This window comes from Rhodoferax sp. P1_F3, assembly GCF_056405715.1.
In genome coordinates, this window is the sequence record NZ_JBFUBO010000002.1 from 338126 (window position 1) to 450056 (window position 111931).

108 protein-coding genes (2 of these 108 cut by a window edge) are annotated in these 111931 nt (G+C 62.6%); 47 read left to right on the forward strand and 61 right to left on the reverse strand.

What is annotated here, in order from left to right:
• The 6 genes in view from AC1DZ5_RS04240 to AC1DZ5_RS04265 are tightly spaced (at most 58 nt apart) and all read right to left on the reverse strand, a layout consistent with a single transcriptional unit that may run on beyond the window.
• On the reverse strand, positions 1 to 530 hold the start of the coding sequence (locus tag AC1DZ5_RS04240) for a helix-turn-helix domain-containing protein (RefSeq protein ID WP_477886380.1). 598 nt of this gene lie to the left of the window's left edge; the window shows 530 of its 1128 coding nt (coding positions 1–530); its start codon is at positions 528 to 530; its stop codon lies off the left edge, out of view.
• A complete protein-coding gene (locus AC1DZ5_RS04245) occupies positions 523 to 852 on the reverse strand; it encodes a type II toxin-antitoxin system RelE/ParE family toxin (protein WP_477886382.1) in 330 nt (109 codons plus the stop codon). The genes AC1DZ5_RS04240 and AC1DZ5_RS04245 overlap by 8 nt, the downstream gene beginning before the upstream one ends.
• Positions 853 to 910: 58 nt before the next feature.
• Positions 911 to 1057, reverse strand: coding sequence for a hypothetical protein (locus tag AC1DZ5_RS04250; protein WP_477886385.1), 147 nt, complete (start codon positions 1055 to 1057; stop codon positions 911 to 913).
• Positions 1058 to 1070: 13 nt separating this feature from the next.
• Complete coding sequence (locus AC1DZ5_RS04255; RefSeq protein WP_477886387.1) at positions 1071 to 1673, reverse strand: hypothetical protein; 603 nt, start codon at positions 1671 to 1673, stop codon at positions 1071 to 1073.
• The gene (locus tag AC1DZ5_RS04260; protein ID WP_477886389.1) at positions 1670 to 2821 is read right to left on the reverse strand and encodes an AAA family ATPase; all 1152 of its coding nucleotides are present in this window, start codon (positions 2819 to 2821) and stop codon (positions 1670 to 1672) included. The genes AC1DZ5_RS04255 and AC1DZ5_RS04260 overlap by 4 nt, the downstream gene beginning before the upstream one ends.
• Positions 2822 to 2848: 27 nt before the next feature.
• Positions 2849 to 3004 (reverse strand): hypothetical protein, encoded by a 156-nt coding sequence (locus AC1DZ5_RS04265; protein WP_477886391.1) that lies wholly within the window; start codon positions 3002 to 3004, stop codon positions 2849 to 2851.
• Between the two features lie 178 nt (positions 3005 to 3182).
• On the opposite strand from AC1DZ5_RS04265, the gene AC1DZ5_RS04270 reads away from it, so the two are divergent.
• A complete protein-coding gene (locus AC1DZ5_RS04270; RefSeq protein ID WP_477886394.1) occupies positions 3183 to 4277 on the forward strand; it encodes a 3-deoxy-7-phosphoheptulonate synthase in 1095 nt (364 codons plus the stop codon).
• 80 nt (positions 4278 to 4357) lie between these two features.
• Here the strand turns inward: AC1DZ5_RS04270 and AC1DZ5_RS04275 are convergent, their stop codons facing one another.
• The 5 genes from AC1DZ5_RS04275 to AC1DZ5_RS04295 all read right to left on the reverse strand — a co-directional run bounded on the left by AC1DZ5_RS04275 (position 4358) and on the right by AC1DZ5_RS04295 (position 10692).
• On the reverse strand, positions 4358 to 5836 hold the full coding sequence (locus AC1DZ5_RS04275; protein WP_477886395.1) for an amino acid permease: 1479 nt from the start codon (positions 5834 to 5836) through the stop codon (positions 4358 to 4360).
• A gap of 102 nt (positions 5837 to 5938) precedes the next feature.
• Entirely contained in the window at positions 5939 to 7312 is a 1374-nt protein-coding gene (locus tag AC1DZ5_RS04280) for an aldehyde dehydrogenase family protein (protein WP_477886399.1), read from the reverse strand.
• Positions 7313 to 7321: 9 nt separating this feature from the next.
• Complete coding sequence (locus tag AC1DZ5_RS04285) at positions 7322 to 8134, reverse strand: gamma-glutamyl-gamma-aminobutyrate hydrolase family protein (protein ID WP_477886400.1); 813 nt, start codon at positions 8132 to 8134, stop codon at positions 7322 to 7324.
• Complete coding sequence (locus tag AC1DZ5_RS04290) at positions 8134 to 9267, reverse strand: iron-containing alcohol dehydrogenase (protein WP_477886402.1); 1134 nt, start codon at positions 9265 to 9267, stop codon at positions 8134 to 8136. The genes AC1DZ5_RS04285 and AC1DZ5_RS04290 overlap by 1 nt, the downstream gene beginning before the upstream one ends.
• Before the next feature lie 9 nt (positions 9268 to 9276).
• Positions 9277 to 10692 carry a glutamine synthetase family protein gene (locus AC1DZ5_RS04295; protein WP_477886405.1) on the reverse strand — a complete coding sequence of 472 codons (1416 nt, stop codon included), beginning with the start codon at positions 10690 to 10692 and terminating at the stop codon, positions 9277 to 9279.
• A gap of 168 nt (positions 10693 to 10860) precedes the next feature.
• Here AC1DZ5_RS04295 and AC1DZ5_RS04300 point away from each other — a divergent pair, with 168 nt between their 5' ends.
• Entirely contained in the window at positions 10861 to 11850 is a 990-nt protein-coding gene (locus tag AC1DZ5_RS04300) for a helix-turn-helix domain-containing protein (protein ID WP_477886406.1), read from the forward strand.
• A gap of 9 nt (positions 11851 to 11859) precedes the next feature.
• On the opposite strand, the gene chvE (AC1DZ5_RS04305) is transcribed toward AC1DZ5_RS04300, so the two are convergent.
• The 7 genes from chvE (AC1DZ5_RS04305) to chvE (AC1DZ5_RS04335) form a co-directional block, all read right to left on the reverse strand.
• Entirely contained in the window at positions 11860 to 12927 is a 1068-nt protein-coding gene (gene chvE, locus AC1DZ5_RS04305; RefSeq protein ID WP_477886409.1) for a multiple monosaccharide ABC transporter substrate-binding protein, read from the reverse strand.
• Between the two features lie 18 nt (positions 12928 to 12945).
• Positions 12946 to 14388 (reverse strand): aldehyde dehydrogenase family protein, encoded by a 1443-nt coding sequence (locus AC1DZ5_RS04310; RefSeq protein ID WP_477886410.1) that lies wholly within the window; start codon positions 14386 to 14388, stop codon positions 12946 to 12948.
• Between the two features lie 15 nt (positions 14389 to 14403).
• The gene (locus tag AC1DZ5_RS04315; protein ID WP_477886412.1) at positions 14404 to 15564 is read right to left on the reverse strand and encodes a Gfo/Idh/MocA family protein; all 1161 of its coding nucleotides are present in this window, start codon (positions 15562 to 15564) and stop codon (positions 14404 to 14406) included.
• A 15-nt stretch (positions 15565 to 15579) separates the two neighbouring features.
• Positions 15580 to 16509: a dihydrodipicolinate synthase family protein gene (locus AC1DZ5_RS04320; protein WP_477886415.1), complete on the reverse strand. Its 930-nt coding sequence runs from the start codon at positions 16507 to 16509 to the stop codon at positions 15580 to 15582.
• Between the two features lie 9 nt (positions 16510 to 16518).
• Positions 16519 to 17712 (reverse strand): multiple monosaccharide ABC transporter permease, encoded by a 1194-nt coding sequence (mmsB, locus tag AC1DZ5_RS04325; protein WP_310343946.1) that lies wholly within the window; start codon positions 17710 to 17712, stop codon positions 16519 to 16521.
• Position 17713: 1 nt separating this feature from the next.
• On the reverse strand, positions 17714 to 19246 hold the full coding sequence (gene mmsA / locus AC1DZ5_RS04330) for a multiple monosaccharide ABC transporter ATP-binding protein (protein ID WP_477886418.1): 1533 nt from the start codon (positions 19244 to 19246) through the stop codon (positions 17714 to 17716).
• Between the two features lie 90 nt (positions 19247 to 19336).
• Positions 19337 to 20413 (reverse strand): multiple monosaccharide ABC transporter substrate-binding protein, encoded by a 1077-nt coding sequence (gene chvE, locus AC1DZ5_RS04335; RefSeq protein ID WP_310343942.1) that lies wholly within the window; start codon positions 20411 to 20413, stop codon positions 19337 to 19339.
• Positions 20414 to 20562: 149 nt separating this feature from the next.
• Between chvE (AC1DZ5_RS04335) and AC1DZ5_RS04340 the strand changes: the two genes are divergently transcribed.
• On the forward strand, positions 20563 to 21531 hold the full coding sequence (locus AC1DZ5_RS04340; RefSeq protein ID WP_310343940.1) for a LysR family transcriptional regulator: 969 nt from the start codon (positions 20563 to 20565) through the stop codon (positions 21529 to 21531).
• On the opposite strand, the gene AC1DZ5_RS04345 is transcribed toward AC1DZ5_RS04340, so the two are convergent.
• The gene (locus AC1DZ5_RS04345) at positions 21528 to 22301 is read right to left on the reverse strand and encodes an SDR family NAD(P)-dependent oxidoreductase (RefSeq protein WP_477886422.1); all 774 of its coding nucleotides are present in this window, start codon (positions 22299 to 22301) and stop codon (positions 21528 to 21530) included. The genes AC1DZ5_RS04340 and AC1DZ5_RS04345 overlap by 4 nt on opposite strands.
• 139 nt (positions 22302 to 22440) lie before the next feature.
• On the opposite strand from AC1DZ5_RS04345, the gene AC1DZ5_RS04350 reads away from it, so the two are divergent.
• Genes AC1DZ5_RS04350 through AC1DZ5_RS04360 form a run of 3 tightly spaced genes read left to right on the forward strand, consistent with a single transcriptional unit; the run spans position 22441 to position 26751 of the window.
• Positions 22441 to 24165, forward strand: coding sequence for an IlvD/Edd family dehydratase (locus tag AC1DZ5_RS04350; RefSeq protein WP_477886424.1), 1725 nt, complete (start codon positions 22441 to 22443; stop codon positions 24163 to 24165).
• A complete protein-coding gene (locus AC1DZ5_RS04355; RefSeq protein ID WP_477886425.1) occupies positions 24165 to 25076 on the forward strand; it encodes an SMP-30/gluconolactonase/LRE family protein in 912 nt (303 codons plus the stop codon). Before AC1DZ5_RS04350 ends, AC1DZ5_RS04355 begins: the two co-directional genes overlap by 1 nt.
• A gap of 40 nt (positions 25077 to 25116) precedes the next feature.
• Positions 25117 to 26751 (forward strand): methyl-accepting chemotaxis protein, encoded by a 1635-nt coding sequence (locus tag AC1DZ5_RS04360; protein ID WP_477886426.1) that lies wholly within the window; start codon positions 25117 to 25119, stop codon positions 26749 to 26751.
• Positions 26752 to 26867: 116 nt separating this feature from the next.
• On the opposite strand, the gene infA is transcribed toward AC1DZ5_RS04360, so the two are convergent.
• Both infA and AC1DZ5_RS04370 read right to left on the reverse strand, forming a co-directional pair.
• The gene (gene infA / locus AC1DZ5_RS04365; protein WP_087495722.1) at positions 26868 to 27116 is read right to left on the reverse strand and encodes a translation initiation factor IF-1; all 249 of its coding nucleotides are present in this window, start codon (positions 27114 to 27116) and stop codon (positions 26868 to 26870) included.
• A 25-nt stretch (positions 27117 to 27141) separates the two neighbouring features.
• Positions 27142 to 27438, reverse strand: a complete 297-nt coding sequence (locus AC1DZ5_RS04370; RefSeq protein ID WP_477886428.1) for a hypothetical protein — start codon at positions 27436 to 27438, stop codon at positions 27142 to 27144.
• 229 nt (positions 27439 to 27667) lie between these two features.
• On the opposite strand from AC1DZ5_RS04370, the gene AC1DZ5_RS04375 reads away from it, so the two are divergent.
• A complete protein-coding gene (locus AC1DZ5_RS04375) occupies positions 27668 to 28390 on the forward strand; it encodes a glutamine amidotransferase-related protein (protein ID WP_477886430.1) in 723 nt (240 codons plus the stop codon).
• On the opposite strand, the gene AC1DZ5_RS04380 is transcribed toward AC1DZ5_RS04375, so the two are convergent.
• Positions 28387 to 28887 (reverse strand): HugZ family pyridoxamine 5'-phosphate oxidase, encoded by a 501-nt coding sequence (locus AC1DZ5_RS04380; RefSeq protein WP_477886433.1) that lies wholly within the window; start codon positions 28885 to 28887, stop codon positions 28387 to 28389. The genes AC1DZ5_RS04375 and AC1DZ5_RS04380 overlap by 4 nt on opposite strands.
• 248 nt (positions 28888 to 29135) lie before the next feature.
• On the opposite strand from AC1DZ5_RS04380, the gene AC1DZ5_RS04385 reads away from it, so the two are divergent.
• From AC1DZ5_RS04385 to AC1DZ5_RS04395, 3 genes are all read left to right on the forward strand, one after another.
• Positions 29136 to 29609: an Lrp/AsnC family transcriptional regulator gene (locus AC1DZ5_RS04385; RefSeq protein ID WP_477886435.1), complete on the forward strand. Its 474-nt coding sequence runs from the start codon at positions 29136 to 29138 to the stop codon at positions 29607 to 29609.
• Positions 29610 to 29619: 10 nt separating this feature from the next.
• Positions 29620 to 30375: an NRDE family protein gene (locus tag AC1DZ5_RS04390; protein ID WP_477886437.1), complete on the forward strand. Its 756-nt coding sequence runs from the start codon at positions 29620 to 29622 to the stop codon at positions 30373 to 30375.
• A 72-nt stretch (positions 30376 to 30447) separates the two neighbouring features.
• Positions 30448 to 31602 (forward strand): metallophosphoesterase, encoded by a 1155-nt coding sequence (locus AC1DZ5_RS04395; protein ID WP_477886439.1) that lies wholly within the window; start codon positions 30448 to 30450, stop codon positions 31600 to 31602.
• Positions 31603 to 31682: 80 nt separating this feature from the next.
• Here AC1DZ5_RS04395 and minE read toward each other — a convergent pair whose 3' ends face one another.
• Genes minE through minC form a run of 3 tightly spaced genes read right to left on the reverse strand, consistent with a single transcriptional unit; the run spans position 31683 to position 33589 of the window.
• A complete protein-coding gene (gene minE / locus AC1DZ5_RS04400) occupies positions 31683 to 31946 on the reverse strand; it encodes a cell division topological specificity factor MinE (protein ID WP_105260189.1) in 264 nt (87 codons plus the stop codon).
• A 3-nt stretch (positions 31947 to 31949) separates the two neighbouring features.
• The gene (gene minD, locus AC1DZ5_RS04405; protein ID WP_310343918.1) at positions 31950 to 32765 is read right to left on the reverse strand and encodes a septum site-determining protein MinD; all 816 of its coding nucleotides are present in this window, start codon (positions 32763 to 32765) and stop codon (positions 31950 to 31952) included.
• A 38-nt stretch (positions 32766 to 32803) separates the two neighbouring features.
• Complete coding sequence (minC, locus tag AC1DZ5_RS04410; RefSeq protein WP_477886442.1) at positions 32804 to 33589, reverse strand: septum site-determining protein MinC; 786 nt, start codon at positions 33587 to 33589, stop codon at positions 32804 to 32806.
• Between the two features lie 418 nt (positions 33590 to 34007).
• Between minC and AC1DZ5_RS04415 the strand changes: the two genes are divergently transcribed.
• The 3 genes from AC1DZ5_RS04415 to AC1DZ5_RS04425 are packed head-to-tail and all read left to right on the forward strand — an operon-like array spanning position 34008 to position 37129.
• Complete coding sequence (locus tag AC1DZ5_RS04415; RefSeq protein ID WP_477886443.1) at positions 34008 to 34955, forward strand: alpha/beta fold hydrolase; 948 nt, start codon at positions 34008 to 34010, stop codon at positions 34953 to 34955.
• A 10-nt stretch (positions 34956 to 34965) separates the two neighbouring features.
• Complete coding sequence (locus AC1DZ5_RS04420; protein WP_477886446.1) at positions 34966 to 36522, forward strand: GGDEF domain-containing protein; 1557 nt, start codon at positions 34966 to 34968, stop codon at positions 36520 to 36522.
• A 28-nt stretch (positions 36523 to 36550) separates the two neighbouring features.
• Positions 36551 to 37129, forward strand: coding sequence for an NnrU family protein (locus tag AC1DZ5_RS04425; RefSeq protein ID WP_477886448.1), 579 nt, complete (start codon positions 36551 to 36553; stop codon positions 37127 to 37129).
• Between the two features lie 14 nt (positions 37130 to 37143).
• Here AC1DZ5_RS04425 and AC1DZ5_RS04430 read toward each other — a convergent pair whose 3' ends face one another.
• Entirely contained in the window at positions 37144 to 37353 is a 210-nt protein-coding gene (locus AC1DZ5_RS04430) for a DUF2788 domain-containing protein (protein WP_477886450.1), read from the reverse strand.
• Entirely contained in the window at positions 37353 to 38195 is an 843-nt protein-coding gene (locus AC1DZ5_RS04435) for a DUF2189 domain-containing protein (protein WP_477886453.1), read from the reverse strand. The genes AC1DZ5_RS04430 and AC1DZ5_RS04435 overlap by 1 nt, the downstream gene beginning before the upstream one ends.
• 106 nt (positions 38196 to 38301) lie before the next feature.
• On the opposite strand from AC1DZ5_RS04435, the gene AC1DZ5_RS04440 reads away from it, so the two are divergent.
• Positions 38302 to 38667 carry a glutaredoxin gene (locus AC1DZ5_RS04440; RefSeq protein WP_477886454.1) on the forward strand — a complete coding sequence of 122 codons (366 nt, stop codon included), beginning with the start codon at positions 38302 to 38304 and terminating at the stop codon, positions 38665 to 38667.
• A gap of 11 nt (positions 38668 to 38678) precedes the next feature.
• Here the strand turns inward: AC1DZ5_RS04440 and AC1DZ5_RS04445 are convergent, their stop codons facing one another.
• The gene (locus AC1DZ5_RS04445) at positions 38679 to 39170 is read right to left on the reverse strand and encodes a Spy/CpxP family protein refolding chaperone (protein ID WP_477886455.1); all 492 of its coding nucleotides are present in this window, start codon (positions 39168 to 39170) and stop codon (positions 38679 to 38681) included.
• A 146-nt stretch (positions 39171 to 39316) separates the two neighbouring features.
• On the opposite strand from AC1DZ5_RS04445, the gene AC1DZ5_RS04450 reads away from it, so the two are divergent.
• Together AC1DZ5_RS04450 and AC1DZ5_RS04455 are read left to right on the forward strand one after the other, a co-directional pair.
• Positions 39317 to 40258: a recombination-associated protein RdgC gene (locus AC1DZ5_RS04450; protein ID WP_477886457.1), complete on the forward strand. Its 942-nt coding sequence runs from the start codon at positions 39317 to 39319 to the stop codon at positions 40256 to 40258.
• Positions 40259 to 40299: 41 nt separating this feature from the next.
• Positions 40300 to 41190 (forward strand): dienelactone hydrolase family protein, encoded by an 891-nt coding sequence (locus tag AC1DZ5_RS04455; protein ID WP_477886458.1) that lies wholly within the window; start codon positions 40300 to 40302, stop codon positions 41188 to 41190.
• Positions 41191 to 41205: 15 nt separating this feature from the next.
• Here the strand turns inward: AC1DZ5_RS04455 and AC1DZ5_RS04460 are convergent, their stop codons facing one another.
• From AC1DZ5_RS04460 to AC1DZ5_RS04490, 7 genes are all read right to left on the reverse strand, one after another.
• Positions 41206 to 41775, reverse strand: coding sequence for a glycine zipper domain-containing protein (locus AC1DZ5_RS04460; protein ID WP_477886460.1), 570 nt, complete (start codon positions 41773 to 41775; stop codon positions 41206 to 41208).
• 94 nt (positions 41776 to 41869) lie between these two features.
• Positions 41870 to 42619, reverse strand: coding sequence for an aspartate/glutamate racemase family protein (locus AC1DZ5_RS04465; protein WP_477886462.1), 750 nt, complete (start codon positions 42617 to 42619; stop codon positions 41870 to 41872).
• Positions 42620 to 42626: 7 nt separating this feature from the next.
• Complete coding sequence (locus AC1DZ5_RS04470; RefSeq protein WP_477886465.1) at positions 42627 to 43340, reverse strand: GntR family transcriptional regulator; 714 nt, start codon at positions 43338 to 43340, stop codon at positions 42627 to 42629.
• Entirely contained in the window at positions 43337 to 44224 is an 888-nt protein-coding gene (locus tag AC1DZ5_RS04475; protein ID WP_477886467.1) for an ABC transporter permease, read from the reverse strand. Before AC1DZ5_RS04475 ends, AC1DZ5_RS04470 begins: the two co-directional genes overlap by 4 nt.
• 1 nt (position 44225) lies before the next feature.
• Positions 44226 to 45146, reverse strand: a complete 921-nt coding sequence (locus AC1DZ5_RS04480) for an ABC transporter permease (RefSeq protein ID WP_477886470.1) — start codon at positions 45144 to 45146, stop codon at positions 44226 to 44228.
• A gap of 27 nt (positions 45147 to 45173) precedes the next feature.
• Positions 45174 to 46454 (reverse strand): ABC transporter substrate-binding protein, encoded by a 1281-nt coding sequence (locus AC1DZ5_RS04485; RefSeq protein WP_477886472.1) that lies wholly within the window; start codon positions 46452 to 46454, stop codon positions 45174 to 45176.
• 62 nt (positions 46455 to 46516) lie between these two features.
• Positions 46517 to 47557 carry an ABC transporter ATP-binding protein gene (locus AC1DZ5_RS04490; RefSeq protein WP_477886475.1) on the reverse strand — a complete coding sequence of 347 codons (1041 nt, stop codon included), beginning with the start codon at positions 47555 to 47557 and terminating at the stop codon, positions 46517 to 46519.
• Positions 47558 to 47863: 306 nt separating this feature from the next.
• Between AC1DZ5_RS04490 and AC1DZ5_RS04495 the strand changes: the two genes are divergently transcribed.
• Both AC1DZ5_RS04495 and AC1DZ5_RS04500 read left to right on the forward strand, forming a co-directional pair.
• On the forward strand, positions 47864 to 48136 hold the full coding sequence (locus AC1DZ5_RS04495) for a helix-turn-helix domain-containing protein (protein WP_477886478.1): 273 nt from the start codon (positions 47864 to 47866) through the stop codon (positions 48134 to 48136).
• The gene (locus AC1DZ5_RS04500) at positions 48133 to 49383 is read left to right on the forward strand and encodes a HipA domain-containing protein (RefSeq protein WP_477886480.1); all 1251 of its coding nucleotides are present in this window, start codon (positions 48133 to 48135) and stop codon (positions 49381 to 49383) included. The genes AC1DZ5_RS04495 and AC1DZ5_RS04500 overlap by 4 nt, the downstream gene beginning before the upstream one ends.
• Before the next feature lie 212 nt (positions 49384 to 49595).
• Here the strand turns inward: AC1DZ5_RS04500 and AC1DZ5_RS04505 are convergent, their stop codons facing one another.
• Positions 49596 to 49904 carry a HigA family addiction module antitoxin gene (locus tag AC1DZ5_RS04505; RefSeq protein ID WP_477886481.1) on the reverse strand — a complete coding sequence of 103 codons (309 nt, stop codon included), beginning with the start codon at positions 49902 to 49904 and terminating at the stop codon, positions 49596 to 49598.
• 12 nt (positions 49905 to 49916) lie between these two features.
• Positions 49917 to 50198 (reverse strand): type II toxin-antitoxin system RelE/ParE family toxin, encoded by a 282-nt coding sequence (locus AC1DZ5_RS04510; protein WP_477886483.1) that lies wholly within the window; start codon positions 50196 to 50198, stop codon positions 49917 to 49919.
• A gap of 266 nt (positions 50199 to 50464) precedes the next feature.
• On the opposite strand from AC1DZ5_RS04510, the gene AC1DZ5_RS04515 reads away from it, so the two are divergent.
• The 4 genes from AC1DZ5_RS04515 (at position 50465) to AC1DZ5_RS04530 (ending at position 52452) form a co-directional block, all read left to right on the forward strand.
• Complete coding sequence (locus AC1DZ5_RS04515; RefSeq protein WP_477886485.1) at positions 50465 to 50818, forward strand: low molecular weight protein tyrosine phosphatase family protein; 354 nt, start codon at positions 50465 to 50467, stop codon at positions 50816 to 50818.
• Positions 50805 to 51416: a hypothetical protein gene (locus AC1DZ5_RS04520; RefSeq protein ID WP_477886487.1), complete on the forward strand. Its 612-nt coding sequence runs from the start codon at positions 50805 to 50807 to the stop codon at positions 51414 to 51416. Before AC1DZ5_RS04515 ends, AC1DZ5_RS04520 begins: the two co-directional genes overlap by 14 nt.
• A 9-nt stretch (positions 51417 to 51425) precedes the next feature.
• Complete coding sequence (locus tag AC1DZ5_RS04525) at positions 51426 to 51767, forward strand: EF-Tu C-terminal domain-related protein (protein ID WP_477886489.1); 342 nt, start codon at positions 51426 to 51428, stop codon at positions 51765 to 51767.
• Between the two features lie 403 nt (positions 51768 to 52170).
• Entirely contained in the window at positions 52171 to 52452 is a 282-nt protein-coding gene (locus AC1DZ5_RS04530; RefSeq protein WP_477886491.1) for a cytoplasmic protein, read from the forward strand.
• On the opposite strand, the gene AC1DZ5_RS04535 is transcribed toward AC1DZ5_RS04530, so the two are convergent.
• From AC1DZ5_RS04535 to AC1DZ5_RS04585, 11 genes are all read right to left on the reverse strand, one after another.
• Positions 52449 to 53711, reverse strand: a complete 1263-nt coding sequence (locus AC1DZ5_RS04535; RefSeq protein ID WP_477886494.1) for a biosynthetic peptidoglycan transglycosylase — start codon at positions 53709 to 53711, stop codon at positions 52449 to 52451. The two genes, AC1DZ5_RS04530 and AC1DZ5_RS04535, sit on opposite strands and share 4 nt — an antisense overlap.
• 29 nt (positions 53712 to 53740) lie before the next feature.
• Complete coding sequence (locus AC1DZ5_RS04540) at positions 53741 to 54298, reverse strand: hypothetical protein (RefSeq protein ID WP_477886495.1); 558 nt, start codon at positions 54296 to 54298, stop codon at positions 53741 to 53743.
• Entirely contained in the window at positions 54295 to 55146 is an 852-nt protein-coding gene (gene xrtQ, locus AC1DZ5_RS04545; RefSeq protein WP_477886498.1) for an exosortase Q, read from the reverse strand. The genes AC1DZ5_RS04540 and xrtQ overlap by 4 nt, the downstream gene beginning before the upstream one ends.
• Positions 55147 to 55161: 15 nt before the next feature.
• Complete coding sequence (locus AC1DZ5_RS04550) at positions 55162 to 57279, reverse strand: VIT and vWA domain-containing protein (RefSeq protein ID WP_477886500.1); 2118 nt, start codon at positions 57277 to 57279, stop codon at positions 55162 to 55164.
• Between the two features lie 140 nt (positions 57280 to 57419).
• Positions 57420 to 58337 (reverse strand): DUF4062 domain-containing protein, encoded by a 918-nt coding sequence (locus tag AC1DZ5_RS04555; RefSeq protein ID WP_477886502.1) that lies wholly within the window; start codon positions 58335 to 58337, stop codon positions 57420 to 57422.
• A 28-nt stretch (positions 58338 to 58365) separates the two neighbouring features.
• A complete protein-coding gene (gene creC, locus AC1DZ5_RS04560; RefSeq protein WP_477886504.1) occupies positions 58366 to 59832 on the reverse strand; it encodes a two-component system sensor histidine kinase CreC in 1467 nt (488 codons plus the stop codon).
• Entirely contained in the window at positions 59829 to 60560 is a 732-nt protein-coding gene (gene creB / locus AC1DZ5_RS04565; protein WP_477886506.1) for a two-component system response regulator CreB, read from the reverse strand. Before creB ends, creC begins: the two co-directional genes overlap by 4 nt.
• A gap of 63 nt (positions 60561 to 60623) precedes the next feature.
• On the reverse strand, positions 60624 to 61070 hold the full coding sequence (gene cueR / locus AC1DZ5_RS04570; protein ID WP_477886508.1) for a Cu(I)-responsive transcriptional regulator: 447 nt from the start codon (positions 61068 to 61070) through the stop codon (positions 60624 to 60626).
• Complete coding sequence (locus AC1DZ5_RS04575) at positions 61054 to 61251, reverse strand: heavy-metal-associated domain-containing protein (RefSeq protein WP_477886511.1); 198 nt, start codon at positions 61249 to 61251, stop codon at positions 61054 to 61056. The genes cueR and AC1DZ5_RS04575 overlap by 17 nt, the downstream gene beginning before the upstream one ends.
• A gap of 70 nt (positions 61252 to 61321) precedes the next feature.
• The gene (locus AC1DZ5_RS04580; RefSeq protein ID WP_477886513.1) at positions 61322 to 61951 is read right to left on the reverse strand and encodes a YbhB/YbcL family Raf kinase inhibitor-like protein; all 630 of its coding nucleotides are present in this window, start codon (positions 61949 to 61951) and stop codon (positions 61322 to 61324) included.
• A gap of 69 nt (positions 61952 to 62020) precedes the next feature.
• Positions 62021 to 62857: a helix-turn-helix transcriptional regulator gene (locus AC1DZ5_RS04585; protein WP_477886515.1), complete on the reverse strand. Its 837-nt coding sequence runs from the start codon at positions 62855 to 62857 to the stop codon at positions 62021 to 62023.
• Positions 62858 to 62946: 89 nt separating this feature from the next.
• On the opposite strand from AC1DZ5_RS04585, the gene AC1DZ5_RS04590 reads away from it, so the two are divergent.
• Positions 62947 to 64347, forward strand: coding sequence for a Fic family protein (locus AC1DZ5_RS04590; RefSeq protein ID WP_477886516.1), 1401 nt, complete (start codon positions 62947 to 62949; stop codon positions 64345 to 64347).
• Positions 64348 to 64362: 15 nt separating this feature from the next.
• Here AC1DZ5_RS04590 and AC1DZ5_RS04595 read toward each other — a convergent pair whose 3' ends face one another.
• Positions 64363 to 65268: a LysR family transcriptional regulator gene (locus AC1DZ5_RS04595; RefSeq protein WP_477886518.1), complete on the reverse strand. Its 906-nt coding sequence runs from the start codon at positions 65266 to 65268 to the stop codon at positions 64363 to 64365.
• Positions 65269 to 65371: 103 nt separating this feature from the next.
• Between AC1DZ5_RS04595 and AC1DZ5_RS04600 the strand changes: the two genes are divergently transcribed.
• Together AC1DZ5_RS04600 and AC1DZ5_RS04605 are read left to right on the forward strand one after the other, a co-directional pair.
• On the forward strand, positions 65372 to 66793 hold the full coding sequence (locus AC1DZ5_RS04600) for an MFS transporter (RefSeq protein WP_477886520.1): 1422 nt from the start codon (positions 65372 to 65374) through the stop codon (positions 66791 to 66793).
• 33 nt (positions 66794 to 66826) lie between these two features.
• Positions 66827 to 69052 (forward strand): heavy metal translocating P-type ATPase, encoded by a 2226-nt coding sequence (locus AC1DZ5_RS04605; RefSeq protein ID WP_477886522.1) that lies wholly within the window; start codon positions 66827 to 66829, stop codon positions 69050 to 69052.
• 63 nt (positions 69053 to 69115) lie between these two features.
• On the opposite strand, the gene AC1DZ5_RS04610 is transcribed toward AC1DZ5_RS04605, so the two are convergent.
• Positions 69116 to 69670 carry a DUF4124 domain-containing protein gene (locus AC1DZ5_RS04610; RefSeq protein ID WP_477886524.1) on the reverse strand — a complete coding sequence of 185 codons (555 nt, stop codon included), beginning with the start codon at positions 69668 to 69670 and terminating at the stop codon, positions 69116 to 69118.
• A 120-nt stretch (positions 69671 to 69790) separates the two neighbouring features.
• Between AC1DZ5_RS04610 and AC1DZ5_RS04615 the strand changes: the two genes are divergently transcribed.
• Both AC1DZ5_RS04615 and AC1DZ5_RS04620 read left to right on the forward strand, forming a co-directional pair.
• Positions 69791 to 71359, forward strand: coding sequence for a methyl-accepting chemotaxis protein (locus tag AC1DZ5_RS04615; RefSeq protein ID WP_477886526.1), 1569 nt, complete (start codon positions 69791 to 69793; stop codon positions 71357 to 71359).
• Positions 71346 to 72530, forward strand: coding sequence for a YbfB/YjiJ family MFS transporter (locus AC1DZ5_RS04620; RefSeq protein ID WP_477886528.1), 1185 nt, complete (start codon positions 71346 to 71348; stop codon positions 72528 to 72530). Before AC1DZ5_RS04615 ends, AC1DZ5_RS04620 begins: the two co-directional genes overlap by 14 nt.
• Positions 72531 to 72585: 55 nt before the next feature.
• Here AC1DZ5_RS04620 and AC1DZ5_RS04625 read toward each other — a convergent pair whose 3' ends face one another.
• Both AC1DZ5_RS04625 and AC1DZ5_RS04630 read right to left on the reverse strand, forming a co-directional pair.
• Positions 72586 to 74205, reverse strand: a complete 1620-nt coding sequence (locus AC1DZ5_RS04625) for a GMC family oxidoreductase (RefSeq protein WP_477886531.1) — start codon at positions 74203 to 74205, stop codon at positions 72586 to 72588.
• Between the two features lie 5 nt (positions 74206 to 74210).
• The gene (locus tag AC1DZ5_RS04630; RefSeq protein ID WP_477886534.1) at positions 74211 to 74966 is read right to left on the reverse strand and encodes a class II aldolase/adducin family protein; all 756 of its coding nucleotides are present in this window, start codon (positions 74964 to 74966) and stop codon (positions 74211 to 74213) included.
• 106 nt (positions 74967 to 75072) lie between these two features.
• Between AC1DZ5_RS04630 and AC1DZ5_RS04635 the strand changes: the two genes are divergently transcribed.
• Positions 75073 to 75768: a Crp/Fnr family transcriptional regulator gene (locus tag AC1DZ5_RS04635; RefSeq protein ID WP_477886536.1), complete on the forward strand. Its 696-nt coding sequence runs from the start codon at positions 75073 to 75075 to the stop codon at positions 75766 to 75768.
• Positions 75769 to 75861: 93 nt separating this feature from the next.
• Here AC1DZ5_RS04635 and AC1DZ5_RS04640 read toward each other — a convergent pair whose 3' ends face one another.
• Positions 75862 to 76446 carry an NADPH-dependent FMN reductase gene (locus AC1DZ5_RS04640; protein ID WP_477886538.1) on the reverse strand — a complete coding sequence of 195 codons (585 nt, stop codon included), beginning with the start codon at positions 76444 to 76446 and terminating at the stop codon, positions 75862 to 75864.
• Between the two features lie 400 nt (positions 76447 to 76846).
• Between AC1DZ5_RS04640 and mnmG the strand changes: the two genes are divergently transcribed.
• The 11 genes from mnmG to AC1DZ5_RS04695 all read left to right on the forward strand — a co-directional run bounded on the left by mnmG (position 76847) and on the right by AC1DZ5_RS04695 (position 86169).
• Positions 76847 to 78895, forward strand: coding sequence for a tRNA uridine-5-carboxymethylaminomethyl(34) synthesis enzyme MnmG (gene mnmG, locus AC1DZ5_RS04645; RefSeq protein WP_477886540.1), 2049 nt, complete (start codon positions 76847 to 76849; stop codon positions 78893 to 78895).
• Between the two features lie 38 nt (positions 78896 to 78933).
• Positions 78934 to 79590 (forward strand): hypothetical protein, encoded by a 657-nt coding sequence (locus AC1DZ5_RS04650; RefSeq protein WP_477886542.1) that lies wholly within the window; start codon positions 78934 to 78936, stop codon positions 79588 to 79590.
• A gap of 5 nt (positions 79591 to 79595) precedes the next feature.
• Entirely contained in the window at positions 79596 to 80135 is a 540-nt protein-coding gene (locus tag AC1DZ5_RS04655; protein ID WP_477886545.1) for a DUF4124 domain-containing protein, read from the forward strand.
• Positions 80122 to 80799, forward strand: a complete 678-nt coding sequence (gene rsmG / locus AC1DZ5_RS04660; RefSeq protein WP_477886546.1) for a 16S rRNA (guanine(527)-N(7))-methyltransferase RsmG — start codon at positions 80122 to 80124, stop codon at positions 80797 to 80799. Before AC1DZ5_RS04655 ends, rsmG begins: the two co-directional genes overlap by 14 nt.
• A gap of 373 nt (positions 80800 to 81172) precedes the next feature.
• Positions 81173 to 81790 carry a LysE family transporter gene (locus AC1DZ5_RS04665; protein WP_477886548.1) on the forward strand — a complete coding sequence of 206 codons (618 nt, stop codon included), beginning with the start codon at positions 81173 to 81175 and terminating at the stop codon, positions 81788 to 81790.
• A 52-nt stretch (positions 81791 to 81842) separates the two neighbouring features.
• The gene (locus AC1DZ5_RS04670; protein ID WP_477886550.1) at positions 81843 to 82628 is read left to right on the forward strand and encodes a ParA family protein; all 786 of its coding nucleotides are present in this window, start codon (positions 81843 to 81845) and stop codon (positions 82626 to 82628) included.
• 74 nt (positions 82629 to 82702) lie between these two features.
• Positions 82703 to 83257 carry an RBBP9/YdeN family alpha/beta hydrolase gene (locus AC1DZ5_RS04675; RefSeq protein WP_477886552.1) on the forward strand — a complete coding sequence of 185 codons (555 nt, stop codon included), beginning with the start codon at positions 82703 to 82705 and terminating at the stop codon, positions 83255 to 83257.
• Between the two features lie 3 nt (positions 83258 to 83260).
• Positions 83261 to 83590 carry a hypothetical protein gene (locus tag AC1DZ5_RS04680; protein ID WP_477886554.1) on the forward strand — a complete coding sequence of 110 codons (330 nt, stop codon included), beginning with the start codon at positions 83261 to 83263 and terminating at the stop codon, positions 83588 to 83590.
• Between the two features lie 30 nt (positions 83591 to 83620).
• Entirely contained in the window at positions 83621 to 84580 is a 960-nt protein-coding gene (locus AC1DZ5_RS04685) for a ParB/RepB/Spo0J family partition protein (RefSeq protein WP_477886556.1), read from the forward strand.
• Positions 84581 to 84634: 54 nt separating this feature from the next.
• The gene (locus AC1DZ5_RS04690; protein ID WP_477886558.1) at positions 84635 to 85426 is read left to right on the forward strand and encodes a class I SAM-dependent methyltransferase; all 792 of its coding nucleotides are present in this window, start codon (positions 84635 to 84637) and stop codon (positions 85424 to 85426) included.
• On the forward strand, positions 85423 to 86169 hold the full coding sequence (locus AC1DZ5_RS04695) for an HD-GYP domain-containing protein (RefSeq protein WP_477886560.1): 747 nt from the start codon (positions 85423 to 85425) through the stop codon (positions 86167 to 86169). The genes AC1DZ5_RS04690 and AC1DZ5_RS04695 overlap by 4 nt, the downstream gene beginning before the upstream one ends.
• Before the next feature lie 14 nt (positions 86170 to 86183).
• On the opposite strand, the gene AC1DZ5_RS04700 is transcribed toward AC1DZ5_RS04695, so the two are convergent.
• Positions 86184 to 87608: an FAD-binding oxidoreductase gene (locus AC1DZ5_RS04700; RefSeq protein ID WP_477886562.1), complete on the reverse strand. Its 1425-nt coding sequence runs from the start codon at positions 87606 to 87608 to the stop codon at positions 86184 to 86186.
• A 128-nt stretch (positions 87609 to 87736) separates the two neighbouring features.
• Between AC1DZ5_RS04700 and AC1DZ5_RS04705 the strand changes: the two genes are divergently transcribed.
• From AC1DZ5_RS04705 to AC1DZ5_RS04735, 7 genes are all read left to right on the forward strand, one after another.
• Positions 87737 to 88417 (forward strand): response regulator transcription factor, encoded by a 681-nt coding sequence (locus AC1DZ5_RS04705; RefSeq protein WP_477886564.1) that lies wholly within the window; start codon positions 87737 to 87739, stop codon positions 88415 to 88417.
• Complete coding sequence (locus AC1DZ5_RS04710) at positions 88386 to 90026, forward strand: FecR domain-containing protein (RefSeq protein WP_477886566.1); 1641 nt, start codon at positions 88386 to 88388, stop codon at positions 90024 to 90026. The genes AC1DZ5_RS04705 and AC1DZ5_RS04710 overlap by 32 nt, the downstream gene beginning before the upstream one ends.
• A gap of 7 nt (positions 90027 to 90033) precedes the next feature.
• The gene (locus AC1DZ5_RS04715) at positions 90034 to 91965 is read left to right on the forward strand and encodes a CHASE2 domain-containing protein (RefSeq protein ID WP_477886568.1); all 1932 of its coding nucleotides are present in this window, start codon (positions 90034 to 90036) and stop codon (positions 91963 to 91965) included.
• 224 nt (positions 91966 to 92189) lie between these two features.
• Positions 92190 to 98300, forward strand: coding sequence for an SdrD B-like domain-containing protein (locus tag AC1DZ5_RS04720; RefSeq protein WP_477886570.1), 6111 nt, complete (start codon positions 92190 to 92192; stop codon positions 98298 to 98300).
• A 28-nt stretch (positions 98301 to 98328) separates the two neighbouring features.
• The gene (locus AC1DZ5_RS04725; protein ID WP_477886572.1) at positions 98329 to 101577 is read left to right on the forward strand and encodes a hypothetical protein; all 3249 of its coding nucleotides are present in this window, start codon (positions 98329 to 98331) and stop codon (positions 101575 to 101577) included.
• A 17-nt stretch (positions 101578 to 101594) separates the two neighbouring features.
• A complete protein-coding gene (locus AC1DZ5_RS04730; RefSeq protein WP_477886575.1) occupies positions 101595 to 102617 on the forward strand; it encodes an OmpA family protein in 1023 nt (340 codons plus the stop codon).
• A 63-nt stretch (positions 102618 to 102680) separates the two neighbouring features.
• A complete protein-coding gene (locus AC1DZ5_RS04735; protein WP_477886577.1) occupies positions 102681 to 103262 on the forward strand; it encodes a cob(I)yrinic acid a,c-diamide adenosyltransferase in 582 nt (193 codons plus the stop codon).
• 71 nt (positions 103263 to 103333) lie between these two features.
• Here AC1DZ5_RS04735 and AC1DZ5_RS04740 read toward each other — a convergent pair whose 3' ends face one another.
• The 7 genes from AC1DZ5_RS04740 to AC1DZ5_RS04770 form a co-directional block, all read right to left on the reverse strand.
• Entirely contained in the window at positions 103334 to 104449 is a 1116-nt protein-coding gene (locus AC1DZ5_RS04740) for a mannitol dehydrogenase family protein (RefSeq protein ID WP_477886579.1), read from the reverse strand.
• A gap of 13 nt (positions 104450 to 104462) precedes the next feature.
• The gene (locus AC1DZ5_RS04745; protein WP_477886581.1) at positions 104463 to 105473 is read right to left on the reverse strand and encodes a zinc-binding alcohol dehydrogenase family protein; all 1011 of its coding nucleotides are present in this window, start codon (positions 105471 to 105473) and stop codon (positions 104463 to 104465) included.
• A gap of 16 nt (positions 105474 to 105489) precedes the next feature.
• Positions 105490 to 106497, reverse strand: coding sequence for an aldo/keto reductase (locus tag AC1DZ5_RS04750; protein ID WP_477886583.1), 1008 nt, complete (start codon positions 106495 to 106497; stop codon positions 105490 to 105492).
• A 51-nt stretch (positions 106498 to 106548) separates the two neighbouring features.
• Entirely contained in the window at positions 106549 to 107493 is a 945-nt protein-coding gene (locus AC1DZ5_RS04755; protein ID WP_477886585.1) for a substrate-binding domain-containing protein, read from the reverse strand.
• A 69-nt stretch (positions 107494 to 107562) separates the two neighbouring features.
• Positions 107563 to 108546 carry an ABC transporter permease gene (locus tag AC1DZ5_RS04760; protein ID WP_477886587.1) on the reverse strand — a complete coding sequence of 328 codons (984 nt, stop codon included), beginning with the start codon at positions 108544 to 108546 and terminating at the stop codon, positions 107563 to 107565.
• A gap of 32 nt (positions 108547 to 108578) precedes the next feature.
• Complete coding sequence (locus AC1DZ5_RS04765; protein WP_477886589.1) at positions 108579 to 110129, reverse strand: sugar ABC transporter ATP-binding protein; 1551 nt, start codon at positions 110127 to 110129, stop codon at positions 108579 to 108581.
• Between the two features lie 245 nt (positions 110130 to 110374).
• Positions 110375 to 111085, reverse strand: a complete 711-nt coding sequence (locus tag AC1DZ5_RS04770; RefSeq protein WP_477886592.1) for a FadR/GntR family transcriptional regulator — start codon at positions 111083 to 111085, stop codon at positions 110375 to 110377.
• 125 nt (positions 111086 to 111210) lie between these two features.
• On the opposite strand from AC1DZ5_RS04770, the gene AC1DZ5_RS04775 reads away from it, so the two are divergent.
• Positions 111211 to 111931, forward strand: the 5' portion of a protein-coding gene (locus tag AC1DZ5_RS04775; RefSeq protein WP_477886594.1) for a UxaA family hydrolase. 809 nt of this gene lie beyond the right edge of the window; the window shows 721 of its 1530 coding nt (coding positions 1–721); the start codon lies at positions 111211 to 111213; the stop codon falls past the right edge of the window.

Consider the following 111931-nt stretch of genomic DNA (forward strand, 5'->3'; position numbering starts at 1 on the left):
AGCCAAGCGGATATGGCGGCCACATCCGCTTGGTCTTCGCGACTGCGGCGAAAGGCCAATTCCATGCATCCGTATTGACTGTCCCATTGGTCAGGACTGGCAACACCAAAGAAGCTGAGCAACTCGCCGACCAAACTGGGTTTGGATTTTGCATCTACACGCCGCTTGGACAACACGCCAATATCCATCATTTCTTTGATAGGAAAGCGCTCTAACCAAGGCACCATCCCGGTTTGGCGCTCCGCTGCATCCTGCATCGCAACACGCTCGCGGTACTGTGCTTCGCGGGTAAGCCAGAACCCGACCGGCGCACCCAGCACGTTCTGAAGACGAATTGCCGCATCCTCTGTCAAAGGCACTTTGGCCTTGATGAGCTGGTTCACGTGCTTCAGCGAATAGCCCAGTCGATCTGCCAGCTGCTGCTGCGTCCAGCCGCGCTCTTCCAGCAAGTCAAGTATGGTGTCCCCGGGGGGTGACACCCAATCCGGCGCGAAAGGCGCGTCTGCGCCGCGATCTGCCAATTCAGTCATGGTAGTCCCCGATGTATTCAATGCAAACGATGGTCACAGCAGACCAATCGATGGATGCGTCGTCCCGACGCGGCATGGGATCATTTGCAGGCGCAAAGACCAAGCGCGAGCCGCCTGCCAAATCCAAAGAGAATTGCCCAAGGCGACCTCCTTTGAGTGGATGCGGGTTACCTGCAATCAAATCAGACACGCGTGATGCGGCCGCAATATCCGCCAATCGCGTTCGCAGCTTGCGCGCACCAATATCCCCAAGCTTTTTAACAGCTGCGACCTTTTTGTTGCAAAGATCTTGTAGCTGTTTGTCCTTGAATCTGATCTCCAAGAACACCTCCGTTTAGTGAAACTCGATTATATATTATTTACCTGATAGGTAAATAATATTACAAAACCTCTTGAACCAGCGCCTCGGCCAGATGGGCTTGGGTGGATTGGCTGGCGGTCAAGCGCTGGTGCAGGTCGGCGCACAAGCGGCGCAGCTGGGTTGCGCGGGTGACGATGCGGGATTGTTCGGCGAGGGGTGGGAGCACACGCTTGCCCACATTAAGGGAAAGCGAATGCACCCACCACTTCATTCAGCCGTAATCGAGCCCTCGCCAAACTTGGAGAGCGTTCTGCCGCACGTTGCGGACTCCATTCGGAGTTGACCCACGCGGTCAGGCGGGCGTTATATCCCAAGCCTTGTGCCAAGTTGCCGTTGATGGTTTTCAGCAAGTCCTCCCTGACTTGTTTGGGCGCGCTCTTCGCGAGCTTCAACAACGTCTGCTTGGGGTCTGCCAGTTCATCAGGCGCAGCAGGCAAAACACCCTTTGCACCAATCAGCGCGCGCATCGCAATGTGGTCTGCCAGCACCCACGACTCGACTTCGCGAACAGCTATCCTCAGCAGCAGGTTTTGTGGCGGCGCAGCGACCAACCATTGATCACGAAATTGAACCAAACAATTGGCACTATCCAAGTCGGTCAGCACCAGCATCACTTGGTGTTGTGCCATTTGATACCAGCTACTCATCTTGGACCTCAGATAACCATTACCTGTCCTGCCCAACTTGAGCTGGATGAAATGCGGCGTTGGTACGTCAGCAATCAGGCGCAGCGCAATCGCCTCACTCAGCTGGTCCTCCGTTGCAATTGCAATGGGTGTCATTGCCACAAGCCCAACTGCGATACCTTCTCGGGGCGGGTCTTGGGCAACACCACTTCAGCGACACTGAGACCGGAACCCAGCGCTTGCCGTTCGCTGGCATCCAAGGGGCGCCCCGTAGTGCCTTGTTTGCCAGTTTCCAGAATCACTACGCCCCGTTCATCAATGCCGGGGTTACTCAAAAGCGCATCACTGTGGGTGGTCAAAACGACTTGCCGCTTTGTTTTTCGATCACGCTGTAGTCGATCCACGATCAAAGGAATTTCTTTCACGATCGCATCGTTGAGCGAAATTTCAGGCTCCTCCAGTAACAGCATGGAACTGCCTTCCAACAACGCCCATAGCAGGCCAAACAAGCGCAGCGTCCCGTCTGAAAAGTGCTCCTCAGACTGCCACCCGGCGTTGGGGCGATGGTGTGCGTAACGAGCCTCCAAATGGGGGTGGCCCATTTTGTCTGGCGTATAACGCAAATCTTCAAACTGTGGCACCGCTAACGACAGGGCCTTGGAAATTTTGGCCAAGCGCGAGTTTCTGGTCTTCTCTGGCGTCTTAGCCAGGCGCTCCAGAAAGCCTTGTCCAAAAGGGTCGTCCGTTAGCCGATGCCCACCGATTTTCTCGCCGAAGCGCAGCAACTGCGGCACCAGATGCAGGTACGTGATATCGCTCAGAAAATCAGCCACTTCGCGGAACTTGATATTGGTCTGAATTTGCTCCAGATGGGTTTGGGTTCGGAGCAAAACGTCCGCATCGTCCTTGGAGTCCGGGCGATTCAACACCAGTTTGCCGTCTTTCCAAACCTGCTCGCGAGAAACCAGCAGACGCTGCGCGCCCGTGCCCTCCGGCTTGAAAGCCAAAACATATCGCCACGCAGGTGGCAGGTCTAACTCGTGGCAGAGTTCAATGTCAATCTCCACCTCGGGATCACGCCGAGCATGCAGACAACGTACCTTTGAAATGCCGCCCCGTTCCGCAATGGCTGCTTGCAACCCACCGCCCTTGGTTTTGCTGACATCGCGCAGAAATCGCAACGCGTCCAACAAATTGGACTTGCCAGAAGCGTTGGGGCCTAAGACATAGGACACCCCGCGCAAAGGCAAATCCAGCGATTGGAAGTTGCGCCAGTTTTTCAGTCGAATGTTGCTAATGAGCATGGTATTGCCTTCGGCGGGTAAAGAGGACTAAGCGACATTTTCCACCAACGCTTCGGCCAGATGGGCTTGTGTGGATTGGCCAGCGGTCAGGCGCTGGCGCAGGTCGGTGCACAGGCGGCGCAGTTGGGCTACGCGGGTGTCGGCCTCAATGGTGGCGATGGCTGTGGCAAAACCGCAAAGCATTCTGCCACTTGGATCGGCCTGTGGCCTGGTTCTGCGGGTTCTGGCAATTGGAAAGCCCGCCTTGTAAAGACCCGCTGGTGACGAGAAAAGACTCGCTAGTGCTCGACCACCTAAAATGCATACTAAACAACCCTCTAGCCCCCGTCCAATCTGCGCAAGCAGCTATCAATTTCATAGTATGACCAGCTCCACAACCGCCGCCCTCACCACCCACGACACCACGCGCATCGACGATGTGCGCATTGGAGCGGTGCGTCCGCTGATCACACCGGCGCTGCTGGAAGAAAAGCTGCCCGTGCCCGACGCGGCGCAGGCGCTGGTGGAGAGCAGCCGCGCGGCCATCTCCAAGGTGCTGCATGGTCAGGATGACCGGCTCGTTGTCGTCGTGGGGCCCTGCTCCATCCACGACCATGACCAAGCCATGGAATATGCGCGGCAGCTGAAGGTGCAAGCTGATGCGCTCAAGGACGACTTGCTGGTAGTGATGCGCGTGTACTTTGAGAAGCCGCGCACCACGGTGGGCTGGAAGGGCTATATCAACGACCCGCACCTGGACGACAGCTTCGCCATCAACGAAGGGTTGGAGATGGCGCGTCGCCTGCTGCTGGATGTGCTGGCGCTGGGCCTGCCCGCGGGCACTGAGTTTCTGGACCTGCTGTCACCGCAATTCATTAGCGAGCTGGTGAGCTGGGGCGCCATTGGCGCACGCACCACCGAGAGCCAAAGCCACCGCCAGCTGGCCAGTGGCCTGTCGTGCCCCGTGGGCTTCAAGAACGGGACGGACGGCGGCATCAAGGTGGCCACCGACGCCATCCAGGCCGCGCAGGGCGCGCATGCCTTCATGGGCATGACCAAGATGGGCCAGGCCGCCATTTTTGAGACGCGCGGCAACGACGACTGCCACGTGATTTTGCGTGGCGGCAAGCAGCCCAACTACAGCAAGGCCGATGTAGACGCGGCCTGCGCGCTGCTCAAGGCTGCAGGCCTGCGCGAGCAGGTGATGGTGGACGTGAGCCACGCCAACAGCAGCAAGCAGCACGCGCGTCAGATCGTGGTGGCCGCCGATGTGGCCGCGCAGATTGCTGCGGGCGATGCGCGTATCACCGGCATCATGATCGAGAGCCATTTGAGCGAAGGTCGGCAGGACATCGTGGCTGGCCAAACGCTGAAGCACGGGGTGTCGGTGACGGACGCCTGCATCAGCATGGTGCAAACCGTGCCGGTGCTGCAGGAGCTGGCGGCGGCTGTGCGGGCACGGCGGGCTGCGGCCTGAGCGCAGCACCGCTGAAACGAATGAAGCGCGCGGGGCCTTGCGGCCCAGCGCGCTTCACCGGTGACAGCAAACGCGAATAGTTACTTCACAGCGGGCGGGCCCTTAAAGCGATTGCGCTCGCCAAAGCCCCACCAGAACACGGCCAAAAACACCACCAGCGCGATGATGAGGTAGAGCACCTTTTCATTCGGTGGCTGGATGCCCACGAAGATCAGCACCAGGCCACCCAGCACCGCCAACACCGCGATGGGCTTGGACAGGCCACCCAGGTTGAACGGGCCCTTGCGGGTCCAGGTTTTGCCTTCGGCCAGGATGCCAGCGGCGGTGGGCATGACGTACGAGATGTACAGGAACACGGCGCAGGCGGTAGAAAGCACCACAAAGGCGTCGGCATACAAGGTGGCGAGCACCGCGGCGACCGAGGACACCCAGATGGCGGCACCGGGGGTCTTGTTCACAGGGTCCACTGCCTTCAGCACGTTGGACATGGGCAGGCCGCCGTCACGCGCAAAGGCGTACATCATGCGTGAGGTGGACATCAGGCAGGCCAAAGCGCACAGGTAGTTGGCTACAAAAATGCCGATACCCAAAATCGCTTTCAGTGCGGGGGGCAGGCTGTCCAACAATGCAGAGAAGAAACCCATGCCTTGCTTCACGGCTTCGGGGATGCTGGGCATCACCAGCACGAAGGTGCAGATCATGACGAAGCCAAACAGTGCCGACCACAGCACGCTGGAGACGATGCCCTTGGGCACGTTCTCGGCCGCATCGTGGGTTTCTTCAGCTGTGTGGGCCGAGGCGTCAAAACCGGTGATGGTGTAGACGGTGAGCAGCAAACCTGCCAGGAACACCATCACGGAGCTGCCGGACTGGGGCCACATGCTGCCTTCTTGTCCAGTGAAGTTGGTGAAGGTGGTGAGGCGCGAGAAATCAATCGGGGTCTTGTTGAAGATCCACAGCGACAAGGTCAGCACGGTGGCGATCACGAAGATCAGGTAGCCCGAGATGTCGAGCAACTTGGTGGTCAGGCTGGCGGCCTTGTGGTTCAAGATGGCCTGGGTGACGGTGAACAAGGTGATGAAACCCACTTGCTCGGTCAGGCCCCAGTTGGTCGTGTCCAGCCCCAGCAGCGGAGCGATCAGCGTCTTGAAGAAGGGGTCGTACACACCGAAGTTCACCGACGCCACGACGAGAACCAGGCCCAGCAGGTTGAACCAGGCGGTGACCCAGCCATAGCCCTTGTTGCCCAGGATGGAGCCCCAGTGGTACAGGCCGCCCGCGGTGGGGTAGGCAGATGCGATTTGTGCCATGGCCAGGGCCACCACGGTGGCAAAGGCCGCGCCCACGATCCAGCCCAGGCTGATGGACAAGCCACCGCCCGCACCCAGCGCGCTGGGGAAAGCGGTGATGCCGCCGGCCAGGATACAAATGATGGAGAAAGAAACCGCGAAGTTCGAAAACTTGCTCATCCGTCGGTGCAGATCCTGCTGGTAGCCCATGCTTTCCAGCAGTATTGCATCCGCGTCGTGCGGCTCGCGCGTAACGCTTTGAGTGCTCATTGGTCTGTCCTTTACGTTGAAAACTGTCGTGAAAGTCCACTTGCATACCGCGGCATCGTGCGCAGCCCGAATTGGTGCTGCCGCGCGAATTCGCTGTATCGGTTACGCCTTACGCAAATGCCATGCCTTGGGCCGCGTGAAGGTCTGAATGCCATAAGTTGAGAGGGTGAGGCCCACCCCAGAATCGCCATGGCCGCTCCAGGGCAGGCGCGGGCTCACGCGGTCGCAGCAGTTCCAGTACACGGTGCCGGCGTGCACCTGCTCCAGCACCGCTTTGGCGCGTGCCTCATTGGGGGTGAACACGCCGGCGGTCAGGCCATAGCGCGTGTCGTTCATGAGCTTCACGGCCTCAGCGTCGCTGCCCACTTTTTGAATGCCGATGATGGGACCGAAGCTCTCTTCGCGCATAAGCTCCATGCTGTGGTTCACGTTGGAAAACACCGTGGGCGCAAACCAATTGCCTTCACCCGTGCCGCGTGCACCGCCGGTGAGCAGCGTGGCGCCCTTGGCTTGTGCATCGGCCACCTGGGCCTCCAGCACCTCCAGCTGCGGGGCTCGGGTCAGTGCACCGATATAGGTGTCCTCGGCCACGGGGTCACCGGTCTTGAAGGTCTTGACGGTGGCCACGAAGGCCTGCACGAACTGGTCATACACCTTCTCATGCACATAGACGCGCTCGACCGAGCAGCAGCTCTGGCCGGTGTTGTACATGGCGCCATCGGCCAAGCTCTCGGCGGCCACTTGCACATTGGCGTCGTCGCATACATAGGTGGGGTCCTTGCCGCCCAGCTCCAGCTGCAGCTTCACCAGCTTGGTGCCCACGGCCTGCGCAATGCGTGCGCCGGTGGCGTACGAGCCCGTGAAGAACACGCCGTCCACCTTTTGCTCCAGCAGTGCGGCGCCCACCGCGCCCGCACCCACCAGGCAAATCATCACGTTCTCGGGCACACCAGCCTTGTGCAGCAGACGCGTGATTTCCAGGCCGGTCAGCGTGGCGTATTCCGAGGGTTTGTAGACCACGGTGTTACCCGTGAGCAGCGCGGGCAGGATGACGTTGCAGCCCACAAACCATGGGTAGTTCCAGGCCGAGATATTGGCCACCACGCCCAGCGGGGTGTGCTGGATCTGCTCGGTCATGCCGCCTTCCGCAAACACGGTTTGGGTCGCGAGCGTGGCGTCGGCTTCGGCCAGGAAGAAGTCGATGCGGCCCAGCAGGCCGTTGAGCTCGTTGCGCGACATTTTGATGGGCTTGCCGGTCTCGCGCGTCATGGTGAAGGCCAGCGATTCCAGGTCGTGCACCACGCCGGCGCGGAACGCGCTGACGCAGGCCTTGCGCTCGGCCAGCGAGGTGGCGGCCCACGCAGGCTGGGCATGCCGGGCCAGTGCCACTTTGGCCTCGACCGATGCGGCATCGTCCGAGGGCAGGGTGGTGATCAGGTGGCCATTGGCCGGGTTGTGGATGGCGAGTTGGCTCATGGGTCGTACTCAAAGTTCAGGAGAAAGGGTGTGGCTGGCCGTCGCACGCACCGCGTGCGCCTGGGCCAGAAAGTCGTGCAGCAGCGGCGTGTCGTCCAGCGTGCCGTGCTCGGGCTTGTGAAACTCGGGGTGCCACTGCACCGCGGCAATCCAGTCGGTGCCGGTGGCGCGTATGGCTTCGATGGTGCCGTCGTCCGGGCAACGCGCTTCCACCGCAAACCCAGGCGCCAGGTCCTTGATGCACTGGTGGTGCACGCTATTGATTTTGTAGCTGCTGGCGCCCTGTAATAGGGAGCTGAGCCGGGTTTGGGGCACCAACTCCAGGCTGTGGAAGTTCTGGTCGTAGCGCTCGGCGTCGCGGTGCTGCAGGGCGTCTGGGCGCTGTGTAGGAATGTCTTGCACCAGCGTGCCGCCAAAGGTGGCGTTGATGAGCTGCAGGCCGCGGCAGATGCCGAACACCGGCTTGCCCGCGGCCACAAAGGCCTTCACCAGGGCCATCTCGTACGCGTCACGCAGTTTGTCGCCCTGCCAGCGTGGGTCGATGGGTGCTTCGCCATAGCTGCCGGGCCACAGGTCGGCACCACCGTGCAGCACCAAGCCGTCCAGCCATGCAGCATAGTCGTCCAGCGTGATACCGCCACGCGCGGTGTCCCCCGTGACGGAAGGCACCATGACCGGCAGCGCGCCGCCCGACATAAGCCAGTGCGGCACCGACAGCTCCACGTAGTTCAGCGTCTTTTTGGCAAACGCGGCGCGCGCCGGGTCCGGGTGCATAAAGCATGCACTCACGGCAATCTTGAGGCGTTCCCCAGCGCTGTGCATCACATGGCGGCCTTGAAGAGGCGCTCAAAGTCGGCGGCAGTGCAGGGGCGCGGATTGGTCTGGTGGCAGATGTCGGCCGTGGCTATCTCAACCAGGCGCGCCAGGTGCTCGGGCTTCACACCGTGGCTGGACAGCGTGCCGGTGATGCCCACCAGCGCCTTGATGCCCTGCAGCCAGGCCACAAAGCCCTTGCCACCGCCCTGCACACCGCACACATGGGCCAGCTCGTCAAACTTGGCGGGTACGGCCTCCAGGTTCCAGGCCATCACGGTGTCGATCATGAGTGCGTTGGCCAGGCCGTGGTGCAGGTCACACACCGCGCCCAGCGCGTGGGCGCAGGAGTGCACCGCGCCCAGGTCTTTCTGGAAGGCGATGGCGCCCATCATCGACGACATCATCATGTCGGAGCGGGCCTGCAGGTTGCTTGGGTCTTTGACCGCAGTGACCAGCGCGGCCGCCGCAATGCGCGTGCCTTCGAGCGCAATGCCGTCGCACAGCGGGTGGTAGGCAGGCGAGAGGTAGCTCTCGATGTTGTGGGTCAGCGCGTCCATGCCGGTGGCAGCCGTCACATGCGGGGGCAGGCCCAACGTGAGCTCCGGGTCGGCAAACACGGTCTTGGCCAAAATCTTGGGGCTGAAGACCACGCGCTTCAAGTGCGTGTCGTTCTCGCTCACCACACTGGAGCGGCCCACTTCCGAGCCCGTGCCCGAGGTGGTGGGCAGCGCTACAAAGTACGGCAGTTCATTGACGATGGGGCGTACCTGCGGGTGGTCCCACACGTATTCCAGAATATCGCCCTCGTGCGTGGCGGCCAGGCCCACGACCTTGGCTACATCGAGCGCGGCACCGCCGCCAAAGCCGATCACGCAGTCCGCCTTGTGCGCCTTGTAGGCGGCTGCACCGTCCATCACCTGGCTGCAAGTGGGGTTGCCAAACACGCCGGAGAACACGGCCACGTCCAGCCCTGTCAGATGGGTCTGGAACTCGGCTAGCACGGGCAGGGCACCCAAGGCTTTGTCGGTGACGATAAGGGGACGTTTCAGGCCCAGGTCCAGCAGGTGCTGGGCCACGAGCTTGCGGGCGCCCGCACCAAACTTGATGGGGGTGGGGAAGGAGAAGGAGGTAATGCTCATGGTGTGGTGTCAGATGATTTCGAAGTAGCGTTTCATTTCCCAGTCGGTCACGGCGTCCAGCCACTGGCGCCACTCCCATTCGCGGGTGGCGGCAAAGTGGTCGACAAAGGTGTCGCCCAGCCAGTCGCGCGCCACGGCGGACTGCTGGAAGTTGCGCGTGGTCTCGATCAGGGTGCGGGGTGCGCGCGGAATATGGTCGGCGCCCTGGTTGGTGCCGGTGATGGGCGGGGCGGTGAGTTTGAGACCCTTCTCCACACCATCCAGGCCTGCGGCAATGACGGCGGCCATGGCCAGGTAGGGGTTCACGTCGGCACCGGGGCAGCGGGTCTCCAGGCGCGTGGCCTTGGGGCTGCCAGCGATGACGCGGAAGCTGGCCGTGCGGTTGTCCATGCCCCAGGTGGGCTTGACCGGGGCCCAGAAGCCATCGACCAGGCGCTTGTAGCTGTTGATGGTGGGCCAGATGAGTGCGCCAAACTCCATCAAGCAATTGACCTGCCCAGCCAGGTAGCTCTCAAACACCTTGCTCATCTTGCGCGGGCTCTTTGCGTCATAGAACAAGTTGTTCTTACCGTCGCTCAGGCTTTGGTGGATGTGCCCGCTGCAGCCCGGCAGCGGCTGGTGCGGCTTGGCCATGAAGCTGGGCATGATGCCGAAGCGCGCACCAATCTCCTTGGCACCGGTCTTGAACAGCACGGCGCGGTCAGCCTGTTCCAAGGCTTCCGAGAAACCGATGGCGGCCTCGAACACGCCAGGTCCGGTCTCGGTATGCAGGCCCTCGATAGGGACCTTGAAGGCCAGCATGTCGTCCATGATGGCGTTGAAGAAGTCGCGGTTCTGGTTGGCGCGCAACAGCGAGTAGCCAAACATGCCGGGCGTGAGCGGTGTCGCCCCCACGCCCTTTTTGTCAGCCCAGCTTTGCGGGGTTTCCAGAAAGTTGTACCACTCGAACTCCATGCCGGTCATGACCTGGAAGCCCATCTTCTCGGCGCGCTTCAAAACCTTCTTCAGCGTCTGGCGCGGGCATAGCGGGTGGGGCGTACCGTCGGCATTCACAAACTCGCCCAGGAAGAAGGGCACGCCGTCGTCCCACGGCACATGGCGCGCGGTGTTCAGGTCCAGCCGCGCCAGTGCATCCGGAAAGCCATGCTGCCAGCCCGTAACCGAGGTGTTGTCGTAGCAGGTGTCCATCATGTCCCAGCCCAGCACCACATCGCAGAAGCCAAAGCCCCCGGCGGGGTAGGGCTCGGCGGCACCCAGGAACTTGTCACGGTGCAGGTACTTGCCGCGCAGCACACCGTCGATGTCGGTCACTGCGACCTTGACCTTGGGCGCACCAGACTGGCGCAGTGCTGCTACGGCAGCGTGCTCTTGGGGGCTTGCCGGGGGTTTGCGCACGGTTGTGGGCGCTTGCTTACGTGATGCCATCGATGCCTCTCGTTATGTCTCGTTATGGGTTGACTCTCACTTCTGCATTCATTCTGCGGAGGCATCGCCCCCAGGGCTATCCCATTTCGGCACCCCGATGGCCTACAGCGGGCCTCCGCGTAAACACCTAGCAAACCCGTGGCATGTTTTTTGCAAAATCTTTGGCTTATGTCCCAACATCCCATTTCGGCAATTGCGGCGCTCGCCAACCCTCTGGCGGCGGTGCCCCATGGGTTTGCCAATGCGGTGTTTTCCGATGTGGACGAGCAGGCGGCCGCGCTGACCGGGTGGAACCAGTCGTACCTGCAGCTCTCGGGCGGTGGGTTTCATGGCGCAATCCAGCGCGTGGACCTGGGATCTGCCCGCCTCTTCATGGAGGGCCTAGGCTCCACCGTGTACCAAACCGGCTACCTGCAGCCCGGCGTGCTGGCGCTGGGCGTGCCCCTGCGCTGCGATGGCAGCAGTGTGTTTTGCGGCACAGCGTCGCACCGCGATGCGCTACATGTGTTCTCGGGCCGCTCAGGGTTTGAATTCCGCACCGGCAGCGACCACGTGATGATGGGCATCGAGCTGGAGCCCGAACTTGCCAACACCCTCTACCCCTGGGGCAACGGTGCCCTGTTGGGGCAGGAGTCAGGTTTGTTATCCACCGACCAGCAGACGCTGGACAGCCTGCGCCAAGTCATGCTGATGCTGTTTGAGACCGCGCACACCACACCCGCCCTGTTTGAGTTGCCCGCGCTGCGAGCGGGCATGGTCGATACATTGGTCGAGAAAGTTACGGCGCTGAACATTGCGGCCTCACCCTCAGAAGCGCCGCACGATGTGCACTGGCACCTGGTACAGCAAACGCGCGGCTTGGTGCAAAGCCAGCTGCAACAGCCTCCTACCGTGGGCGAGCTGTGCACCCACCTCAGTGTGAGCCGGCGCACCTTGCAAAATGCGTTTCAGCGCATTCTGGGCATCAGCCCCCTGGCCTACCTGCGGGCCATCCGCCTGGGCGCGGTGCGCCAGGCCTTGAAAACCGCGCCGTCGGTGACCGATGCGGCCACCGATCTGGGCTTTTGGCACTTTGGCCATTTCGCCAAGGACTACCAAGCCATGTTTGGCGAGCTGCCTTCGCAAACCCACAAGCGCTACGCGCCACCGCTGCAATAGCGGGCACATTCAACGGAACTGGTCGGCCTTGTAGTAGCCCGAATTGACCAGCGTGGCGCGCCAGTTGGTCACGTCCACGATAACGGGTTTGAGCAGGAACGAGGGCACAACTTTTTGTCCGTTGTTGTAGGTCTTCTCGTCGTTGATGACGGGCTTCTTGCCCGACAAAATGGCGTCGACCATGGTGGTCACCACTTGAGCCAGCTCGCGGTTGTCCTTGAACACGGTGGAGGTTTGTTCGCCCCGGATGATGGAGCGAAGCGAGGGCATTTCTGCATCCTGGCCGGTCACCACGGGCAGGGGCTGCCCACCTTGTCCATAGCCGGATTTTTTCACGGAGGCCAACAGCTCCATGCTGATACCGTCGTACGGAGAGAGCAAGGCATCGAGCCGCTGTTTGGCGTAATGCTTCTCGAGGATTTGCGACAGGCGTGCACGCGCCACCGAACCGCTCCAGCGCAAGGTGGACACCTTGTCCATGCCCATCTGGCCCGAACCCACCACGAGCTTGCCTTTGTCGATATACGGCTTGAGCACCGACATGGCACCGTCGTAGAAGAAGAAGGCGTTGTTGTCGTCGGCAGAACCGCCAAACAACTCGATGTTAAAGGGGCCCTTGCCCTTGTCCAGCCCCAGGTGCTCAACAATGTACGTACCCTGCAGCACGCCCACCTGGAAGTTGTCGAAGGTGGCGTAGTAATCGACGTTGGGTGTGTCGCGAATCAGGCGGTCATAGGCAATGACCTTGATCTTGCGCTCTGCGGCTTTCTGCAGCACGGGAGCCAGCTTGCTGCCATCGATGGCACCGATGATCAGCACCTTCATGTCGGGGCTCTTGAGCATTTCCTCCGTCTGCGCGATCTGCGTTGCGATGTCGTCATTCGCGTACTTCAGGTCTGGGCGGTAACCCAGCTTGTCCAGGGCACGCACCATGGCCAGGCCATCCACCACCCAGCGCTGGGAAGTCACCGTGGGCATGAGAATGCCCACGCCACCCTTGCTGTCGTTTTGTGCCTGGGCCCAGGGTAGGGACACCAACAAGACAGTACTGAGAAAGATTCGTCGAATGGTGCGCATGGTGGGAGCCCAGAAGGTTTATGCCAGGGTGTAGGCTGTCTTCACGGTGGTGAAGAATTCAGCCGCGTATTTGCCTTGTTCGCGCGAGCCGTAGCTGGAGCCCTTGCGGCCCCCAAACGGCACATGGTAGTCCACCCCCGCGGTGGGCAAATTCACCATCACCATGCCGGCTTGCGAATGGCGTTTGAAGTGGGTGGCGTATTTGAGCGAGGTGGTGGCAATGCCGGCCGACAGGCCAAACGGCGTGTCGTTGGCCACGGCCAGAGCCTCGTCATAGTCCTTCACGCGGATCACGCTGGCCACGGGGCCAAAGATTTCTTCGCGGTTGATGCGCATAGCGGCGGTGCTGTCCACCAGCAGGGCCGGGGCCATGTAGAAACCATCGGTAGCGCGCGACAAGCGTTCGCCGCCGGTCAGCAGCGTGGCGCCTTCGGCCTTGCCGATTTCCACATACGACAAGTCTTGCTCCAGCTGCGCTTGCGAGGACACGGGACCGATGTCGATACCGGCTTCCAGTGCGTCGCCCACCTTGATGGCGGCCATGCGTTTTTGCATGGCTTCGATGAAGGCGGGATAGATCTTGTCCGTCACGATGAGGCGGCTGGACGCGGTGCAACGCTGGCCGGTGGAGTAGAACGCGCTCTGCACGCTGAGCTCAACCGCGACATTGAGGTCGGCATCGTCCAACACAACTTGCGGGTTCTTGCCACCCATTTCCAGCTGCACTTTCTTCATGTGGCCGGCACAGGCGGCCGCAATACGCTGGCCCACGCCCACTGAGCCCGTGAAGCTGATGGCGGTGATACCGGGGTGGTTGACCAGCGCATCGCCAATCACGCGACCCGAACCCATGACCAGGTTGAACACGCCAGCGGGAATGCCGCTGCGGTGGATGATGTCAGCCAGTGCCCAGGCGCAGCCGGGTACCAGGTCGGCAGGCTTGATCACCACACAGTTGCCATAGGCCAATGCCGGGGCGATCTTCCAGGCCGGAATGGCGATGGGGAAGTTCCAGGGGGTGATCAGACCGATCACACCCAGCGGCTCGCGCGTGACTTCCACCCCAATGCCTGGGCGCACGGAAGGCAGGGTTTCCCCGGCCAGACGCAGACATTCGCCAGCAAAGAACTTGAAGATGTTGCCGGCACGAGCGGCTTCACCAATACCTTCGGCGCGGGTCTTACCCTCTTCGCGAGCCAGCAGCGTGCCGAGTTCTTCCTTGCGTGCCAGGATTTCGTTGCCAATTTTGTCCAGGGCATCGGCACGCGCCTGAATGCCACCAGTGGACCAAGCGGGGAAGGCTTTTTGCGCAGCGGCCACGGCCGTGTTGAGTTGGGCCAGGTCCGCTTGGGCGTACTCGCCCACCACGTCTGCCAGGTTGGAGGGGTTGAGGTTAGGGGCGTAGGTGGCCGCGGCCACCCATTCGCCGTTGATCAGGTTGTTGTGTTGAGAAGTAGTCATGGTGATGTGTAAAAGTTAGAGGGACGTCCAGGCACCCTGCTGGTTGCTGGAGGCCACAGCAGCGGCCACAAAGCGAATGCCTTGCAGGCCATCGGTGGCGTTAGGAAAATGGAGCGACAACGGATCCGCCGTTTGACCGGAGCGGCGCGCGGCAATGGCATCCGCCGCATCGGTGTAGAGATTGGCAAAGGCTTCATGAAAACCCTCGGGATGGCCCGCCACGATGCGCGAGGCACGTGCCGACAAGGGCAGGGTGCCGGGGCCATTGGGGGTGCGCACCTGGGCTGGGGCATCCAGCGGCTTGAACTGCAGCACCTGCGGGTGCTCCTGGTGCCACTCCAAGCTGCCCAGCGAACCACTGACGCGAATGCGCAGACCGTTCTCGACGCCTGCCGCCGCCTGGGTAACCCAGAAGCTACCTCGCGCACCATTGCTCATGCGCAGCATGGCGCCCGCGTAGTCGTGGGTGATGCGGTCGGGCACGATGCTGCCCACCTCGGCAGCCACCTGGGCCACTTCGAGGCCAGTGATGAAGCGCAGCAGGTTGTGCGCATGGGTGCCAATGTCGCCGAGCACCAGCGAAGGGCCACCGCGCGTGGGGTCTTCTTTCCAGGCCTTGCGACCGGGGCCAGCCTTGGCACGGCCACCCTGCACATACTCCACCTGCACCAGGCGAATCTCGCCCAACTGCCCCCCCATCACCATGGCCTTGGCTTGGCGCACCATGGGGTAGCCGGTGTAGTTATGGGTCAGGCAAAACACCAAGCCTGTGGCCTGCACGCGTGCGTGCAGCGCTTCGGCCTCGGACAAGGTGTTGGTCATGGGCTTGTCGCAAATCACGTCCAACCCGCGCTCCAGCGCCTGCATGGCGAACTGGTAGTGGCTGTCATTAGGCGTCATGATGGCGATCACCTCCGCGCCATCCGGGCGTTGGGCTTCGGCATCAATGAGGGCCTGGCCGCTGGGGTAGCAGCGGTCTTGCGCTACACCGATGCCTTGGCCGGTGATGCGGGAACGCTCGGGGTCCGATGACAACGCCGCAGCTACCAGTTCATAGCGGTCATCCAGGCGCGCGGCCTGGCGGTGCATGGCACCAATGAAGGAGCCTGGACCACCACCAATGACGGCGAGCCGCAGGCGCCGCCCCAGGAGCTTGAAGACGGTGTTGTCGGACATGCGTGCTTCCTTGGCTTACTTGCCCCAACGAAGGACCAGGGGGTCCAAGCGTTTGGCGGTTTCAATGAGGCCGGCCCGGGTATCAGGGTGCATGGGCGGGAAGGGATGGCGACCCGCTTCGCAGGCAATGACGCCACCTTCTTTCATCAAGGCTTTGGCGGTCAAGATGCCACCTTGCCGGTTCTCATAGTTGATGAGGGGCAGCCATTGCTGGTACAGCGCCACGGCCTCTTCACGGTGGCCCGCGGCATAGGCGTCGACAATCTTGCGAATGCCGTCGGGAAAGCCCCCACCGGTCATGGCGCCGGTGGCGCCTGCATCTAGGTCAGGCAGCAGCGTAATGGCTTCTTCACCATCCCAAGGACCTTCGATGGCGGCGCCACCGACGCGGATCAGCTCGCGCAGCTTGGAAGCCGCACCGGGTGTCTCGATCTTGAAGTAGGAGACCTGTTTGATTTCCTGCGCCATGCGGACGAGAAATGGTACGGACAGGGGCGTACCGCTGACCGGTGCATCCTGAATCATGATGGGGATGTTCAGTGCATCCGACAGGCGCGCGAAGTACTCGTAAATCTGCGCTTCTGGCACCCGAAAGGTGGCGCCATGGTAAGGCGGCATGACCATGACCATAGAGGCGCCCCACTGCTGCGCCTGCACGCTGCGCGCGATGGTGACATCGGTGCTGAAGTGGGTGGTGGTCACGATGACGGGCACTCGGCCCTTGACGTGCTCCAGAATGGTCTTGGTCAGGGTCTCGCGCTCAGCATCCGACAGGACAAACTGCTCAGAGAAGTTGGCCAAGATGCACAGACCTGTGGAGCCCGCGTCGATCATGAAATCGACGCAGCGTTTTTGGCTCTCCAGGTCCAGTGCACCGGCTTCGGTGAACGTCGTAGGGACGACCGGAAACACGCCCTTGTAGCGGGCAGAAGCAACTGCGCTCATGAAATTTCCTTACTTGTTTTTGTTGTAGACGTCGAAGCAGACGGCGGCCAACAGCACCAAGCCCTTGATGACCTGCTGGTAGTCGATACCAATGCCCATGATGGACATGCCGTTGTTCATCACACCCATGATGAAAGCACCAATCACGGCACCCAAAACCTTGCCCACACCACCGGAAGCCGAAGCACCACCAATGAAACAGGCTGCAATCACGTCCAGCTCAAACCCCAGACCCGCTTTGGGAGTCGCAGTGTTCAGACGGGCCGCAAAGATCAAACCGGCCAGCGCAGCAAGCACCCCCATGTTGATGAAGGTGTAGAAGGTCAGACGTTCCGTGCGGATACCCGACAGGCGTGCGGCTTTTTCGTTGCCACCCAAGGCATAAATGCGGCGACCGATGGTGGTCTTGGAGGCGACAAAGTCATACACCAACATCAGCAGCAACATGACCACGAGCACGTTGGGCAGGCCCCTGTACGAAGACAGCAGGTAGCTGAACGCGGCGATCATGCCGACGAAAATCAGGTTGGTCACCGCAAAGAAGGCCACAGGCTCGTTTTCCATGCCATGCTTGGCACGGTCTGCGCGGCCACGAATTTTCATCACCAGCATGACCAGGGCAATCAGCAGGCCAATCACCAACGACGCCACACGCAGAGTTTCACCCGCAAACGGATCCGGGATGAAGCCCGTGCTCAGCAACTGGAACTCGGGTGGGAAGGGGCCCACAGAGGCACCTTGCAACACAGCCAGCGCCAAGCCCTTGAAGACCAGCATGCCAGCCAGGGTCACGATGAAGGACGGGATTTTATAAAACGCCACCCAGTAGCCCTGGGCCGCACCGATGACACCGCCCAAAATCAGGCAGACGATGGCCGCGGGCACATAGTGCCAGTGGTATTCCACCATCAGCACCGCGGCTACCGCACCGACAAAGCCGCAGACCGAGCCGACCGAGAGGTCGATGTGGCCAGCCACGATGACCAGCAGCATGCCCAGCGCCATCACGATGATGTAGCTGTTTTGCAGAATCAGATTGGTCAGGTTCAGCGGTTGGAACAAGGTGCCTTCGGTTTGCACCTGAAAGAACACCATGATGATGACCAGCGACATCAGCAGGCCGTACTCGCGCAGATTGCTTTTCAGAAAAGCCATACCACTGCCGGTTTTGGAGGCTGTCACTTCCGGGGTTGGGGTTGCCATATCAATTCACTCCTGATGTCACGATAGATCGCATAATTTTTTCCTGGGTGGCTTCGGCGGCGGAAAACTCCGCCACAAACGCACCCTCGTTCAGCACGCAGATTCGGTCGCACATGCCCAGCAACTCGGGCATCTCGCTCGAAATCATGAGCACGCATTTCCCCTCCGCCGCCAGCTGGGCAATGATGGTGTAAATCTCGTACTTGGCCCCCACGTCGATACCGCGGGTGGGCTCATCAAGGATGAGCACATCCGGTTCCGAAAACAGCCACTTGCTCAGCACCACTTTTTGCTGGTTGCCGCCGGACAGGTTGACGGTACGGGCAAACACGTTGGGGCTGCGGATATTGAGTTTTTTGCGGAAGTCCTGTGCCACACCGAATTCGCGACCTTCGTTCACTACGGTGTTTTTGGACACGGCGGAGAGGTTGGCCAGCGTGGTGTTCCAGGCGATGGTTTCTTCCAGCACCAGGCCGTAGCCCTTGCGGTCTTCGGTTACATAGGCAATGCCATGGTCGATGGCTTTTTGGACGGTGCTGGTGTCGACCTCTTTGCCATGCAAAAAGACCTTGCCGCTGATGTTCTGGCCATAGGTACGGCCAAAGATGCTCATCGCCAGCTCGGTGCGGCCCGCACCCATCAGCCCGGCAATGCCCACGATTTCACCGCGCTTGACGTGCAGGTTGACGCCCTTGACAACCTTGCGCTCTGGGTGGATGGCGTGGTGCACGGTCCAGTCTTTGACCTCAAACACTTTTTCCCCTACGTTGGGGGTGCGCCTGGGGTAGCGGTCTGCCATCTCACGGCCCACCATGTGGCGAATGATCAGGTCTTCGCTGACGGCTTCGGCACGGCAGTCCAACGACGCCACGGTGGCACCGTCGCGCAGCACCGTGATGGCATCGGCCACTTTGGAAATTTCGTTGAGTTTGTGGGAAATCAAGATGCAGGCAATGCCATGGTTCTTGAGCTCCAGCAACAGCTCCAGCAGGGCGTCACTGTCTTTCTCGTTCAGGCTGGCGGTGGGTTCGTCCAGGATCAGCAGCTTGACTTCCTTGGACAGGGCCTTGGCAATTTCAATCAACTGCTGTTTGCCCACACCCAAATTGGTGATCAGGGTGTTGGGAGACTCCTTGAGCCCCACTTTGGTCAGCAAGGCCTGGGTTTTGACGTAGGAGGTATTCCAGTCAATCACGCCGGCTGTGGCCTGCTCGTTGCCCAGAAAAATGTTTTCGGTGATGGATAGCAGCGGCACCAGGGCCAGCTCTTGGTGAATGATGATGATGCCCACGGACTCACTGTCGTGAATGCCCTTGAACTTGCACTCTTGTCCCTTGTAGCGAATTTCGCCTTCGTAATCTCCGTGGGGGTACACACCACTGAGTACTTTCATCAAAGTGGACTTGCCCGCACCGTTCTCGCCGACGATGGCATGGATCTGACCCGGCAAGACCGTCAGATTGACGTTGCTGAGGGCGGTCACTCCGTGGAATGACTTCTTCATCCCACGCATTTCTAAAATTGGTTCGGCCATGGTGCCTCAACGATCGTTCTTGTGAACCCGAAAGAATGGAAAAAGCCCTGTGCTTTGGGGGCACAGGGCCTCTTCAGCGCATAACGAAGATTACTTCAGTTGCTCTTCTTTGATGTAGCCGCTGCCAACCAAGACTTGCTTGTAGTTGGACAAATCGACAGCCACAGGCTTCAACAGGTAAGAAGGAACGACCTTGACCTTGTTGTTGTAGGTCTTGGTATCGTTGATTTCAGGTGCCTTACCACCCATCACGGCGTCAACCATGTTGGCAGTCACTTTGGCCAGTTCGCGGGTGTCCTTGAAGATGGTGGAGTACTGTTCCTTGCGGATGATGGACTTCACGGAAGGAACTTCAGCGTCTTGACCGCTCACGAAAGGCATGGGTTGCGCGGCAGTGCCGTAGCCCACGCCCTTGAGTGCGGACAGGATACCGATGGAGATACCGTCATAGGGAGACAGCACTGCGTTCAGCTTGTCCTTGCCGTAGTAGGCGCTCAACAAGTTTTCCATACGGGCCTGGGCCACTTGGCCGTCCCAACGCAGTGTTGCCACCTTTTGCATGCCGGTTTGCTTGGAGCGAACCACCAGCTTGCCAGACTTGATGTAGGGGTCCAGAACGGACATGGCACCGTCATAGAAGAAGAAAGCGTTGTTGTCGTCAGCAGAACCACCAAACAGTTCGATGTTGAAAGGGCCCTTGCCTTCTTTCAATCCCAAACCGTGTTCCAGCGATTGCGCTTGCAACACACCCACTTGGAAGTTGTCGAACGTAGCGTAGTAATCCACGTTCTTGGAGCCCACGATCAGGCGGTCATAGGAGATGACCTTGATGCCCTTATCCGCGGCTTTTTGCAGCACGTTGGTCAGGGTGGTGCCGTCGATAGCAGCAATCACCAAGACCTTGGCACCCTTGGTGATCATGTTTTCGATCTGGGCCAACTGGTTGGGGATGTCGTCTTCTGCGAATTGCAGGTCGGCCTTGTAGCCCTTGGCAGCCAAAGCGGCCACCATGCTGTTGCCGTCGCTGATCCAACGGGTAGAGCTCTTGGTAGGCATAGCCACGCCAACCAGACCTTTGTCTTGGGCGTTGGCCACGGTGCTGCCAAAGGCCAGGCCGAGGGCCAGACTGGCGACCAGCGCCTTCAGAGTCGTTCTACGTGCATTCATGGGTTGTCTCCTGTTTAATGAACTTCAATCACACTAAGGTCTTTGCCGGTGTCGGCGCAGGCTTTGAATGATAAGGACGCAAGCGATTAATTTCTAATATAGTTTGTTGCGAATTTGATATTCAATTACGGATTGGTAATAACCCTAACATGACTAACTACACCCATTGGTTTCTCCGCGCAAGGCTGAAAACCCGACAACTTTTGTTGCTGGTCGCCTTATCGGAGGAGGGCAACATCCACCGGGCGGCGCAGGTACTCAACATGACGCAGCCCGCTGCATCCAAATTGCTCAAAGACCTGGAGGATGTGCTGGGGGTATCGTTGTTTGAGCGCTTACCCAGAGGGATGCGGCCCACCTGGTACGGCGACACCATGATCCGCCACGCCCGCGCGGCCCTGGCCAGCCTGAACCAGGCACATGAGGAGCTGCAGGCCGCCAAGAACGGGCAATTCGGTCAGGTCAACCTGGGGTCCATCACCGCGCCAGGCCTGGCACTGCTGCCACCCACAGTGGCCGCAGTGAAGCAGGCCCATCCCAACCTGCACATCACCATCCAGATCGAACCTAGCAACGTACTGATCGAGCGGCTGAACCGCGGCACGCTAGACATTTTGGTGGGGCGCCTGTCACCCGAGCACGACAAGGCAGCACTGCGCTACGAGGAGGTCAGCGACGAGCCCATTTGCGCCGTGGCGCGCCCAGGTCACCCATTGCTGACCGCGATCAAACCCAGCCTGGAGGATGTGTTTCAGTATGGCTGGATCGTGCCCCCGAATGGCAGCATGCTGCGCCATCGCTTTGATTTGATGATCCAGGAATTGGGCTTGCAGCAGCCCTCCAACAGCGTGGAGACCAGCGCCATGCTGTTCATCAGCAAGATGATGCAGCAAAGCGACATGGTGAGCGTGATGGCCGTGGATGTGGCGCGGTATTACTCCAACCACGGGCTGATGTCGATCCTGCCTGTGGCACTGCCCTGTGAACTGGAGCCCTTCGGGTTCATCACCCGTCGGGACCGCCTGCTATCGCCGGCAGGCGAGGTGGTGCTGCGCGCCCTGAAGGCCTCCGCCATGACGGTTTACGGCAGAGAGTTTGCCGCGACCGGGCCTGCTTAGGACCAGCCGGCGTCTACCTTGAACTCTTGGGCGGTGCACATGGTGCCGTCGTCAGAGGCCAGGAACAGCACCATGCGGGCCACGTCCGAGGGCTTGAGTTTGTCGGGCAGGCACTGGTTGCGCTGGATGTCGGCCTCACCGGCCGCGTCCAGCCACATGGCAATCTGTCGCTCGGTCATCACCCAGCCCGGCGACACGGTGTTAATGCGGATGCGGTCCGCACCCAGGCTGTCGGCCAACCCGCGGGTCAGTCCATTCACGGACGACTTGGCCACGGCGTAGCAGGGGTAGCCACTGCCCTTGGTCTGCCAGCCGGTGGAACCCAGGTTGATCACCGCACCGCCGCCCAGACGGCGCATGCTGGGTGCAATCGCCTGGATGGCAAAGAACGCGGGCCGTTGGTTGACGGCCATGCGCTCATCCCAGTACTCGGGGGTGACCGACTCCAGGGTGTGGCGGTCGTCACGGGCCACGTTGTTGACCAAGGTGGAAAAGTCCCCCAGCTCGGTCTGTGCCTGGGCAATGGCCTGCTGCAGTGCGGCAACGTCGCGCACATCGCAGGTTTGCCACCAGACGATGCCGCCCTGTGCTCTCAGTTGCTCCGCCAAGGCTGCGCTTTCCTGCGCCGCCACGTCGACAAACGCCACCCGAGCGCCTTGCTCAACAAATGCGCTGACCATGGCCGCGCCAATCCCAGTCCCTCCCCCTGTGATGAATACGTTTTTGTCACGCAAACTGAGGTACTGGGCCAACTGTGAAACGACCGGCATGCTTTTTCCTTATAAAGATTGCAAATTGGATATATGAATCGCTACTAAATTCATTTTCTATTATCACTGTGCATGGTTACCATGCCTGTTGTCAAGAACCGGAGGCCCTCCTCCACCCAAAAAAACGAGGCACACATTCATGGATTCCCCCAAACCCCCCTTCCGCCGCAGCCAAGCCTGGTTCGGCCGCCAAGACCGCGACGGTTTTGTTCACCGCAGCTGGCTCAAAAACCAGGGTTACCCACATGACCTGCTGGATGGGCGTCCGGTCATCGGCATCTGCAACACCTGGAGCGAACTGACTCCTTGCAATGGCCACTTCCGTGAGTTGGCTGAATTTGTCAAACGTGGTGTTTATGAAGCCGGCGGCTTCCCGCTCGAATTCCCCGTCATGTCGCTGGGCGAAACCCAGCTGCGCCCCACCGCCATGCTGTTCCGCAACCTCGCATCCATGGATGTGGAAGAGAGCATCCGTGGCAACCCCATCGACGGCGTTGTGCTGCTCATGGGCTGCGACAAAACCACGCCTTCCTTGATGATGGGTGCGGCCAGCTGTGACCTGCCCACCATCGGCCTGTCCGGTGGCCCCATGCTCAACGGCAAGTTCCGTGGCAAGGATGTAGGTTCCGGCACCGGCGTCTGGCAAATGTCCGAAATGGTGCGCGCGGGCGAGATGACCATGCAAGAGTTTTCGTCCTGCGAAAGCGATATGCACCGTTCCACCGGCACCTGTATGACCATGGGCACCGCCTCCACCATGGCCAGCATGGTCGAAGCCCTGGGTATCTCCCTGCCCGAAAACGCCGCCATTCCCGCCGCGGACACACGCCGCAAGCGCCTGGCCCAGCTGACGGGTCGCCGCATCGTGGAAATGGTCAAGCAAGACATCAAGATGTCGCAAATCCTGACGCGCAAGGCCTTCGAGAACGCCATCCGCACCAATGCTGCCATTGGTGGCTCGACCAACGCCGTGATTCACCTCTTGGCCATTGCTGGCCGCCTGGGTGTGGAACTGAAGCTGGAAGACTTTGACACACTGGGTTCGGAAGTGAACAACATCCTGAACCTGCAGCCTTCGGGCAAGTACCTGATGGAAGACTTCTGCTACGCCGGTGGGCTGCCCGCGGTGATGCGCGAAATTTTGCCCCTGCTGCACAGCGACTGCCTGACAGTCAATGGCAAGACCATCCAGGAGAACGTGGAAAACGCCCCTTGCTACAACCGCGACGTGATCAAGACCGTGGCCGAGCCCTTCATGCCCGCCGCCGGCATTGCCGTGGTCCGTGGCAACCTGGCCCCCAACGGCGCCGTGATTAAGCCCTCCGCTGCCTCCAAACACCTGCTGCAACACCGTGGCCCCGCTGTGGTGTTCGAGTCGATTGAAGACTTCCACGCCCGTATTGACGACCCGGATCTGGACATCGACGAAAACAGCGTCATGGTGCTGAAAAACTGTGGCCCACGCGGCTACCCGGGCATGGCCGAAGTGGGCAACATGCCCCTGCCTCCCAAGGTGCTGCAAAAGGGCATCACCGACATGGTGCGTATCTCGGATGCCCGCATGAGCGGCACTGCCTATGGCACTACCGTGCTACACACCAGCCCGGAAGCCGCCGCCGGTGGCCCTCTGGCCGTGGTGCAAAACGGTGACATCATTGAACTCAATGTGCCCGAGCGCAAGCTGCACTTGGAAGTCTCGGACGAAGAGCTGGCACGCCGCCTAGCAGCCTGGCAAGCGCCCGAGAAGCCCAAGCGCGGCTGGTACAAGCTGTACGTAGAGACTGTGCAGCAGGCCCACCTGGGCGCCGACCTCGACTTTTTGGTCGGTGGCAGTGGGGCTGGGGTGCCACGCGACTCCCACTGATGCCCGCATTGGCCATGGCACTGCCCGTGGTGCGGGGAGAGGCGCGTAGCGTCTGGACGGCCCAAGCCCTGTTGGGCGAAGGCACCGTCTGGTCGGTGCGCGAGCAAGCCCTGTATTGGGTGGACATCCTGGGTCACCAGTTGCACCGCTTCTGTCCCGCCCACAAGGTGCGGGACAGCTGGAAGTTTTCAGAAGAAATCACCGCGATCGCCGAGCGCGCCACAGGCCCCGGCTTGTTGGTTGCGCTGCGACGTGATTTGGCGTTTTTTGATACTGACACCGGGCGCCTAGAGCGCCTGCACCAGCCAGAACCCGCCCAACCGGGCAACCGCTTTAACGACGGCAAGTGCGATGCGCAAGGCCGCTTTTGGGTCGGCACCATGGACATGGCGTGCAGGGCTCCGAGCGGCGCCTGGTACCGCTACATGGGCGGCTCCCAGTGCACCCGCATGCTGACGGGTGTTAGTGTCACCAATGGGCCTACCTGGTCGCTGGACCAGCGCACGCTGTTTGCCAACGACACCGTGCGTGGGCGCGTCATGGCCTACCCGTTTGACCCTGTCACGGGAACACTCGGCACCGGTAGCGTCTGGCTGCAAATGGGGCCGGACGATGGCCTCCCCGATGGCATGACCACCGACGCCGCGGGGCGCATCTGGATCGCCCACTGGGGCGGTGCTTGCGTTACCTGCCATGATCCAGACACCGCGTTGGAGCTGCTGCGCATCCCCTTACCAGCCAGCCAGATCACCAACTGCGCGTTTGGCGGCAAGGACCTGAAAACCCTGTTCATTTCCAGCGCTTGCACCGGCCTGAGCGAGCCACAATTGCTGCAACAACCATTGGCCGGTGCGCTTTTTTCTGTTGAGGTGGATAGCCCTGGATTGCCAGCGCATTTGTTTGCGGGTTAAATGAAGTTGCCTTATTAAAACAAGCGAGGAGACGCGGGCTATGGAATTCAAGAATCTGAAGATATCAACACGCCTGATCAGTGCGATGGGTTTGTTGACGGCATTGCTCGTGGGTGTCGTGGTCGTTGCCATCCTGCAAATGCAAGCCATGCGCGGCAACACGCAGCAAATCACCGGAGACTGGCTACCCAGCATTGAGCTCGTTGGCAGCCTGAAATCCGGCATAGCCGACCTGAGGGCTCTGGAGAGCCAGCACGTGCTTAATACCGATGAGACGGCCATGGACCGCATCGATAAAGTCATGGTGACTGCACTAGCCGCGATTGAAGTGGTGCGGGGCGACTATGGCAAGCAGATTGACACCGCCGAAGAAAAAACGCTCTACGCAACCTTCGAGGAAGACTGGAAGAAATACCTCGCGCAGCATGCACAGTTGGTGGACATGTCCACCAAGCGCGAGAAATTCCCCGCTCGCAAATTGCTTGAGGGTGAGGCCAAGGCCACCTACGACAGCCTGAACGCCTCCGTCAAAAAACTCACCGATCTGAACCACGAAGGCGCGCTCACCGCGAGCAACAACACCGACAACAGCTTCACCACGGCGCGCAGCGTCATGCTGGTGGCACTGGTGGTCGCGGTGATTGCCGCGGCCACGGCAGCGCTGTGGCTGATCCGATCCATCACCAGCCCCATCAATACCGTGGTGGACGTGGCCAGCCGGATTGCTGAGGGCGATCTGTCCCAGTCCATTCACGTGCACTCCACGAATGAAACCGGGCAGCTGTTAATGGCCCTGAAGCGCATGCAAACCAATCTGGCCAGCGTGGTCGGTCAGGTGCGTCAAGGCTCTGAATCCGTCGCCACCGCCAGCGCCGAAATCGCCCAAGGCAACCACGACTTGTCTGCCCGCACAGAACAACAAGCCAGCGCCCTGGAAGAGACAGCCGCCTCCATGGAAGAACTAGACTCCACCGTCAAACAAAACGCCGACTCCGCCCGCCAGGCCAACCAGCTGGCCATGAATGCCTCTACGGTCGCTATTCAGGGCGGAGAAGTCGTTGGCCAGGTGGTGGAAACCATGAAAGGCATTAATGAGTCCTCCCGAAAGATCGCCGACATCATCAGCGTCATCGACGGCATTGCCTTCCAGACCAACATCCTGGCTTTGAATGCAGCCGTAGAAGCCGCCCGGGCCGGAGAACAGGGAAGAGGCTTTGCCGTCGTCGCCTCCGAAGTCCGGTCTCTTGCAGGAAGGTCCGCAGAAGCCGCCAAAGAGATCAAAACCCTGATTGGTACCAGCGTAGAGCGGGTAGAACAGGGAACGGCGTTGGTAGACAAGGCGGGAACCACCATGACAGAGGTTGTGACCAGCATCAAACGGGTAACGGACATCATGGGAGAGATTTCAGCCGCCAGCAGCGAACAAAGCGCGGGCGTGGCGCAGGTGGGAGAGGCGGTGAGCTCCATGGACCAGACTACGCAGCAGAATGCGGCGCTGGTGGAGGAGATGGCAGCAGCTGCATCGAGCCTAAAGTCTCAGGCGCAGGATCTGGTGCAGGTGGTGGCGGTGTTTAAGTTGGGGCAGGGCGACGATGCCGGAAATCAGCCAGAGGCCCCGATGTACCAGGCCACACAACTGTCCCACGGACAGTCGTTGCAGCTGGGTCGTCACTGATCCAGTGTTTTTTAGGGCGCTAGCCCGCGTAAACGCTGCGCTAGCAGCTACGATTTTGGTAGCAAATAGAAACGCAAAACGGGGGCATAGCCCCCGTTTTTCTTGCCTGCCCCGCTTTAGCGGCGAGGAGTCATCGGGCCGCGGCCTTCGATGTGGCGGAAATTGATACGTCCTTTCGACAGATCGTAGGGCGACAATTCCAGCGATACGCGGTCACCCGCCAAGATGCGGATGTGGTTTTTGCGCATTTTGCCGGCGGAGTAGGCAATCAGTTGGTGACCGTTGTCCAGCGTCACGCGAAAACGGGTGTCAGGCAACACTTCGTTGACAACGCCCATCATTTCAATCAGATCTTCTTTGGCCATGGTGGTTTCCTTTGGGGGATACAGTTTACTGGGGGCGGGTGGTAGCGTGCACCCAGTGAATACCTTGTGCAATGGCGTAGCTGGCCGCTGCGTCGGGGGTCGAAAAGTCGTCGGTAAAGCTCAAAACTCGGTCGGTCGAGGCGCTGCCTCGGCCGCTGGCGATAGAAACTTGTGCGCCAAAGCGGCCACTGATAAGCGGCTTGGGGCACGCGGCAATGCGGTATTTGCCGATGGTGACTGGTGTCGAAAGAACAATATTGTTGTGGTTATGAATCATTAAAAATACAAACGCACTGGCCGCGGCAGAGGCTGACGTGCTCAAAAGGAAAAACTGCGGTGCCGTGGGAAGGCGGGTTGCAGATCGCTGCGAAATGGCCGGAATCGGCGGCCCCACTGCCGGGGGCGGATGTGTTGCGGCATGCATACCAGAACACGGCCGATCGCCAAAAAGCGACTCCCTAATGTAGCACGGACGAGAAAAACACGGGTAACTTTGCCGCGCAAGACCCTAAAGCTGTCGTTTTATGGGTGAAACTGCGAAAATTGGGGCCATGAAGATCTGCATTCTGGACAACGACACGATTGACCCCGTGCTAGTCCCCACCTACGGCAACTACGCTGCGATGATGGAGCGCGTGTTGCGCGACGCCGGCGCCACCCACTGGACCATGGAGCGTTTCAGCACCCCTGAATTCCAGTACCCCGACTCTTTTGACAGCTACGACGCCGTGCTGCTGACCGGCAGCAAGGCCGATTCTTTCTCGGACGAACCCTGGGTGGTCGAGCTGCGCCGGCGCGTGACCGCGCTGCTGGACACCGACACCAAGCTGCTGGGCGTGTGCTTTGGCCACCAGCTGATTGCCCTGTGCATGGGCGCCAAGGTGGGCCGTGCCCCCCAGGGCTGGGTGACCGGGCGCAACACCTACACCTGGCACGCCTGTGATATGGCCGCCAGTGACAACCGTGACAGTTTTGCCCTCTTGGCCAGCCACCAGGACCAGGTGCTGGAGCTCCCGCCCGGTGCCACGCTGCTGGCCAGCAGCGATCGCTGCCCAATTTCCGCCTATGCCCGAGGCCAGGAGGTGCTGTGCATCCAGCCCCACCCCGAGTTTGTGAAGGACTACAGCGCCCACCTGTTGCACAAGCGCCGCCATGTGCTGGGCGACGAACATTTCAGCGCCAGCCTGCAAAGCCTGGAGCAGGGCCACGAAGGCATCGACTTTGCCAAAGTGATGGTCGCCTTTGTCGAAGGCCGTGCTCCCGCCAGCCTCTAGGCCGCGGAGCGCAGCACCTGCTGCAGGTCCGCCGCTTCCAGCGTGCGGGCTGCGCCAAAGCCCGCTACTTGGCGGGCAGCGTGGACGGTAATCCCCACAAACCAAAAATCACCCAGCTGCGTCATGGGTTCGGCCTCGGGAAACCGCGCCAGGTAGGCCGTCCGGCCGCTGACCCAGGCGGCTTCTTGTGGTTCCAACAGGGTGGCCACTCCCTCCAGGCTCACTCGGGGCAGGGCGTGCACCGGCTCGCCTGCGACCTCGGACTGCATGATGAGTACCGACACCTGGGGTGTACGAAGCAGGTTGCCGGTGTGTGGTGCCAGCCCGCTGACGTGCAGCACGATGCGCCCGGTATTTGGGTCAATAGCAAACGGCACCATTGAGACAAAAGGCTGACCTTGGGCATCCAGCGTGGCCAGCGCCGCCACGCGCTGGCGGGCCAGCAGCTGGCGCAAGGCCTGGGTCAAATGGGGTTCATGGGGAGATTCGTGTGGCATGCCTCGCATGCTAACTGGGGATGAAACAACGCCCCGGGCGGTGAATTCGCCCGGGGTGGGGTTTTGCAATACGGGCCCTTGTGGGGCCAGGCTGCACAACGTTGGCGGGTGGCCGGTGCTGCTTGGGGCTGTGGGTAACAGAGGACTCCAGTGTAGTCCGGGGTTGCGGGCAGATGATTGCGTTATTGCGCTTATATGCTGGATATTTGGCATACTCTGCTTGTATTGATATTAAATAAGGCATAAACATGAAACTTGACCGCTATGACCAGCAAATCCTCGAAGTTTTGCAGACCGATGGCCGCATCAATAACCAGGATTTGGCCGACCGCATCGGCCTGTCGCCCTCGCCCTGCCTGCGCCGGGTACGCGCTCTGGAGGAGTCCGGCCTGATCGTGGGCTACCGCGCTCTGCTGGACGCCAAAAAACTGGGGCTGTCGCTGATGGCACTGGTGCATATCTCCATGGACCGTCACACGCCCGAGCGCTTTGCCAACTTTGAGGCCAGCGTGGCTGTGCTGCCCGAGGTGCTGGAGTGCCTGCTGATCACCGGACAGGACGCCGACTACCAGATCAAGGTGGCGGTGCGCGACATGGACCATTACCAGGCGCTACTGCTTAACAAACTCACGCGTATTGAGGGCGTGACCGGCGTGCACAGCAGCTTTGTGCTGCGTCGCGTGGTGGACAGGACCGCACTCTCCGTCACCTCCTCACCCTGATCGCCTGCCCATGTGCCTGATCGCCTGGAACTGGCAGCCCGGCAGCGCCACACCGCTGCTCTTGCTGGGCAACCGCGACGAGTTTTACAGTCGCCCGGCCGAGCCGCTGCATCACTGGCCTGATGCGCCCATCCTGGCCGGGCGTGATCTGCAAGCGGGTGGTACTTGGCTGGGTGTGGGCCCCGGTGGCCGCGTAGCGGCCCTGACCAACTACCGCAGTGCGGCATCGGTGCGCGCAGATGCGCCTTCGCGCGGGGCGCTGGTCGCCGACTTTTTGCAAAGCCCGCTCAGCGCCCAGGCCTACCTGCAGGCCTTGCAGCCCGAAGCCAGCACTTACAACCCCTTCAACCTGCTGGTGTTTGACGGCCAGACCCTGCTGGGCCTGGAAAGCCGCGGCGCCCGCGTCGTGGCACTGGAGCCCGGCCTGGGCGCGGTGTCCAATGCCGACTTCCTCACCCCTTGGCCCAAGCTGCGCCAACTCAGCACCGGTTTGGCGGCTTGTGTGGCGCAGGGTGACACAGACGATGAACAGCTGTGGCCCCTGCTGCAGTCGCGCGCACTGGCGGCAGACGCAGAGCTGCCGCAGACCGGTGTGCCGCTGGAACTGGAGCGGGCCCTGTCCGCGGTTTTTATCGCCACACCGGGGTATGGAACGCGGGCCTGCAGTGTGGTGCGTGTGAAAACTGACGAAACGCACTTCAGCGAACAGCGCTTTGGTGCAAACGGCGCCGCAGGCCACAGCAGCCTGACCCACCCCAACCCTTGAACCCGGGGTTTCACGCACCATCTACCAAGCTTTCCACTCTGCCGCCGTCCTTCACGCGACGTGGCGCACACCATGGCTTTTGCCCCGGTTACCCTGATTTCCCTCTTGTTCCACGGGCTGATTGCCTGGCGTTTGCTGCCTGATCTACCCTCCGGCGCCAGCCTGCTGCTAGGCGGAGTATTGCTGGTGTCCGCCCTGCTGGTACCCCGCGGCCTGATGGGCCGTGGTGCCAAGCGAGGCCCCTGGAGTACAGCCATGGTGTGGAGTGGCTTGCTGTGCATGGGCCTGTTTTCATCGCTCTTGGTGCTCACGCTGCTGCGCGATGTGCTGTTGTTCGGTGCTTGGGCTGGGCAAGCCTTGGGACTCACGCTAGAGATCGCGGTGCTGCGCCACACCAGCGCAGAGACCGTCCCCTTGCTCGCTTTGCTAATGACGGTTTTGGGTTTCTGGAACGCCCGCCGCACCGCGGCCGTCGTGCGGGTAGATGTGCCCATTGCCAACCTGCCGCACGCCCTGCATGGCTTCACCATGGCGCAAATCAGTGACATCCATGTCGGCCCTACGATCAAGACGCACTACCTGCAGCGCATCGTGGACCGGGTGAACAGCCTGGGCGCGCACATGGTGGCCATCACCGGAGATCTGGTGGATGGCAGCGTGAAAGAGTTGGGTCAACACATCGCCCCCCTGGCGCAACTGCAATCCACCCACGGCACTTTTTTTGTGACGGGCAACCACGAGTACTACTCGGGTGCGCACAGCTGGATTGACGCGTTGCGCGCACTCGGCGTGCAGGTGCTGATGAACGAGCATGTGGTGATTCACCATGGCAACGACACGCAGGACCCGGAACGCGCCATGGTGGTGGTGGCGGGTGTGGCCGACTACAGCGCTCACCACTTTGATGAAAGCCACCGCAGTGACCCGCAGGCGGCGATGGCGCAGGCACCAGAGCAGACCTTGTTCAAACTCCTGCTGGCACACCAGCCGCGCAGCGCGGCGGCGGCGGAAAAAGCGGGGTTTGATTTGCAGCTATCGGGCCACACACACGGTGGGCAGTTTTGGCCCTGGGGTTACTTTGTTCGCTTTCAGCAACCGTTCACCGCAGGCCTGCACAAGCTGGGTGCACTGTGGGTCTACACCAGCCGGGGCACCGGCTACTGGGGACCGCCCAAGCGTTTTGGCGCGCCGTCTGAAATCACGCTGCTACGCCTGATTCCAGCGTGATGATAAGCCAAACAGGCCTCTAGCCCCCGTATACATTGCGCTAGCAGCTATAAATACCATAGCGCTTGACCTGCGCTGGGTTAGCGAGCGTCCGGCAGCTCGATCTTGACTTCCAGGGTTTCCAGATTGTCCTGGCGGCCCTGGATGACCTTGATGTCGGCGGGATTGATTTTCACGTACTTGCTGATCACGGCCACCAGCTCGCGCTGGAGTTCGGGCAGGTAGTCGGGTTCGGACGCATTGCGGCCAGAACGTTCGTGGGCCAGAAGAATGGACAGGCGCTCTTTGGCAACGCTGGCCGTGGTCTTCTTCTCACCAAGGAAAAAGGACAAAAGGGAGGCCATGGTTTATTTCCCTCCGAACAGGCGCTTGAGCAGGCCTTGTTTAGGCGCTTCGGTGAAGCGCATGGGTTTGTCGGTACCGAGGAAGCGGTCGATCACGTCCTTGTACGCCTCGGACACATCGCTGCCCTGCATGTGCACGGCAGGCACGCCCTGGTTGGAGGCTTGCAGCACCGATTCGCTCTCGGGAATCACGCCAATGAGCTTGATGCGCAGGATGTCCTGAATATCTTCCAGCGACAGCATCTGACCCTGGTCCACACGGGCTGGGTTGTAGCGCGTGATCAGAAGGTGTTCCTTGATGGGGTCACCCCCGCTCATGGCGCGCTTGGTCTTGCTGGCCAGCATGCCCAGGATGCGGTCCGAATCGCGCACGCTGGAGACTTCGGGGTTGGTTACCACCAAGGCTTCGTCAGCAAAGTGCATGGCCATGAGCGCACCGGTTTCAATGCCAGCGGGGGAGTCGCAGACGATGAATTCAAAGTCCATGGCGCTCAGGTCGTTCAGTACCTTTTCCACACCCTCTTGGGTCAGGGCATCCTTGTCGCGGGTTTGCGATGCGGCCAACACGTAGAGGTTGTCGCACTGCTTGTCTTTGATGAGCGCCTGGTTCAGGTTGGCTTCGCCCTGGATCACGTTGATCAGGTCGTACACGACACGGCGTTCGCAACCCATGATCAGATCCAGGTTGCGCAGGCCCACGTCAAAGTCGATCACGGCCGTCTTGTGGCCGCGCAGGGCCAGACCGGTTGCAAAGCTGGCACTGGTGGTCGTCTTGCCCACACCACCTTTGCCGGAGGTAACCACAATGATTTTTGCCATGCGTGAAATGTCTTTCGAAATTAAAAATCAAACCCGAATCAGGCCTTGAGCGGCTCTACGAGCAGCTTTTCCTGGCCATCGGTACTCAGTCGCACTTGGGCGGCCTTGCCCTGCACATCCTTGGGCAAGGGATTTTCGCTGGTGCGGTAGACACCGGCGATGGAAATCAATTCTGGCTCCAGGCAGAGCGAAAAAATGCGCGCGTTGGTGTTGCCCCGTGCACCGGCCATGGCCTTGCCACGCAGGGGGGCATAGACGTGGATATTGCCATCGGCCACCACCTCGGCACCCTGGTTGACCATAGCCAGCACGACCAGATCGGCATTGCGTGCATAGACTTTTTGGCCGGAACGCAAGGGCTTGTCGATCACCATGGTGGCGGGTCCGGGCACTTCGCGCACGACCTCTTTAACCACTTCCTGCACCACGGTTTTAGCGGGTACCACGGCGTCTGCCGTCTTGCTGCGCACAATTTCTGGTGCCGCTTCCACCAGGCCTACGGCCAGTGCGGCGGCCATCCATTCTGGGCTGGCACCGCGCACCGCCACGGGCACCAGGTTGCAGGTGCGCAGCACCTTGAGCAAGGGCACCATGTCCTGCACCGGGGTATCCACCGGCAGATGCGAAAAATCGATCACCAGCGCGTCGTGGTCAAAAAAGTCTGCGCTGTCACTTTCGCTGCCAAATTGCGCCGTGAGTTCCTTGGCCAAAAGCGTCCAGTCGGTGGTTTTGAGCAACAAGGCCACCAATGGGAGCTGGGCGCTTTTGATTTCAAAACTTGCAGGGCTGTGGCCTGGGGCGGAACCCGCAGAAGAAACTGGCATGGAGGAAATGTGCAATGGACGGTTGGATGAAGCGGGCAAATCTTACTTGATGGATGGTCCCAAACACAGACTTGGCGATGGCTTCTTTGCAGATGTACACATCTTTTTTTATTGCTCCAAAAAAGTGGAACAACGACAGGAAGTTGTGAGCCTTGCTATTTACTTAAGTTACTTATTTAAAGATAGTAGTAGTAGATAAGGGAAGCCCTCTTGTGTGGACAAGCCTCTTTTCTCGAACAGAATCAAAGGCTTAGCCAAGTTCAACCCTTGTGGGTGACTGTGCTTTGGTTTTGCTTCGTGAAAAGGGATAACTTTGGGTTTTGGCACGCGCCTGTGGATAACTACTGGCTTATGCGAAATCTATGCACAGGTTTATTCTTTGACACGGTGGGGGTGGAGACAGGTAGAGTTCGGTCCCATGAAACTTGCTGTCCGTATTTTGGGTGTGTCGCTGATCGCGGTGCTGGTGTTTGTGTTCGCGGGCGTCATTGCCACTTGGGCGCCAGACCGTTCGGTGGCGCAATTGTCGGCCCGGTGGGCGCAAGCACCGTCACAGTTTGTGTCGGTAGCGGGCATGCAGGTGCATTTGCGTGATGAAGGGCCTCGCAATGACCCTAACCCCATCGTGTTGCTGCATGGCACGGCGGCCAGCCTGCACACCTGGGACGGCTGGGCACAGAACCTGACTGCCACACGGCGCGTGATTCGCTTTGATTTGCCAGCCTTTGGTTTGACGGGCCCACATCCGCAGAATGACTATTCGATGATGGCCTATGTGCAGTTTGTGCAGCAGGTGTTGGACAGCCTGGGTTTGCAGCACGTGGTGCTGGGCGGCAATTCCCTGGGTGGGCAGATTGCCTGGGAGCTTGCATTGGCCCAACCCCAGCGCGTGACGCAACTGATTTTGGTGGACGCAGGCGGTTATCCCATGCAATCGCAATCGGTGCCGTTGGGGTTTCGGCTCGCAAGCGCTCCGGTCTTGGGTAGCCTCATGGAGTACATGCTGCCGCGCGGTGTGATTCAAAGCAGCGTGCGCAATGTCTATGGTGACCCTACCAAGGTGACGCCAGAGGTGGTGGACCGCTACTATGAGCTGACGCTGCGGGCAGGCAACCGCGCGGCACTGGTTCAGCGCTTTGGGCAAATGCGCTGGGATCATGTGGAACACATTAAAACGCTGAAGTTGCCCACCTTGATCCTTTGGGGCGTGCAGGACAGGCTGATTCCGTTGGACAATGGCAGGCACTTTGCAGCCGATATTGCGGGTGCACGGCTGGTGGTGTTTGAGCAGCTGGGGCATGTGCCCCAGGAAGAAGATGCCCAAAGCACGGTGCACGCGGTCAAAGAGTTCCTGAAAATTACCTGAAACGGTGTTTATGGCTGATAAAAAAGCATTTGAAATTGCCCGGGAAACGCTGAAGCAACTGACCGCCCGCAAGCTGACGCCTACGCCTGCCAATTACCTGGCCCTCTATAACGAAATTGCCGGCATCCCCCATGTGCCGCATTTCCCCGCAGACATGCTGCGGGACATTTCACTGGGACTGCCCACCAAGACCCCGGGCCAGCAAAAGCAAAAAGGACTGTTGGACTACGCGATTGACCGCCTGAACTGGGAAGGCGTGAAGTCGGCACTGATTGCCTACGGGGGTTTTGTGCCCGTTAATGGAAGTGGAAGCGATGGCGCAGCGGCGCCAGCACTCAATGTCGTTGCGGCTGCAGCTCCTGCCGTGGGCAGCGCTATTTCTGCCGAATTTCTGAGCCAGATGGGGCGCTTGATCGAATACGCGTTGCCTGCGCTTGGTTCGGACGATCCACGTTTCAACGAACAAACGGACAACCTGCTCAAGGCCATGCGCCAGCCCGGCGCCGATGTGACTGCCATCAAGTTCATGCTGGTGAACTACAGCCATCGCCTCTCATTTGCGGCCGAAGACCAGGCTGAGATCCGGGTGACGTTGCTGAAGCTCCTGCATCTGGTGTTTGAAAATGTGGCCGAGCTGAGCCTGGACGAGCAGTGGCTCAAGGGACAGATGGACGCGCTGATGGAAGCCGCCACACCGCCTTTGACATTACGGCGATTAGATGATGTTGAACGTCGTTTAAAAGACGTTATCTTTAAACAAAAAGATGCCAAACAGCGCGCCCTGCAAACACAGGAAGAAATGCGCACCATGGTGGCGACCTTCATTGACCGCCTGTCCCAGATGAGCCGGTCCACGGGTACCTTTCAACAGAAGCTGGAAGAAAGTGCCCGTTTGATCGAACAGGCCAAGACCTTGGCTGACATTGCCCCTGTTTTGAAAGAGGTGGTAGGCACCACGCGCAATATGGCGCGTGAAAGCCAGACCTCACGCGAGGAACTGGAAGCCTTGCGCAGCCGTGCGCTCCATTCAGAAGCCGAGTTGGTCCGGTTGCACCAGGAACTGGACCGTGTCAGCTCGCAGGCACGGCACGACCCACTGACGGGTGCCCTGAACCGCAAGGGCCTGGATGAGGCCTTGAACCGTGAGGTGTCCCATGTGCGCCGCAAGGAATTGCCCCTCAGCGTGGCTTTGCTGGATATCGACAACTTCAAAAAGCTCAACGACACCTTGGGCCATGCCACGGGTGATGCCGCACTGAGCCATTTGGCGGCGGTGGCCCGTGAGTGCATGCGCCCGCAAGATACCTTGGCCCGCTATGGCGGTGAAGAGTTTGTGATCTTGTTGCCCGATACGCCACTGGACAAGGGCATCGAGGCCATGACCCGCTTGCAGCGCGAGCTCACCAAGCGGTTTTTCCTGGCGGGTACTGAAAAACTGTTGATTACGTTCAGCGCTGGTGTGGCGCAACTGGCTGCGGATGAAGAACCGGCCAACGCGATTCGCCGTGCCGACCAGGCCATGTACCTGGCCAAGCGCGCAGGCAAAAACCGGGTGCTGGGCGCCTAAAGCGCGACGGTGTAACCAAGGGGCTGTGATGGGTTATTTGTTACTGGGTTTGCTGGTGTTCTTGGGTGTGCACTCGGTGCGCATGGTGTCTGACAGCTGGCGCACCCAGGCATTGGCCCGCTGGGGCGAGGGCACTTACAAAGGCGTGTATTCCCTGTTGGCCGCCGCAGGCCTGGCGCTCATCGTTTGGGGATTCGGCGTGGCCCGCGAAACCCCGATGGTGCTGTGGACCCCGCCCGCGGGCATGCGGCATCTGGCGGCCCTGCTCACGCTGCTGGCCTTTGTTTTATTGGCGGCAGCCTATGTGCCTTCCAACGCCATCAAGGCACGTTTTCACCACCCCATGGTGCTAGCCGTTAAAGCCTGGGCGCTGGCGCACCTGTTGGCCAATGGCAACCTGGCGCATGTTGTGTTGTTTGGCGCCTTTCTGTTCTGGGCCGTGGTCAACTTCATCGCCTGCCGCCGGCGTGACCGGGCGTTGGGCACTGCGTACCCGGCAGGTACCGCATGGGGCACGGGCGTCACCGTGGTGGTGGGTGTGGCAGCCTGGGCTTTATTTGCCTTTGTGCTGCATGGTCTGCTGATTGGTATTCGCCCCATCGGCTGACCTATTGGGAGGTTCTAGCGGGTCAGCACCCACTGGATGACGAACTTGGCGGCAAAGCCCACCATGCCAAAGGCCAGCCCCAAAAACAGCACAAAGGTGCCGAATTTGCCTGCCTTGGATTCCCACGCCAGCTGCCCAATGATGAACAGCATGTAGAGCATAAAACCGCCCACCCCAAAGGTGAGGCCAAAGCTGGCGATTTGCTCTTCGGTAAAGCCAAACATCAGCGGTGTCCGGGGCGGACGTAGGGAGCGGAATAGCCTTCTCTGGCAGGCAATGCTGAGGCGTCCACCAGCTCGCGGTAGGCATGCCAGCTGGCATGGCCCAGCATGGGTATTACCGGAATCAAGCCCAGCAACAGCGACCCCAGCCCCAACAAGGTGAACCCCATGATGAGGGCTGCCCACAGGGCCATGGGCACAGGGTTGGCCAGGACCGTTCGCCAACTGGTCAACACTGCTTGCATCAACGTGACACGGCGGTCCAGCAGCAGGGGCATGGAGACCACACTGGAGGCAAACAGGGGTGCTGCCAGCACCCCACCCAGTGCCAACCACAGCTCAAACAGCCAGCTGTCGGGCGCCAGCACGACGTGGTGTACAAACTCCAGGGGTGTATTCACTGGCACAGGGGCCAGCAGGGTGATCAGCGCGGCAGAGGTGAGTACCCAGCCAGTGGCAGCGAGGGCCAGCAGTGCGCCAAATTGCACCATGCACCAGTAGTCGTTGCCCCATTTGTTGAAATGGCTGTCCTGCCAGTTCAGCCAGGTCTTGGCCACTACCTGCCAGTCTGCAGTTTCCTTGCGCTCCAGCGCGCGGCTCAGGGCATACAGGCTGGTGGCCAGCACGGGTGCCACCACCAGAAAACCGGAGAGGGCGCCGGCCAGCAGCCAAAAACGGTGGTGTGCCACCGCCACAATGGCGGCTCCGAATGCGGCCAGCACCAAGCCATGGGCAAAACTCACCCAACCCGCACGCAGCATGTCATGCCACGCCAGCCCCAACCACATTAGGGGGCGCATCAGGGTGATGGTGCGGATGGGTGGGGGTGAAAATGGGGTGGTCATGGTGGTGAACCCATGCTATCCAGTCTAGACCCGGAGCAGCCCCTAAATTTTGATGGAGATCAAGGGCCCACCGCATAATAAAAAGCTAACCCTTTGAGGATTGCTTATGCCCCGCCCCGTTCTGGATGAATCCCACATCCACCCCGCCATCCGTGAACGCATTGCCGGGCACCACCAGGACATTGTTCAAGAAGTGCAGGCCGCGGTCGCTGCGCATGCGGTGGTGGTGGTTGGCATGGGGCTGAACCCCATGCCCAAGAAAGCGCGTGCGGCGCTGGACGCGGCCGGTGTGGCCTACACCTACCTGGAATACGGCAACTACCTCAACACATGGCGCCGTCGTACGGCACTGAAACTGTGGACCGGCTGGCCCACATTTCCCATGGTGTTTGTCAAAGGCACGCTGGTAGGTGGTGCCACCGACGTGCAGGCTCTGATTGCCAGCGGCGAACTCAAGACGCTGCTCGCCTGACTGACTTGAGCTTATTTGCGCTCACCACCGCCCCGGTGGCCGCCCATGCGGGCGTGCTCTTCGTCAAACAGTTTTTTCTGCTCGGGGCTTAGCACGGCGTAGAACGTCTTGGTCGCTTCGTCGCGCTTGTCCATTTGGACTTGCATGTCGGCCATGTGCTGGGTGCGCAGGGCGCGGACTTTGTCCAGGCGCTCGGGCGTGCTCAGCTTGTCCAGCTCGGCGCGGTCGGGGCGTTGCTGGGCGCCACGGGCTGGCGGCTTCATGGCGGCGGTGAAAGTGGTCCAGGCGCCTTCTTGTGCAGCTGTGATCTTCAGCTTCGTTTTGAGTTCAGCCACACGTTTGGCGTGCATTTCTTCCATCTTGGCAGGGTCCATGCGCTGGTGGTGTTCCATGCGGGGCTTGCCATCGGCGGCGGCATCGGGGGTCGGCTTTTGCGCCATCACCGAAAAGCCTGCACCAGCCAACAGACTGGCAACGACGAGAGATTTGAAAACAGGTTTCATGGGGTGTTCCTTTGGTCATCTGCCTGCAGCGGGTATCGCATCAGGTTGAAAGCAAGTGTGCGAGGGCTGTGTATCCGCCCCATTGCGCCGCCATGTGGGTTTGTAAAGTTGCGTGAAAATGCAGGGTCTATAGAAATGGGTCAAAAGTGTTCAAAAACATGATGGTGTACCGCCTGGTGTCGGCATGGTCGACAACGCAGGCGCAGTTGGAAGAGGCGCTGGATGGCGCGCGGTTTGTGGAATGTGGCGCCAGCCAAGAGAAATCGGTGGGCTGGACCGAACCCCGGGGCCAGGCCCACGGCCCCTTGGTGGAGATCGTGGGCGGCCAGTGGCTGCTCAAGCTCGTGATCGAGGTCAAGAGCGTGCCCGGCTCGGTGGTCAAGCGCAAGGTGCAGGAACAACTGCAGCAAATCGAGGCCACCACGGGCCGCAAGCCCGGCAAAAAAGAGGCGCGCGAAATCCGCGACGACGCACGCCTGGCCCTGTTGCCCATGGCGTTTACCAAGCAGTCCAGTGTGCAGGTGTGGATAGACCCCAAGGCCGGACGCCTGGTGCTGGACGCTGGCAGCCAGGCCAAGGCCGACGAGGTGATGACGGCGCTGATCAAGGCGGTGGATGGGCTGGCCGTGCAGCTCATCAACACCCAACTGGCGCCCGCCACGGCCATGGCGCATTGGTTGGGCACGCAGGAAGCGCCGACGGACTTCAGCGTGGACCGCGAGTGCGAGCTCAAGGCGGCCGACGAATCCAAGGCCGTAGTGCGCTACACGCGCCACGCGCTGGACACCGAAGAGGTAGCCCAGCACATCGCCCTGGGCAAGATGCCCACGCGCCTGGCCATGACCTGGAACGACCGGGTGTCGTTCGTGCTGACAGAGGCTCTGCAGCTCAAGAAGATTGCTTTTCTGGACACCGTGTTTGAAGAGGCTGCCAAGGCCGCAGGCGACGGCAAGGACGACAACTTTGATGCCGATGTGGCTATTGCCACGGGCGAACTGGTGCAACTGATTCCCGACCTGCTGGAGGCGTTGGGCGGTGAAGTGGCACTGGGTGAAAACTCTGTTACGGGCGCTGTTACACCGGCGTAGCGCTTTCCCGCTAAGCTGGCGTCTTTTTGGGAGGCTTGCCCATGCAACGGAAAACCGCACAGGATTTTGACCAGGAACTGCTGATTCTGTTTGATGCCTATGTGCACGGCATCGTGGACCGCCGGGGGTTTCTGGAACGTGCCCAGAAATTCGCCGTGGGTGGCGTCACTGCTGCTGGCCTGCTGGCTGCGCTGAGCCCCAACTTTGCGGCAGCCGAGGTGGTACCCAAGGACGACCCGCGCGTCAGCGCCCGCACGGTTGAGATTTCGGCATTGGCGGGCTATGGCAGCATCAAAGCGTATCTGGTGCGGCCTGCGCAAACCACGGGCAAGCTGCCCACGATTCTGGTGGTGCATGAAAACCGCGGGCTCAATCCCCATATCGAAGACATTGCCCGCCGCCTGGCGCTGGCGGGTTATCTGGTGCTGGCCCCGGATGCGCTGACGCCGCTAGGCGGCTATCCGGGCGACGAGGACAAGGCGCGTGAGTTGTTTGCCAAGCTGGACCAGACCAAGACACGGGAAGACTTTGTGGCGGCGTCACGCTATTTGCTCACGCATGCCGAGAGCTCGGGCAAGCTCGGTGTGGTGGGGTTTTGCTATGGCGGTGGCATGGCCCACACCTTGGCGGTGCGGCTGCCGGAACTGGCTGCGGCGGTGCCGTTCTATGGCAATCTGCCTGCGCCAGAAGATGCGGCCAAAGTCAAAGCCCCCTTATTGATTCACTTTGCAGCGGTGGATGAACGTATCAATGCGGCCTGGCCCGCCTATGAGGCTGCACTGCAAGCCGCCGGTGCGCGCTATGTGGCCTATCAGTACGCGGGCACCCAACATGGGTTCAACAACGACACGACGCCGCGCTTTGACGCGGCCGCCGCGAAACTGGCATGGGACCGCACCTTGGCCTTCTTCAATCAGACCTTGCGCGGCTGACGCGTCGCGCCGGACTTAGTCGTCGTAGCGGTCATGGCCGTGACCATGGCCATGGTGGCGGTGGTGTTTGTTCCAACCGCGGTGGTAGTGGTGGCCAAAGTCCTGGCGGTAGTCTTCGCGGTAGCTGGCACGTTCGTAGTGCCCACCGGGGGCATAGGCGTAGCCACGTGCCTGAGGCTGGTGTTGCGTCATGCTGCGGCCCACACCGGCACCCGCCGCACCGCCCAGGCCAGCGCCCACGACCGCACCACTGCGGCCGCCCACGGACTGGCCAACTGCGGCACCCGCTGCACCGCCAACTGCGCTGCCGATCACCGCGCCACTGCGGCCGGAACCATGCGTGGTGACTGCGGCGCCTGCAGCACCACCCAACGCGCCACCGACCACTGCACCGCTTTTGCCGCCCACGGATTGGCCCAGCACCGCACCGGCTGCTGCACCGGCACCCCCACCCAGAAGCGGGGTCCAGTCATTCGCATGGGCGCTGTGTACCAAGGCCAGTAGCCCCAGAGCGACTGTGCCTGCACGCAGGGTGCGAACCAGACCGCTGGACAGCCGTGTAGAGTGGGAAGAGGTGTTCGTCATACGCTGAAGGGGCCGGAGCCCGTACCGCCAAAAGTGGCGATTTATGCGCTTTCAACGCCCTGCATGCCGAGGCGATGACGCCGATTACAAGGCTTTACACCTGCTGCAGCTTGTTACGACTGCCCAGCACCATCAGTTCCGGGGCCACGTTGAACCAGGGCACATCAAAGCCGTTTTCACTTTCCCCGCTGGGTGGCAAGGCCAGTGCATGGCGAGTGCCGGCCAGCACACTGTCAATGACAGGAACATCCACAAAGGGCTGGATCAGTGCGGCAAGGCCAGCCAGCCCCGCGCCGCCAAGCACGATGGACTTCGCGTCCCACTGCGCAGCTGCCTCCTGGCAGGCCTTGGTGAGCAGGGCCACGGCGGCCTGCGGGTCGCTGGCCAGTTCCGCGCCGCTGGGTGCCACGGTGTGGATGCCGACCAGTGCAGGGGCTTGGCCTAGCGAATAGGCCAAGCGTTCCAGCATGGGCTTCCAGCGCTCGCCGCCTGTGACCACGGCAAAGCGGCCTTGTGCCGCGGCTTCGGAAAACGCGGCCTCGGCCAGCCCGGTCACGGGGATCGCACTGCCCTGGCGCAGGGCCAACAGGCCGGGATCGCCAAAGCAGCCGATCAGGATGGCATCGGGCGCCCGTGGGCTGTCTTGCAGCGCGGCTGCCCAGCGGTCCAGCAGGGCGTGGCCGGCGATGGCGTAGCTGGCCTCGCAGGCGATGTAGGGGGCGCCAAAGCGCGCGGTTGCGGTCTTGACCTCCACCTGCGGGCCCGCGGCGGCCTGGGCGTGGGTTTGCAGCAGCGCGCTGACGCTGTGCGAGGTGTTGGGGTTGATGACCAGCAGCTGGCGCATGGGGCGCTTAAGGGGCAGGGGGTGGCCCACCAAACAACGATGCCAAGTCCGGTGCCACCTCTTCGGCCGCAGTGAACTGCAGCTGGGTCTCTAGTTGCGCCAGGTGGTCATGCATCAGGCGCGCGGCCTCGCGCGGGTCGCGCAGACGAATGGCGTCCAGCAGCGCGCGGTGTTCCGCACAACCGCAGGCGGTGGCCTCCACACGCGCCTGTGTGTGGTTGTTGCTGTAGGTCATGAGGATGAGCGAGGTGCGCGACACCAGCTCCCGCAGGATGCGGCCCAGCGTCTGGTGGTCTGACGCGTTGGCGATGTGCAAATGGAAATCCCCCGACAGGCGGATGGCGCGGCGCATGTCGCCCGCCACACGGGCAGCCTCTTCGTCGTTGATGCACTGGGTCAGCACCGCAATGTCGTCGGCCGTGGCGCTGGCGATGAAGCACTCGATGAGCGTGGGCTCAATCATGCGGCGCACTTCAAAGACTTCGCGCGCTTCTTTCTCGGTGGGCTGGGCCACGGTGGCGCCGCGGTTGGGTGTCAGGGTGACGATTTGCTCGTTGGCCAGGCGCACCAGCACGGGCCGCACGCGGGTGCGGGAGACGCCAAAGGCGCTGGCCAGTTTCTCCTCGATGAGCTTGGTGCCTGGAGGCAGGCGGTGGTCCAGGATGGTGGCCACCATGCGCTCGTAAATCTCGTTTTCTGTCAGAGCGACAAAATCAGTCATGCAGTCCGCCGGTTGGCTGGCTTCCTGGCCAGCAGTTTGGACAGGCCCACGGCCAGCCCCATCACCAGAAACGATACCACCATGGTCACGGTGCCCAGCGCGTAGATGGAGGGCGTGGTTACCGTGGTGGTAAGGCCTTGCAGCTCCAGCGGCAGCGTGTTCACATCGCCAATGGCCTGTGAGGTGCGGGCAATTTCGTCCCAGCTCAGCGTGAAGCCAAACATGCCAATGCCCACGACGGAGGGCGCAATGAGCGGCAGCACCACGTAGCGAAAGCCTTGCCAGGGCGTGGCACCCAGGTCGCGCGCTGCTTCTTCATAGGCAGGGTTGAAGCGGTTGAAGATGGCAAACATGATGAGCAGGCCAAAGGGCAGCGTCCAGGTCAGGTGCGCGCCCAGGGCCGAGGTGTAGATGCCCAGCGCGGTGCCGTAGTTCTCCAGCACACCATCCATGCCAAAGGCTTCCAGCACTTTCTTGATGCCGCCATCGAGCAGTCGGAACTCCAGGCCAATGCCCAGCGACACGATGATGGACGGCATGATGAGGCTGGCCACCACGGTGAAAAACAGGAGGTGGCCACCGCGCAGCTTCTTGCGAAACGCCAGGCCCGCCAGCACCGAGAACACGATGGTGAAGGCCATGACCGTGAGCCCCAGGCCCAGCGAGCGGTACAGCGCGGCACCAATGTCCACCACACCCAGGCCCTCGGCCAGCTTGTGGAACCAGTGCAGCGATATGCCGCGCATGGGGAAGGTCAGCCCGCCCTCAGGCCCCTGAAAACTCAACACCACAATGACCAGCATGGGCCCGTAGAGGAACAGCACATAGGCCGCAAAGAACAGGGCCAGAAACCAGAAGGCGGCGGTGCGGTCTTTGGTGTGCATTTCAAAGCTCCTTGCGGATGTCGACCATGCGAGTGAGGGCCCAGATGATCATGAGCACCAAGCTCAGCAGCACCACCGCGTTGGCCGCGGCTAGCGGGAATTGCAGGTAGGACGTCTGCACCTGGATGATCTTGCCCACCGAGGCGATCTGTTGCCCGCCCATGACGCCGATGGTGACGAAATCGCCCATGACGATGGTGATGACGAAGATGGAGCCGATGATGATGCCGGTGCGGCACAGCGGCACGATGACGTTCCACAGCGTTTGCCAGGCGGTGGCCCCGCTGTCGCTGGCGGCCTCGATCAGGCTGCGGTCAATGCGCATCATGCTGTTGAAGATGGGCACGATCATGAAGGTGGTGAACAGGTGCACAAAGGCCAGCACCACCGAGAAGTCGGAGAACAGCAGCCACTCCACGGGCTTGCTGACCATGCCCATGGTCATGAGCGCATCGTTGACCAGGCCGTTGCGCCCCAAGAGCGGCACCCAGGCAATCATGCGGATCACATTGGACGTCCAGAAGGGAATCGTGCAGAGCACAAACAGCACCACCTGCACGCCGCTGGATTTCACATGAAACGCCAGGAAGTACGACACCGTAAACCCAATGACCAGCGTGAGCAACCACACCAGCACGCTGAACTTGAAGGTGGACAGGTAGGTCTTGATGGTGACGCACAGGTCACCTGCCTCGTTTCGCGACAGGCAGCCGTCGAAGATGGCCACGTAGTTCTTGAACGTGAAGCCCGGCAGCATCTCGTACTGGTTGTAGTCCCAGAAACTCACCATCAGCACCAGGGCCAATGGAATCAAAAAGAAGAGCGCAAACACCGTGGTGAGCGGCAGGGCCTGCCACCAGGCCGCAAGCGTGCGGCCCGGGGCAGATGCCGCCGGAAGTGAGGGTGCTGAAGGTGCGCTCATGGTGTTTTCACTTCCTATGCAAGGCTATCAAGCAGCCACAAACTCGTTCCACTTTTGAACCATGTAGGTGTTTTCGTCCATCACCGCGTTCCAGCAGGCGATGCCACCCATGCGGGCTTCGTAACTGCCGCCGTCGCGGCTTTCGCCCTTCTTGGCCAGCACATCGCCGTTCGGGCTCTTGATGTCTTGCGTGGCGGGTTTGCCTTCCATCCAGTAGGCCCACTCGTAGGCTTCCATCTTGGCCTTGGCGGTTTCCAGCACGGCGCTGTAGTAGCCCTGGCGGTTCAGGTAGGCACCGGCCCAGCCGTCCAGGAACCAGTTGATGAACTCGTAGGCACCGTCCAGCTTTTTGCCAGACAAAGTGGCAGGCAAGCCGAAGCCGGATGCCCAGGCGCGATAGCCTTCCTTGAGCGGCTGGAAGTTGCAGGCAATGCCCTTGGTGCGCACGGCAGTCACAGCAGGTGACCACATGGACTGGATCACCACTTCACCCGAAGCCATCAGGTTGACGGACTCGTTGAAGTCTTTCCACAGGCTGCGGAACTGGCCTTGCTTCTTGGCGTCGATCAGGGTCTTGATCGTCAGATCAATTTCCTTCTTCGTCATGTTGCCCTTGTCGGGGTACTTGTAGATGCCCATGGCTTCCACCACCATGGCCGCGTCCATGATGCCGATGGAGGGGATGTTCAGAATCGCAGCCTTGCCCTTGAATTCGGGGTTCAGCAACTCGGCCCAAGAGGAGATGGGGCGCTTGATCAGGTCAGGGCGAATGCCCAGCGTGTCGGCGTTGTACACGGTGGGGATCAGGCTCATGTATTGCGTGGGGCTCTTGGCGAAGACCTTGCTTTTTTCGCCTTCGAGGTAGATGACCTTCTTGGGTGCGGTGCCCTGGTCGCCCACGGCCTTGCCGGCCACCATGCCGGTGGTGAACAGGCTGGTGATCTTGTCGGCATTCTTGATACGCTTGGTGTCGATGCCCTTGAGGTTGCCCGTGGGCACGATGTTCTTGAGCGAGAAGTACTCGGAGTCGATCAGGTCGAAGCTGTTGGGCGCAGTCACAGCGCGCTTGGTCACGTCGTCGGTGGTGACGGCCACGTACTGGATCTTGATGCCGGTGTCTTTTTCAAACTTTTCCGCAATCGCCTTGTCCTGGTTCACCGCGGTGCCCAGGTAGCGCAGCACGATGGGGTCGGCCGAATGCACGGCGGGGAACACGCCCGCGGCCAGGATACCGGCGGTGCCTTTGAGCAGGCTGCGGCGTTGCATGGGCGCGGCAGTGGAGAGGGTGTCTTTCAGATCGTCAGCCATGGGAAAACTCCTTAGAGAGGGTCGGGAGGGGGTTAAAAACTTCTTGCGAAGACAGGGAGAACTCAGTACGCCAGTGGGTGTGCAGCGCCGGGTGCCCAGCTCAACTGCACGGTCTCGCCCACGGCGTAGGGCCGTTGGGCAAAGGTGGCTTCGGACACCATTACCGAGATCTCGGCCGTGGTGTGCGCGGTGTGTGCGATGCCGGGGTTTTGCAGGCCCAGCAGCACATAGGTGCCCTGGTACTCCACGTCGGTAATCACGGCGCGCTTGGTGTGTGGGGCATCGGTGTTGGCACTGGTGGCGGGGGTGACCTGCATCTGGTCGGTGCGCACACCAATCTTGCCGCCCGGGGTTTCCAGCACGTTGTGGCCGCCCATGAAGCGCGCAACAAACTCACTGGCGGGCTTGTTGTAGACCTCGTGCGGGCTGCCCACCTGCTCGATCACGCCGTGGTTCATCACCACCATGGTGTCGGCCAGGGCCATGGCCTCTTCCTGCGAGTGGGTCACATGGATGAAGGTCAGGCCCAGCTCTTTTTGCCAGCGGCGCAGCTCGGCACGCATTTGGATGCGCAGGAAGGGGTCGAGCGCAGAGAGCGGTTCGTCCAGCAGCAGCACGCGCGGCTGGGTGATCAGGGCGCGGGCCAGGGCCACACGTTGTTGCTGGCCGCCCGACAGCTCGGCCGGCTTGCGGTCTGCCAGGTGGCCCATGGCCACGCGCTGCAGCAGGTCCTGCGCCTTGGCGTGGCGTTCCAGCTTGTCCACGCCCTTCATCTTCAGGCTGAAGGCCACGTTGTCCAGCGCAGTCAGGTGGGGGAACAGCGCAAAGCTTTGGAACATCATGGCCGTGCCACGTTCGGCGGCGGGCAGGTCGGTGATGTTGCGGTTCTCCAGCAGGATGTCGCCGCCCGTGGCGGACTCGTGCCCCGCAATCATGCGCAGCGTGGTGCTCTTGCCACAGCCCGAGGGCCCCAGCAGGCAGCAGTAGCTGCCGCTGGCAATGCGCAGGTTGATGTTGTCCACGGCAGGCTTGCCCTGGGCGTAGCGTTTGCTCAGTCCTACAACCTCGATGGCCGCGGCCTGCAGTGGGGTGGTGGCGTTCATGCCAAGCCTTACGCAAAGCCTGTGCCAGCTTTGTACACAATGCTTTTGCAGCATTGTGTACAAAATGCACCGGGTTTGTGCGTTGCAACAATATCCGGAGGTGACTTCAGTGCTTGATTTGGTGCAGTGCGGGGCTGCTCTCTGGTGCAAGTCGCTACTACTTTGATAGCTGCTTGCGCATATTCGACGGGGGCTAGAGGCCAATTTAATATCAATTAGCCGATTGAACTACCGCTCGGTAAGTTGGCGTGGCGTGAGCACTAGTTTTCCCTTAAAATTACCGATCGGTAATTTATGAGGTCCAGCATGCCCAGCGACAACACTGCATTACCGCTCAGTAAGATTGGCTTGCCGAGCGTCGTGCGCACCAGTGCAGACCTAGGCGCGGCGGCGCGCCAGCAGCGCCAGCATCTGGGCCTGAAGCAAGACGATGTGGCTGGGCTCGGGAATACCGGCACCCGTTTTGTGGGGGACCTGGAGAACGGCAAGCCCACCATCCAGCTGCAAAAGGCCCTGGATTTGCTAGAACTGCTCGGCCTGGAATTGGTGGTGCAGGCCAAGTCCGGGCGCTTGTCATGAATGTTGCCGCACCCAGCCTGGGGCTGTATTTTGAAAATCAACGCGTTGGTTGGGTGTACGACACCCAACCCCTGTCCTTCGCATACGACCTTGAATGGCTATCCGCCAGCACGCTGTGTGTGGGCACCATCCCCCTGGAGCCGGGCCCCTCCGACGCGCCCTGCGTAACGGCCTTCTTTGAAAACCTGCTGCCCGAGGGCGAGCTGCGCGCTTATCTGTTCGCGGCCAAGCAAACCAGCACCCTGTTTGGTTTGCTGCAGGCCGTTGCGGGCGACACGGCGGGTGGCTTTGTTTTGCTGGCGGGTGACCAATTGCCGCAGCCGCCCAGCTACCAAGCCACCTCTTGGCAAGCCCTGGCGGCAGAGTTGCAGAGCAAAACTGCAGCGGCCGTTCATCTCAAGGGCGATGGTGTTCGCATCTCATTGGCGGGCGCGCAAGACAAACTCTCCATTGCCTTGTTTGCCGATGGTGTGCCCCGTCTGGGGCTGGGCACCAGCCCATCCACCCACATCGTCAAGCCCGACATGCGCCGTTTCGAAGGCATCTGGGCCTCCGCCATCAACGAAACCCTGGTGATGCGCACCGCCGCCTTGTGTGGCCTGGACGTCGCGCCCGTGTTTTACGAGCCCACTACGCGTGCATGCGTGGTGGAGCGGTTTGATCGCGCGGTGTTGGCGGATGGCCAAGTGGGGCGCCGCATGCAGTACGACTTGTGCCAACTCAGCGCCCTGCCATCTGGCAAGAAGTACGAGGCCGAAGGCGGCCCCAGCCTCAAAGACTGTGCAGAGCTGGTGCGCCGATATTCCACGGTCCCCGCCCTGGACCTGCGCCGCTTGGTGGCCTGGGTATTTTTTAACGTGTTCACTGGCAACAACGACAGCCATGCCAAAAACCTGTCCATTTACAGCCCAGTCCCAGGTGTTGTGCGGTTGACGCCGTTTTATGACCTGATGTGCACCCGGATCTACCCGGGGCTGGCACAACACTTCGCCTTCCACATCGGCGGCACCAGCTTGCCGGGTGACATGGAGCGTCCCCATTGGGTAGCCATGGCGGAGCAACTGAACTTGCGGCCCACATTCGTACTGAGCACCGGCATAGCGCTGGCAGCGCAATTACCCGCAAGCTTGGAGAAGGCGGCGCAGACCCTGGCTCCGCTGCTGGCCCCCAACGACGCGGTGATGGCCGAGCGGCTGGTTCAGTTTGTGGGGAATGCGACTCGGCAGACCGTGAAGCGTATGCAGTAAGCGTGTGATCGACTCATGGTGCACCTGTTCGGTAGCGCCACGCTGACCCGAGTTGTGTCCGTGTGGTGCAAGCTGCTCCTGTTTTGATAGCTGTTAGCGCAATGTTGGCGGGGGCTAGAGGCCTTAAATGTCTCTAACTCTGAGTGGCAACCCTCACCAGGGCAAGCCCATCCAACCACGCTGTGCGCAGCGGTGGGCCCATCACGTTGGGGCTACACCGCCGCCAGCATGCGTACCGCCTTGATGCTGTCTTTCATTTCAGCCTGGGCTACTTTCAGGTCGTAGGTACTTTGCAGGTTTAGCCAGTACTGCGGGGTTTGACCCAGTGCACGGCCCAGGCGCAGGGCCAACTCAGCAGTCACTGGGCGGTCACCTTTGAGCACGTGCGAGACGCGCATGGGCGACACGCCAATGGCATCGGCCAATGCGGCTTGGGTCAGCGCCATGTCGTCCAGGGTTTCGCGCAGAAACTCACCAGGGTGAATGGGTGGCAGACCATTGGTAGGGCTTTTGGTAGTCATCTCAATCACTCCTCAGTGGTAGTCCACGATTTCAACGTCAAAGGCATTGCCGCGCTCAAACCGAAAGCACAGGCGCCAGCGGTCGTTGATGCGAATGCTCCACTTGCCTGCCAAGTCGCCCGTCAAGGCCTCCAGCCGGTTGGAGGGCGGTATGCGCAAGTCATCGACTTCTGTCGCAGCGTCCAGCTGTGTCAAACGCATCACCGCACGCTTGAGGATGTCCGGCGGCAGGCGTCGCGACTTGCCAGTGGCAAACAGGCGCTCGGTTTCGACGCTGGCAAAGGTCTCGATCATTTGCCGAATTATAAACAATTTGTTTATTGAAGGGCGGGCGCAAGGACCTGCCCATGCTCGCGTACGACTCGCGGAGTTACTGGAGAACGGTGCCAGCGCCGATTTGGACGCTCACCCCCTGCTGGGTCCGCTTCAGGTTGATATTGCCGTGCGCCTTCGTGCGTCGAGCAACCTGCGACCCAGATCGCTACTACTTTGATAGCTGCTAGCGCAATGTTGGCGGGGGCTGGAGGCCTAAAATGTCCATAACTCTGAGTCGCAACCCCATGAACCTCCTTTTTGTCTGCAGCCGCAACCAGTGGCGCAGCCCCACCGCCGAACAGGTCTGGCGCAAGCACCCCGGCCTGTCGGTGCGCTCCGGCGGCACCAGCCGCAACGCCCGCCACCCGGTGTCCGAGGCTGACATCTTGTGGGCGGACGCCGTGTGCGTGATGGAGGACAAGCACGCCACCCAGCTCAAGGCCAGCTTTCGGGAGCTGCTTCAAGGCAAGCTCCTCCATGTGCTGGATATTCCGGACGACTACCGCTACATGGACCCTGAGTTGGTGGAACTGGTGCGTAGCGGGGTTGAGGGGATTCTGGATAGCCACACCCAAGGAGGTTCCAATGGATCGCGATAGGTATGCCAAGTGGCGGGCGGAGATCCTGTCGAAGTTTGAGTCCAAACACAGAGTAGAGGCAGATACAGTGTTTCACGTCTCTTCGTCTGGACGATTTAGTTTGGAAGTGCAAACCTATTCATCCGGGACAAACTCTTGGGACTATTCCCGGGGAGTCGTACGCGCTATTTCAGGGGGGCAAACGGTCGCCGACGTAAAGCGGAACTACGGCATCTTTTGGCATACGTGGGTTACTTTGCCAACTGGACACGAGTACCTGCTGTGCGGCGAAGATTACCAAGGCTACAGCGTGGTGGCATTGGACGAAAAGCGGTGGGAGGTTCACTTCCCTGACGAAGCATTTACAGGTGGTGGTTTCTGCTGGGCGGCTGCCCATCCATCGCCCGATGGTTCGCTTTTGGCGGTGGATGGCTGCTATTGGGCTTGCCCTTACGAACTGGTGGTTTTTGACTTTTCAAAGCCAATGGCCTTGCCGCTAGTTGAAGTCGCAAGAATTGCTGATTACGGGGATTTCGTTGCGTGGACATCTAACGATGCTTTTGACTACGTGACTGACTTTGAAACCGACAAGAAGCAAATGCACTGGAAAAGGGTCTAGAAATACTCTATGCCAAACAGACCACCAGACATCGAAGCCCAAATCTACTTTCTCACCACGGCAGAGGGTGGGCGAAATGGTCCTGTGCGATCAGGCTATCGGCCGCAGTTTTTTTATGACGATCATCAATGGGACGCCCACCAAGAGTATCCAGAGAGGGAGTGGGTGCAACTTGGAGAAACCGCCAGGACTTTGCTGTGGTTTATGAGTCCTCAATGCCATTGGGGCAAGGTCTCACCAGGCATGGAATTCGAAATCATGGAGGGACCGCGCGTCGTTGGGCGAGGGACAGTGACTGCTATTCTCAATTTGGAGCAATCGGCGAAAGAGCTAGGTAAGGCGTCTGGATAGAAGCGTAGTTTCTGAGGGCGAGCAAATAACGGGCCTGAAGTTATAAAAGGGAGCTGGCGCAATGCCAAAAACTATTTACTGCTGGCGTTGCTGTGTAGACATTCCCATGCTGACAGATGAAGAGTGGAGCGAAGTAGCCCCACATTTGACGTCTGGGATCGAGCAGATAAAGCGCTATCGAGAAGAACACCAGTGCGGTCTTGCTGAGGCTACACAAAAGGGATTTGGGCAAGAAGCCTTGGCAATGTATGAACGCATGTCGGGGTTCAAGGAAACCAACCCCAATGCTTTGTTTCATCATCGCTTGAGTCTCTATGGCCCTCCTTGTCAATCATGTGGCAAACCATTGAGAACGCCTGCTGCAAATTCTTGCGTAGTTTGCGGAACCGCTCGGGAGTGAACGATGAAATCTGATGTTGTCGCTGCACACAAGCATTCTTCTATGCATCGTGCTGAAGTTGAAGCTAGTGGCGTTTGCGGTTGTTTTCACTGCCTCGCAGTCTTTTCTCCAAGCGTCATCAAGGAATGGACGGATTTTCCTGAGACCCCTGGAGGTAACAGCGAGACCGACCCAGGTTGCACCGCTCTTTGCCCGCATTGTGGAATTGACTCGGTGATCGGCGCTGCCTCCGATTACCCCGTTACCCGCGACTTTCTTAGGCAAATGAACAAGCGTTGGTTTTAGCGTGTGGCCCACACCAGCTGCGGCAGTGCCTCCAGCAGCGCCGCCCGGTCGCGTTTGGGCAGGGATCGCAGTCCGGCGGCTACCCACTGGGCGCGCTCCAGGTTGATGCTGCCGTGCGCCCTCCAGCGTTGGGCTTCCAGGGCGGGGTTGTGCAGCATGGCGGCCAGCCACACGGCCTGGGCGGTGGTGAGTTGGTCGGCGCGTTTGCCAAAGTAAATGTGGGCCGCGGCCTGCGCGCCGCACACGGTGGCGCCCCAGGGCGCGTGGCTCAGGTATAGCTGCAGGATGCGCGCCTTGCCCAGGGTTTGTTCCATCTCCACCGCGTAGAGCAGCTCGCGCAGCTTGCGCACAGGCGAGCGTTCGCCGCCAGTGACCAGTAGCTTGGCCACTTGTTGCGACAGCGTGCTGGCGCCGCGCAGGGTGGCGTCCTCCACCTGGTTGCTGCGCAGGGCCTTGTTCATCTCCACCAGGTCGTAGCCGGGGTGTTCATAAAAGCGCTGGTCTTCGGCCGCCAGCACGGCGCGGGCCAGCAGGCTGTCGGCGCGCAGCGTGGCCTTCGCCATGGCCACGGGCAGGCCCTGGCTGCATTGGCTTTGCGCCTGCGCCCAGGCTTCGGTGCCCAGGCCTTGTACGGCCATGCCTTCCAGGCGCGGCTGCACCGTCAGCGCCTTGCCGGGCAACTCCAGCGTGGCCTTCAGCGAAAACGTGCCGTCGATCTGCGCGGTGGTGACCTCGGGGATGGCATTGGCGAACAGCGCGTAGCCATCGGCCACCGGGGTGGTGGGTACATCGATGTGCAGTGTGATGCCGGTGGGGCGCAGTGCGCCATGCCAGGTGGCCGTGACAGCACCGCTCTGCAGCGTACCGCGCAGCTCGGTGGCGTTGCGGCGCACGGTCATGCGCACGTCTTGCAGGCGCAGCGGCTCGCCGCCCCAGCTGCTGCTGCGCAGCGTGCAGGGTTGGCAGTGCAGACTGAGTTGCTGGGTGGCGTCGTCCCACGCTATGTGCACATCGCCCAGGCGCGTGGGCAGGGTGCGGCCATGCAGCTGCTTGGCAATCCACGGTGTGCTGCCCCACTGGATGAGTGCAGCTACGCCCACATCCATGTTTAGTGGCCCAACACGCAAGGTCGTGGCCCAGTCGCCCGGTGCGGGGCGCACGACGGCACGCGCCGTGAACAGCAGGGCGCTCAGGCCCAGCATGGCCAGCACCGCGGTAAAGACCAAAACCCGGGCCGTAGCCCACAACAGTTTGCGCACAACATCATCCTTGCAAGAACACAACAGGCTTAGAGCGGGGTGGCCACGGTGATGGCCTTCCATGGCCCCGTGGACTGGCCAGCGGTAGACGCCCAGTACCAGGCCGAGGCATCGGTGAAGCCCTGGCCTTGCGCGTCTTCAATGCGTTCGCACACGCGCACGGCGCGGCCGCCGCGGTCGGCCACAAAGCAGCGCCAGCGGGTCTTGTCTGCTTGCTCCTCCAGCTGCTCATTGCGGATGCGGTAGCCCAGGCCGCGGTAGCAGTCGGTGGCGGGGTGCAGCATGCGGGTGGGCCGGTCCACCGTGCGCAGCACCAGCACCTGGCGGCCATCGGTCAGGCGCGCCAGCGTGCCAGGAAAGTGTTTGGCAAAGCGCAGTTCCACTTCGCTGAGTGCCAGCGGGCGCAGCGGCGTGCCTTGCCATTCGGTGGGCAGTTCCACGCTCTGCGCGGCGGTGTTCGCATCCTGCGGTGCCGAGTGTTCGGCCACGGCCTGGCCTATGCCCCACAGTGCACACAGCGGCAGCAGCGCGGCCCACAGTGTCTTGTGCAGCACGCGGTTCAAGAAACGGTTTTCCAAGAGGCTCATGATGTCGCGCGCTCCAAATTTGCAGTGCGGCCCATGGCCCAGGCAATGCCGCCGCACACGGCAGCCAACACCAGCAGGCCCACGGCGTCATGGCTCCAGCCGGGCAGGTGCGCGCCTGATGCTTGGGTGGCCACCAGCACGGTGTTGCGCAGCACATTGCCCAGCAGCACCAGTGCACCCACCACCGGCAGGCGCAGCAGAAAGGTGGTGTTGCTTTTGCTGGTAGCCAACGCTACTACGCACGCCGTGAAGTAACCCAGCCACGCCATCTGCACACCCGAGCAGGGCGCGTCCACGATGATGAGCTGGCCATCCACCACCAGGCTGCTGCCCGTGCGCTCCACGGTGTGGGCGATGGACAGCAACCAGCGGCTGGCTTCGGCGGTGACCACGCGCAGTGGAAAGCCCGCATAAAACTGCAGCGAGGCCAGCAGCGGCAACGACAGCACGGACAAGCCCAGCACCGGCGCGGTGGCCACGCGCGCAGGCAGAAAGGCGATGAGCCCCGCGGCCACCGACAGCAGGCCGATAAGCGCCACCACGAGGTCCGGCAGCTGCTGGTGTAATGCCGTGGTCAGCACCGCACCGGCCAGCGCTGTCACCTGAAAACCCAGGCGCGGTGCGGCACGCAGGTGCCGGCGGTGCTGCCACAGCAGGCCGCCCAGGGCCGCCAGGGCCAGCAGCCCCAGCGGGTCGTCCGAGCCGTCCACCATGCGCAGGCCCATCCACCACCAGGTGGGCCACAGCGCCAGGGCCAGCAGGGCCAGCCAGCGCCATTCGGGCGCGGTGTCCAGCGCGATGCCAAAGCGCACAAAACGGGGCATGTGCAAAAGGCGGGGCAGTGCCATGGCCAAATCTCCTGCTTAGCTGGTGTAGTGGTGGGCGCGCAGGGATGCGCGGCGACGGCGGTGCGCCAGCATGGCCAACACCGACAGCGTCACCAGGATCGCACCCCAGGTGGCGGGCTCGGGTGTGCTGGGCACTTCGGCGCCCAGGGCCGAGTTCTCCACACCTTGCGGCAAGGGTGAGGGTTGGTTCACGCTGGGGCTGTCGGCCGGCGCCTTGTTGCGCACTACCTGGTCCACGGCCAGGAAGCTGGTGTACTGCGTCAACAGGCTGTATTTCAGGCCCAGGTCGGTAATGGCGTCCTTGGCGGCGCTGCCGCCTTCCAGGGCTTCCTGGTCGCTCAGTGCGGCAATGCGGTGGCGGGCCCACAGGTGGCGCAGGGCGGCGGTGTCGGTGGCATTGCCAGCGTTGATGGGCATACTGAAGTGCAGGGGGCCGCTGGCGGAGTTGCCATCCACAATCAACGTGCCCTTGGCATCACCGCGCCATTTGCCAAACACGATAAGCGGGCGCTGGGCCAGCAGGTCGGGCAACTGGCGGGGTTCCACGTCGTACACGTCCAGGCCTTCAAAACGCACCTTCACATTGGTGAGCACGGGGGAGTCAATCATTTTGCGGAAGCGGGCAGCTTGTTCGGCGGCCTCGGCAGGTTGGGTGATGATGAAGGGTTCGCCCATGCCCGCACGGGCCAGGCCTTCCATGAGGTGGCGGTTCACGCTGGAGCCGATGCCGAACGAAAACACGTTGGCGCTGGAGAGGTTGTTACGCACCAGCTCAAAGGCTTCGCGCTCCACGGTCACATAGCCGTCGGTCACCACCACCACGGTGCGCGACACATCGGCGTTCTTGGGTTGGGCATACACACGCTTGAGTGCCGGGATCAGCTCGGTACTGCCACCGCCGCCTTCCTTGTCGATGGTGCGGATGGCCTGCTCGATATTCGCTTTAGTGGCTGGCACCGAGGTGGCATTCAAAAAGCTGTTGCTACCCGAGAACAGCAGCACGTTGAAGGTGTCGCTGGGGCGCAGGCCGCCAATCAGCTCGCGCAGCACGGCCTTGGCCGTGTCCAGCGGAAAGCCGTGCATGGAGCCCGAGATATCGACCACAAAGATGTATTCGCGCGGCGTGATGGCCGTGGCGGCCGGGGCCTTGGGTGGCTCCACCATGGCGAGGAAAAAGTTCTCGTCCTGGCCCTTGTAGAGCATCACGCCGGTTTCTATCTTGTCGCCCGCCAAGCGGTAGTTCAGGATGAAGTCGCGGTTGTTGGTGGGCTCGGCCGTGGGGTTCAGGCCCACCACGGTGGTGCCGCCCTGCTCGGTGTAGCTGCTGATGGTGTGCGAGCTGGAGCGCACTTCTTTCACACCAATGGGCGTGTTCAACGTCACATGGATGTCAAACGCAGGGGCCGCCGCGCTGGTGGGCGTGTTTTGGCCCTGGGGCAGGATGGGCTGGGCCACCCAGGTCGCGTTGGCCTGGCCGCTCTGTGGGCTGTTGTAGCGCGGGCCCACGACGGTGGGGAATACGAACTGGTAGTTGCCATCGGTAGGCAGCAGCAGCTCGGTGTAGCGCAGCTCCACCTTCACATCGTCGCCCGGCATGATGTTGGCCACATTCATCTGGAACACATTGGGCAGGTGCTGCTCCAGCAGCGCGGCGGTTTTGCCCTCTTGCTTGGCCGCGTCGTACTCGATCTTGGCCTGCTGCTTCTCACGGATCTTGGCAGTGATCAGGCGGTCTGCCAGTCGCACGTTCATGCCATGCACTGCCGCGCGCGTAGAGCCGGGGAACACGTACTTGGCCTCGATGGCGCGCTGGCCTTCGTTCTTGTAGGTCTGCACCACGGTCACGTCGGCAATCACGCCGCTGACCTTCACATTCACCTGGGTGGATTTGAGCGGCAACTGGTCCACGCCAGGGTTGTCGCTTTTGACGAAGAAATAGGGGCTCTCGGTTTTGAGACGGAGCGCCGCATCGCGGTCTTGCGCGTGCGCCGGGGGGCTGATGGCCAGCGCTACAAAGCAGGCGGCAGAGAGCGTGGTGGTGGCTAGCCAGAGCCAGCGTGACAGCGAGCCAGTGGTGTGCGCGGGAGGCTCAGTGGCGGCATCGGGGGCCGGGTGGGTAGCAACAAGTGCCATGGGGCTTCTCCATTCGGCGTGCGGTATTGCACGGTGGAGAGAGCATCCCGCCGGGGAGAGAAGTCAGTTTGAAGCGGCTAGGGGCTTGTGTGAAGTCTGTGTGAAAACGGGGTGAAAGGAAACACGAAGATCGACAGCCTTCAATACTGAATAGATGCCTTTTCCTTTTGGAGTTTGGCTAATTTCAGCTTAGACAAATATGTCCGACCTTCAGGGGTGACCTTGTACCTTGCTTGTCCAAGCATCTCCATTTCTGAGGAAAGAATACCTACTTTGACAGCTTCGCTTAACACAGCAGGACCTTTGATCCCCAAACCCCCTTCAAACCCGCCACCTACATAAGCCAGAAGCCGATCACTGTATTCGGTTAGTGCTTGCAGTGCATTTGCGGAATTAAGCAGCTCTGTAATTTCGTCAAAGGTGAGGCCACCGATCAAAAACATCTCTGGCTTAACTGAAACTTGACTTCGGAGGGTTGCATTCTCCCTACTCAATCTTGCAATTTCATCTGCAAGTGCAGACATGTCGGCGTGGTTGTTTGCGCGCACCCATCCAACCAATTCGCTGCTTCGAGCCAGGTTTGCTAAGGTTTCACCAACTGCAATTTTTATGTCTTTCGTGTCTTCGCACATTTTTACGAGCTTGCTCAAAACGAGTGCACGGAACTCTTTGAGTTTGTTTGGGTCGTTCATCTCGAGGACTGACTTGCCTACCGCCTTCACTTTTTCATCAATAAACTCATCGGTGAGTACGCAAGCAAATAGAGGTTTCTCTTGCTGAAGCGCGTATTCGTACTCTAGATGGGTGTAACTCTTGCCTGATTTCGGTTCAATACTTCCGTACCTCCCACCTAAGATCAGCAAATAGATGTCCGACTCATCAATCCACTGTTTGATAGCCTCCATTTGCGATTCGTCACCAGCCGTAAATAGCTCCATGCCGGCGGGGAAATGCCCCGCTGTCAGGATCGCTTCCACCGCCGCTTGTCGCTCTTGAACTAGGTCGGTATACGTCGATGAAACGAAGATCTGAAGCCGTTTACTTGCAAAGTTGACCATATTTAGATCTCTAGTTTGTGAATAGTTTTTAGTCAGTGCGGCGCCTCAACCACAACGTAGCAGCAGTACCGCTTCCCTCTATGTCGAGCCTATTTGCCAACTCTATGCGCCCTCGGTGCAGCGAAGCAATCTCTTTCACAAAGCTCAACCCCAATCCCGTGCTCTTCTTCTTGGAGTGTGGCCGCGCCAGCGAATAGAACTTCTCGAACACCTTGTCCTGCGCGTAGCCGGGGATGCCGGGGCCTTGGTCGCGCACGGTGATCTGGGCCCAGCGGCCTTGCACTTGCAGGCCGAGTTCGATGTGGCCGCCTTCCGGTGAAAAGTCCAGCGCGTTCTCCAGCAGGTTGCTGACGGCGCGGCGTAGCAAAAAGGGGTCGGCCTCTACGGTCACATCTTCGCTGGCGGCCACAGTGATGCGGCAGCCACGCTGTGTGGCCACGCCGTGGGAGGCATGGGCCAACTCGTCCAGCAGCGGCAGCAGGGCCACGGGTTGGGCGTTGTCCAGCACACGGCGGGTTTCCAGCGCGGTCAGCTCCATCATGCGGTCCACCATCTCCTGGATGCGCTGGGTCTCACGCTGGATGTTGGTGAGGAAGCGTTGGCGCTGGGCTTCTTCCATGGGCTCTTGCAACAGTTCGGCCGCGCCGCGGATGGCGGACAGGGGGCTCTTCACTTCATGCGTGAGCGTCTGCACATAGTCGGCTACGTAGTTGCGCCCGGCCAGCGCGTCGCGCATCTCGTCGTAGGCGGCGCGCATCAGGTCCCAGGCGCGGCGCAGCAGGCGGCCGGGGTGGAAGCCCTGCTGCGCCTTGATGTAGCGCGCGTAGTCGGCAATCAGGCCAAAGGGCCGCACCAGCCACATGGACACCATGACCGCCAGCACCAGCACGGCCAGCACCGAGATGAGCCCCGCATACAGCGTGCGGCTGCGCGCGGCGGCCACAAACTGGCCGAAGGTTTGTACAGGTTTGCCTACGGTGACGGTGCCAATGATTTCGCCACTGCCCGCGCCTTGCGCATTGTTGGTCCAGCGCACGGGAGCGGCCATGTACATGACGGCGGAGTTGGGGTCGCCCGGGATGTCCAGCGTGGTGCGGGCGCCGTATTCGCCCTTGAGCGTGAGCTGCACGTCGCGCCATTGCGAAAAGTCTTTGCCCTGCGACTGGCCCGTGGAGTCAAACACCACGGTGCCGCTGCGGTCGGTGACGTAGGCGCGCAGTTCCACCTTGGTCTTGGTGACGGTGAAGATCTGGGCGCTGAACTCGCGCGCGTAGGCGGCTTTGAAGAGGCTGTCCAAGCGCGCGGTGTCGATGGCGCCATCGCGCACGTCCTGTTCGATGAGGGTGGCCAGCAGCTGCGAGGTTTCCACCAGCGACTCTTCGGCCGACTCGCGGTAACGCGGGTCCAGGTCGCTGACCACGCGGTAGAGCACGGCGGCCATGCCGATCGCGTAGATCAGCAGCAGGCCAAAGAAGATGCGGCTGCGCTTGCTCAAGGCGTGGCCGGCAATTCTTCGCTCAGCGCGTAGCCGCTCCCGCGCAGGGTGCGGATAGGGTCGTGCCCGGGGGCGACGAGCTTGAGTTTGGCGCGCAGGGTTTTGATGTGGGCGTCCACCGTGCGGTCAAAGCTGTCGTTGTCGCCACCCCAGACCTGCAGCAGCAGCTCGTCGCGCGTGAAGACGCGGCCAGGCTTTTGCACCAGCAGGCGCAGCACGCCGTATTCGTAGCGCGACAGCTCCAGTGCCTTGCCGTAGAAGCGGATTTGGTGGCGCTCTTCGTCCAGCGCCCAGATGGCGGGGGCACCCGTTGGCATTGCTGGTGCAGGCGTTGCAGTGGCCACGGGCCGCGCACTGCGGCGCAGGATGGTGCGCACGCGCGCCACCAGCTCGCGCGGCGAGAAGGGTTTGGCGATGTAGTCGTCGGCGCCAAGCTCCAGCCCCACCACGCGGTCGATCTCGTCGCTGCGCGCGGTCAAAAACAGCATGGGCACCTGGTTGCCGCCGGGCAGGGCCTGCAGGCGGCGGAAGAGCTCGAACCCGTTCAGGTCGGGCAGGCCCACGTCCAGCACGGCCAGCGCGGGCAGCTCGGCACTGAACAGGCGAATAGCGTCTTCCGCCGTACTGGCCCACACGGGCGCAAAGCCATCGGTGGACAGCACGTACTGCAGGGTGTCGGCAATGCCGGACTCGTCTTCAACAAGGAGGATGCGCGGTTTCAGGGCCATGGGGCGCATTGTGGCGTAAAAATGGCTTCCAGCCCCCGTGGACTATGCGCAAGCAGCTATCAATTACGTAGCGTTTTGCGCCGTACCAGCCAGGTCATCCAGGATGGGGCAGTCGGGCCGCTCATCACCATGGCAGCAGTCCACCAGGCCGCTCAGCGTGCGCTGCATGCTTTGCATGGCTTCGATGCGCTGGGTCAGTTCCGCCATGTGCTTTTGCGCAATGGTTTTCACGCTGCTGCTGGCGCGGCGGCGGTTTTGCCACAGGCCCACCAGCTCAGCAATCTCGGCCATCGAGAAGCCCAGGTCGCGGCAGCGCTTAATGAAGCGCAGCGTGTGCACATCGGCCGGGCTGTAGAGGCGGTAGCCGCTGTCCGTGCGATTGACCTTGCCCAACAGCCCCAGCGATTCGTAGTGGCGCAGCATCTTGGCGGACACACCACTCTGGCGCGCCGCCTCGCCTATGTTGACCGGGTCGCTGGACACTGCCGCAGGTTTAGGCTGCAACGGCATAGCCTTCTTCGGCAATGGCTTTGGCCAGGGTGTCGCGCGGCTGGGTGGATTCCACGGCCACCTTGTTTTGGCTGCGGTCGATGGTGACCTGGGCTTGCGGGTCGGCGTCTTGAATGGCGCGGGTGACGGCTTTCTCGCAGTGGCCGCAGGTCATGCCGGTAACGGTAAAGGTTTGGTGCATCACAACTCCTGTTTTGAATGGATACAGGAATTGTGAACCTTGCCACCGTGGGAGGGTCAAGCGCAGGGCTTTATCTTCCGTAGGTGGCCGTGAAGCTGGCCTTGCCCAGCAGGTGCGCGCCCAGGCCCTTGTTCAGGATGAAGCCGTGCAGGCCCGCGGTGCCGGTTTTGGGGATGCCGCCAGCGGCCTGCAGGTCGTCCACATCGTAGGCAAACACCGTAAAGATGTAGCGGTGTGGCTTGTCGCCCACGGGTGGGCAGGGGCCGCCGTAGTTGCCGTTGCCGCCTGTGGCGCCGGTGTCGTGGAAGTCGGTGCTGCCACCAAAGGCCGGGGCGGGCAGCGTGGTCGCCGCATTGCCCGCGCCGCGCGCCAGGCCGGTGGCGCTGGCGGGGATGTTGTAGACCGTCCAATGCCAGAAGCCGCTGCCGGTGGGGGCGTCGGGGTCGTAGACGCTGAGCGCTAGCTTCTTGGTGCCGGCGGGCACGTTGTCCCACTGCAGGGCCGGCGACACATTGCCACCCTGGCAGCCAAAGCCGTTGAGCACGAACTGGTTGTCAAACGAACCCGATGCCAGGTCCGGGCTGCTGACGGTGAAGGGTTTGGTTTGGGCCCAGGCTGCGCTGGTGGCGAATGCCATGCTGCTGACCACCAAGGCGGCTGCGCCCAGGGTGCTGAGGGATGTGCGTACGGTGAATGTCATATCTGCTTTCCTTCCAAAAGACTGCGCTCATTGCGCAAGACGATTGTTGGGCGGCAGGCTGCCGGGGCGTTAGCCGATGGCGCTGGTTTCTTGTGCCAAAGCGCTTTTTCTGGGGCGTGCCACCACGGTGTCAGCGGTGCGGACTGACGAGGGGCTCAGGCCAAAGCGGTTGCGAAACGCGGCGGTGAACCGGCTGTGCGACTCGTAGCCGCAGCGCTGCGAGATTTGCCCCACCGGAATATCGGTGGACTGCAGCAGGCTCAGGCCCAGCTCCAGGCGCACCTCGTGCAGGCAGGCGGTCACGTTGCTGTTTTCGTCCTGCAGACGCTGGCGCAGCGTGCTGCCGCTGAGCAGAAAATGCTGGGCCAGTGTGTCCACCGACCAATCGGCATGGGGGCTCTGCGAAATCAGGTTGGTGACCCGGTCGGTCCACGACAGTTGCACGCGGCTGGGGAACACCAGGCGCTGTTCGGCCAGGGTCAGCAAGAGCTCCACGCCACGGTGCACCGCGCTGGTAGAGAGCGTCTGGGCTGATGCGCGCTGGGCGCGCTCCCAGGTCTGCGCCCAGTCGTCGGGCGCGGTGGTGGTGGCAAAGCCGCTCAGCGGCGGCTGACTGGCCAGCGCGGGGTAGTGGCTGGCAAACGCATCGGCCACCGCATCGGGAATGGTCCACACGCTGGCTGCGTAGCGCCCCGAGGGGCCGATGTGGTTGGACACATTCCACTGGTGGCCCGCGGCCAGCAGGCACAACCCGCCAGCGGGCACCAGCAGCTGGCCCTCTGCGCGGTGGGGTGTGATGATGCCCTTGCTGCCCGCGCGCACCCACACCACACCGTGCTTGCGCACGCGCACAGTTTTCAGGGTGTGGCTGACGGCTACCGAGATGTCGAAGAAATGTGGGTCCATGCCGATAGTTTGGCTTATGTGCCGCAACTTGCCTTGCGCGCCATTTTGATTGGCGCAATAATGGCGCAATACCCGTTTTATGCGCCACTATGTCTAACCTAACCCCATCGGAAGACTTTGACCGCCTCGTCCAGTTGATTGCGCAGCATGCTGACGGGCTGGCCGTGGAAGCGCTCACCGTTGCCATCCGCGACGTACCGCGGCGCACATTGCAGCGCCGTTTGGCCGCACTGGTGCAGGCGGGGCGGCTGAGCTTGGTGGGGTTGGGCCGCGCAGCGCGCTACGTGGTGCCAAGTACGAAGCGGGTTTCCTCTGCGACATCCGCATTTTTGCCATTGTCTGTACATGAGCCGGGCGCCGACTACCCCACCGAGGTCTACGTGCCTACGTCTCCAGAAGGCGAGGCCATCAAGGCCTATGTGCGCCAGCCACGCCACCTGCGCAAGCCTGTGGGTTATCAACAGGCGCTTCTGGAGGCCTACCAGCCCAATGTCACCGCCTACCTGCCCCCGGAATTGCGCGCCCAGTTGCATGTCTTGGGTCAGTCCCCCGCAGCGCAAACCCCCGCAGGCACCTTTGCGCGCGACATCCTGAACCGCTTGCTGATCGACTTGTCGTGGGCCTCGTCGCGTCTGGAGGGCAACACCTATAGCCGCTTGGACACCGAGCGCCTGATCGCCCAAGGGCAGGTGGCCGATGGCAAAGACGCACTGGAAACCCAGATGATCCTCAACCACAAAGAGGCCATCGAGTACTTGGTGGCTGACCCCGCGCGCGCCAGCCTGACGCCTGACACCGTGATTGCGTTGCATGCCTTTTTGTCAGATGGCTTGATGGCTGACCCGATGTCCGAGGGACGCTTGCGCCAGCGTGCGGTAGCGATTGGCGGTAGCGTGTACCTGCCCTTGGTCTCGCCGCAAGGTGTGCAAGACCTGTTCGGCATCGTGGTGCAGATGGCAGCCGAGATTGAAGACCCGTTCGAGCAAGCCTTTTTTCTCATGGTGCATCTGCCTTATCTGCAGCCCTTTGAGGATGTGAACAAGCGTGTCTCACGCCTGGCTGCCAACATTCCTTTCATCCGGCACAACCTGTGTCCGCTGTCGTTCATTGACGTACCTCAGCAGGCCTATGTGGACGCCATGCTGGGCGTGTACGAACTCAACCGTGTGGAGCTGCTGCGCGATGTGTTCGTATGGGCTTACGGGCGTTCTTGTCAGCAGTACGTGGCGGTGCAGCAAAACATGGGGCAGCCGGATATGTTCCGTCTGCGCCATCGACGGGCATTGGGTGAGGTGGTCGCGGTGATGGTGCGAGCGATGGAGCCGGCGACTGAGGAGGCTTTGCGTATGCGTGTGCCTGCAGAGGTGGCACAAGCGGATCGGGCAGGTTTTATTGCACTTGCGCTGACAGAGCTCAAGGCGCTGCACGCAGGCAAGGCGGTGCGGTTTGGCTTGCGGCCGTTGGAGGTGGAGGGGTGGTTGGCGAGGTAAAGGGCAGGCGTACCATCAAGGTATCGGCGGTAGCTCTGCACACACTTCTCGCACACACCCGCGCAACCAGCGGTGCGCCGGGTCGGCGTGCTGGCGCGGGTGCCAGAGCAGGGAGACGGTGAACTCCGGCGTGGCAAAGGGCAGTGCGAAGCTGTGCATGCCGGCGCGCAGCACACCGGTGTGGCGCTCGGGCACGCTGGCAATCAGGTCGGACGCGCGGGCCAAGGCCACGGCGGTGGAGAAGCCGTCCACGATGGTGCGCACCTGCCGCCCTAGCCCCAGCGCCTGCAGGGCCTCGTCCAGCTGGCCTTTGTCCAGGCCACGGCGCGAGACATTGACATGCTGTCCCGCCGTATAACGCGCAGGCGTGATCTCGCCCTGGCTGAGCGGATGCCCGGCGCGCACCACGCCAATATGCCGGTCGCGGAACAGGGCCTGGGCGCGCAGCTCGGGGCCCATGCTGCCTTCCACCACGCCGGTTTCCAGGTCCACCGTGCCGTCGCGCAGGGGGCCGCTGTCCTTGTCGGGCTTTTGCACAAAGCGCAGGCGCACGCTGGGCGCCTCGGCCGCCACGCGGGCAATCAGCGCAGGGCCAAAGTTCTCCACAAAGCCTTCGCTGGTGCGCAGCACAAAGGTGCGGTCCAGCTGCTGCAGGTCGATGTGTTCGGTGGGGCGCAGCGCGGCTTCAGCGTCCTGCACAAGCTGGCCCACTTTTTCACGCAGTTCGAGTGCGCGGGGTGTGGGCACTAGGCCGCGCCCGGCGCGCACCAGCAGCGGGTCGCCCGTGGTCTCGCGCAGGCGGGCCAGCGCCCGGCTCATGGCCGAGGGGCTCAGGCGCAGGCGCCGCGCGGCACTTGCCACGCTGCCTTCTTGCAGCAGAACATCCAGCGTGACCAGCAGGTTGAAGTCGGGGGTGGACATGGGCGAACGATAGCGCAAATGGCTGTGACATGGCGTCATGTGCATGAATATAGTGCAAATGCTGCGTCTTCCGCCATGCCACTGAAAAACCTACGCTTCAAGCATGCAAACCTCACCCACTCCCCTCTCAGCCGCTGCCCGTGGGGCGCTGGCCAGTTTGTCCCTGTCGCTGCTGCTGTCTTCGCTGGGCACCAGCATTGCCAATGTGGGGCTGCCCACGCTGGCGCTAGCGTTTGGCGCATCGTTCCAGCAGGTGCAATGGGTGGTGCTGGCCTATCTGCTGGCCATCACCACGCTCATCGTCAGCGTGGGGCGGTTGGGCGATGTGGTGGGCCGCAGGCGCCTGCTGCTGGGTGGCATTGCGCTGTTCACGGTGGCATCGGGCCTGTGCGGGCTGGCGCCCACGTTGCCGTTGTTGATTGCGGCCCGCGCACTGCAGGGCCTGGGCGCGGCGGTGATGATGGCCATCACCATGGCACTGGTGGGCGAGATTGTTCCCAAGGCGCGCACGGGCAGCGCCATGGGCCTGCTGGGCACGATGTCGGCCGTGGGCACGGCGCTGGGGCCGTCGCTGGGCGGTGTGCTGCTGGTCACGTTGGGCTGGCGCGCGCTGTTCCTCATCAACCTGCCACTGGGCGCGCTGGCCATGATGCTGGCCTGGCGTTGCCTGCCGGTGGACCGCAAGGCGGCAGCGCAGGCCGTGGTGCGCTTTGACTATCCAGGTACCTTGCTGTTGGCGCTCACGTTGGCAGCCTATGCGCTGGCCATGACCTTGGGGCGCGGCCACATGGGTCTGTTGAATTTGGCGTTGCTGGCAGCCGCAGCGCTTGGCGTGGCCTTGTTTGTGCGCACCGAGGCCCGCGCCGTATCGCCTCTGGTGGCATTGGCCATGTTCCGTGAGGCCGGACTGAGCGCTGGCTTGGCGATGAACGCACTGGTGTCCACCGTGATGATGGCGACGCTGGTGGTGGGCCCGTTTTACCTAGCGCGCGGGCTGGGGCTGGATGCCACCTGGGTGGGCGGTGTGATGGCGGTGGGGCCGGTGGTCTCTGCCGTCAGCGGCGTGTTCGCGGGCCGCATGGTGGACCGTTGGGGTGCGCAGCGCATGGTGGTGGCGGGGTTGGTGGCCATGGTGGCAGGGGCCGTAGGTTTGTCGGTGTTGCCCCCGCTGCTGGGCGTGGCGGGCTACATCGTTGCCATGGCGGTGTTGACGCCCGGTTACCAGCTGTTCCAGGCGGCCAACAACACGGCGGCGATGCAGGACGTGCGCGCGGACCAGCGCGGCGTCACCTCTGGCATGTTGAACCTGTCGCGCAACCTGGGCTTGGTCACCGGTGCTTCCGTCATGGGGGCCGTGTTTGCGTGGGCCGCAGCCACCAGCGATATTGGCACCGCACCCCCTGAGGCGGTGGCCAGCGGCCTGCAGATCACCTTTGCGGTTGCAGCCGCCTTGGTAGTGGCTGCTTTGGCCTTGGCACTGGGCGGACGCGCGCGCGCAAAAGCCCCCTTTAGCAACATGATTTGACCTTCCCCCCATGGCAGGGCCTAAGCTTGCGCCATGACTGACCAAACAACCTCCGCGACCATCGATATCGGCATTGGCGGCATGACCTGCGCATCGTGTGTGATGCGCGTGGAAAAAGCCCTGAAGAAAGTGCCTGGGGTGGACAGCGCCACGGTGAACCTGGCCACAGAATCTGCACGCATCGAAGTGCATGGCCCCAATATGGAAGCCCGACTGCGCCGTGCAGTGCGTGATGCGGGCTACGAGCCACTGGCGCCCAGTGCAGCAATAGACGCCGTGGAGGCCTCTGCGTGGGCGGGCTTTGGGCCGGTGGGTATTGGGCTGGCGCTGTGCGCACCGCTGGTGCTGCCCATGGTGGGCGACCTGTTTGGCAAAGACTGGATGCTGCCCGCGCTATGGCAGTTTCTGCTGGCCACGCCGGTGCAGTTCATCTTGGGCGCGCGTTTTTACAAGGCCGGTTGGCATGCGCTCTTGGCGCGCACCGGCAATATGGATTTGCTGGTGGCGCTGGGCACCTCGGCGGGCTGGGCGCTGTCCATGTGGCTGTGGCTGACCGCGCCGGACCATTCGGCGCATGGCGGGGCGGTTATGGCGCCGCACCTGTACTTTGAAAGCAGCGCCGTGGTGGTGACGCTGGTGCTGCTGGGCAAGTGGTTGGAGGCGCGCACCAAACGCCAGACCACGGCCGCCATCCGCGCGCTGCATTCGCTACGGCCTGACACCGCGCATTTGCTGGGGCGTGAAGGCGAAGTGGATGTGCCGGTGGCCGAGGTGTTGGTGGGCGACAAGATCGTGGTGAAGCCCGGCGAGCGCTTTCCCGTGGACGGCACGCTGCTCGAAGGCCGCACGCAGGTGGACGAATCCATGCTGACCGGCGAACCGCTCCCCGTGACCAAGGAGGTGGGCGCCAAGCTCACCGGCGGCAGCATCAATGGCGAGGGCCGTGTGGTGCTGCAGGTGCGCGCTGTGGGGGTGGACACGGTGCTGTCCCACATCATCCGCCTGGTGGAAGACGCGCAGGCGGCCAAGGCGCCCATCCAGCGGCTGGTGGACCAGGTGAGTGCGGTGTTTGTGCCCGTGGTGTTGGTGATTGCGCTGGTGACGTTGCTGGCCTGGTGGTTCACCGGCCACAGCTTTGAGGTGACGCTGATCCACGCTGTGGCGGTGCTGGTGATTGCCTGTCCCTGCGCGTTGGGTCTGGCTACGCCGGCGGCCATCATGGCGGGCACTGGGGTGGCGGCCAAACACGGCATCCTCATCAAAGACGCGCAGGCGCTCGAGCTGGCGCACACCGTGAACGTGGTGGCCTTCGACAAGACCGGCACGCTGACCGCGGGCCAGCCGCGCTTGACTGCGCTGGTGCCGGTGGGCTTGGCGGAGGACGAGGCACTGCGACTTGCCGCGAGCCTGCAAAGCGGCAGTGAACACCCGCTGGCGCACGCCGTGGTGACGGCTGCCAAAACCAAGGCGATGGAAGTGCAAGCCCCCACCGATGTACAAGCCGTGCCTGGCCGCGGCACGCAGGGTGCGGTGGCCGGGCGCACCCTGCTGCTGGGCAGCCTGCGCTGGATGCAAGAGTTGGGCGTGGATCTGGCCGCTGTGAATGCGCAGGCGGCACAACTGCAGGTTGATGGCGCCACCGTGTCTGCCATCGCCGAGCGCACCGGGGCTAGTGTGACGCTGCTTGCCCTGTTGGCCTTTGCCGACGAACCCAAGCCCGGCGCCAAAGAAGCGCTGGCCACCTTGAAGGCACGCAGCATCCAGACCGTAATGATCTCCGGCGACAACCGGGGTGCGGCCGAGGCCATGGCAAAACGCCTGGGGCTGGACGCGAAGGATGTGTTGGCCGAAGTGCTGCCGGGTGACAAGGCCGCCAAGGTGGCAGAGTTGAAGGCAGGAGGAAAAGTGGTCGCCATGGTGGGTGATGGCGTGAACGACGCCCCGGCCTTGGCCGCTGCCGACGTCGGCATGGCCATGGCCAACCCCAACGGCGGTGGCACCGATGTGGCCATGCACGCGGCTGGCATCACGCTGATGCGCGGTGACCCGCTGCTGGTGGCTGGCGCACTGGACATCAGCCGCCGCACGGTGGCCAAGATTCGGCAAAACCTGTTCTGGGCCTTTGCCTACAACGCGGCGGGCATCCCACTCGCTGCGCTGGGTTATCTGAGTCCCGTGGTGGCCGGTGCGGCCATGGCGCTCAGCTCGGTGAGCGTGATGACCAATGCGCTGCTGCTCAAGCGCTGGAAGCCGGATTAAGCATGAAACAAGCCTCTAGCCCGCGTGGAATCTGCGCAAGTAGCTCCTAAAATAGGAGCAACATCACTTCGTGCAGGCCAAGAAGTGGTTGTTGCCGTTGGACATGCACTGGTAGAAGCTGCGGTCCTTGCCGGTGGAGAACTGGCAGTGGGCCAAGGTGGTTTGGGACTTGGCGCGGCGCAGGCTGGCGGCGTTGTTGTCGTAGTCCGCCTGGGTGATGTAGCCGTCTTTCAGGTTCTTGGCGCTCACCTCCAGCGCCGTATCTGCCTGGTCCTGCGCATTCTTGACCGCGCTCATGCAGTCCAGCGGCACCTCTTTGCTGTCCTTGGTTTTCAGCGCTTTTTCCATGCCCTTGGCCAACTCCTGCACGTCCTTGGAGAGCTTCTTGGTGCCGTCGGCGTTGTACTCGGTGGTGCCGCCGGCCTTGCCGTTGTTGTCGCCGCCAAAGCCGCTGTTGCTGCGCAGCTTCAGGGCCTCGGCGCCCTTGTCGGTGGCGGGCGGCTGCGAGCCGTAGTGCGTCTTGCCTTCGGCATCCACCCATTTGTAGACGCCCTGGGCGTGGCCTAACGCGGTGGCGAGCAACAGTGCCAGGGACAGGAAGAGGGGATGGAGGCGCATGGTGGGGACGGGTGCGATGGTAGGTTTAGGGGGAAATTCTATGCGGGAGCCGTGTCAGCAGCGGTAAGCTTGTCTCCAGACGGGCAAGCTCTTAGACTGCAATAAAAAAGGAAGACACACATGAACACCATGTCCCTGATGCGGCTTTTCACAATTCGGCTGCGCATGTTGGGCGCCATTGCCATGGTGCTGGCGCTGCTGGCAGTAGTGGGGGTCGGAGGCCTGTGGGGCATGGCGCAGATCCAGGCGGAGAGCGACGCCTTTCTGGACAACTCCTTCGCGCGGGTGCAGCACCTGGGCCGCCTGCAGGCCGCCATCAGCTCGGTGCGCCAGGCCGAGAAGGACATGATCATCGAGTACGAGCGCCCGGCCGAGGTGGAGAAGGCCTATGCACGCTGGAAGACCAACCTGACCACCGTGGACGACATCACGGCCCATCTGCTGGAGGATGCCGACAACCCGTTGATCCGCGGCATGCAGGCCAACCTGAAGACCTACACCAAGATGTTCGAGCCGGTGACCGTCCAGCTCAAGACCAGCGGCTACGAGTCCGCCACCACGGCCAACCGCATGAGCCAGAAGGCGTTAGCCGAGGTGGAAAAGGTGCAACTGCAAACGCGCGAGCTGGAAGAGCTGCTGCAGAACGAAGCGAATGAGGCCATCCGCAAGCAGCAGAACGTGGGGAAGACCATCAAGTGGCTGTTCATTGTGGCCCTGGCGGGGGCCGTGGTCGTGGTGGTGCCGCTCACCATCCTGAACATGCTGTCCATCTGCCGCCCGCTGGAGCAGGCGCGTCAGCTGGCCCAGGCCATTGCCGGGGGTGACCTGTCGCAACGCGTCGACGTGGTGGGCAAGGACGAAGTGGCCGATTTGCAGCGCGCACAAAAATCCATGCAGGAGGGCCTGGGTGCGCTGGTGGCGCAGGTGCGCGAGGCCAGTGAGAGCGTGGCCCTGGCCAGCCAGGAGATTGCCTCGGGCAACCAGGACCTGTCGCACCGCACCGAGCAGTCGGCCAGCAGCGTGCAGGAGACCGTGGCCTCGCTGTCGGACCTCACCACCAATGTGCAGCAAACCGCCAGTGCCGCGCAGACCGCGCGCCAGCTGTCCGATTCCGCCTCCACGCTGGCGGCCCGCGGCGGCAAGGTGGTGACGCAGGCTGTGGGCAGCATGCACGAGATCGCCGCCTCCAGCCGCAAGATCAACGACATCATTGGCCTGATCGACGCGATTGCGTTCCAGACCAACATCCTGGCGCTGAACGCCGCGGTGGAAGCCGCCCGTGCGGGCGAGCAGGGCCGCGGTTTTGCCGTGGTGGCCTCTGAAGTGCGCAGCCTGGCCAAGCGCTCGGCCGATGCGGCGCAGGAGATCAAGGTGCTGGTCAGCACCAGCGTGACCGCGGTGGATGGCGGCGTGAAGCTGGTGGAAGAGGCCGGTGCCGCCATGCAGGAGATGGTGGACGGCGTGCAGCGCGTGGGCGCCATCATTGGCGAGATCACCGCCGCGGCGACCGAACAGTCCACCGGCATTGCACAGGTGAACCAGTCGGTGGGCAGCATTGACCAAGCCACGCAGCAAAACGCCGCGCTGGTGGAAGAGTCCGCCGCCGCCGCCGAGTCCCTGCGCGAGCAGGCTGGGCGCCTGGCCGAGGTGGTGCGCCAGTTCCGCTTGCAGAGCAGTGCGCTGGTCTGAGGACCGGCAGGCCTGGGTGCTCGCCCTGGCCCTGTCGCTGGGGGCTGCCATTTCCCTGGGCATCACCCGCTTTGCCTACGGTTTGCTGTTGCCAGCCATGCGCACCGACCTGGGCTGGAGCTACACACTGGCTGGCGCCATGAACACGGCGAATGCCCTGGGCTACTTTGTGGGCGCGCTGGCCACGCCTTGGCTGATGCGGCGTTTGGGGCCGTCGACCCTGCTGTGGGGCGGTGCGGTGCTGGCCAGCCTCTTCATGGGGCTGAGCGGGTTTTTTACCGAAGCACAACCTTTGCTGCTGCAGCGCCTGCTGGCCGGCATTGCCAGTGCGCTGGTGTTCATTGCCGGTGGCCTGTTGGCGGCCCGGTTGGGTGCGCGCTATCCACGCCACAGCGGTTTGTTGCTGGGTCTGTACTACGGTGGCACAGGGTTGGGCATTGTGGCTTCGGCCCTGCTGGTGCCCTGGGTGCTGGAGGCTACACAAACGCAAACCCATGGTTGGCGCTGGGCCTGGTGGATGTTAGCGCTGGCTTGCACGGCAGCGAGTGCGGTGCTGGTGTGGCCCGCTCGGGTGATGGCACGCTGGGATTTGCCCACCGCTGCGGCCGGCGCCCAGGGCCATTTCCGCTGGGCTTCGTTTGGCTACGGGCTGGCCGGCTACACGCTGTTTGGTGTGGGCTACATCGGCTATATGACCTTTGTGGTGGCGTTGCTGCGTGCGCAGGGCAGCAGCGCGCTGGCGGTTACGGTGTTCTATGCGCTGCTGGGTGTGGCGGTGCTGGCGTCCAGCCGCATCTGGGCCGGCCTGCTGGACCGGTACAAGACTGGCCGCCCGCTGGCCACGCTGAATGCGCTGCTGGGCGTAGCCACGGTGCTGCCCGCACTCACCCAGTGGTGGCCGCTGGTGCTGGTTTCGGGCCTGCTGTTTGGCGGGGTGTTTCTGTCGGTGGTGGCGTCCACCACGGCGCTGGTGCGCCACAACCTGCCACCGGCCGCCTGGGCCGCAGGCATCAGCGCCTTCACCACGGTGTTTGCTGCGGGCCAGATCATTGGCCCCACGGTGGTGGGCTGGATTGCCGATGGCCCCGGAGGGCTGGCCCGGGGGCTGGTGTTCTCGGCCGGAGCCCTATGGCTGGGCGCGCTGCTGGCTGTACGCCAAAAGGCACTCTAGCCCCCGTATTCACTGCGCTGGCAGCTCATGTTTTTATAGCGTCAACCGTGTCCTGTCAGGCTGCAGCGCGGATCAGGCGTGCGGCTTTTTCCGCAATCATGATGGTGGGCGCGTTGGTGTTGCCAGTGACCAGGTGCGGCATGATGGATGCGTCCACCACGCGCAGGCCGCGCACGCCGTGCACGCGCAACTCCGGGTCCACCACGGCCATGGGGTCGTTGGCCGGGCCCATCTTGCAGGTGCCGCTGGGGTGGTATTCCGTATCCGAGTGGTCGCGCAAAAACTGCTCGATCTGCGCGGTGTTGTTCCGGTCGATGGGGTACAGCATCTTGCCGCGGTAGGCGTCCAGCGGCTGGGCCTGCATGATGTCGAAGCCCATCTGCGTGCCTTTGACCAGCGTGGCCATGTCTTCGGGGTCGCTCAGGTAGGCGGGGTCGATGCGCGGTGCGTCGGTCGGCTTGGCGCTTTGCAAGGTCACGCTGCCGCGGCTCTTGGGGCGCATCAGCGTCACATGCAGGGTGTAGCCGTGGCCCAGGTGGGTCTTGCGGGTGTGGTCGTCCACGATGCCGGTGCACAGCGCCAGCTGAATGTCCGGGGCATCGGCCTCGGGCCGGGTTTTCAGAAAGGCCTGCGACTCGGCCACATTGGTGGTGACCCAGCCGGTGCGCTGTTTGCGCCATTCAAATACCGACTTCACTACGGCCCACGCGCCCTTGACAGACAGGCCCAAGGCTGCCTCATGGCGCTGGGTGCGGTAGATCAGCACCGTGGTCACATGGTCCTGCAGGTTCTGGCCCACGCCGGGCAGGGCATGGCGCACAGGAATGCCGTGCTCGCGCAGGTGCGCGGCCGGCCCCACGCCCGAGAGCATGAGCAGCTGGGGCGAACCAAAGGCGCCGCCAGACAGCACCACCTCGCGCCGGGCGCGCACTTCTTGCACCTGGCCCTTGTGTTGGACCTGCACGCCCACGGCGCGCTGGCTGTCACCGCTGCCTTCAAACAGCACCTTGTTGGTGTGCGCGTGGGTGATGACGGTGAGGTTGGGCCGGCCCAGGTGGGGCGTGATGTAGGCGCGTGCGGCGCTCCAGCGTTCGCCGTCTTTCTGCGTGACCTGGGCGGGCGCGCAGCCCAGCTGGTTGGCGCCGTTGTAGTCGGGTGTGCGGGGCAGGCCCTGGGTTTCGCAGGCCTGCAAAAACGCGTCGTTGAGCGTGCTGGGGCTGCGCAGGTAGCTCACGTTGAGCGGGCCACCCACGCCGCGGTAGGCGTTCTCGCCGTGCGACTGGCTGTTTTCGGATTGCTTGAACAGCGGCAGCACATCGGCATAGCTCCAGCCGGGGTTGCCCTGGGCGGCCCAGCGGTCGTAGTCGTAGGCGTTGCCACGTGTGTAGACCATGGCGTTGAGCGAGCTGCTGCCACCCATGACTTTGCCGCGCGGGGCAAAGCCGCGGCGACCGCCCAGGCCGGGCTGGGGCACGCTCTCGTAGTTCCAGTTGAACACGCCCACGCGGGCCGTGGCGGCAAAGCCTAGGGGCGCGTGAATGAAGGCGCTGCTGTCGGGGCCGCCGGCTTCGATCAGGCAGACCGACACGGCCGGGTCTTCGCTCAGGCGGCTGGCCACCACACAACCGGCGGAACCGCCGCCAACGACGATGTAATCAAATTCTTGCAAGGGCATGGGGATCATTCTTGGTAACTGGGGTCGGTGCGGTTGAGTTTGCGGATGAGGGCGGGCCAGACAAAGGCGCCGCCCAAGCCACCGGTTTGCACGCGCATGGCCTCACTCACGCCTTTCACAATGTGCGGATTCACATGGGTGAGCTCACCACCGGCCTGCGCGCCGATCTGGATCTGGCAGGTGGCCTCCAGCGTGTACATGCTCAAGAACGCATCGGCAATGGTCTTGCCCACGGTCAGCAAGCCGTGGTTGCGCAGCACCAGAAAGTTGGCCTGGCCCAGGTCGGCCTGCAAGCGGGGCTTCTCCTCGTCGCGGAAGGCCACGCCTTCGTACGCGTGGTACGCCAGCGAGGCCAGCACAAAGGTGGACTGCTGGCTCAGCGGCAGAATGCCGGCCTTTTGCGCGCTGACGGCCACGCCCGCGCGCGTGTGGGTGTGCATCACGCAGCCTGCGTCTTCGCGCACCTCGTGCACGGCGCTGTGGATCACAAAGCCGGCCGGGTTCACGGGGTAGGGCGAGTCGATCAGCTTATTGCACTGTTGGTCGACTTTGACCAAACTGCTGGCAGTGATTTCGTCAAACATCAGCCCGTAGGGGTTGATGAGGAAGTGGTGCTCGGGCCCGGGGATGCGCGCGCTGATATGGGTGAAGACCAAATCGCTCCAACCATATAGCGCCACCAGCCGGTAGCAGGCGGCCAGGTCCACGCGCAGCTTCCATTCTTCGGGGCTGACCTGCGATTGCACGGACGATGTGGCCATATGGATATCTCCAGATTGTTTGTAGGGACTTGGCCACGTTAACCGGACGCCAAACTCTAAACTGTTAAAAAATTGACAATCAAGGGTAATCACCGGGGGGAAATGGATGGGGTTCTCAAAAGCCGAGCTGCTGCACAAGCTCTCGCTCAATGCGTGGTTTGGCAGCTTGCCGTTGGCGGACCGCAAGGCCATGCTGTCGGCCGCGGCGCTGGTGCCGGTGCGTGCCGGCGACGTGCTGTACCACAAGGGGGAAATCACCGGTGGTTTCTATGGCGTGGTGGAGGGCTCCTTCAAGGTGTCCAGCCTGGGGGAGGATGGCCGCGAGGGCATTCTGTCCATCATGGAAGAGGGCAACTGGTTTGGCGAGACCACGCTCTTGGATGGCCTGCCCCGGCCCCACGATGTGACCGCGCTGCACGAAGGTGTGGTGGCGGTCATTCTGCCCGGCGACTTCCAGACCCTGCTGCAACGTGCGGGCTTTGCCCAAGGCATAGGCGCGCTGCTGTGCACGCGGGTGCGCGCGCTGTATGGCCTGGTGGAGGACGCCATGCTGCGCTCTACCCGCGCCCGCGTGGCGCGCCGCCTGCTGGCGCTGGCGCGGGGCGACACCACCATGGCACCGCAGGCGCGGACCGTGATCACCGTGTCGCACGAGGCGCTGGCCATGATGCTGGGCGTGACGCGCCAGACGCTAGCCAAGGAACTCAAGTTTCTGGTGAGCGAAGGTGTGCTGGCGCTGGGCTACGGGCACATCGACATCTTGTCGCCCGAGGCCTTGTTGCGGGAAGCCGCGCTGACCTGACCTGCCTGGACAGGGACTCTAGTAGCGCTTTTTTGCTATTAATATAGGAGCTACTGGCGCAGTATCTGCGGGGGCTAGAGCTCTATTTTGCATTTAATCCGTGCTCAAGCGGGGTGCCGCCCACAGTACCTGGTCCACCACGGTCTGCACGCCGCGGCGCTGGCGTTCTTCAATCAGCTGGCCTTGTTCGTCAAACGCCTTGCCGGCCGAACCCAGCGCAAACTGTTTGGGCGCGAGCCAGCAGTGGAGGGCGAGCAACAGCGGTTGCAAATGGCTCAGTGACCGCAAGCCGCCGAGTGCGCCGGGCGATGCGCTCAGCAGGCCCACCACCTTGTCGGCAAACGGCTTCTCGCCATCGGCCCAAACCGGGTGGCCCTTGACGGGGCTGCTGGCCCAGTCCAGCGTGTTCTTCAGCAAGCCGGTGTAGCTGCCGTTGTACTCGGGCGAGACGATGATCCAGGCCGGGTGCGCGTCCATGATTTCCTTGAGGCGGATCACGTCGGGCGGGGTCCCCGCGGCTTCCAGGTCGGCGTTGTAGAGTGGGATGTCGAAGTCGCTCAGTTCGAGGTGAGTCACTGCGGCACCGGCCTCACGGGCCAGGGCTGCGGCCACGTGGGCGAGGCGGCGGTTGAAGGAGTGTTGGCGGGTGCTGCCCGCGAAGATCAGGAGTTTGGTCATGGCTTTATTGTCGCCAAGATGGGCTCTTTTTGTTCGCCCGCGGCGGGGGTGGGGTGTGCGTTTTGCTCCGTGTCCCCCGCCCGCTTTGCGGGCTCCTCCTTGACCTACGCAAAACGCACACCCTACCTCCGCCGCTCCAAGTTACGGATTCTCGCGTTTGAGTGCGAGCACGGTGGGGGATCAAGTGGGGTGGGTGCTCTGCAAAGTGAGGTCAAGGAGGAGGCCCCTCACGGGCCGGGGGACACGAACGGCGCAGAGTACCCGCCCCGCTTGATCCAGAAGTAGCGCAGCCCAACAAAAACCGCAGCGTGCTAAAAAATCAGGCACCCGTTAAAATCAAGCCCTTCTCCCTCACTTGGCGCGCATCCTCCCCGTCTTTAGCGTGCCCGAATAGAACACCATGTTGTACCCACAAGATTTCGATGTCATCGTCGTTGGCGGCGGCCATGCCGGCACCGAGGCTGCGCTTGCTGCCGCCCGCATGGGCAGCAAGACGCTGCTGCTCTCCCACAACATCGAAACCCTGGGCCAGATGAGCTGCAACCCCAGCATCGGCGGTATTGGCAAGGGCCATCTGGTGAAAGAGGTAGACGCCATGGGTGGCGCCATGGCCCTGGCCACGGACGAGTCAGGCATCCAGTTCCGTATTCTCAACAGCAGCAAGGGCCCTGCTGTGCGCGCCACGCGGGCCCAAGCCGATCGCGTTTTGTACAAAGCGGCCATCCGCCGCATGCTGGAAAACCAGCCGAACTTGTGGCTGTTCCAGCAGGCGGTGGACGACCTGATGATTGAGGGTGACCGCGTGGTCGGTGCCGTGACCCAAGTGGGTATCCAGTTCCGCGCCAAGACCGTGGTGCTGACGGCTGGCACCTTCCTAGACGGCAAGATCCATGTGGGCCTGAACAACTACGCCGCCGGCCGGGCAGGGGATCCGCCCGCGGTGTCCTTGTCCGCCCGATTGAAAGAACTCAAGCTGCCGCAGGGCCGCCTGAAGACCGGCACCCCGCCGCGCCTGGATGGCCGCAGCATCGACTTCAGCAAATGCATCATCCAACCCGGCGACGGCGTGCCCGGCGGCATGAGCGACGTGATGCCGGTGGCCAGCTTCATGGGCAATGTGGCCATGCACCCGCGGCAGGTGCCATGCTGGATCACCCACACCAACGAGCGCACGCACGACATCATCCGTAGTGGCTTTGACCGCAGTCCCATGTTCACCGGCAAGATCGAGGGCGTGGGCCCGCGCTATTGCCCGAGCGTGGAAGACAAGATCAATCGCTTTGCCGACAAAGACAGCCACCAGATCTTTCTGGAACCCGAAGGCCTGACCACGCACGAGTACTACCCCAACGGCATCAGCACCAGCCTGCCGTTCGACATCCAGTACGAACTGGTGCGCAGCATGGCCGGGCTGGAGAACGCCCACATCCTGCGCCCGGGCTACGCCATTGAGTACGACTACTTTGACCCACGCAGCCTGAAGAGCAGCTTCGAGACACGTCAGATTGGTGGACTGTTCTTTGCCGGCCAGATCAATGGCACCACGGGTTATGAAGAGGCGGCGGCCCAAGGCATGTTCGCTGGCATCAATGCGGCGCTGCAGGTGCGCAGCCTGGGCGGCGGCAATGCCGCAGCCAGTGCCGCGGGCGCCATCACTTTTGCGGGTGACAGCTGGTTGCCCGGCCGCGACCAGGCCTACCTGGGCGTGTTGGTGGACGACCTGATCACCAAGGGCGTGACCGAGCCCTACCGCATGTTCACCAGCCGGGCCGAGTTCCGCCTGCAGCTGCGCGAAGACAATGCCGATGACCGACTGACCGAAGTAGGCCGCCAGCTGGGGCTGGTGGACGACGCCCGATGGAATGCCTTCAGCCGCAAGCGCGACGCTGTTTCACGTGAAACAGAACGCCTGCGCAGCATCTGGGTGAACCCGCGCAATCTGGCCGCAGAGGAATCCGAGCGGGTGTTGGGCAAGGCTATCGACCACGAATACAACCTGGGCGACCTGCTGCGCCGTCCCAACATCAGCTACGCCGCGCTGATGTCACTGGACCACGGCAAGTACGCCAACTGTGATCTGGCGCCGCCTGTTTCACGTGAAATCACGGACGCGGCGCTCAGTGTGGAAGTGGCGGCGCAAGACGCCTTTGTGGCTGCAGTTGTGGAGCAGGTGGAGATTGCCGCCAAGTACTCTGGCTACATCGACCGCCAGAAGGACGAGGTGGAGCGCGCCGCCCATTACGAGAACCTGCGCCTGCCCGCCGAGCTGGACTACATGCAAGTGGGCGCCCTGAGCATCGAGGCGCGCCAGCGCCTCAACAAGTACCGGCCCGAAACCCTGGGTCAGGCTTCGCGCCTGTCGGGCATCACGCCAGCCACCATCTCGCTGTTGCTGATCCACCTGAAGAAGGGCAACTTCCGCGGCTTTGCCGAAAAAGTGGCAGCGTAAACTAGCCCCTTTTTCCAACGGGCCGGGGAGGGCTGTGCATGCCACGTGCGATTGTTCTGGTACTGACCTTGATCGGGATCTTGGTCATTCCCCTGGCGTTGAAGAAATGTGCGTCGCCCAAAACGCCGCCAGTAGCAGTCGCCCCCTCGGGTGCACCGCTGGCACCCGCAGTCAGCAACCCCGAGCCCGCAGGTAATAAACCCATCGGCTACGGCATGACCTTTGGCCTGGCCGCGCTGGAAGACAAGGACCCCAAGGATGTGGCCAGCCTGGAATGTGACGCGGGCGAATCTACGCTGGACCGCCCCTACAAGGGCGGCTGCAATCCCACGGTGGGCGACACGAGCTGCCGCATCGTGCTGCCGCTGTTGTGCATCAAAAAGGGCGACCTGCCCCGGCCCAGTGGCCTGAGCGGCCATGGCTGGACGCGCGGGGAGCTGGCCGCCACGCAGGCGGTGATGGGTGCAACCATTGATTCCGAGATGAAGGCCAATGTGATGTGCGAGCGCGAGCTGGGCTCTGGCTGGCGCATGGCCACCTTTGCTGATGGTGGCAACTACATGGACGACCAGCAATACGACCACGAAGCCCGTGGCGACGTCTGGGGTCTGCAGGGTCGCTTAGGCCCCAACATCGGTGGCAATGGTCGCTACTGGGTGAACTCGCCGGGCCAATCCGCCAACTGCTGGAATTAAATTCAATGCGACTTTCGCGCGTATTCATGGTGGCCGCAGGCCTGTCGTTATTGGTCGCTTCGGCGCAGGCCGAAGTGTTCAAGTGCAAGGGCACCGACGGCAAGGTGGTGTTCAGCGACCACGCCTGCGCCGCGGACCAGACGAGTTCTTCGGTGCCGGGCATCACCAAATCCGCCACGAAACCCGCGCCGCCCGTGGAGCCTGCGACGGCCCTGGAGCAGGCCAAGCGCCAGCAAGTGCAGGCCGGGCTCAGCCCTGAATGCCAGGCGTTGGGTGATAAGGCGTCCCAGTTGTTGCGCTCAGAGGCCGGGCTGGAAGAGATCAAGCGGGCGGTGTCAGAGTTTGAAGGACGCTGTGGCGACCAGGTGGAGAAAGCCTGGCGTGCCTCCGGGCAGGCCCGACCCACCGGCAAACTCGATGCCGCCAGCTGCCGTGTGCTGCGCCAGGTGCGCGATGATGCCAAGGCCAGGCTGTCCAAAATGACTGACAAGGAAAAGATGGAATACGTCAAACTGCAAAACGAGGTGTCCGTTGCCTGCCCCTAACCTGAACCACCGCGAGGTGTTGGCCCAAGCGTTGCCGACCCTGGGCTTGTCGCTGGATGACGCGCAGATCACCGCACTGTTGGACTACCTGGCGCTGATCGCCAAGTGGACCAAGGTCTACAACCTGACCGCGGTGCGTGACCCCGACGAGATGCTGACCCACCACCTGCTGGACAGCCTGGCCGTCATCGTGCCTTTGCAAACACAACTGGCTGCGCTGGTGGAGCAGGGCGTGGTGGGCGACAAGCCACGTTTGTTGGATGTAGGTTCGGGTGCCGGGTTGCCCGGCATCGTCATTGCCATTTGCTGTCCGCACATCACGGTGCACTGTGTGGACACGGTGGCCAAGAAGGCCGCCTTTATCCAGCAGGTGGCGGTGACCTTGAAGCTGCCCAATCTGCGTGGTATCCATGCACGGGTGGAAAGTTTGACCGAGCCGTACGACGTGGTGAGTTCGCGTGCCTTTGCTTCGCTGGTGGATTTCACGAACTGGTCGGAGAAGGCGTTGGCGGGGCAGGGGGTGTGGATGGGGATGAAGGGTAAGCATCCGGCGGAGGAGATGGCTGCGTTGCCTGCTTCTGTGGAAGTGTTTCACGTGGAACAACTGGCTGTGCCGGGGTTGGATGCGGAGCGGTGCATTATTTGGATGCGGGCCTCTTCTTAATACCGACTCCTCGCCAACACTGCTCCTGGATCAGGCGTGTCGGGTACTCCCCTTCGCGAATGTCCCCCGGCCCGTGAGGGGCCTCCTCCTTTATTTCGCTGCGGAGAGCACCCAACCCACCTAATCCTACGAAGCGTGGGTAGGCCAATGTCTTTTGATTTCCCTGTGCGCGCCACCTTTTCAGCAGCAGGTGTGGGGTGTGCGTTTTGCGCAGGTAAAGGAGGAGGGCCCTCACGGCCCGGGGGACACGGAGCAAAACGTGCACCCCGCGCCTGATGCGTACGAGCGAGGTGTCTCAAACGAACGGGCACCACAAAAATGGATCACCAACAATCCAACGTAAACTCAGCCCTTCCCCTGAAAGAAAACCACCATGCTCGGCGTCACCGATTACGGCACTTTTGTCATCACCATCATCGTGTTTCTGGCCATTCCCGGCCCGGGCAATCTGGCGTTGGTGACGTCCACCAGCAAGGGCGGCATTGCGGGTGGGCTGGCGGCTACGCTGGGCGTCATCCTCGGGGACCAAGTGCTGATGTGGTCGGCGGTGGCCGGTGTGGCCGCACTGCTGGCTGCGTATCCCGATGCCTTTCACGCCGTGCAGTGGATGGGTGCTGCGTACCTGGCCTGGTTGGGCTTCAAGATGCTGACCGCCAAACCCGGCGCCGCGCCCATGCTCAACATCAAGGCCGGCCATTACCTGCGCCAAGCCCTGCTCATCACCTTGCTCAATCCCAAGGCCATCCTCTTCTACATGGCCTTCTTCCCGCTGTTTGTGGACCGCGCCAGCCAGCAGGGTCTGGTGACCTATGGCTTCATGGCCGCTACCATCGCCTTCCTCACATTTTTGTACGGCCTGGGCGCCACGCTGCTCACGCACTTTCTGGCCGAGCGTATGCGCGCCAACCCTAAGATTGGCCGCGTTCTGGAAAAAGTCGCGGGCCTGTTCCTGGTCGGTTTTGGCATCAAGCTGGCCCTGCAGTCGCGCTGAGCGCCTGCCTCCCTCTGCTCCGGTTTTCTAGTCTCTTCACGTAAAGCGCTCTATGGCCAAAATTTTCTGCGTTGCCAACCAAAAGGGTGGCGTTGGCAAGACCACCACCACGGTCAACCTGGCGGCGGGTTTGGCCAAGGTGGGGCAGCGCGTGCTGATGATTGACCTGGACCCACAGGGCAACGCCACCATGGGTTCGGGTGTGGACAAGCGCAAACTGGAGCTGACCATTTACGACGTGCTGCTCGAATCCGCCTCGGTGGCCGAGGCGCGCACCACGAGCGAGAAGCTCATCGAAGGCGGCTGCGGCTACGACATCTTGGGCGCCAACCGCGAACTGGCCGGTGCCGAGGTGGAGCTGGTGGAAGTGGAGCGCCGCGAAAAGCGCCTCAAGCAGGCATTGGCCGTGGTCGATGCCGAGTACGACTTTGTGCTGATCGACTGCCCGCCGTCGTTGAGCATGCTGACCTTGAACGGCCTGTGCTGTGCCCACGGCGTCATTGTGCCCATGCAGTGCGAATACTTTGCGCTCGAAGGCCTGACCGATCTGGTCAACACCATCAAGCAGGTCAAGGCCAACCTCAACGACGATCTGCAAATCATCGGCTTGCTGCGCGTCATGTTCGATCCGCGCATCACGCTGCAGCAGAACGTTAGCGACCAACTCAAAGCGCATTTTGACGACAAGGTGTTCAACACCGTGATTCCACGCAATGTGCGCCTGGCCGAAGCGCCCAGCTACGGTGTGCCCGGCGTGGTGTTCGACCCCAACTCCAAGGGCGCGCAGGCCTTCGTCACCTTCGCGCAAGAGATGGTGGACCGCATCCAGGCCATGTGACGCAGTTTTTAAGCCAAATAGGCCTCTAGTCCCCGTCAATATTGCGCAAATAGCTCCTGAATTCATAGCAAACCATGTCCGCTCCCACCGTCCTCATCCTGCCCGGCTGGCAAAACTCCGGTGCCGCCCACTGGCAGAGCCGCTGGGAAGCGCTGCATGGCTACACGCGCGTGCAGCAGCACGACTGGATGCAGCCGCTGCGCGGCGACTGGATGATGCAGCTGGAAGAGGCCGTGCTCGCCGCGCCCACGCCCGTGGTGCTGGTGGCGCACAGCCTGGGCTGCATGCTTACCGCGGCTTGGGCCCAGCATTCGCAAAACACGCACAAGGTGCAGGCCGCGTTTTTGGTGGCGCCTGGCGACCCCGAGCGTGAAGAGCTGCGCGCTGCACTCAAAAGCTGGTGGCCCATCGTGATGGACAAGCTGCCCTTTGCCGCCGAGCTGCTGGGCAGCCAAAACGACCCGTATTGCAGCTTCGCCCGCGCCCAACAATTTGCCGCCGCCTGGGGTGCCGAGTTTGTGGACTACGGCGCGGCCGGCCACATCAACGCCGACACCGGCTTGGGTGATTGGGCCGATGGCCACGCACGGATGCTTCGCTTGTCCGACGCTGCACTTGGGGCATCGTAAAAGATGAAGCGAGCAGATCGGAAAAACGGCGCTGCAGCCATCAAGGAAATCGCCCAGATGCGGCGACGCGCGAAGACCTGTTTTTGGACTGCCGTATTGATGGTCGGGCCGATCACTCTGACCATGTATCTTTGTTATGGCTGGGAAACGTTTGTTTGGGGATTCCTCGCATTGGGATCGGCTGTGGCGCTGTTTTTCATGATTTTTTTACGGCCCAAGTGCCCATTTTGTGGTGTTGCATTGACCCGAAATAGTGAATATGAAACCGACACTTTGTTTTTACCCAAATGCATTAAGTGCGGGGTCCCGTTTGATGCCACGCTAGAAAAGTAGTCGGCGAATTAGAAGTAAGGAAGAAGAAATATGGTCACGAAGAAACCCAAGGGATTGGGAATGGGACTGGAAGCCTTGCTGGGCCCCAAGGTCAAGGACGCGCCTGCCGGAGACGCAACACCTGCCAACCCAGGCACGCCCAGCACGCTGATGCTGACTGATATGGTGGCCGGCGTCTACCAACCGCGCACGCGCATGGACGAGGGCGCGCTGTACGAGTTGGCTGAGAGCATCAAGGCCCAGGGCATCATGCAGCCCATCCTCGTGCGCCAGCTCGACGAGGCGGACGCGGCCAAGCACATCGGCGATGGCCGCAAAAGGCCCATCTATGAAATCATCGCCGGCGAACGCCGCTTCCGCGCGGCCAAGTTGGCCGGGCTGGACAGCGTGCCCGTGCTGGTGCGCGATGTGCCCAATGAGGCCGCCGCGGCCATGGCGCTCATCGAGAACATTCAGCGTGAAGACTTGAACCCGCTGGAAGAAGCGCAAGGCCTGCAGCGCCTGATCAAGGAGTTTGGCCTCACGCACGAAACCGCGGCCCAGGCCGTGGGCCGTTCGCGCAGCGCTGCATCGAATCTGCTGCGCCTGCTGAACCTGGCCGACCCGGTGCAGACCATGCTGATGGCCGGCGATATCGACATGGGCCACGCGCGTGCGCTGCTGGCGCTGGACCGCGGCACGCAGATCACCGCGGCCAACCAGATCGCCACCAAGAAGATGTCGGTGCGCGAGGCCGAGAGCCTGGTGAAGAAGCTGAGCGCCGAGTTTTCGCTCACGCCGCAAAAGCCGACCAAGGAAAAATCGCGTGACTTGAAACGCGTGGAAGAGGAATTGTCCGACCTGCTCATGGCGCAGGTGGAGGTGGTGGTGAAAAAGCGCGTCAAGCGCCACGGCCGTGTCGAAGAGATGGGCGAGGTGGTGATCCAGTTCGGTTCACTCGACGAACTCAACGGTCTGATCGAGCGCCTGGCACCTGGTGGCAACCGCTAGTTGCTATCAAAAGAAGAGCTGCTGGCGCAGATCCTATAGGGGCTGGAGACTGATTTGACCCCTAAACCCTGGCATCGCTTGAACCCTGCTGCCTGGCCCTGGCCGCTGCCGGCCATCGTGGCATGGGGGCTGAGCTGGACGCTGTTTCGTACGCTGTGGGAGCATGGCTTGGCGCTGCACTGGTCGCTGGCGCTGGCCAGTGCGCTGGGTGTGTTGCTGAGCCTGTGGGGCGCCAGCTGGTGGCGCCGCTTGCTGATCGCGGCGGGTTTTCCGGTGTCGCTGGCGCTTACGCTGGGGCTGGTGGGCGGCAACGCCGTGCCGGCCTGGGCCTGGCTGGTGCCGCTGGCCCTGTTGCTGCTGGTCTACCCCATGAACGCCTGGCGCGATGCGCCGCTGTTTCCCACCCCGCAGAACGCCCTGGCCGAGCTGCCTGCCCACGCGCCACTACGCGCCGGTGCCCAGGTGCTGGACGCCGGCTGCGGTCTGGGCCATGGTCTGCAGGCGCTGCGCCTGGCCTACCCGCAGGCGGTGCTGCATGGCATCGAATGGAGTTGGCCGCTGCGCGCCCTGTGTGCGCTGCGCTGCCCCTGGGCACGTGTGCGACAGGGCGATATCTGGAAAGCCGATTGGTCAGGCTATGACCTGGTGTATCTGTTCCAGCGCCCCGAGAGTATGGGCCGCGCGGTGGACAAGGCGCGCGCCGAGCTGCGCCCCGGCGCCTGGCTGGTGAGCCTGGAATTTGAGGCCACACAGGCCACAACAAGCGCCAGCTGGCGCACGCCCGGTGGCAAAATGGTGTGGCTGTACCGGGCGCCCTTGTCTGCGCCCACAGGAGGAACCGCATGAACCCCGAATCAACCCTGCCCCTGGGCGACGCCGCCGAAGCCCTGCACGCCAGCCGCGTGGTGGTGTTTGCGCTGGCCACATTGGCCGAGCTGCGCGAGTCCGACACCGAGAGCCACATCCTGCGGGTGCAAAACTATGTGCGCCTGCTGTGCGCGGAGCTGCAGAAATTTCCCGCCCATGCCGAGGTGCTGACGCCCGAGTACGTGAACCTGCTGCTGGCCAGTGTGCCCATGTACGACATGGGCTCCGTGGGCATTCCCGACCGCATCCTGCTCAAGCCCGGGCGGCTGACGCCCGAAGAAACCGCCATCATGCGGACCCACACCACGCTGGGCCACGACGCGCTGGCGCGCGCCGAGAAGACGCTGGGCCGCGTGTCACCGCTGCTCACCATCGCCAAGGAAATCACGCTGTGCCATCAGGAAAAGTGGGACGGCTCCGGCTACCCCAAGGGCCTATGGGGCGCGCAGATTCCGCTGTCGGCCCGCATCGTGGCGCTGGCCGATGTGTTTGACGCACTGATCAGCAACAAGGTCTACAAGGACGGCGTGCCGCACGAGAAAGCCGTGGAGATCATCACCCAGGCCCGCGGCAGCCACTTCGACCCCGACATGGTCGACGCCTTCCTGCAGATCCACGACGAGTTCCGTGCCGTCGCCCAGCGCTTTGCCGACTCCGAAGCCGACATGCAGCAGAAGATCGAATACATGGCGAATGCCATTGCCGAGGTGGCGGTGCTGTAAGCCCGCGTTAGACGTTAGAGAGCGAAGATCTTGCCCGGATTCAGGATGTTGTGCGGGTCCAGCGCGCGCTTGATGGTGCGCATCATGTCCACCGCACCAACACCGGTTTCTTCCACCAGAAAACCCTGCTTGTGCAGGCCCACGCCGTGCTCGCCGGTGCAGGTGCCGCCCAGCTTCAGGGCGCGTGCCACCAACTGGTGGTTGAGCTTCTCGGCCAGATCGCGCTCGGCAGGCAGGTTAGGGTCAATCAAATAGCCCATGTGGAAGTTGCCGTCGCCCACGTGGCCGACCAGGAAGTAGGGGATGCCAGCTTCCTGCGCCTCGGTCACGCTGTCCAGCAGCGCGTCGGCCAGGTGCGAGATGGGCACGCAGGCATCGGTGGTGATGGCCTTGCACCCGGGGCGTGACTGCACACCCGCAAAGTAGGCGTTGTGCCGCGCGGTCCACAGGCGGGTGCGTTCCTCGGGTGTCTCGGCCCACTCAAAAGCCGCGCCGCCAAACTCGGCTGCGATGTCCTGCACCGTTTGCACCTGCTCCTTCACGCTGTCGGGCGAACCGTGGAATTCCATCAGCAGCATGGCGCCTTCGCGCAGCGTGAGCTTGGAGTGCGCGTTGACCATGCGGATGGTGTTGGCGTCCAGCAGCTCGCAGCGCGCAATCGGCACACCCAGCTGGATGATCTGGATGGTGGTGTTCACCGCATCGGCTAGGCTGTTGAAAGAGCAGGTGGCCGCCATCACGGCCTCGGGCAAGGGGTAGAGCTTGACGGTCACTTCGGTGATCACGCCCAGCGTGCCCTCGCTGCCCACCAGCAGGCGCGTCAGGTCATAGCCGGCGCTGCTTTTTTTGGCGCGTGTGCCGGTGCGAATCACTTCGCCGCTGGCCGTCACCACTTCCAGCGCCAACACGTTCTCACGCATGGTGCCGTAGCGCACGGCATTCGTGCCGCTGGCGCGCGTGGCGCTCATGCCGCCAATGGTGGCGTCCGCACCGGGGTCAATGGGGAAGAACAGGCCGGTGGATTTGATCTCGTCGTTGAGCTGCTTGCGTGTTACGCCGGGTTGCACCGTCACCGTCAGGTCTTCTGCGTTGATGGACAGCACGGCGTTCATGCGGCTCACGTCCAGGCTGATGCCGCCCTGCACGGCCAGCAGGTGCCCTTCCAGCGACGAACCCACGCCAAAAGGAATCACCGGGACCAAGTACTGCGCCGCCAGTTTCACGGCATCACTCACGTCTACGGTGCTTTGCGCAAACACCACGGCTGCAGGCGGTGGAATGTCAAACGCCGATTCGTCACGCCCGTGTTGCTCGCGTACCACCAAGGCGGTGGAAAACTGTGCGCCAAAGCGAGACTGCAATGCGTCTAGCAGGGCGGATGGCACGGGCCGGGCACGGACTTCGGGAAGCGAAGGGTGGGGAAGAGATGTTGCAGCCATATGACAGTTCCAAGAAAGTACGATGGTCGATCTAATTCCCCCATTGTGCCGCTGGTCAAGCACCAGAAACAGCGGGCAAACGATAGACTACGCCGCTGGCAACACAGGGCCACCACAGGGAGTTCATCGTGAGAGTCGGTCTTTTGGAAGACGAGCAGGACCATGCTGCCGCCACCGTGGGGGTCCTGCAAGAGGCGGGGCACAGCTGCGAAGTGTATGCACAGGGAGAGCGTTTTTTGCGCGCCATCGTGCATGAAACCTATGATGTGCTGATCCTGGACTGGGCCTTGCCCGATATGACGGGCTTGCAGGTCATTGAAGCCATCCGGCAGCGACAAGACACCATTCCCGTGCTGTTTCTCACCAGCTACGACACCGAGCAAGACATCGTGCGGGCCCTGAGCCAAGGTGCCGACGACTACCTGGTCAAACCCCCGCGCAAAGCGGAGTTGCTGGCGCGGTTGACAGCCCTCAAGCGCCGGGTCGACCAGCGCGAGGCCACGGCCGTACTGACCATTCCCCCCTATGTGCTGGACCCGGTCAACAGCTCGTTGCAGTTACAGGGGCAAACCGTGGAACTCACGTTGCGCCAGTTCCAGCTGGCGCTGGTCTTGTTCCGCAACATTGGCAAGCTGCTGTCGCGCGCCTATTTGCTGGAGGCCGTGTGGGGCCTCAGCACCAAGATCCAGACCCGCACTCTGGACATCCACATCAGCCAGTTGCGTACCGCGCTGGACCTGCCCGCCCATGGCTGGCGCATCACTTCTGTTTACGCCCATGGTTACCGCCTTGAACCCCTCGTCTCTTAAACCCACCGCACTCCGCATGGCCCTGGCAGGGCTGCTGCTGGCCTGTGGCTTGCAAGCGCAAGCCAATGAGCCGCTGACCATCACCATTGCCCGGGGAGACACGCTGATCAAGCTGTGTGAACGCTACCTGCGCGAGCCGGGGCAGTGGCCGCAGATCAAGCGCTTGAACCGCATCGCCAAAGACACGCGCCTGCAACCGGGTTTCAGTCTGCGCATTCCCTTTGCGCTGCTGCGCTGGACCGAGCGTTCGGCCGAAGTGGTCCATGTGCAGGGCGTGGTCACGGGTCTGCTATCGGGCACCACCAGCCTGTTGTCGCCGGGTCTGCAGCTCAAGGCGGGTGACAAGTTTGATACGGGGACTGCTGGCACCCTGACGCTGCGCTTGCCCGATGGCGCCACCGTGGTCTTTCCGCCGCGCACGCAAGCTGGGCTGGGGGTGTCGCGCGAGGTCTCGGGTACCGCGGTGCGGGCCACAGCTATCGATTTGCAAACCGGTGCGGCTGACAGCACGGTGCCTGTCCTGAAGGACCCTGCCTCGCGGTTCGAGATTCGCACCCCGCGTGTGGTCACGGCGGTGCGCGGCACGCGTTTCCGCGTGGCGGCAGAGGGCGATACCAGCCACCATGAAGTGCTCTCGGGCGTGGTGGCGGTGGACGGCGCCTCGGGCCACGCCAGCTTGCAGCCCGCACAGGGCCTGCGCGCAGACGGCGGCCAGCTGGGCGCCGTGGTGCCCTTGTTGCCCGCGGCCGACCTCTCGGCCCTGCCACAGCGCATTGAGCGCATCGCGCAAAACCTCAGTCTGCCGCCGCTAGCCGATGCCGTAGCCTGGCGCTGGCAGGTGGCTGAAGACGCCGGCTTTGTGCGCCTGTTGCAAGACGCTCGCACCGCCGAGCCCAGCTGGTTGCTCCAAGGCCTGCCGGACGCTGATTATTTTGTGCGCGTGCGTGCCATCGACGCCCAGGGCCTGGAAGGCCTGGAGGCCCAGAAAGCCTTTGCCCTGCGTGCTCGGCCCGAGCCCCCCGTGCTGATGTCACCAGGGCCGGGCGCCAGCGTGGCCCGCCCCTCCGAGCTGGTGTGGACCCAGCTGGCGAAGGCACCCGCCTACCGGGTGCAAGTGGCCCGCGATGGGCAGTTTGCCGACCTGCTGGCGGACCGTGCGGACGCGCAAGGGGGCAATAACAACCGCCTGGCGATGGACCCCGCGTGGGAACCCGGGACCTACCACTGGCGCGTTGCCACCTTGCGGCCCGACGGCAGCCATGGTCCGTTTGGCGACCCGTCCAGCTTTACCGTGCTGGTGCCTTCGGTGATGGCCGCCCCCGCCGTGAGTGAAAACAACGTGCAGCTCGCCTGGTCGGGCCCGGCGGGTTTTCGCCACCGCGTGCAGGTAGCGCCGACCGATGATTTTGCTCAGCCTGAATACGACGAACAGGTGCCCGGCGCTCGCCTGGACCTGCCCACGCCCGCCGCAGGCGTGCACTATGTGCGCACCCAGGTGGTCCTGCCGGATGGCAGCGCGGGCAGTTGGTCGGATGCGCAGCACTTTGAGGTGCCACGCAAACCACAGTATGGCTGGTGGTTGCTCTTGTTGCTAGCGCCCGCGCTGTGAGCGCACTGTGAAGCGGGGACTGCGGCGTCACCTGCGAGAGCTGGCCATTCTGGCCGTGTTGCTCAGCGCGCTGGTTGTGGGCACCGTGCAGTGGGGCTGGCTGGACCGGGTGGATTTTTGGTTGTACGACACCACGGTTACCCTGTCGAGTCGCCCGGCACCACACGACATCCTCATCCTGTCCATTGACGAAGACAGCCTGTCGCGCTGGGGCCGTTGGCCCTGGTCGCGCCGTGTGCTGGGTAATGCGCTGAACCGCTTGACTGAAGCCGGCGCCGGGCCTGTGTTGCTGGACGTCATCTTCTCGGGTGCGCAGCGCGATGACCCCGGAGCCGACGTGGAACTGGCTGCGGCCATAGGGCGCCATGGTCGCGTAGTGCTGCCAATGTTTATGTCTGACGCGCAGGACGACGCGATATTGCCCGAACCCGGCTTGGTGGCCGCGGCGCGCCTCGGGCATTCACAAGCGCTGGTGGACAGTGATGGTGTGAGCCGGCGTTATATGGCCCAGGAGTTTGCCAACGGCGTGGCCTATCCCCATGTGGCCCAGGTGCTGAGGGACCTGTTTCAGCCGCAAGACAAAAAGACCTTGGTTCAGGGCGGTGCCCGGTTGGCGCCTTTTGCCGGCCCACCGGGGCATTTCGAGCGCCGTTCCTTCACTGCTCTGATGGAGGGGCGCGTGCCCGCCAAGGACATCGAAGGCCGCATCGTGTTGGTTGGTGCCACGGCCACGGGCCTGGGGGACAACCTGATCACCCCGCTAGCAGGGACCAATGGCACCATGCCCGGCGTGGAGTTCATTGCAAATGTGCTGGATGGGCTGCTCCACAACCTGGCGCCCAAGCCCCTGGGCGGTGTGGCGCGCCTGGCCCTGTCGCTGCTGTTTCTGTGGGGCCTGTTGTTGCTGCTATTGGTGACCAGTCCACGCGTCGCCCTGCTCACTACGGCCACAGCCTGTGTGGGCGTAGCGCTGGCCTCCGGTGCATCGCTCAAATGGGGCGGTGTCTGGATACCTCCTGCCGCGCCCATCGCGGCCATGGCGCTGGCCTACCCGCTGTGGAGTTGGCGTCGCCTGGAGGCCAGCCTCAGCGCCCTGACGCGCGAGACGGGGCGCATTGCCACGCTGTCCGAGGTTGGCCGTGCGCGCCCTCTGGCGACCCGCGGGGGCGGATTCTTTGATCCAGTCGAATCACGCATCCACGCGATCAGCCGCGCGGTGGACAACATTGCGGCCGCGCTCACCACCGATGGCAGTGCCCCCGAGGCGCGCCAGCACCGCGAGGACATGATGCGCCATCTGGCGCACGATCTGCGCTCCCCCTTGCTGTCACTGCGCTCCCTGGCAGACAACCTGCGTGCAGACCATGCCGACGATCAGGCCCAGATGCTGGCGCGTGTGGACGCCTGCGCGCGCCGAGCACTGGACCTGTCCGAGCAGTTTTTGTTGATGGGTCGGGCTGAGGCGCTCAACCCGGCCTTGTTTGCCGAGGTGGATCTGGTGCAAATCCTGCACCAGAGTGCCGATGACCTGTGGGAAGACGCCACCGCACAGGGCGGCCGCATTGTGCGGCGCTGTGTGCTGGATTGCGCGCCGGTGCTTGGCGATGCACGGTTGTTGCAACGTGTGCTGCTCAATCTCGGTTGGAATGCCTTGCGCCATGGCCCGCGCACGGGCACCGTCACCCTGTCGTTGGATGCCACCTCACAAGGCTATCTATTGGCGGTGCACGACCAGGGGCCCGGGTTTAAGGATTCAGCCCTGGGCTCCTTGAGCGAGCGCTATGCACAAGGCAGCGCTACGAGCGCGGGCTATGGCCTGGGGCTGGCCCTGGTGCGACAGGTGGCCGACAAGCACCGGATCACTGTGTCTGCCGAGCATCCGTCGCACGGTGGATTCCAGGTGACCTTGCAATGGCACAACGCACGCGCCATTCCATAACGCGTTTCTGAGTTGCCTTTTTTGGTATGGGTTCGTGTGAAATTTTTCACACGGCACAGCCCCTGCCGCATTCCAAATGTAAACAATCCGCAGGCTGCCCCTGAGGTGTGTGTTTTATCGGCGCATCGCTGATAACCTCGCGCCTTCATCGTGTGATGCTATCAAATAAATAGCATTCATGGTTGTTGATTGCCTGAATAAACAGGCCTCAGGGAAAGTAAGCCGTGACGAATTTCAAGCAGTTCTCGACACAACGCGTGCTCCAACGTTTGGCGCTGGCCGTGCTGGGTGTAGCCAGTGCGGGATTGGTGCATGCCGCCAACGTGGACCTCCAGGTATCGCAGTTCACCGATACCCCCGATCCCGCCGTGCGCGGGGGCAACATCACCTACACCATCAAGGTGGAGAACAACGCCGCCGCCACGGCGAACAACGTGGTGGTCACATCGGTGCTGCCGGCCAACACCGCCTTTGTGTCGGTCAGTGACGCCGCTGTGCCGGGTGCCTGCAGCGAGGCCGCAGGCACCGTGACCTGTACCTACGCCACGCTGGCAGGCTCTGCGGCAGGCGGACCAGTGCGCACCATTGCCATGGTGCTCAAGACCACCGGCTCCACCGTGAACACCATCAACCCTTCGGTGGCGGTCACCACCTCGGACACCGACACCAACCCCACCAACAACAGCCTGACGCAGAACACCACCATCGACGATGGTGCCGATTTGTACGCTACCCTCAATGGCGCGCCAGACCCCGTGCAGGGCGGTGCCAATGTCACCTGGACCGTGGACGGTGGCAACAACGGCCCCAACGACGCGAGCAGCGTGCGCGTCCAGATCACGCTGCCCAGCAGCTTCACGTATGTGTCTGCCAGTGGCGGCGGATTCAGCTGTTCCACTGCGGGCAGCCCCGTGGTGGTGACCTGCTCGCGCAGTGCCTTGGCCTCGGGCGCCAGCTTTGCCGGTTTGAACCTGGTAACCACCGTCTCAGGCGTGTCCTCCGGCAACATCCTGCTCGGTGCCGACATCAGTTCCCTTGTGGTCAGCGACCCGGATGCGAGCAACAACGGCCCCACCAAAAGCATCCAGGTGGACCCCGGTGCCGACCTGCGCATCACCCAGGGCGCACCATCACCCACGCCCGGCATTGAAGGCCAGAACGTCACCTTCAGCCTGAACCCCAGCAACCTGGGATCCAGCGCCGCCACCGCGGGTCTGGACGTGACCTACCAGTTGCCCGTTGGCTTCACGTTCGTGTCGTCGTCGGTCAGCAGTGGCAGCGCCACTGGCTGGGGTGCCTGCACCGTGGATGGTGCCAACCTTGTCACCTGCAGCAACACCGGTAGCTATGCCAGTGGCCGCAGCAATACGCTGCAAATTGTGGCCACCCCACCGGTGGTGGGCTCCTCCACGGTCTACAACAACATCACCGCCACCATTGCCCCGCGCGCTGGCTCGCCCAGCGACCCGGTGGCTGGTAACAACACGGCCCAGGTTAACCTGACGGTGGCACCCAACGGGGTGGACCTGTCGTTGACCAAGACCAAGTCGCCCAACCCCGTAGCCGTGGGCGGCACCATCACCAGCATCCTCGCGGTCAGCAATGCGGGGCCGCAGCAAGCCCCATCCGGCGTGATCGAGGTGACCGATGTTCTGGACATTAGCAAGGAAACCTATGCCGGATTTTCCGGCACCAATTGGGCCTGCGTGTTCGCGTCGCCCAACGTCACCTGCACCTACAACGCCACCCTCAACGCGGGAGTGACGCAGAGCGGTGCCAACCGCCTCACCATCCTGACCACGGCGGTGGCGGCGGGCAATGCCACCAACAACGCGACGGTTGCGTGTATCACCGGAGCCTGCCCAGGGGACTGGAACGGTGCCAACAACGGCCCCATCCCCGCCACTGTGGCGGTCACTGCCACGGCCAATTCGCCGGACCTGGTGTTGACCAACACCGCCACCACCGTGGGTGGAACGGCCACCACGCTGGAATTCAACGAGACCACGCTGACCTACACCTTGGGCCTGACCAACCAGCTGGCCTCGCCGATTGCGGCGCAGGACGTGGTGGTCACTTTCGCGATTCCGGGTTTCATCACCGGCACTACGGCCGCGCCCGTGGTGGCCATGGTGCCCAGCTTCACCCACGGCTCTAACGCCACCTTCAACTGCGTGACCAGCGCGGGCGGTACCGTCACCTGCACACAAACCGGTGGCACGCTGCTGGAGCCCGGTGATCTGCTGACCTTCAGCATTCCCGTAGACCGGGCCATGACGGCGGGCACCTACTCCGGCGCCGCCACCACGGCGTCGGCCTTCTCCAGCACCCAGGGCGACCCCAACCGTGCGGACAACACCGCCTTGGTGAGCGTGACCATCGACCCCATTGCCGACGTGCGTATGGTCAGCAAGACCATCACCTCGGCCACCAATGTGGGCACCCAGACTGCACTGGCCGGCACCAACGTCACCTATGCACTGAACTTCCAGAACAGCGGGCCGGACACGGCGCAGACCATCTCGGTGGCCGATGTGTTCACCGTGGGCGCGGGCGATCCGGGTTTTACCTTCATCTCGGCCAGTGGCAGCGGCATATCTTGTTCCGGCCTGACGGCGGGGACGAGCTATGGCACGGGCAACCACACGCTGACCTGCACCCGCGCCAGCATGACCAATGGCGAGTCCCGTTCGGTGGACGTGGTCATTCGCCCCAACTGGAAAACCGGTCAGGTGGCCGGTGTGACCTGGGACATCACCAACACGGCCACCATCTCCACCACCACCCCGGAAAACAGCGCAGGCACCGACAACGGCAACAACAGCCAGAGCGCAACCCTGCATGTGGATGCGGCCCAGCTGGATGCGCTGATCAACAACACCGACAACGTGGACCCGCTGGGCTACGACGCGGTGACCCTGAGCAACAACGACATCACCTACCTGTCGCGTATCACCAACCGCGGGGCCTCACTGGCCACCGGGCTGGGCTTCACGTACACCATGACACCCCCAGCGGGCAAAACCGTTACCTTCCGGGGCGACGGTAGCGCCGCTGGCGTGGCCGCTGCCAACCCCAGTGGCACCGTGGCCGGCAGCATCTGCAACAACGTGGGCAACTCGGTCACCGGCCCGGCCACGCTGACCTTGACCTGTACCTACACCGGCACCAGCAGCGAACTAGCGGCCAACGCGTCCGTCAACCGCTACCTGGTGTTCCGCGTGGGCAGTGCCCCAGCACCCAACGGTGACACGCTGAACACCAATGCCACAGTGTTCACCAACGAAACCGATTCGAATGCGGCGAACAACAGCGAAGCCGAAACCACCTCGGTGCGCGTACGTGCCGACATCACGTTGACCAAGGTGCCTTCGGCCAACCCAGTGCAGCTGCGCCAGCCGTTTGTCTGGACCCTGACCGCCACCAACAACGGCCCGGGCGTGAGCCAGGTCACTTCGTTGACCGATACGCTGCCCACGGGCATGGCCTTTTTCGGTGCCACGCCTTCGTGGACCAAGAGCAGCGGTGGCAGCGGCACCTGTGCCACTGCCGGTCAGGACCTGACGTGCAACTTTGGTGTGCTGGCAGCCAGTGCCACGGTGACCCTGACAGTGCCGGTGCGCATGACGGCCATGCCCGTAGGCGGCACCACGCAAAACTGCGCCAACGTCACCACCAGTGAAGTGGACCCGGCGACCGCCAACAACACGACGGTGTGCAACAACCCGGTGCTGGCTGTGCAAAAGTCGTCGCTGGCGGGTACCGTCTATTCCGACAAGAACAACAACGGCGCCATCAACGCCGGTGAGGGTGGCATCCCCGCCGTCACCGTGACGCTGACGGGCACCGACCTGTACGGCAACGTGGTGAACACGCCTGCCACCACGGCCGCTGATGGCACCTACCTGTTCGACAACCTCTCGCCCGCGGATGCCACTGGCTACACCATCACCGAAACCCAGCCTGCCGGCTACGGCGACGGCCTGGAAACCGTGGGCAGTGTGGCAGGCAGCAGTACGCCAGCGAATGACCAGTTCAAGGTCGTATTGCCTGGCAACACTACAGCCACTGGGTACAACTTTGGCGAAATCGGGGTGTCGCTGTCTGGCAAGGTGTTTGTCGACAACGTCACGGTAAACGGCCAACTGGATGCGGGTGAGCCTGGCATCGGGGGTGTCACCATGACGCTGTCGGGCCTCACGTCTACGGGCGTCAACGTCTGCACCGTGGTGACATGCGTGGTCACCACCGCGGCTGACGGCAGCTGGTCCTACCCGGTGCTGCCGCCTTCCGATGGTGCGGGCTACACCGTGGTGGAAACCCAACCCGCGGCCTACACCGATGGTGGCGACCAGCTGGGCTCTGCCGGTGAAATCGGCGCCCATGTGAACGATCGCTTCACGGTCAACCTCTCGGTGGCCGGAACCCATGGCACGGGCTACAACCTGGGCGAGGTGGCCATCGGCGGTTCCACAGCCAGCCTCAGCGGCCGGGTTTGGTTAGACAAAGACCACGACCGCCGCTACGTGCCCGGCCCCGATGACCTGCCGCAAGCCTCCTGGACGGTGGAACTGCTGAAGAGCGGTGTGGTGGTGGCCAGCCAGCTCACCAGCGCGTCAGGCCAATACAGCTTCCCAGGCCTGGTGCCCGGGTCGGGTTACCAGGTGCGCTTTCGCCACCCCACCACCGGTGCGATATGGGGCAGCGCGGTGCCCAACGAACAGGGCACGGCCTACACCTCGGGCACCCAGGGCGCGGGCAACCCCGCCGGTGCGCAGAACACCGACGGCACCCTGAACAACCTGACCCTGGTGGCGGGCGACAACATCGTTGAGCAAAGCCTGCCGTTGGACCCCGCAGGTGTGGTGTACGACGCTCTCTCGCGCCAGCCTGTGGCTGGTGCTGTGGTGACGGTGTCGGGCCCTGGAGGGTTTAATCCGGCCATTCACCTGGTGGGGGGCATCGCATCGGTCACCACCGGTGCCGACGGCCGCTACCAGTTTCTACTGGTGCCGGGTGCGCCCAATGGCACCTACACCCTGGGCATCACCACCTACCCCGCGGGCTATGTGCAGGCACCGTCATCGTTGATCCCGGTATGCACGAACACGCTGACCGTCAACACCACCGCCGTAGGCCCCAACCCGGCCTTGGTGCAGCCCCTGAATACGGCGCCCGCCGTGGGCATTGCCTCGCACAACCCCGCGGCCTGCCCGGCAAGTACCACTGGCTTTCCGGTGAACAACACGCAGTACTGGTTCAGCCTGTCCATCACGGCTGCGGCCGCACCGTTCTCTGCCAATCTGCTGAACAACCACATTCCACTGGACCCCTCCGCCGCCAATGTGCTGGTCGTGGCCAAGTCTGGCTCCACCAGCACGGTAGAGCTGGGCGACAGCCTGCAGTACACGGTGCAAGTGTTCAACCGAAGCTCCGGTGTGCTCAACAACGTGCGTGTGGTGGACGGCTTGCCCGCAGGCTTTCGCTACATCGCTGGCACTAGCACGCTGGCGGGCACCAAAGTGGCAGACCCTGCCGGTGGTGTGGGTCCCGCACTGACCTATTCGATTGGCAACCTGGCGGCCAACAGCTCGGTGCTGCTGACCTACCGGGTGCGTGTGGCCGTGGGTTCCCAGCAGGGCACTGGCATCAACCGTGCGCAAGCGTTTTCCGGCAGCATGGCGTCCAACGTGGCGCAGTGGAAGGTGCGCGTGACCGGTGGTGTCTTCACCACCGAGGCCTGTGTGCTCGGCAAGGTGTTTGTGGACTGCAACGGCAACCACCTGCAGGACCCGGAAGAACTGGGCGTGCCCGGCGTGCGCCTGTACATGCAGGACGGCACCTACCTAATCTCGGACTCCGAGGGCAAGTACAGCATGTGCAACTTGCCGCCCCGCACCCACGTGCTGACGGTAGACAAGACCACGCTGCCACGCGGCAGTCGGTTGACCACCTCCAGCAACCGCAACGCAGGCGATGCAGGCAGCCTGTTCCTGGACCTGAAGTTCGGCGAGCTGCACCGCGCCGACTTCATTGAAGGCAGCTGTTCCAACAGCGTGCTGGAACAGGTCAAGGCCCGCCGTGCCCAGGGTGAGGTCGCGGTACCGCAGGTAGAAAAAACGGGTGGCCTGCCGCTGCGTTTTGACAGCCAGCCCGCGCTGGCACCCCAGCAAGCCACCGACAGCGCCAACCAGCCGGCCGTCAAGCCCCGCTACCCGGTGCAGACAGATGCCCCGGTGGTGCCCCAGACCGACCACGAACTGAATGTGCCCGTGCCTCTTTTGCCGATGAACCAACAGCCTGAATCTGCAGGAGGTGCCCGTGTCCTGCCTTAAGTCCCCATCCCATTTGACTGGTTTACCCATGTTTCGCAGTTCCATGCTCGCCCTGGCCGTGGTACAGGCCCTGGGTGCCACCTCGGCCCAGGCGCAGGTCGTGGCTACCCCCGGCGCGTCGGTGTTTGCGCAGACCGTGGGGCCCGCCAACTACGCCAGCAACGCCAATGTGGCGCGCATGGTGGTGGAGCTGGACCGCAACGGTGTGCCCGCCGATGGCCAGACGCCGGTCAAGTTCACTCTGCGCTTGCTCAACACAGAGGGCGCCGTGGTGCAGGGCGTGAACTTTGTGACGCTGGAAACCACCGGTGGCCGCCTGCAGCTGCCCGGCGGCCGCACAGACGAACTGGGCCCCGGCCGCATGGACGTAGACCGTGTGACCCCCGGCACCCAGCTGAAAGTGGAGAATGGCGTGGCCGAGTTCTCACTGCTGGCGCCTGCCGACCCCATGGACGTGCGGGTGCGCATCACCGCGGGGCGTGAGGAGGTCAGTGGCGTGGTGAGTTTTCTGCCCGAGCTCCGCGAGATGGTGGCGGCCGGCGTGGTGGAGGGCGTGATCAACCTGGGCAGCATGGCCAGCTCGCAGCTGGCGCAAAGCCGTAGCAGCGATGTGTTCGAGCAGGAGATTCGCCGCTTTGAGCAGCAGTTCAACGACGGCAAGTCCAGCTACGCCTACCGTGCCGCGTTTTTTCTGAAAGGCCGCGTCAAAGGCGACTACCTGTTGACGGCCGCCTATGACTCCGACAAGGACACGCGCGAGCGCATGCTGCGCGACATCCAGCCCGAGCAGATGTACCCGGTGTACGGCGATGCTTCAATGCGCGGGTTTGATGCCAAGTCCACCAGCACCCTGTATGTGCGCATCGACAAAAATAAACACTACGCCCTGTTTGGCGACTTCAACACCGGCGCCGGCTTTTCACAGCTGGCGGGCGGTGGTGGCACGGCCAACCTCAGCAAGCGCCAGCTGGGCAACTTCAGCCGCACCCTGAACGGCCTGCGTCTGCATGGCGAGACGGACCGCTACGTGGCCAATGTCTATGCCTCGCAGGACAACCTCAAGCAGGTGATTGAAGAGTTTCCGGGCCGTGGTGTGTCGGGCCCCTATGCGGTGTCCAACAGCAGCGGCGTGCAGAACAGCGAAAAGGTGGAACTGGTGGTCCGCAACCGCAACCAGCCCGCACAGATCCTCAGTGCCACGCCCATGGTGCGTTTTTCTGACTACACCTTCGAGCCCTTCTCGGGCCGCATTCTGTTCAGCCAGCCCGTTCCCTCGGTGGATGCCAATCTGAACCCGGTGTCTGTGCGCATCACCTACGAGGTGGAGCAGGGCGGCGAGGCCTTCTGGCTCACCGGTGGCGATGGGCAACTGCGCCTGAACAGCCACGTCGAAGTGGGCGGCTCCTGGGTCAACGACAGCAACCCGCTGGCGCCCTTCCAGCTGGGCAGTGCGAACGTGGAGGTGAAGCTGGGCGACAAGACTACCCTGGTGGCCGAAGTCGCACGCACTACCTCCACCGTGAATACCGGCACCGGGGCCAACACCTATGTCACCCCGGCGCTGTCTACCCGGGTGGGCGAGGTCGCAGGCAACGCGGCCCGCGTGGAACTGCAGCACACCGGCAAGGACTGGGACGTGCGTGCCTTTGCCGCCCAAAGCGACGCTGAATTCAACAACCAGGCGGCTTCTTACACCGGTGGGCGCTCGGACAAGGGCGTGCGTGCGCAGGCGGACGTGAACGAGTCGCTGCGCGTGTACGCCGAGGCCTTGCGCGCGGAAGACCGTGTGAGCGGCGCCAGCCGCGAGGGCGGTCAGCTGGGCTTGAGCGTCAAGGCCACCTCTCGGCTGACGGTGGACCTGGGGCTGCGCACCGTGCACGAGGAACTCAGTGGCAACGGCAATGGCCTGAGCGTTCTCACGCCTCTCACCGCCCCGCTGGGCGCCGCCAGTTCCGGCTCGTTGGCCAGTGGTGGCAGCGGTGGCTTCTTCGGGTATGGCAACAGCAACATCAACCCGCAAACCGGCTTGCCCGTGGTGACTAACGGTACGGCCTATGGCACCACCAGCGCCAGCAGCAGCCTGCCGCAGACGCTGGACAACACCTCGGCCCGGCTGGGCCTGTTGTTCCGCGCTACTGACCGTCTGGACCTGCGAGGCGAGGTGGAAGTGGGTGTAGATGGCTACGAACGCCACCGCGAGGCTGTGGGGGTGGACTATCGCCTGGCCGAGCGTACCAAGGCCTATGCACGTGCCGAGTCGCAAACGGGTGTGTCTTCGCTGTACTCCATCAGCCCGTCCGCCCACAGCAATGTGCTGGTGGCAGGGATAGAGACTGGTTACATGGTCGGTGGCCAGGTGTTCAGCGAATACCGGGTGCGCGATGCCGTCAACGCGCAGGACATGGAGCTGGCCTCCGGCGTGCGCAATGTGTGGGACATCTCCGAAGGCCTGCGCCTGAGCAGCAGCGCCGAACGGTTGGAAGTGCTGTCGGGCAGCGGCCAGCGGGCCACGGCCCTGACGGGTGGCGCCGACTGGTCGGCCAACCCGCTGTGGCGCGTCTCGGGCCGCCTGGAATGGCGCACCACCGACTCCACTCCCACGGTGGCCGGCACGGACACCTACCTCACCACGGTGGCCGTGGCCCGCAAGCTGGACCGCGACTGGACCCTGCTGGCACGCAACTACCTGCTGGCCACGGACTACCGGGACCGTGGCGACCTGCTGCAAAACCGCTTCCAGATCGGTGCGGCCTACCGCGACACCGACACCAACCGCATCAACGCGCTGGGGCGCTATGAGTACAAGGTGGAAAGCGACGAGAGCGTGGCCCCGCGCAACTACCGCACTGCCCACATTGTGTCCACCCACGCGGACTACCACCCCGCACGCCCCTGGTGGTGGACGGGCCGGGCCGCTGCCAAGTGGGTCAAGGAAGACATGGGCGGCGTGTCCGACAGCTACGAGGCCTACCTGCTGGGCGGGCGTGTCACCTACGACGTGACCGAGCAATGGAGCGTGGGCCTGATGGCCAATGCGCTGTACAGCCCGCAGGGCAACGCCACCCAGTGGGCGCAAGGCGCCGAGGTCGGCTACCAGGTGGTCACCAACCTCTGGTTGTCGGCCGGGGTGAACTGGAGCGGCTTCTACGACCGCGACCTGTCCGGTTCGGACTACACCCGCCAGGGCATTTACCTGCGCCTGCGCTGGAAGTTTGACGAAGACCTTTTCCGCAGCAGCAAACCCAGCGTGAACCGCACGCTGGACCGGACCCCTTGAGTTGAGAGAGAAACACCATGAAGCTCCATCGCATCCCCCTGAACCTTGCCTTGTGCACCCTCTTGGCGGCCAGCCCGCTGGCGGCGCTGGCCCAAACCCTGAACCCTGCCGCGCAGCGCATCAGCGACACGGCCATTCACGCGGACTACCAAACCTACGAAGCCACGCAGGGCCGCATCAAGGCCCTGAACGATGGGGGCCGCCGGGTGCGTGATTACCACCTGTCCAAGGCCCAGTGCTGGCTGGACGTGTCGTTCCACGAGTACACGCGCAATGACCGCAGCGCCTTCCCCCAGGAGGCGCTGGACCAATCGGTGCGCCTGATTGCGCTGATGGAACAAAAAGCCAGCCCGCTGCCCATGGACACCCCGCTGGTCAATGGCGCCGACAAGCTGCGTCCCGACCTGTGGGAGGCCGCCGAACACTGGAAGACGCGAGACGGCTTCCAGTGCGTGGAACAACGCGTTTCCTGCGCCGAGGTGGAGCTGGTGCATGCCGGCAATGAACACAAACAGCAGGCCTGGCGCCACGCCAAGCCCTATGTCCAGATTGCCGAAGACCTGCTGGCCCAGGCCGAGCAAGAGGCTCAGGCCTGCGTGACTAAACCCGTGGCTCCTGCGGTGGCCGTGCTGCCACCTGCGGTGAAGCCTCCGCAGGCCCTGGAGTTCCAGGCCAATGTGCTGTTCAACCATGACCGCCATCAACGGTCCGAAGCGCGCAAGATGACGCTGGATCGCCTCGATCAAGCGCTGGCCCGTGCCCGCGAGAGCGGTACCCGGCTCCAGCAAATCCAGCTCATCGGCCACGCCGACCGCACCGGCAATGCCGCCTACAACCAGGCCCTGTCGTCCCGCCGTGTGCAGACGGTGAAGCAGTACCTGCTGGATGCCGGCGTAGACGCCGCACTGCTGCACACCGCAGTGAAGGGCGACACCGTGCAGGTCTTGGCCTGCAAGGGCCAGTTCAAGACGCGGGCCGAGGAACTCGAATGCCTGCTGCCCAACCGCCGTGTAGAGGTGAACTTCATCGCCGAGAAGTAAGCCCCCCCCACGTGCGAACCCCCTTGGCTGGCGCGACAATAGCGCCAACCAAGGAGTTTGGACATGGGAAACCGCCTCACACAAATCGCCACCCGCACCGGGGACAACGGCACCACGGGACTGGGTGACAACACCCGCGTATCCAAGGACAGTCTGCGCGTGCACGCCATGGGCGATGTGGACGAACTCAACAGCCACATCGGCTTGCTGCTGTGCGAGCCTATGCCCGAAGGCGTGCGCACGCTGCTGATCGAGATCCAGCACCAGCTCTTCAACCTGGGGGGCGAGCTGTCTATTCCCGGCTACGAGCTGCTCAAGCCCGAGGCCGTGCTGGCGCTGGACGAAGCGCTGGACGAACACAACGAGCACTTGCCACGGCTGCAGGAGTTCATCCTGCCGGCCGGCACGCGCGCCGCAGCGCAGGCCCACGTGTGCCGCACCGTAGCGCGCCGCGCCGAACGCGCCGTAGTGGCGCTGGAAGCGCAAGAGGCGCTGAAGGACACGCCGCGCCAGTACCTGAACCGCCTGTCGGACCTGATGTTTGTGCTGGCGCGTGTGCTCAACCGCTACCGCACCGATGGCACCGCGGGTGACGATGTGTACTGGAAGAGCGAGCGCCTGGCCCAGGCCGATGGTGCGGCCTGAGTCAAGGCAGATTTGCTATTGTTTCAGGAGCTACTCGCGCATATTCCACGGGGGCTAGAGGTCTGAAAGGCTTATAAACCCAGCGCGTTGCGCAGCTGGGTTTGCGCGATGGGCAGCTGCAGTTCTGCGGCGCGCTGCACCACAGGCGCCAGCCGTCGCTGCTTCTTCTCGCCATGGTTCTTGGCGATGTCGGCCAGGCGGTGTTCCAGAAACGGGTTGAGCAGGCGGTCGCGCAGCTCCTCCAGGTACGTGCGGGCCTCGGCACCCGTGCCTTCCGCATCAAACACCGGCAGCACTTCGTCAGCCCAAACCGCCTCCAGCGGCGTGCGCAGTGCGGGTGTCTGCATGGCCTGCACCACGGTCATGTCGGCCGGGCTGCTCAGCTGCTGCCAGCGCTCGGCCAAAAAGGTGTGGCCCAGGTTCAGCAGCCAGAGCTTGCGTTGCTCATAGGCCGCCAGCTGGTCGGTCACGATGAGGGCCGGGTGGGTGCAGGGCAGCACCATGCGCGGCTGGCGCTCTATAGCCCAGAGCGCATAGGGTTCCGCCACCGCGCCGGCCGGCTCCAGGGGGGACGACACAATGCGGTCCACCAGCGAATTGACCCACACGCAGTGCGCCTGCAGGTAGTGGATGAAGGCGGGGTCCGCTCCCCATTCCAGCGCCAGTGTGCTGACGATGGCGCGCAGTGTGTCGCCATTGCGGCTTACCAGTTCGCAGGGGTAGAGCGTAAGCGGCGCCTGGGGCTGGTGTTGCCAGCGGTGGTAGAGCAAGGCCACCAGTTTCGCGGGGTACGCAAACGGCGTGATGCCGGGCGTTTGCAGCAGGGCGGCTGTGTCCCGGGCATCCAGCAAAAAGCCGGTGTCTGCGGTGTTGGAGATGATGACTTGTACCGTAGTGGCCATGGCCTCGCGCAGCCGTGCCCAGTCATGGCGAGCGTGCCACACGGCCTGCACGGCGTTCACTTGCACGGTGTCTTCGATGCGCTGGCCCTGTTGCACGCCACGCAGTTCCACGCGGTAGCCGTGCGCCAGTGCGGCTGCGCGTGCGCTGCTCTGCGGGCTGTCGGTGCTCTGCACGACGGCAATGCCACCCAGCGCCTCGCCTTGGGCCAGGGCCTGCGAGATGAACAGGTCTGCGTGCGCCTGCAGGAAGCGCCCCGTGCCGAACTGGAGAATGGGATAACTCACTGACCCGGTCCCCTCAACACTCGACCAAGGCCTTGACCACGCCTTGGGTGGGGTCTAACAACGTAGCGAACCGGGCGGGTACATCGGCCAGCGGCATGCGATGGGTGTTGAGCGCCGTGGTGGGAATCTGGCCTGCGCGCATGGCATCCAGCACGGTCTCGAAGTCTTCCATGGTGGCGTTGCGGCTGCCCAGCAGCGTGGCTTCGCGCTTGTGGAATTCGGGGTCGGAAAACGTGATGCTGTCGCGCACCACCGACACCATCACATACTTGCCGCCATGGGCAATGAACTGGAAGCCGCGCTCCATGGCCCGGGCGTTGCCGGTGGCGTCAAAAACGACATCGTAAAAATCTCCCTCGGTCAATGCGCGCAACTCCTCCAGGTCGTTGTCACCGATCAGCACCCCCGCATGCGCACCCAGGTGCTGCTTGCAAAACGCCACCCGCTCGGCCCGCGTGTCCAACGCCGTGACCCGGCCACCCCGCAGGCCGGCAAACAGCAGGGCGGCCATGCCGATGGGGCCTGTGCCCACCACCAGCACGCGCTGGCCGGGCTGCACGTCGGCGCGGCGCACGGCGTGGGCGCCAATGGCCAGAAACTCCACCATGGCTGCCTGGTCCAATGACACACCTTCGGCCTTGCGCACAAACTGTGCGGGCACACTGAGGTATTCGGTGAAAGCGCCGTCACGGTGCACGCCCAGTACCTGGATGTTGACGCAGCAATTGGTCTTGCCCTGACGGCAGGCCACGCACTGCCCGCACGACAGGTAGGGCATGACGAAGACGGTGTCACCGTGTTGCAGCGCGCTGCCCGTCGGAGCCTCCTCCACGGTGCCCGCAATCTCGTGGCCCATGACACGTGGATAGGCCAGGTAAGGCTGGTTGCCGGTGAAGATGTGCAGGTCGGTGCCGCACACGCCCACGCGGCGGATGCGCAGTAGCACCTCGTCCTCGGCGCGGGTGGGTGCGGCGCCTTCGATGGCGCGCAGTACGCCGGGGGTTTCGCAGATGACAGTCAGCATAAGGGTCCTTGGGAAATTACAAAGGCAGGGGAGCCGCGGGGTGGACCAGCCCGCGGTCACGCAGCGCCTGCCACAGGGCGGCAGGAATGGGTTGTTCCAGCCAGGCGACGTTTTGTTGCAGCTGGGCGGCGGTGCGGATGCCGGTCACGCAGCTCACCACCGCAGGGTGGGCCAACGGAAACTGCAATGCCGCGGCCTGCAAAGGCACGTCGAATTCTTCACAAACTTGTGCGAGGGCTTGCACACGCGCCACCACGGCCGGTGGTGCCTCAGCGTAGTTGAACTTGGTGTTGCCGGCCAGCACGCCGGAATTGAACGGGCCCGCCGCCACGATGGCGTTGCCCCGGCGCAGGCATTCATCCAGACAGGGGCTCAGGCTCTCCTGCTCCAGCAAGGTGTAGCGGCCGGCGAGCATGGTGCAGTCCAGATCGAACTCCCGCATGCTGTCCATCACCACCTGCCATTCGTTCACGCCCAGGCCTATGGCCCGCGTCATGCCGCTGAGGCGCAGTTCATCCAGGGCACGAAAACCTCCGCCCTGCGTCAGCTGCTGCCAGTAGGGCAGGTGCGCGTTGCCGTGGGTGTCACGGCCAATGTCGTGCACATACAGGATGTCGATGTGGGCCAGACCCAGTCGCTGCTGGCTGTCCTCGAACGAGCGCATCACGCCGCTGTAGCTGTAGTCGTAGTGCGGGCGGAAGGGATAGGGGTTGGCCCAGCCACCGTCACCGGGAGCGATGCTGGCATCGGGACGCAGCAGGCGGCCCACCTTAGTGCTGACCACATACTCGTGGCGCGGGCAGTCGGCCAGCTGGGCGCCCAAGCGGTGTTCGGAGCGGGTGTAGCCGTAATAGGGCGCAGTGTCGAAGTAGCGCACGCCAGCTGCCCAGGCGCTGGCAAAGACGTCCTCCACCTCGCGGGCGCTGGTGGCCCGGTACAGGCCACCCATCTGGGAGCAGCCCAGGCCCAGGGCGGTCAGCCGCAGGTCCACGCGGGGGAGGGTTTTGGAATCCGTGGTGTGCATATGCCCATCCCCCGGCAGCCAGTGCCGGAGGTGTCCTTGGGTTGGTAGAGGTTAGTAGAGAACGTTCTTGGCGGCGGGGGAGTCGATGTTCTTTTTGTTGACCATCAGCACACCAGTGTCGCGGAAGGCGGGCACTTTCTTGCCGGCCACGATTTCTGCCACCGTCTTCACACCCAGGTTGCCCATCTCGAAGGCGCTTTGCACGGCAATCGCTTCGATCGTGCCGTCCTTCACGAAGCCTTGCAGGTCCGAGTTGCCGTCAAAACCGATGGCCACGACTTTGCCTGCCTTGCCGGCTTGGGCCAATGCGCGACCCATGCCAATGGCGGTGGGTTCGTTGGCACCAAAGATGCCCTTCAGGTCGGGGTTGGCGGCCAATACGTCGGTGGTCTGGTTCAGCGCCGTGCCCATCTGTGAGTTGGAATAGAAGGGGCCGACGATCTGCAGCTTGGAGTGCTTCTTGATGTAGTCGGTGAAGCCGCCCACGCGTCCGATTTCGGAGCCCGAGCCCGCGGTGTACGACATGATGGCGATCTTGCCGGTGGTACCGATTTTGTCGATCAATGTCTTGGCGGACATTTCGCCGGCAGTCTTGTTGTCGGTTGCCAGGAATGACTGGTAGTAGGCCTTGCCTGCGTCGGATGCGGCAGAGTCAATCAGCACGACCGGGATCTTGGCTTCCCAGGCTTTTTTGATCGCGGGGATCAGGGCGTCGGGGTCGGAGGGCGCAAGCACAATGCCGGCCACTTTGCGGTTGATGGCGTTTTCCACCAGTGAGACTTGCCCGGCCAGGTCGGTGTCAGAGGCTGCGCCCTGGAAGGTGGCGGTGTAGCCCTTGAGTCCGCCCACGGCGGCGTCGGAGCCCTTCTTCACGTTTTGCCAGAAGTCGGAGTTAGCGGTCTTGACGATGACGGCAATTTCCTTGTCGGCAGCGGCGGCCATCGACGATGCGACGACCAGGGTGGAGGCAATCAGGGTGGTGACGAGTTTTTTCATTTCATTCCTCATGGGTGAGTGTTTATGGAGGTTGTCTCTTGAAGTCCCGGTAAGCCCTGCCGGTAGGGATCATTTGCGATGGCGCATCTGGTCAATCCACACGGCGAGCAGGATGACGACGCCAATCAGAATTTGTTGGGTGAAGGCGGAGACGCCACCCATGTTCAAACCGTTGCGCAGGATGCCGATCACGAACGCGCCAATCACGGTGCCCGACACGGTGCCCACACCGCCGGTGAGCGAGGTGCCACCGATCACCGCGGCAGCAATCGCGTCCAGTTCGTACATCAGGCCTTCGCTGGGTTGGGCGGTTACCAGGCGTGACATCAGCACGCAGCCGGTCAGCCCGGCCAGCAGGCCCGACAGTACATAGGCAAACAGCGTCACGCCCTTGACGTTCACGCCCGAGAGGCGTGCGGCTTCCATGTTGGAGCCAATGGCATAGAGATGGCGCCCGAGCGTGGCACGGTTCAGCAAGATGGACACTGCCACGGCGAGCACCACCATGAGCACCACGGGGTAGGGGATGCCGACAAAGGTCACGTCGGGAAAGCCGTCTTCGCCAATCTTGGCAATGCGAAACAGGGTGCCGTTGCCCAGCTCGGCAAAGCTGTCGCCCAGGCCGCCAATGGCGCGCGCATCGGTGATCTGCAAGGCTACGCCGCGCGCCACCAGCATCATGCCCAGCGTGGCGATAAAGGGCGGCAGCTTGAGCACGGTCACGCACAGGCCGTTGATGAGCCCGCACAGGCCGCCGACCAACAGGCCGGCCAGCATGCCCAGGGGCACAGGTGCGCCGGCCTTCACCAGCATGGCGGCTACCACGCCGGCTAGCGCGAGGATGGCGCCCACCGAGAGGTCAATGCCGCCGGTGATGATCACGCAGGTAGCAGCAATGCCCAGGTAGGCAATCGAGGTCACCTGCAAGGCCACCGTCATGCCGTTGCCCACGCTGAAGAAGGCATTGCTGGTGAAAGAGAAAATCACAATCAGGCCCAGCAAGCTGGCCAACGCGGCAAATTTCTGGAACAGGTCTTTTTGTTGTTCGGTCATAGGTCTACTCGGGGAAAGTCAGAAGAGAGGCGTCAGGAAGAAGAGGGCACGCTGCGGCCCGAGGCGTAGTGCATGACGTCCTCCTGGCTGGTTTCGCGGGTGTTGCGCACGGTGACCAGTCGGCCCTCGTGAAAGACCGCCACGCGGTCCGTCATGCCCATGATTTCGGGCAGCTCGGAGCTGATCATCACGACGCCTATGCCCTGGCTGGCCAGGCGGTCCAGCAGCTGGTAAATGGCGTACTTGGCACCCACGTCGATGCCACGCGTGGGCTCGTCAAAAAACAGCACGCGCGATTCGCGGAATAACCATTTGCTGATCACCAGCTTTTGCTGGTTGCCACCCGAGAGCAGGCGCACCACTTGGTCGCTGCTGGGCGTGCGAATGTCCAGCGCTTCGATGTAGTGGCGTGCGGCTTCCTGCTCCTTGGCAAACTGGATCAGCCCTGCAGCGTTGGAGACGGCTTCCATACGGGCTAGCGTGATGTTTTGCGCCACCGTCATCTTCAGCGCCAGGCCGTCGTGCTTGCGGTCTTCCGACAGGTAGGCCAGGCCGTGGCGCACCGCGTCGCGGGGTGAACGTATCGCGAGCAATTCGTCCCCCAGAAACACCTGGCCCGCGTCGATAGCATCGGCACCAAAAATGGCACGCGCCACCTCGGTGCGGCCCGCCCCCATGAGCCCTGCAAAGCCGAGAATCTCCCCACGCCGCAGCTCGAAGCTCACGTCGTGGAACACGCCCTGGCGCGTCAGTCCCTGCACACGCAGCAGCACGTCCGTGGTGGGCACCGAGCTACGCTTGGGAAATACATCGTCCAGCGAACGCCCCACCATCTTGGCCACGATCTGCTCTACGCTGGTGTCGGCAAAGCGGTCGGTGCTCACATAGCGGCCATCGCGCAGCACGGTCACGCGGTCCACGATCTGCGCCAGCTCGTCCAGCCGGTGCGAGATGTAGACGATGCCCACGCCCGCGCGCTTGAGCTCGTGGATGATGGCGAACAGCTTCTCGGTCTCCGACTCAGTGAGGGAGGAGGTGGGTTCGTCCATGATCAGCACCTGGGCGTTCAGCGACAGTGCCTTGGCAATCTCCACCATCTGCTGTTGCGCCACGGACAGGGTCTTGACCAGCGCGCCTGGCGCAATGTCCACGCCCAGCCGGTCCAGGCACTGCTGGGCATTGCCGCGCAGCGCAGCGCGGTCGATCAGCCAGCCCTTGCGGGGTTCGCGTGCCAGGAAGATGTTTTCAGCCACCGAGAGGTGGGGCACCAGGTTCAGCTCCTGGTGGATGATGGCAATGCCTACGGCCTCGGATTCGGCGGTGGACTGGAACTGGCAAACCTCACCTTGGTAGTGCAGAGCCCCGGCGTCGGGCTGGTACTGGCCGCTGATGACCTTCATCAGGGTGGACTTGCCGGCACCGTTCTCGCCGCACACCGCGTGCACCTCGCCACGTCGCACCTCAAAGCTCACACCGTCCAGTGCCAGCACACCGGGGAAGCGTTTGGTAATGCCCTCCAGGCGCAGCAGCACACCCGCAGCCACCGTGGGGCTGGGTGCGTCGGGACGGACGGGGTCGGACACGGATGGCAGCAATGCAAACTCCTGTGAAGGCGGTCAAAGGCGCAGGACAGGAGGAGGATTTGCAGTCTGCAAATTGGTAAGGCCACCCGACCCAATGCGGTGTATTTGGCCTTACCAAGGTGGGTGGGTGCATTGGTATTTACCCGTGGTTTTGGGTGAAAAGTGGCGCGAAAAGGCGTAAAAAAGGCCTGCGCGAGTGCACAGGCCTGACCACGGCAGTGGGTGGGTCGATGTAGCGGTTTAGCTCAGGACCATTCGCGGCGGTTGTTTTCCACCCATCGTTGCTCCGAGGCCTGCAGGTGCATGCGCACGGCAGTTTGCGCCGCCAGCACGTCGCGGTTTTCCAGGGCGCGCAGGATGGCTTCGTGCTCTTGCAGCGCGGTGGCCCAGGTCTGGCCGGATTCGGAGTGCGCGCTGAGCCGCGCCGCAATGGGGCTATGGCGTTCGTCAAACAACTCGCCCACCAGGCGTTCCAGCACGGCGTTGCCAGTCATGGCGGCAATGGTCTGGTGAAACTGGCGGTCAAACACCAAGGGCGAGCGGTTTTGCGCCATGGCGGCCAGCATGTTGTCCAGAATCTGGCGCAGCGCCGCTAGCGCTTCGGGCGTGGCTCTGGCACAGGCCAGTAGCACGACGGTGCCTTCGATGGCGGCGCGGGCCTGCATGAGTTCGATCGGGCTTTCGCCCATGGTGGCCAGGGCCTGGGGCTTGCGCTGGGCCACGCTGCACACGTACACGCCGGCGCCCATGCGCACCTCCACGCTGCCCTCAATCTCTAGCGCAATCAGCGCTTCGCGCACCGAGGGGCGCGAGACGCCCAGCTGCTGGGCCAGATCTCGCTCGGGCGGCAGGCGCGCGCCGGGGGTGTAGTTGCCCTTGTCAATGAAGGTGCGTATCTGGTCGGCAATTTGTTGGTACAGCCGACGGTTGTCGACCTGTTTGAGTTGGTCCAGCATGAGTCCTCCGCGTGGCGGCAGTTTACGCGACTGCGGGCGTTCTCATGGTTTTGGGCTCCAGTAGGTCAGGCCAATTTGGGTTTTGCTACACTGGCCTTACCAATTTAAGCTATTTGAGGCCTTCCATGCCACCCTCCATTCCCTTGCTGATTCAGCTGAGTGACCTTGACAACGTGGGTGTGGCCCGCAACCCGCTGGCGGCAGGCCAGCCGGTTGACGTGGGGGGCAGTGCTCTGGTGGCGCGCGATGCCATTGCGGCTGGCCACAAGCTGGCGTTGCAGCCGATTGCCAAGGGTGCACGGGTGTTGAAATACGGCCAGACCATCGGTCTCGCCACGCGTGACATCGCCGTGGGCGAGCATGTGCATGTGCACAACGTGGCCATGGTGGCGTCGCAGGCCGAGCATGGCGCGGGCAGTGCCTACGTGCCGGTGGTGCCCAGCGGCGAGCCGGCCACTTTTCAGGGCATCGTGCGGTCAGATGGACGTGTCGCCACGCGCAACTACCTGGGCGTGGTGTCCAGCGTCAACTGCTCAGCCACGGTGTGCCAGCGCATCGCCCAGCATTTCACGCCCGAGGTGTTGCGCGCTTTCCCGAACGTGGATGGTGTGGTGGCCATCACCCACGGTCAGGGCTGTGGCATGGCGAGCACCGGCGAAAGCATGGACGTACTGCGCCGCACGTTGCGCGGCTATGCGGACCAGCCCAACTTTGCGGGCGTGCTGGTCATGGGGTTGGGCTGCGAGGTGAATCAGGTGGCTGGCCTGGTGCAGGGGCTTCCAGATCGGGCGCCAGGGCTGTTTGCCACGTTGAAGATTCAGGAAGCGGGCGGCACGCGCGAAGCCA

Excerpts from the sequence above, each read along its gene's own strand:
- AC1DZ5_RS04555 (WP_477886502.1), bottom strand. The coding sequence starts at position 58,337 with ATGGTCAACTTTGCAAGTAAACGGCTTCAGATCTTCGTTTCATCGACG.
- mmsA (WP_477886418.1), bottom strand. The coding sequence starts at position 19,246 with ATGGCCGAACCAATTTTAGAAATGCGTGGGATGAAGAAGTCATTCCAC.
- AC1DZ5_RS04415 (WP_477886443.1), top strand. The coding sequence starts at position 34,008 with ATGAAACTTGCTGTCCGTATTTTGGGTGTGTCGCTGATCGCGGTGCTG.
- AC1DZ5_RS04390 (WP_477886437.1), top strand. The coding sequence starts at position 29,620 with ATGTGCCTGATCGCCTGGAACTGGCAGCCCGGCAGCGCCACACCGCTG.
- AC1DZ5_RS04595 (WP_477886518.1), bottom strand. The coding sequence starts at position 65,268 with ATGTCCACCCCCGACTTCAACCTGCTGGTCACGCTGGATGTTCTGCTG.
- AC1DZ5_RS04435 (WP_477886453.1), bottom strand. The coding sequence starts at position 38,195 with ATGACCACCCCATTTTCACCCCCACCCATCCGCACCATCACCCTGATG.
- AC1DZ5_RS04530 (WP_477886491.1), top strand. The coding sequence starts at position 52,171 with ATGAAATCTGATGTTGTCGCTGCACACAAGCATTCTTCTATGCATCGT.
- AC1DZ5_RS04670 (WP_477886550.1), top strand. The coding sequence starts at position 81,843 with ATGGCCAAAATTTTCTGCGTTGCCAACCAAAAGGGTGGCGTTGGCAAG.
- creB (WP_477886506.1), bottom strand. The coding sequence starts at position 60,560 with ATGGCCCTGAAACCGCGCATCCTCCTTGTTGAAGACGAGTCCGGCATT.
- minE (WP_105260189.1), bottom strand. The coding sequence starts at position 31,946 with ATGGCCTCCCTTTTGTCCTTTTTCCTTGGTGAGAAGAAGACCACGGCC.
- AC1DZ5_RS04345 (WP_477886422.1), bottom strand. The coding sequence starts at position 22,301 with ATGCCGGTCGTTTCACAGTTGGCCCAGTACCTCAGTTTGCGTGACAAA.
- AC1DZ5_RS04615 (WP_477886526.1), top strand. The coding sequence starts at position 69,791 with ATGAACACCATGTCCCTGATGCGGCTTTTCACAATTCGGCTGCGCATG.
- AC1DZ5_RS04580 (WP_477886513.1), bottom strand. The coding sequence starts at position 61,951 with ATGACATTCACCGTACGCACATCCCTCAGCACCCTGGGCGCAGCCGCC.
- AC1DZ5_RS04420 (WP_477886446.1), top strand. The coding sequence starts at position 34,966 with ATGGCTGATAAAAAAGCATTTGAAATTGCCCGGGAAACGCTGAAGCAA.
- cueR (WP_477886508.1), bottom strand. The coding sequence starts at position 61,070 with ATGCCGTTGCAGCCTAAACCTGCGGCAGTGTCCAGCGACCCGGTCAAC.
- AC1DZ5_RS04270 (WP_477886394.1), top strand. The coding sequence starts at position 3,183 with ATGACCAGCTCCACAACCGCCGCCCTCACCACCCACGACACCACGCGC.
- AC1DZ5_RS04440 (WP_477886454.1), top strand. The coding sequence starts at position 38,302 with ATGCCCCGCCCCGTTCTGGATGAATCCCACATCCACCCCGCCATCCGT.
- AC1DZ5_RS04500 (WP_477886480.1), top strand. The coding sequence starts at position 48,133 with ATGAATGTTGCCGCACCCAGCCTGGGGCTGTATTTTGAAAATCAACGC.
- AC1DZ5_RS04525 (WP_477886489.1), top strand. The coding sequence starts at position 51,426 with ATGCCAAACAGACCACCAGACATCGAAGCCCAAATCTACTTTCTCACC.
- AC1DZ5_RS04465 (WP_477886462.1), bottom strand. The coding sequence starts at position 42,619 with ATGCGCCAGCTGCTGGTCATCAACCCCAACACCTCGCACAGCGTCAGC.
- AC1DZ5_RS04495 (WP_477886478.1), top strand. The coding sequence starts at position 47,864 with ATGCCCAGCGACAACACTGCATTACCGCTCAGTAAGATTGGCTTGCCG.
- AC1DZ5_RS04730 (WP_477886575.1), top strand. The coding sequence starts at position 101,595 with ATGAAGCTCCATCGCATCCCCCTGAACCTTGCCTTGTGCACCCTCTTG.
- AC1DZ5_RS04600 (WP_477886520.1), top strand. The coding sequence starts at position 65,372 with ATGCAAACCTCACCCACTCCCCTCTCAGCCGCTGCCCGTGGGGCGCTG.
- AC1DZ5_RS04745 (WP_477886581.1), bottom strand. The coding sequence starts at position 105,473 with ATGCTGACTGTCATCTGCGAAACCCCCGGCGTACTGCGCGCCATCGAA.
- mmsB (WP_310343946.1), bottom strand. The coding sequence starts at position 17,712 with ATGGCAACCCCAACCCCGGAAGTGACAGCCTCCAAAACCGGCAGTGGT.
- AC1DZ5_RS04710 (WP_477886566.1), top strand. The coding sequence starts at position 88,386 with ATGGTTACCGCCTTGAACCCCTCGTCTCTTAAACCCACCGCACTCCGC.
- AC1DZ5_RS04540 (WP_477886495.1), bottom strand. The coding sequence starts at position 54,298 with ATGAGCCTCTTGGAAAACCGTTTCTTGAACCGCGTGCTGCACAAGACA.
- AC1DZ5_RS04695 (WP_477886560.1), top strand. The coding sequence starts at position 85,423 with ATGAACCCCGAATCAACCCTGCCCCTGGGCGACGCCGCCGAAGCCCTG.
- AC1DZ5_RS04470 (WP_477886465.1), bottom strand. The coding sequence starts at position 43,340 with ATGACTGATTTTGTCGCTCTGACAGAAAACGAGATTTACGAGCGCATG.
- AC1DZ5_RS04295 (WP_477886405.1), bottom strand. The coding sequence starts at position 10,692 with ATGGCATCACGTAAGCAAGCGCCCACAACCGTGCGCAAACCCCCGGCA.
- AC1DZ5_RS04700 (WP_477886562.1), bottom strand. The coding sequence starts at position 87,608 with ATGGCTGCAACATCTCTTCCCCACCCTTCGCTTCCCGAAGTCCGTGCC.
- AC1DZ5_RS04550 (WP_477886500.1), bottom strand. The coding sequence starts at position 57,279 with ATGGCACTTGTTGCTACCCACCCGGCCCCCGATGCCGCCACTGAGCCT.
- xrtQ (WP_477886498.1), bottom strand. The coding sequence starts at position 55,146 with ATGGCACTGCCCCGCCTTTTGCACATGCCCCGTTTTGTGCGCTTTGGC.
- AC1DZ5_RS04665 (WP_477886548.1), top strand. The coding sequence starts at position 81,173 with ATGCTCGGCGTCACCGATTACGGCACTTTTGTCATCACCATCATCGTG.
- AC1DZ5_RS04375 (WP_477886430.1), top strand. The coding sequence starts at position 27,668 with ATGAAGATCTGCATTCTGGACAACGACACGATTGACCCCGTGCTAGTC.
- AC1DZ5_RS04265 (WP_477886391.1), bottom strand. The coding sequence starts at position 3,004 with ATGCTTTGCGGTTTTGCCACAGCCATCGCCACCATTGAGGCCGACACC.
- AC1DZ5_RS04755 (WP_477886585.1), bottom strand. The coding sequence starts at position 107,493 with ATGAAAAAACTCGTCACCACCCTGATTGCCTCCACCCTGGTCGTCGCA.
- AC1DZ5_RS04455 (WP_477886458.1), top strand. The coding sequence starts at position 40,300 with ATGCAACGGAAAACCGCACAGGATTTTGACCAGGAACTGCTGATTCTG.
- AC1DZ5_RS04655 (WP_477886545.1), top strand. The coding sequence starts at position 79,596 with ATGCGACTTTCGCGCGTATTCATGGTGGCCGCAGGCCTGTCGTTATTG.
- AC1DZ5_RS04280 (WP_477886399.1), bottom strand. The coding sequence starts at position 7,312 with ATGAGCCAACTCGCCATCCACAACCCGGCCAATGGCCACCTGATCACC.
- AC1DZ5_RS04290 (WP_477886402.1), bottom strand. The coding sequence starts at position 9,267 with ATGAGCATTACCTCCTTCTCCTTCCCCACCCCCATCAAGTTTGGTGCG.
- AC1DZ5_RS04360 (WP_477886426.1), top strand. The coding sequence starts at position 25,117 with ATGGAATTCAAGAATCTGAAGATATCAACACGCCTGATCAGTGCGATG.
- AC1DZ5_RS04480 (WP_477886470.1), bottom strand. The coding sequence starts at position 45,146 with ATGAGCGCACCTTCAGCACCCTCACTTCCGGCGGCATCTGCCCCGGGC.
- AC1DZ5_RS04640 (WP_477886538.1), bottom strand. The coding sequence starts at position 76,446 with ATGACCAAACTCCTGATCTTCGCGGGCAGCACCCGCCAACACTCCTTC.
- AC1DZ5_RS04650 (WP_477886542.1), top strand. The coding sequence starts at position 78,934 with ATGCCACGTGCGATTGTTCTGGTACTGACCTTGATCGGGATCTTGGTC.
- AC1DZ5_RS04520 (WP_477886487.1), top strand. The coding sequence starts at position 50,805 with ATGGATCGCGATAGGTATGCCAAGTGGCGGGCGGAGATCCTGTCGAAG.
- AC1DZ5_RS04605 (WP_477886522.1), top strand. The coding sequence starts at position 66,827 with ATGACTGACCAAACAACCTCCGCGACCATCGATATCGGCATTGGCGGC.
- AC1DZ5_RS04320 (WP_477886415.1), bottom strand. The coding sequence starts at position 16,509 with ATGAGCGCAGTTGCTTCTGCCCGCTACAAGGGCGTGTTTCCGGTCGTC.
- AC1DZ5_RS04460 (WP_477886460.1), bottom strand. The coding sequence starts at position 41,775 with ATGACGAACACCTCTTCCCACTCTACACGGCTGTCCAGCGGTCTGGTT.
- AC1DZ5_RS04255 (WP_477886387.1), bottom strand. The coding sequence starts at position 1,673 with ATGACACCCATTGCAATTGCAACGGAGGACCAGCTGAGTGAGGCGATT.
- chvE (WP_477886409.1), bottom strand. The coding sequence starts at position 12,927 with ATGCGCACCATTCGACGAATCTTTCTCAGTACTGTCTTGTTGGTGTCC.
- AC1DZ5_RS04770 (WP_477886592.1), bottom strand. The coding sequence starts at position 111,085 with ATGCTGGACCAACTCAAACAGGTCGACAACCGTCGGCTGTACCAACAA.
- AC1DZ5_RS04760 (WP_477886587.1), bottom strand. The coding sequence starts at position 108,546 with ATGACCGAACAACAAAAAGACCTGTTCCAGAAATTTGCCGCGTTGGCC.
- AC1DZ5_RS04425 (WP_477886448.1), top strand. The coding sequence starts at position 36,551 with ATGGGTTATTTGTTACTGGGTTTGCTGGTGTTCTTGGGTGTGCACTCG.
- AC1DZ5_RS04275 (WP_477886395.1), bottom strand. The coding sequence starts at position 5,836 with ATGAGCACTCAAAGCGTTACGCGCGAGCCGCACGACGCGGATGCAATA.
- AC1DZ5_RS04475 (WP_477886467.1), bottom strand. The coding sequence starts at position 44,224 with ATGCACACCAAAGACCGCACCGCCGCCTTCTGGTTTCTGGCCCTGTTC.
- AC1DZ5_RS04625 (WP_477886531.1), bottom strand. The coding sequence starts at position 74,205 with ATGCCCTTGCAAGAATTTGATTACATCGTCGTTGGCGGCGGTTCCGCC.
- AC1DZ5_RS04575 (WP_477886511.1), bottom strand. The coding sequence starts at position 61,251 with ATGCACCAAACCTTTACCGTTACCGGCATGACCTGCGGCCACTGCGAG.
- AC1DZ5_RS04315 (WP_477886412.1), bottom strand. The coding sequence starts at position 15,564 with ATGTCCGACAACACCGTCTTCAAGCTCCTGGGGCGGCGCCTGCGGCTC.
- AC1DZ5_RS04445 (WP_477886455.1), bottom strand. The coding sequence starts at position 39,170 with ATGAAACCTGTTTTCAAATCTCTCGTCGTTGCCAGTCTGTTGGCTGGT.
- AC1DZ5_RS04380 (WP_477886433.1), bottom strand. The coding sequence starts at position 28,887 with ATGCCACACGAATCTCCCCATGAACCCCATTTGACCCAGGCCTTGCGC.
- AC1DZ5_RS04430 (WP_477886450.1), bottom strand. The coding sequence starts at position 37,353 with ATGTTTGGCTTTACCGAAGAGCAAATCGCCAGCTTTGGCCTCACCTTT.
- AC1DZ5_RS04610 (WP_477886524.1), bottom strand. The coding sequence starts at position 69,670 with ATGCGCCTCCATCCCCTCTTCCTGTCCCTGGCACTGTTGCTCGCCACC.
- AC1DZ5_RS04510 (WP_477886483.1), bottom strand. The coding sequence starts at position 50,198 with ATGATCGAGACCTTTGCCAGCGTCGAAACCGAGCGCCTGTTTGCCACT.
- AC1DZ5_RS04585 (WP_477886515.1), bottom strand. The coding sequence starts at position 62,857 with ATGGACCCACATTTCTTCGACATCTCGGTAGCCGTCAGCCACACCCTG.
- AC1DZ5_RS04355 (WP_477886425.1), top strand. The coding sequence starts at position 24,165 with ATGCCCGCATTGGCCATGGCACTGCCCGTGGTGCGGGGAGAGGCGCGT.
- AC1DZ5_RS04485 (WP_477886472.1), bottom strand. The coding sequence starts at position 46,454 with ATGGCTGACGATCTGAAAGACACCCTCTCCACTGCCGCGCCCATGCAA.
- AC1DZ5_RS04675 (WP_477886552.1), top strand. The coding sequence starts at position 82,703 with ATGTCCGCTCCCACCGTCCTCATCCTGCCCGGCTGGCAAAACTCCGGT.
- AC1DZ5_RS04590 (WP_477886516.1), top strand. The coding sequence starts at position 62,947 with ATGTCTAACCTAACCCCATCGGAAGACTTTGACCGCCTCGTCCAGTTG.
- infA (WP_087495722.1), bottom strand. The coding sequence starts at position 27,116 with ATGGCCAAAGAAGATCTGATTGAAATGATGGGCGTTGTCAACGAAGTG.
- AC1DZ5_RS04630 (WP_477886534.1), bottom strand. The coding sequence starts at position 74,966 with ATGGCCACATCGTCCGTGCAATCGCAGGTCAGCCCCGAAGAATGGAAG.
- AC1DZ5_RS04385 (WP_477886435.1), top strand. The coding sequence starts at position 29,136 with ATGAAACTTGACCGCTATGACCAGCAAATCCTCGAAGTTTTGCAGACC.
- AC1DZ5_RS04395 (WP_477886439.1), top strand. The coding sequence starts at position 30,448 with ATGGCTTTTGCCCCGGTTACCCTGATTTCCCTCTTGTTCCACGGGCTG.
- chvE (WP_310343942.1), bottom strand. The coding sequence starts at position 20,413 with ATGAATGCACGTAGAACGACTCTGAAGGCGCTGGTCGCCAGTCTGGCC.
- AC1DZ5_RS04635 (WP_477886536.1), top strand. The coding sequence starts at position 75,073 with ATGGGGTTCTCAAAAGCCGAGCTGCTGCACAAGCTCTCGCTCAATGCG.
- AC1DZ5_RS04490 (WP_477886475.1), bottom strand. The coding sequence starts at position 47,557 with ATGAACGCCACCACCCCACTGCAGGCCGCGGCCATCGAGGTTGTAGGA.
- minD (WP_310343918.1), bottom strand. The coding sequence starts at position 32,765 with ATGGCAAAAATCATTGTGGTTACCTCCGGCAAAGGTGGTGTGGGCAAG.
- AC1DZ5_RS04300 (WP_477886406.1), top strand. The coding sequence starts at position 10,861 with ATGTCCCAACATCCCATTTCGGCAATTGCGGCGCTCGCCAACCCTCTG.
- AC1DZ5_RS04685 (WP_477886556.1), top strand. The coding sequence starts at position 83,621 with ATGGTCACGAAGAAACCCAAGGGATTGGGAATGGGACTGGAAGCCTTG.
- AC1DZ5_RS04735 (WP_477886577.1), top strand. The coding sequence starts at position 102,681 with ATGGGAAACCGCCTCACACAAATCGCCACCCGCACCGGGGACAACGGC.
- AC1DZ5_RS04260 (WP_477886389.1), bottom strand. The coding sequence starts at position 2,821 with ATGCTCATTAGCAACATTCGACTGAAAAACTGGCGCAACTTCCAATCG.
- mnmG (WP_477886540.1), top strand. The coding sequence starts at position 76,847 with ATGTTGTACCCACAAGATTTCGATGTCATCGTCGTTGGCGGCGGCCAT.
- AC1DZ5_RS04505 (WP_477886481.1), bottom strand. The coding sequence starts at position 49,904 with ATGACTACCAAAAGCCCTACCAATGGTCTGCCACCCATTCACCCTGGT.
- AC1DZ5_RS04750 (WP_477886583.1), bottom strand. The coding sequence starts at position 106,497 with ATGCACACCACGGATTCCAAAACCCTCCCCCGCGTGGACCTGCGGCTG.
- AC1DZ5_RS04515 (WP_477886485.1), top strand. The coding sequence starts at position 50,465 with ATGAACCTCCTTTTTGTCTGCAGCCGCAACCAGTGGCGCAGCCCCACC.
- AC1DZ5_RS04725 (WP_477886572.1), top strand. The coding sequence starts at position 98,329 with ATGTTTCGCAGTTCCATGCTCGCCCTGGCCGTGGTACAGGCCCTGGGT.
- minC (WP_477886442.1), bottom strand. The coding sequence starts at position 33,589 with ATGCCAGTTTCTTCTGCGGGTTCCGCCCCAGGCCACAGCCCTGCAAGT.
- AC1DZ5_RS04285 (WP_477886400.1), bottom strand. The coding sequence starts at position 8,134 with ATGCACAGCGCTGGGGAACGCCTCAAGATTGCCGTGAGTGCATGCTTT.
- AC1DZ5_RS04310 (WP_477886410.1), bottom strand. The coding sequence starts at position 14,388 with ATGACTACTTCTCAACACAACAACCTGATCAACGGCGAATGGGTGGCC.
- AC1DZ5_RS04350 (WP_477886424.1), top strand. The coding sequence starts at position 22,441 with ATGGATTCCCCCAAACCCCCCTTCCGCCGCAGCCAAGCCTGGTTCGGC.
- AC1DZ5_RS04340 (WP_310343940.1), top strand. The coding sequence starts at position 20,563 with ATGACTAACTACACCCATTGGTTTCTCCGCGCAAGGCTGAAAACCCGA.
- AC1DZ5_RS04680 (WP_477886554.1), top strand. The coding sequence starts at position 83,261 with ATGAAGCGAGCAGATCGGAAAAACGGCGCTGCAGCCATCAAGGAAATC.